This is a genomic window from Paenibacillus foliorum (assembly GCF_013141765.1).
Classification (GTDB): Bacteria; Bacillota; Bacilli; order Paenibacillales; family NBRC-103111; genus Paenibacillus_S; species Paenibacillus_S foliorum.
In genome coordinates, this window is record NZ_WHOD01000087.1 from 230685 (window position 1) to 328718 (window position 98034).

79 protein-coding genes and 2 pseudogenes (1 of these 81 cut by a window edge) are annotated in these 98034 nt (G+C 47.0%); 75 read left to right on the top strand and 6 right to left on the bottom strand.

Translation table 11 applies throughout. From position 1 onward, the window contains the following. From GC093_RS23505 to GC093_RS23540, 8 genes are all read left to right on the top strand, one after another. Nucleotides 1–1058, top strand: the 3' portion of a protein-coding gene (locus GC093_RS23505; RefSeq protein WP_171654340.1) for a Gfo/Idh/MocA family protein. 4 nt of this gene lie to the left of the window's left edge; only the last 1058 of its 1062 coding nucleotides appear in the window; its start codon lies beyond the left edge, outside the window; its stop codon occupies nt 1056–1058. Between the two features lie 40 nt (nt 1059–1098). After that, nucleotides 1099–1818 carry a ThuA domain-containing protein gene (locus GC093_RS23510; RefSeq protein WP_171654341.1) on the top strand — a complete coding sequence of 240 codons (720 nt, stop codon included), beginning with the start codon at nt 1099–1101 and terminating at the stop codon, nt 1816–1818. Between the two features lie 438 nt (nt 1819–2256). Then, nucleotides 2257–14514 (top strand): Ig-like domain-containing protein, encoded by a 12258-nt coding sequence (locus GC093_RS23515; protein WP_171654342.1) that lies wholly within the window; start codon nt 2257–2259, stop codon nt 14512–14514. Between the two features lie 113 nt (nt 14515–14627). Then, nucleotides 14628–16964 (top strand): S-layer homology domain-containing protein, encoded by a 2337-nt coding sequence (locus tag GC093_RS23520; protein ID WP_171654343.1) that lies wholly within the window; start codon nt 14628–14630, stop codon nt 16962–16964. A 223-nt stretch (nt 16965–17187) separates the two neighbouring features. After that, nucleotides 17188–17841, top strand: coding sequence for a DUF2238 domain-containing protein (locus GC093_RS23525; RefSeq protein WP_171654344.1), 654 nt, complete (start codon nt 17188–17190; stop codon nt 17839–17841). A gap of 140 nt (nt 17842–17981) precedes the next feature. Continuing rightward, nucleotides 17982–19061: a Gfo/Idh/MocA family protein gene (locus GC093_RS23530; RefSeq protein WP_171654345.1), complete on the top strand. Its 1080-nt coding sequence runs from the start codon at nt 17982–17984 to the stop codon at nt 19059–19061. 412 nt (nt 19062–19473) lie between these two features. Continuing rightward, nucleotides 19474–20484 (top strand): inositol 2-dehydrogenase, encoded by a 1011-nt coding sequence (gene iolG, locus GC093_RS23535; RefSeq protein ID WP_171654346.1) that lies wholly within the window; start codon nt 19474–19476, stop codon nt 20482–20484. Nucleotides 20485–21050: 566 nt separating this feature from the next. Continuing rightward, nucleotides 21051–21221 (top strand): hypothetical protein, encoded by a 171-nt coding sequence (locus GC093_RS23540; protein ID WP_171654347.1) that lies wholly within the window; start codon nt 21051–21053, stop codon nt 21219–21221. A 70-nt stretch (nt 21222–21291) separates the two neighbouring features. Here GC093_RS23540 and GC093_RS23545 read toward each other — a convergent pair whose 3' ends face one another. The 3 genes from GC093_RS23545 to GC093_RS23555 form a co-directional block, all read right to left on the bottom strand. Further along, nucleotides 21292–21648, bottom strand: a complete 357-nt coding sequence (locus GC093_RS23545; protein ID WP_171654348.1) for an MmcQ/YjbR family DNA-binding protein — start codon at nt 21646–21648, stop codon at nt 21292–21294. Nucleotides 21649–21730: 82 nt separating this feature from the next. Next, nucleotides 21731–23542, bottom strand: coding sequence for a cache domain-containing sensor histidine kinase (locus tag GC093_RS23550; RefSeq protein ID WP_171654349.1), 1812 nt, complete (start codon nt 23540–23542; stop codon nt 21731–21733). A 2-nt stretch (nt 23543–23544) separates the two neighbouring features. Next, nucleotides 23545–25197, bottom strand: a complete 1653-nt coding sequence (locus GC093_RS23555; protein ID WP_171654350.1) for a response regulator transcription factor — start codon at nt 25195–25197, stop codon at nt 23545–23547. Between the two features lie 241 nt (nt 25198–25438). On the opposite strand from GC093_RS23555, the gene GC093_RS23560 reads away from it, so the two are divergent. The 3 genes from GC093_RS23560 (at nt 25439) to GC093_RS23570 (ending at nt 28633) form a co-directional block, all read left to right on the top strand. Beyond that, nucleotides 25439–26842: an ABC transporter substrate-binding protein gene (locus GC093_RS23560; RefSeq protein WP_246315120.1), complete on the top strand. Its 1404-nt coding sequence runs from the start codon at nt 25439–25441 to the stop codon at nt 26840–26842. A 71-nt stretch (nt 26843–26913) separates the two neighbouring features. Beyond that, nucleotides 26914–27810 (top strand): carbohydrate ABC transporter permease, encoded by an 897-nt coding sequence (locus tag GC093_RS23565; RefSeq protein ID WP_171654351.1) that lies wholly within the window; start codon nt 26914–26916, stop codon nt 27808–27810. Nucleotides 27811–27820: 10 nt separating this feature from the next. After that, nucleotides 27821–28633, top strand: a complete 813-nt coding sequence (locus GC093_RS23570) for a carbohydrate ABC transporter permease (RefSeq protein WP_171654352.1) — start codon at nt 27821–27823, stop codon at nt 28631–28633. 188 nt (nt 28634–28821) lie between these two features. Here the strand turns inward: GC093_RS23570 and GC093_RS23575 are convergent, their stop codons facing one another. Continuing rightward, nucleotides 28822–29742, bottom strand: coding sequence for a hypothetical protein (locus tag GC093_RS23575; protein WP_171654353.1), 921 nt, complete (start codon nt 29740–29742; stop codon nt 28822–28824). Nucleotides 29743–29973: 231 nt separating this feature from the next. Between GC093_RS23575 and GC093_RS23580 the strand changes: the two genes are divergently transcribed. Continuing rightward, entirely contained in the window at nt 29974–30633 is a 660-nt protein-coding gene (locus tag GC093_RS23580) for an HD domain-containing protein (protein WP_171654354.1), read from the top strand. A 146-nt stretch (nt 30634–30779) separates the two neighbouring features. Here the strand turns inward: GC093_RS23580 and GC093_RS23585 are convergent, their stop codons facing one another. Next, nucleotides 30780–31013, bottom strand: a complete 234-nt coding sequence (locus tag GC093_RS23585; protein ID WP_171654355.1) for a hypothetical protein — start codon at nt 31011–31013, stop codon at nt 30780–30782. Between the two features lie 159 nt (nt 31014–31172). Here GC093_RS23585 and GC093_RS23590 point away from each other — a divergent pair, with 159 nt between their 5' ends. The 63 genes and pseudogenes from GC093_RS23590 (at nt 31173) to GC093_RS23900 (ending at nt 97854) form a co-directional block, all read left to right on the top strand. Further along, entirely contained in the window at nt 31173–31910 is a 738-nt protein-coding gene (locus GC093_RS23590) for a DUF429 domain-containing protein (protein WP_171654356.1), read from the top strand. Between the two features lie 176 nt (nt 31911–32086). Beyond that, entirely contained in the window at nt 32087–33820 is a 1734-nt protein-coding gene (locus GC093_RS23595) for a sensor histidine kinase (protein ID WP_246315122.1), read from the top strand. After that, nucleotides 33813–35366 carry a response regulator transcription factor gene (locus GC093_RS23600; RefSeq protein WP_171654358.1) on the top strand — a complete coding sequence of 518 codons (1554 nt, stop codon included), beginning with the start codon at nt 33813–33815 and terminating at the stop codon, nt 35364–35366. Before GC093_RS23595 ends, GC093_RS23600 begins: the two co-directional genes overlap by 8 nt. A 112-nt stretch (nt 35367–35478) precedes the next feature. Continuing rightward, entirely contained in the window at nt 35479–36792 is a 1314-nt protein-coding gene (locus GC093_RS23605; RefSeq protein ID WP_171654359.1) for an ABC transporter substrate-binding protein, read from the top strand. A 347-nt stretch (nt 36793–37139) separates the two neighbouring features. Next, nucleotides 37140–38480 carry an ABC transporter substrate-binding protein gene (locus GC093_RS23610; RefSeq protein WP_171654360.1) on the top strand — a complete coding sequence of 447 codons (1341 nt, stop codon included), beginning with the start codon at nt 37140–37142 and terminating at the stop codon, nt 38478–38480. A 197-nt stretch (nt 38481–38677) separates the two neighbouring features. Next, the gene (locus tag GC093_RS23615) at nt 38678–39577 is read left to right on the top strand and encodes a carbohydrate ABC transporter permease (protein ID WP_171654361.1); all 900 of its coding nucleotides are present in this window, start codon (nt 38678–38680) and stop codon (nt 39575–39577) included. A 1-nt stretch (nt 39578) separates the two neighbouring features. Beyond that, nucleotides 39579–40424: a carbohydrate ABC transporter permease gene (locus GC093_RS23620; protein ID WP_171654362.1), complete on the top strand. Its 846-nt coding sequence runs from the start codon at nt 39579–39581 to the stop codon at nt 40422–40424. 39 nt (nt 40425–40463) lie between these two features. Further along, on the top strand, nt 40464–41489 hold the full coding sequence (locus tag GC093_RS23625) for a glycoside hydrolase family 88/105 protein (RefSeq protein ID WP_171654363.1): 1026 nt from the start codon (nt 40464–40466) through the stop codon (nt 41487–41489). A 105-nt stretch (nt 41490–41594) separates the two neighbouring features. Beyond that, the gene (locus GC093_RS23630; protein WP_171654364.1) at nt 41595–42707 is read left to right on the top strand and encodes a rhamnogalacturonan acetylesterase; all 1113 of its coding nucleotides are present in this window, start codon (nt 41595–41597) and stop codon (nt 42705–42707) included. Between the two features lie 492 nt (nt 42708–43199). Further along, nucleotides 43200–44375, top strand: a complete 1176-nt coding sequence (locus GC093_RS23635) for an N-acetylglucosamine-6-phosphate deacetylase (protein ID WP_171654365.1) — start codon at nt 43200–43202, stop codon at nt 44373–44375. 36 nt (nt 44376–44411) lie between these two features. Further along, on the top strand, nt 44412–45617 hold the full coding sequence (locus GC093_RS23640) for a threonine synthase (RefSeq protein ID WP_171654366.1): 1206 nt from the start codon (nt 44412–44414) through the stop codon (nt 45615–45617). Nucleotides 45618–45643: 26 nt separating this feature from the next. Then, on the top strand, nt 45644–46666 hold the full coding sequence (locus GC093_RS23645; RefSeq protein ID WP_171654367.1) for a Gfo/Idh/MocA family protein: 1023 nt from the start codon (nt 45644–45646) through the stop codon (nt 46664–46666). After that, nucleotides 46663–47400: an MBL fold metallo-hydrolase gene (locus GC093_RS23650; protein ID WP_171654368.1), complete on the top strand. Its 738-nt coding sequence runs from the start codon at nt 46663–46665 to the stop codon at nt 47398–47400. Before GC093_RS23645 ends, GC093_RS23650 begins: the two co-directional genes overlap by 4 nt. A gap of 22 nt (nt 47401–47422) precedes the next feature. Further along, a complete protein-coding gene (locus tag GC093_RS23655; RefSeq protein ID WP_171654369.1) occupies nt 47423–48436 on the top strand; it encodes a succinylglutamate desuccinylase/aspartoacylase family protein in 1014 nt (337 codons plus the stop codon). Between the two features lie 21 nt (nt 48437–48457). After that, complete coding sequence (locus GC093_RS23660) at nt 48458–49381, top strand: dihydrodipicolinate synthase family protein (protein WP_171654370.1); 924 nt, start codon at nt 48458–48460, stop codon at nt 49379–49381. Nucleotides 49382–49408: 27 nt separating this feature from the next. Continuing rightward, the gene (locus GC093_RS23665; RefSeq protein WP_171654371.1) at nt 49409–50659 is read left to right on the top strand and encodes an MFS transporter; all 1251 of its coding nucleotides are present in this window, start codon (nt 49409–49411) and stop codon (nt 50657–50659) included. Between the two features lie 81 nt (nt 50660–50740). Beyond that, on the top strand, nt 50741–51553 hold the full coding sequence (locus tag GC093_RS23670) for an IclR family transcriptional regulator (RefSeq protein ID WP_171654372.1): 813 nt from the start codon (nt 50741–50743) through the stop codon (nt 51551–51553). Between the two features lie 137 nt (nt 51554–51690). Then, nucleotides 51691–53379, top strand: a complete 1689-nt coding sequence (locus tag GC093_RS23675) for an ABC transporter substrate-binding protein (RefSeq protein ID WP_171654373.1) — start codon at nt 51691–51693, stop codon at nt 53377–53379. Between the two features lie 90 nt (nt 53380–53469). Further along, entirely contained in the window at nt 53470–54426 is a 957-nt protein-coding gene (locus tag GC093_RS23680; RefSeq protein ID WP_246315124.1) for an ABC transporter permease, read from the top strand. Between the two features lie 49 nt (nt 54427–54475). Then, a complete protein-coding gene (locus tag GC093_RS23685) occupies nt 54476–55336 on the top strand; it encodes an ABC transporter permease (protein WP_246315127.1) in 861 nt (286 codons plus the stop codon). A 26-nt stretch (nt 55337–55362) separates the two neighbouring features. Next, complete coding sequence (locus GC093_RS23690) at nt 55363–56367, top strand: ABC transporter ATP-binding protein (protein ID WP_246315129.1); 1005 nt, start codon at nt 55363–55365, stop codon at nt 56365–56367. After that, nucleotides 56364–57395, top strand: a complete 1032-nt coding sequence (locus tag GC093_RS23695) for an ABC transporter ATP-binding protein (RefSeq protein WP_171654374.1) — start codon at nt 56364–56366, stop codon at nt 57393–57395. Before GC093_RS23690 ends, GC093_RS23695 begins: the two co-directional genes overlap by 4 nt. Nucleotides 57396–57439: 44 nt before the next feature. Further along, entirely contained in the window at nt 57440–58846 is a 1407-nt protein-coding gene (locus GC093_RS23700; protein WP_171654375.1) for a hypothetical protein, read from the top strand. 69 nt (nt 58847–58915) lie between these two features. After that, nucleotides 58916–60367, top strand: coding sequence for a hypothetical protein (locus GC093_RS23705; protein WP_171654376.1), 1452 nt, complete (start codon nt 58916–58918; stop codon nt 60365–60367). A gap of 28 nt (nt 60368–60395) precedes the next feature. Beyond that, entirely contained in the window at nt 60396–61484 is a 1089-nt protein-coding gene (locus GC093_RS23710) for a Gfo/Idh/MocA family protein (protein ID WP_216624775.1), read from the top strand. Between the two features lie 17 nt (nt 61485–61501). Beyond that, the gene (locus GC093_RS23715) at nt 61502–62299 is read left to right on the top strand and encodes an SDR family NAD(P)-dependent oxidoreductase (RefSeq protein WP_216624776.1); all 798 of its coding nucleotides are present in this window, start codon (nt 61502–61504) and stop codon (nt 62297–62299) included. 16 nt (nt 62300–62315) lie between these two features. Beyond that, the gene (locus tag GC093_RS23720) at nt 62316–63338 is read left to right on the top strand and encodes a Gfo/Idh/MocA family protein (RefSeq protein WP_171654378.1); all 1023 of its coding nucleotides are present in this window, start codon (nt 62316–62318) and stop codon (nt 63336–63338) included. Nucleotide 63339: 1 nt separating this feature from the next. After that, on the top strand, nt 63340–64485 hold the full coding sequence (locus GC093_RS23725) for a trans-sulfuration enzyme family protein (protein ID WP_171654379.1): 1146 nt from the start codon (nt 63340–63342) through the stop codon (nt 64483–64485). 27 nt (nt 64486–64512) lie between these two features. Beyond that, a complete protein-coding gene (locus GC093_RS23730; RefSeq protein ID WP_171654380.1) occupies nt 64513–65622 on the top strand; it encodes an alanine racemase in 1110 nt (369 codons plus the stop codon). Between the two features lie 72 nt (nt 65623–65694). Then, nucleotides 65695–66087 carry a RidA family protein gene (locus GC093_RS23735; protein WP_171654381.1) on the top strand — a complete coding sequence of 131 codons (393 nt, stop codon included), beginning with the start codon at nt 65695–65697 and terminating at the stop codon, nt 66085–66087. Between the two features lie 76 nt (nt 66088–66163). Then, a complete protein-coding gene (locus GC093_RS23740; protein WP_312886599.1) occupies nt 66164–67654 on the top strand; it encodes a M81 family metallopeptidase in 1491 nt (496 codons plus the stop codon). A gap of 13 nt (nt 67655–67667) precedes the next feature. Beyond that, the gene (locus GC093_RS23745; RefSeq protein ID WP_171654383.1) at nt 67668–68996 is read left to right on the top strand and encodes an aspartate aminotransferase family protein; all 1329 of its coding nucleotides are present in this window, start codon (nt 67668–67670) and stop codon (nt 68994–68996) included. Beyond that, complete coding sequence (locus GC093_RS23750) at nt 68993–69751, top strand: SDR family NAD(P)-dependent oxidoreductase (RefSeq protein ID WP_171654384.1); 759 nt, start codon at nt 68993–68995, stop codon at nt 69749–69751. The genes GC093_RS23745 and GC093_RS23750 overlap by 4 nt, the downstream gene beginning before the upstream one ends. Nucleotides 69752–69797: 46 nt before the next feature. Continuing rightward, nucleotides 69798–70769, top strand: a complete 972-nt coding sequence (locus tag GC093_RS23755; RefSeq protein WP_171654385.1) for an aldo/keto reductase — start codon at nt 69798–69800, stop codon at nt 70767–70769. 84 nt (nt 70770–70853) lie between these two features. Next, nucleotides 70854–71795: a Gfo/Idh/MocA family oxidoreductase gene (locus GC093_RS23760; protein WP_171654386.1), complete on the top strand. Its 942-nt coding sequence runs from the start codon at nt 70854–70856 to the stop codon at nt 71793–71795. A gap of 40 nt (nt 71796–71835) precedes the next feature. Next, nucleotides 71836–72666, top strand: coding sequence for an HpcH/HpaI aldolase family protein (locus GC093_RS23765; RefSeq protein WP_246315138.1), 831 nt, complete (start codon nt 71836–71838; stop codon nt 72664–72666). A 19-nt stretch (nt 72667–72685) separates the two neighbouring features. Further along, on the top strand, nt 72686–73477 hold the full coding sequence (locus GC093_RS23770; RefSeq protein ID WP_171654387.1) for an SDR family oxidoreductase: 792 nt from the start codon (nt 72686–72688) through the stop codon (nt 73475–73477). Nucleotides 73478–73637: 160 nt separating this feature from the next. After that, entirely contained in the window at nt 73638–74426 is a 789-nt protein-coding gene (locus GC093_RS23775; protein WP_171654388.1) for an SDR family NAD(P)-dependent oxidoreductase, read from the top strand. A gap of 126 nt (nt 74427–74552) precedes the next feature. Continuing rightward, nucleotides 74553–75254, top strand: coding sequence for an RNA polymerase sporulation sigma factor SigK (gene sigK / locus GC093_RS23780; RefSeq protein WP_171654431.1), 702 nt, complete (start codon nt 74553–74555; stop codon nt 75252–75254). Between the two features lie 68 nt (nt 75255–75322). Continuing rightward, nucleotides 75323–75469 (top strand): hypothetical protein, encoded by a 147-nt coding sequence (locus GC093_RS23785; RefSeq protein ID WP_171654389.1) that lies wholly within the window; start codon nt 75323–75325, stop codon nt 75467–75469. A 21-nt stretch (nt 75470–75490) separates the two neighbouring features. After that, nucleotides 75491–75721, top strand: coding sequence for a hypothetical protein (locus GC093_RS23790; protein WP_171654390.1), 231 nt, complete (start codon nt 75491–75493; stop codon nt 75719–75721). Nucleotides 75722–75986: 265 nt separating this feature from the next. Beyond that, the gene (locus GC093_RS23795; RefSeq protein WP_171654391.1) at nt 75987–76838 is read left to right on the top strand and encodes a MurR/RpiR family transcriptional regulator; all 852 of its coding nucleotides are present in this window, start codon (nt 75987–75989) and stop codon (nt 76836–76838) included. Nucleotides 76839–76854: 16 nt separating this feature from the next. Next, complete coding sequence (locus tag GC093_RS23800; protein ID WP_171654432.1) at nt 76855–77979, top strand: M20 family metallopeptidase; 1125 nt, start codon at nt 76855–76857, stop codon at nt 77977–77979. Nucleotides 77980–77995: 16 nt separating this feature from the next. Beyond that, nucleotides 77996–79531, top strand: a complete 1536-nt coding sequence (locus GC093_RS23805) for an ABC transporter substrate-binding protein (RefSeq protein WP_171654392.1) — start codon at nt 77996–77998, stop codon at nt 79529–79531. Nucleotides 79532–79596: 65 nt separating this feature from the next. Continuing rightward, nucleotides 79597–80514, top strand: a complete 918-nt coding sequence (locus tag GC093_RS23810) for an ABC transporter permease (protein WP_171654393.1) — start codon at nt 79597–79599, stop codon at nt 80512–80514. Between the two features lie 16 nt (nt 80515–80530). Beyond that, on the top strand, nt 80531–81460 hold the full coding sequence (locus GC093_RS23815) for an ABC transporter permease (protein ID WP_171654394.1): 930 nt from the start codon (nt 80531–80533) through the stop codon (nt 81458–81460). A 19-nt stretch (nt 81461–81479) separates the two neighbouring features. Beyond that, nucleotides 81480–82448 carry an ABC transporter ATP-binding protein gene (locus GC093_RS23820; protein WP_216624777.1) on the top strand — a complete coding sequence of 323 codons (969 nt, stop codon included), beginning with the start codon at nt 81480–81482 and terminating at the stop codon, nt 82446–82448. A 12-nt stretch (nt 82449–82460) separates the two neighbouring features. Then, complete coding sequence (locus tag GC093_RS23825; protein WP_171654395.1) at nt 82461–83453, top strand: ABC transporter ATP-binding protein; 993 nt, start codon at nt 82461–82463, stop codon at nt 83451–83453. Nucleotides 83454–83476: 23 nt separating this feature from the next. Further along, the gene (locus tag GC093_RS23830; RefSeq protein ID WP_171654396.1) at nt 83477–84286 is read left to right on the top strand and encodes an alpha/beta hydrolase family protein; all 810 of its coding nucleotides are present in this window, start codon (nt 83477–83479) and stop codon (nt 84284–84286) included. Between the two features lie 31 nt (nt 84287–84317). Next, nucleotides 84318–85955: a CocE/NonD family hydrolase gene (locus tag GC093_RS23835; RefSeq protein WP_171654397.1), complete on the top strand. Its 1638-nt coding sequence runs from the start codon at nt 84318–84320 to the stop codon at nt 85953–85955. Nucleotides 85956–86724: 769 nt separating this feature from the next. Then, on the top strand, nt 86725–87033 hold the full coding sequence (locus tag GC093_RS23840) for a hypothetical protein (protein ID WP_171654398.1): 309 nt from the start codon (nt 86725–86727) through the stop codon (nt 87031–87033). Nucleotides 87034–87868: 835 nt separating this feature from the next. Beyond that, on the top strand, nt 87869–87994 hold the full coding sequence (locus GC093_RS36105; protein ID WP_246315147.1) for a hypothetical protein: 126 nt from the start codon (nt 87869–87871) through the stop codon (nt 87992–87994). Nucleotides 87995–88069: 75 nt separating this feature from the next. Beyond that, a complete protein-coding gene (gene sigK, locus GC093_RS23850; RefSeq protein ID WP_171654434.1) occupies nt 88070–88579 on the top strand; it encodes an RNA polymerase sporulation sigma factor SigK in 510 nt (169 codons plus the stop codon). A 72-nt stretch (nt 88580–88651) separates the two neighbouring features. Next, on the top strand, nt 88652–89038 hold the full coding sequence (locus tag GC093_RS23855; RefSeq protein WP_171654399.1) for a hypothetical protein: 387 nt from the start codon (nt 88652–88654) through the stop codon (nt 89036–89038). Between the two features lie 75 nt (nt 89039–89113). Further along, nucleotides 89114–89329, top strand: a complete 216-nt coding sequence (locus tag GC093_RS36965; RefSeq protein ID WP_376768676.1) for an IS3 family transposase — start codon at nt 89114–89116, stop codon at nt 89327–89329. A 209-nt stretch (nt 89330–89538) separates the two neighbouring features. Next, nucleotides 89539–89715: pseudogene (locus GC093_RS36970) on the top strand (IS110 family transposase); the annotation flags it as partial. Between the two features lie 575 nt (nt 89716–90290). Then, nucleotides 90291–90602, top strand: a complete 312-nt coding sequence (locus tag GC093_RS23870; protein ID WP_171654401.1) for a hypothetical protein — start codon at nt 90291–90293, stop codon at nt 90600–90602. A 119-nt stretch (nt 90603–90721) separates the two neighbouring features. Beyond that, nucleotides 90722–90994 (top strand): annotated as a pseudogene (locus GC093_RS36110) (CPCC family cysteine-rich protein); the annotation flags it as partial. A gap of 305 nt (nt 90995–91299) precedes the next feature. Then, a complete protein-coding gene (locus GC093_RS23880) occupies nt 91300–93066 on the top strand; it encodes a sensor histidine kinase (protein ID WP_171654402.1) in 1767 nt (588 codons plus the stop codon). A gap of 2 nt (nt 93067–93068) precedes the next feature. Then, a complete protein-coding gene (locus GC093_RS23885; protein WP_171654403.1) occupies nt 93069–94637 on the top strand; it encodes a response regulator transcription factor in 1569 nt (522 codons plus the stop codon). A gap of 102 nt (nt 94638–94739) precedes the next feature. Further along, on the top strand, nt 94740–96053 hold the full coding sequence (locus GC093_RS23890) for an ABC transporter substrate-binding protein (RefSeq protein ID WP_171654404.1): 1314 nt from the start codon (nt 94740–94742) through the stop codon (nt 96051–96053). A gap of 95 nt (nt 96054–96148) precedes the next feature. Beyond that, nucleotides 96149–97024: a carbohydrate ABC transporter permease gene (locus GC093_RS23895; protein ID WP_171654405.1), complete on the top strand. Its 876-nt coding sequence runs from the start codon at nt 96149–96151 to the stop codon at nt 97022–97024. Beyond that, complete coding sequence (locus tag GC093_RS23900; protein ID WP_312886600.1) at nt 97021–97854, top strand: carbohydrate ABC transporter permease; 834 nt, start codon at nt 97021–97023, stop codon at nt 97852–97854. The genes GC093_RS23895 and GC093_RS23900 overlap by 4 nt, the downstream gene beginning before the upstream one ends. Here GC093_RS23900 and GC093_RS35545 read toward each other — a convergent pair. After that, nucleotides 97817–98034 (bottom strand): hypothetical protein (locus tag GC093_RS35545; protein ID WP_216624778.1); only part of this gene is annotated, 218 nt, incomplete at its 5' end. The two genes, GC093_RS23900 and GC093_RS35545, sit on opposite strands and share 38 nt — an antisense overlap.

Sequence of the window (98034 nt, forward strand, 5' to 3'; positions counted from 1 at the left end):
GTAAAAAAATATGGAATGTTGGCATTATTGGTCTTGGAGGCATAGGCGATTCTCATATGAACAATCTCTTGAAAGTCGCTAATACTAGGGTTGCTGCCATTTGTGATGTGAACACGCAAGCAGTTGAACAAGTGGGTGACCGTTTGAACTTGGCTGCCGACAAAAGGTATAGCCATTACAAGGAGCTCATCTCTGATGCAGACGTTGATTTTGTTATATCAGGTGTTTCAAATAAGTATCATGCTGATATATTGAAATGCGCTATTGAATTCAGTAAACCGATAGTTTCGGAGAAGCCCTTCACGCGAACGATGGAGGAGGCTGATGAGTTGTTAGCGTTGTATGAGAAAAATCCGATTCCTTGCATGATTGGCTTTTCATATCGGTACAGACCCTGCTTCCAATACGTTAAAGAGCTTTTGGAGCAAGGGGCGTTAGGTCAGATACGGCATATTGCAGCCCACTATTTACAAGAGGAAAATGCCCCCATGTTTAATCATGAATACACCTGGAGATTCAACAAAGAAATCGCGGGTACAGGGATTCTAGCCGATATTGGATCTCACATGGTTGATGCAGCACGTTTTTTTGTGGGGGAATTTACCAAGGTGGCTGGCATGATGAGTACGTTTATAGATCATCGTGTAGATCCAAGAACCAACCAACCGGTTAAGGTAGATGTGGATGATTTTGCCGGATTCCAATGTGAGCTTGCTGGAGGTGTAATGGGCACGTTTTATACGCATAAGAATGCAATAGGAACTAATAATCAGTTTAATATAACTTTGTTTGGTGATCTGGGCACAGTTAGAATTTCGGTTGAAAAACCAAATGAGGTTCATTTGAGCGTTAGAGATGGCGAGAACTTGGAATTGATTGATAAAATCGTTCATCTGGAGTCGGGGAATAGGAAACTAATGCTACAGGATTTTGTGGATAGTTTGGAAAATAATTCTAATTCTTATTTCTTCCCCACCTTTATGGATGGTTACCGTAACCAACAAGTCATGCAAATGATCATAGATTCATCTAGAGATGGTGTAGCGAGGAGCAATTAACTACGTTCTAAATTACATGTTTCGAAAAGGAGCTAATTTCATGATTAAAGTAACGATTTGGAATGAATTCATTCAAGAACAGAGGAAGCCGGAAGTAGCTGAAATTTATCCAAAAGGGATACACGGCGCGATTGCCGAGGGGATAGAGCAGAATGGGGTTGTGCTCAGAACGGCAACCTTTAACGAGCCTGAGCATGGATTAACAGAAGAAGTGATGAACGATACGGATGTACTCATTTATTGGGGCCATGTTGATCATAAGGGATTTCAAGATAACGTTGTCGATCGTATTTGCAAAAGAGTTCATGAAGGAATGGGCTTGATCGTGCTGCATTCAGGGCATCATTCCAAATTATTCCGCAAACTAATGGGCACATCCTGCGACCTGCTATGGAGAGAAGCGGATGAGAAGGAGCGGCTGTGGGTGGTTGACCCGTCTCATCCCATTGTAGAGGGGATTGGACCGTTTATAGATTTGCCGGAGGAGGAAATGTATGGAGAGCATTTTGATATTCCTGTGCCCGATGAGTTGATATTCGTTAGTTGGTTTGAGGGAGGGGAAATATTCCGCAGCGGCTGCACATACCGTCGTGGTCAAGGCAGAATCTTTTATTTCCGGCCGGGTCATGAGACCTATCCTACCTTTTACAACAAAGACATTCATCGCGTAATTTCCAATGCTGTGAAATGGACAGCTCCTATTAAGAGGGAGAAAACCTTCTATGGACATCATGACCCTCTTGAAATCATTAAGAAATAAATAATTAATCCCTACTTTTGATATGAAATCAAAAAAACGGAGTTACGCGGGTTTTCGCGTCTCCGTTTTTTCTTGTTTTACGGCCATTATGGGCATTATCTCTACGCTGAAAGTCCTCCTTAGTGGGGGATGGCAAGCTTCTGCCATTAGCTAAAAGCAAGGGTGTCTACCGCGAAGTAAAATCGTTTTTCGACATAATCACCCTATTATTGTCATGAAAAAACATTCTTGTGAGATTCTTGTGAGATCTCTTTGATATAATGGGCGGCAGCTGCGGACTCTTTGAAAAGAACAACAAATATAAGAGCGAAAGGGTGTCGAAATGATCAACTATCAGCTATATTCCGACTTGTTTCGTCAAATTCGGATGACATAAAATGAGTCCTTGAAAATGAACAACTGATCAACTATTTGCGAATCAGAGAGGAGAAAGACTTCATGGCAACAGTTTGGAGGAAAAGTATCAACCGGATCATCGCACTGGTGCTGGCGGTACTGCTGTGCATGCCGGGCATTGTGCCTAACAGGACTGCGGCTGCGGCAGCGGATGTCGATTGGCAGCTTATCTTGAATGGTTCTAATTTGAACGGCAGTATAACCAAATTTGTGCTGGATAGGGACGATGGGATTTTTTATGCCCTGACAGTTTATCAAAACAGGCCCTACGTATGGGTTTACACTGGCGTAGAATGGGAACAGGTGGGCGATAATCTCAGCGGCACGAATGGTGTCGTCACAGTAATAGATATGGCTGTTCATCAGGGGACCATCTATGTGGGAGTAGCAACGCCAACCGAATTTATAGTCGTTGTGAAACGACCGGGTGAAGACTGGAAGCAGTTGGGTAACTTGTTCGGTACTATACCGGAACAACCGACCAGAGTTTCGATAAGCATTGATCCGGCAGGGATTCCTTATCTCGGGTACATTTCCAGTGAAGATAATCGTAAGCCGAAGGTTCTTAAATGGAACGGAGCAAGCTGGACACCAGTTTCATTCGGGAATGATTTGCCTACCCGTCAAGCCTTTGAGTTCAAGCTCGCAACGGATCAAGGGCAGGCTTACATGGCCATTAAGAACAGTGTTTTGTTCAATGAAAAGCTGTCCGTTCAATCCATAGGCGGTACGATGAGCAGCAGTCCGGTATCGCGGGGGGGAGTACCCAAGTTTGATCTTGCCTCCTATAAAGGGGTACCGTATGCCGCGTTTGCCGATGACGGTGGAAATACGGTCGTATTGAAAAGGTATGTAGGCGGAAGCTGGCAGACGATGGGCGAGCGAACGCTTCCCACGAATCAATATGTCGGCGACATCTCCGTGTTTGTTGACGATTCCGGCGCCTATGTGTTTTATAAGGACAACCAAGCAAGCAAAGGGTATGTGCTGCAAAGCACCGGCTCCGGCTTCCAACAGATTGGCAGAGATATATACGGCATAGGAAGCACTGATCTCTCGATACTTCGGGATGAGGGCGTTCTTTATATCGGCCATCACACATTAGTTGAGAAATACGGCACCGAAACGACGCCTCCGGTATCGACGAAGCTGTTCCCGCAAATTGGGGCTACGAACGTCAATCCGGATACGAATTTGGAAATGACCTTTAGCGAGGTTGTCAAACCGTCATACGATAATAAAAATTTGAAGATCCGAAAATGGGATACGGACGAGATCGTTGCGACAATTCCACTGGTTCAAGCGAAGTTTGCGCCGAAAAAGGTAACGGTGAACCCACCGAACGATCTGGATTACAATACCCGGTATTATGTAGAGCTGGAGACGGGCTCTTTACTGGATCTGAACGACAACCCGTATGCGGGTATGGCTGCAAAAACATGGCACTTTACCACAGGAGCCGATGTATATCCGCCGACACTGACATCCTTTACTCCTGCAAAGGGTGCTACGAATGTTCCGCAAAAGCCGACGTTAACCATGAACTTTAGTGAGAGTGTAGTCGGGGCGGCGGGCAAGAATATTGAGATCCGCAAGTTCTCAAACGGTGAGCTCGCGGAACAGATTCCTGCAACCGATTTGCAGAGAGTGGAAATATCCGGGAGCACGGTATTGGTCAAGCCATCATCTACACTTCTACAGGAAACGAACTTTTACGTTACAGTGGAATCTGGTGCATTCAAGGATAAGGCCGGTAATGCATACGCCGGTTTAACTGATAAAAATAGCTGGAACTTCTATACCATGAAGGACGTGTATCCGCCGTTGGCCGCATCCTTCACGCCGGAGAAGGGCGCGACGGATGCGCCACTCGACTTCAAGCTGAAGCTGAAGTTCGACGAAAATGTGAAAGCGGCAACGAAGCCGGGTGTATACGGTGTGGTTCAGCTTTATGAGGAGACTGCTGTTGGATCCGCTCTACTCGAAGAGTTCTATGTGAATACACCCTCTCAAGTCAGTATAACGGGTGATACGGCAGTCATGGTTCCGACAAAGCCGATCAAGAACAACACGAATTACAACGTCAAGGTGTCTACTAATGCCTTTCAAGATAACTATGGCAACCTATTTGCAGGCATTCATGATTCTATAACCTGGACCTTCAAGACAGTCAAGGACACCAAGCCACCGGTCATGGTCCAATTGTCCCCTGTAGATGACGGTCAAGACATTTCATTGACAGCCTCACTTTCAATAGTATTTGACGAAGAGATTGTTCCGGCCACCCAGGGCAAGTTTACGGTGAAAAGGTCGTCGGACGACAGTGTGGTGGAGCAAATCGATTTATCCGACCTCACCAAAATAATGTACTTCGGAAAAGGGATCGGGACGGATCTTTCCGAGCCACTAGATTATAATACGGAATACTATGTGCAGATTAGTCCGAATGCTCTGAAGGATGGAGACTCCAACGGTTACGGGGGCATAACCGATAAGACAACGTGGAACTTCAAGACGGTGAGAGATTATTCGCCGCCCCAGCTGAAAGCTCTATCTCCGGCCAATGGAGGGAAGGAGGTAGCTTATGATGCCGAGCTCTCAATGACCTTTGATGAAAAGGTAAAAGCAGGCACGGGGTATTTCAAAATCATGAATTCCAAGGATGACCAGCTTGTAGAGAAGATAGCCGTAAGCTCGAATCAAGTGACCATAACGGGCAGCAAGGTTTCCATCAAGCCGTCAAAGCCGTTCGTTTCTAACGGGTCTTATTATGTGCTCGTTGACGATGACACTTTACTGGATTTCAGCGGCAACAATTACTACGGCTTGGAAGCAAAAAATCAGTGGAGCTTCGATGCGATCAAGGATACGACTAAGCCGACGATTATAGCATTCACTCCTGTGGACAATGAGACCGATGTGCCGGTTGTCAATACAGAGCTGACGATCAAGTTCAGCGAGCCGGTCATTAAAGACAACGGCTATATCCTCATTCACGAATATGACACCGGCCGGATTATCCAGCAGATCAAATCCTCCGAGCTGACGGTGTCGAACGATAGTGTGACAATTCCGCTGACGGAGCGGTTGGGCTTTGGAGTCCACTATTACGTAACCGTCCAAGAAGAATCGTTTAAGGATAGTGGGGGCAACCATGTCGTACCGCTTACGAATAAGGGTGTTTGGGACTTTTACACCGAATTCGAGGTCAGTAAACCAATATCGAGAATCTTGGCAACACCGGGTTTTGTTACGGCCGATGGACAAGATTATTCCGAGATTAAGGTAACGGTCACGGATTACCGGGCTCACCCATTAAAGGGTAAAACGGTAGTACTGGAACCGGACAAAGGAAGCTCGACGATCGAAGCGGTGCAAGCCGTGACCGATGAATGGGGACAGGCCGTATTTCGGGTTCGGAATAAAGTGGTCGAGGATATCATCTACAGTGCCTCCGTCAAGACAAGCTACGGTACGATTGAGCTGCCGGAGAAAGGAGCCGTCTCATTCAGAGCGGGTCCTGTCAGCGAGGATGCATCCACGGTTACGGCCACTCCAACCAGCGTGACTGCAGACGGCGCCTCGGTTTCGACCATTGTTGTTCAGTTGAAGGACGCATTCGGTCATCCCTTACCGGGTCAGCAGGTATCCTTGCAGGATGGTGGAGGTTCCTCTTGGATTAATTACGATCAGCCGGTAACCGATGCAAATGGACGCGCAGTGTTCACCGTGCGCAATTCATTAGCAGAGCAAGTAACTTATTCAGCTGAAACACATTGGGTGAAAGTCAAGCAGCGGGCGAAAGTGACGTTCGAAGCGCCGATTCCCGGGGCGAGCAAAGCGAAAACGAGCGTGCTGCAGTCGAGAGTGTCGGCTGATCCGCTCATCGTGAAAGCCAATGGACAAGAAGTGTCTACAATTACAGTGACGCTGAAGGATTCCAGCGGCCAGCCGATTGCAGGCAATAAAGTAAGCTTGTCGCAGGGAAGCGGCAGCTCGGCGATAACAGCGGTGCGAGAGGTAAGCGATTCGGCAGGACAAGCTGTGTTCACAGTCCGCAGCAGCAAAGCGGAACAAGTCACTTACACCGTAAAGGACGAAACAGATAAAGTCACACTGGCTGAGCAGGCGGTGGTAACGTTCGTGACCGAAGCCGTCGGCGGCGGAGGAACGCCACAAGCTCATGTGTTGAAATCGACTATGGTCGCAACACCGACGATGACGACTGCGAACGGCCGTGACTTTTCAGTATTGACAGTGACTCTGCGGGATCATGTCGGTCAGCCGATTTCAGGCAAGAAGGTAAGCTTGTCGGCGGATGGCGGTAGTTCCGTGCTAACAGCCGTGAGGGATACGACCGGAGCGGATGGCGAAGCGGTATTTAAGGCGCTGGACGTTGTGCCGGAGCCGGTTACGTATACAGCGCGGATTGAAGCGGATGGTGTAACGCTGGCACAGAAGGCAACAGTGGTATTCGAATCGGCTGCAGGCGGTACCCCGGGCGTTCCAACAGTTAGCGTGATGAAGTCATCCGTGACGGCCTCACCGACGGTTGTATCGGCGGATGGTACAGCGAAAGCGGTCATTACCGTTAAGCTGCTGGATACAGATGCAAGACCGGTCAGCGGCCGCAAGGTCGTACTGACCCAGAACGGAAGCTCAGCGATTGCTTCCGTGCAGGACATAAGCGACGGCTCGGGCGTTGCGCGCTTTACGGCTTCGAGTTCGACGGCAGAGCCGGTGACGTATACGGCCCGCCTGGAGTCGGGCGAAACGCTAGCGCAGCGGGCGAAGGTGACGTTCGAGCATGCTCCCGCAGGTCCGGGAGGCTCAAAGACGAGCGTACTCGATTCTACCGTCATCGCGGTTCCGGGAACGGTAGCGGCGGACGGAACGGAAGCGTCCGAGGTTACGGTGACGCTTCTAAATGGAATGGGCGAGCCGATTACAGGCAAGACGGTTAGTTTGTCTGCAGACGGCGGCAGCTCGACGATCACAGCCAAAAACGGCAAGGTGAGCGATGCAAACGGCCGCGTTATTTTCCTGGTGACTAATCGTGCCACCGAGCAAGTAACCTATACGGCCAAAGACGAGACGGATGGAATAACCGTAGCGCAGCGAACAATAGTGACCTTTGAAACGCCTGGTGTGGGAGCTGGCGGGATAAGCGTGCTGAAGTCGTCAGTCAACGCGGTTCCTGACACTGTCTTGGCGAACGGGACCGAAGCCTCGACGATTACGGTAACGCTGCGCGATGCAGCCGGTTTGCCGGTAGCAGGCAAAAAGGTTTCAATGAAGGCGGATGGTGGCAGCTCCATTCTGACCCCAGTGCAGGATACATCGGATGCGGACGGCAAAGCGCAGTTCAAGGCGACGAATATGTCAGCCGAGCAAGTGACGTATTCGGCCCGTGTGGAAGCAGACGGGGCGACCATCGCGCAGCGGGCAAAGGTGACTTTCGAATCCGCCGCAGCTAGCCCTGGAGGTCCTGGAGTTCCGGGAGGTCCGGTCATCAGCGTATTCGATTCGACGTTGGTTGCTTCACCGGATATTGTAAAGGCAGACGGCGCTGAGCACTCGACGATTACAGTGACTCTGAAAAATTCGGCAGGCGATCCGATAGCAGGAAAAACAGTAAAGCTAGCGGCAAACGGTGGCAGCTCTTTGATAAATGCTGCTGGCGGGGCTGTAAGCGACGCTCAGGGACGCGCGTCATTCACGGTCAGCAATACGGCGGCGGAGCAAGTGACGTACACAGCCCGCGTGGAAGCGGACGGCGTGACGCTGGTACAGCGGGCGACGGTAACCTTCGAGAAGGCAGCTGCCGGGGGGACGGGTACTCCTGCGGTTAGTGTAGTAAATTCTACGGTAAACGCAGCTCCGGCTTTGGTAGCGGCGAACGGCGTGTCATACTCGACCGTCACCGTCGCTTTAAAGGATACCGGCAATAATCCGGTAGCTAACAAGAAAGTAAGCTTGTCCGCAAATGGAGGCAGCTCGGTGATCGAGTCGGTGCGCGATGTCAGCGATGCGCAAGGCTTGGCGCTGTTCAGAGTGAAGGATTCCCAAGCCGAACAGGTGACCTATACGGCCCGTGTGGAAGCTGACGGGGTAACGCTTGCCCAGCGTGCGGCTGTTGTTTTCGAATATGCTGTTCCTGGCGAAGATCAGCCGAGAGCGAGCGTTTTGAAATCGGCAGTTACGGCAGCTCCCGCTAAAGTTACGGCTAATGGAACGGACGCTTCAACCCTTACAGTCGTATTGAAGGATACTAACGGAGCACCGTTAGCAGGAAAGGCAGTTACACTGGCAGCCGAATCTGCCCGCGCACTTATTTCGACAGTGAACGGCGTGACTGACGCGCAAGGCGTTGCGTTGTTTAAGGCGAAAAACTTTTATGCGGAGCAAGTAGTCTTTACGGCTTCGGTTCCTTCGGACAGCGTAACGGTAGCCCAACGCGCGATGGTTGTCTTCGAAACAGCGGCCAGCGGTAATCCGCAAGCGCCGGCCATCAGTATTGTGAAATCGACGGTAGCGGCTGCTCCGGAAACGGTAGTCGCTGACGGAGTGGAGGCTTCAACCGTTACGGTGACATTGAAGGATGCGAATGGCGCTGCCATTGCCGGAAAGACAGTTACGCTTAAAGCGAATAGCGGCGAGTCGGTAATAGTGTCGAAGAGCGGTGGAGTTACCGCTGCAGATGGACGCACGGAGTTTACCGTGACAAGCGAAGCAGCCGGACAAGTAACCTACACGGCCTACGTTGCAGCGGATGGTGTAACGGTAGCGCAACGAGTCACCGTAACGTTCGAGACGCCAGAAGACAACAGTGGATCGGAAGTTCCAGCAGTAAGCGTGCAGAAATCGATAGTGACTGCCGCTCCAGCTGTCGTAACGGCTAACGGAGCTTCCTTCTCCACGATTACGGTGACGCTGGAAGACGGAAGCGGAGCAGCTGTGGCAGGGAAGATGGTAACGTTGTCGGCAGACGGAGGCAGTTCGGTAATCGCCGCAATCCGCAGTGTCAGCGACGACCAAGGCAAGACGCTGTTCACAGTGCGCAATATTGCTGCCGAGCAAGTGACGTATACGGCGCATATAACATCAGACCGAATTACACTTGCACAGCGAACGATCGTGACATTCGAAGCGGCTGCAGGAGGAGCGTCGGTTGATCCGGTCATCAGCGTTCTAGATTCCACGGTGATTGCCGAGCCTGAAACGGTCAAGGCGGATGGCATTCAGCCTTCGATTATTACTGTGACTTTAAAGAACTCAAGCGGACAGCCGATCGTCGGGAAAACAGTGACGCTTTCGGTCAGCACAGGCAGTTCAGTCATAACGGCGAAGGACGGCGGGGTAACCGACAGCAATGGTCGGGCAGAATTCACTGTGACGAGCGCGACAGCGGGCCAAGTGTTCTATACGGCAAAGGTAGCTTCAGATAGCTTAACACTGACACAGCGTGCGGCGGTAACGTTCGAGACTTCGGACGGCGGCGGTACAGGAAGTCCGGCCGTGAGTGTGCTCAAGTCGACAATCTCGGCTGCTCCGGAGATGGTTGCGGCAGGAGGCCGGGACGCTTCGGTCATTCTCGTCTCGCTGAAGGATTCAAGCGGGGCTGTAATAGAAGGGAAGACCGTCACCTTGACGGCAAGCAATGGCCAATCAGTAATTACGCCGATTGGCGGAGGCATTAGCGACACGAACGGCGAAGCCAGATTTAAGGTTACGAACATGAAGGCGGAGCAGGTGACATTTACAGCCGCTGTCAGCGGCGTAACGCTGGCAAAGACGGTTAAAGTAACCTTCGAGACGGAGCAAAGCTTGCCGGTTATCAGCATCATGCAGTCCTCCGTACTAGCTTCTCCTAGTCAGGTGAAAGCGGACGGTCTTGAGTATTCTACGATTACGGTTACGCTTAAAGATGGAAACGGCGCTCCTATCGGTGGAAAAGAGGTCACAATCACCCCGGATGGAGGCAGCTCAATCATCACTCCGATAAACGGGGGGATCAGCGGTGCAGGCGGTACAGCTTTGTTCAGAGTAACAAACACAGCGGCAGAACAGGTGAATTATACCGCTCAGGTGACCGCTGACCGGGTGAAGATAGCGCAGCGCGCTGCAGTGACATTCGAAGCGACTGCGCCTGCCGGTTCAGGATCCGGGCGTGTCAGCGCACTGAAGTCTACGATGAACGCTGAACCAATAGTAAACGTTGCAGATGGAGTATCAGCATCGTTCATCAAGGTATGGCTGAAGGATACAGCGGGCAGCCCCGTTGAGGGTAAGAAGGTCTCTTTAACAAAGAGCCCAGCGAGCTCGGTCATCTCAGCCGTATATGGCGATATCAGCGATGCGGCAGGAATGGTGCTATTCCGGGTGACGAACACCACTGCGGGGCAGGTGATTTATACCGCCAGTGTCGCGACGGATAATACGACATTGGTGCAGACTGCGACCGTTACGTTTGAAAAGCCGGCTGTCGGAGGACCGGATAGCCCGTATGTCAGCGTTATGCGTTCGGCAGCAACCGCAACGCCGGAGAAGGTGACGGCCGATGGCAAGGACGTATCGACGATTCGAGTGACGCTGCTGGATGCTAGCGGCAGACCTGTTTCCGGTAAAACCGTATCGCTATTTGCCGGAGGCAGCTCAGTTATTCAAGCCGTATATGGCGGTGTCAGCCGTGAGAACGGCGTAGCGCAATTTTTGGTGACAAATACAGCTGCGGAACAGGTTGCGTACACGGCGCTTGTTGCCGCAGATGGCATAACGTTAGCGCAACGTGCAACCGTTTCGTTTGAAACAAAAGCAGGCGGAGCTGTGGAGCAACCTTCTGTCAGCCTGTTGAAATCGAGTATCGCCGCTTCGCCGTCTACGTTACCGGCGAATGGCACATCATCAGCCACTGTTACAGTTACCCTGAAGGACGCAAACGGACGTCCGGTTACAGGGAAGCAGGTAAAGCTGACGCAGGACGGGGCATCTTTGATCGAGCCGCAGAACGGAGCCTTATCCGATGCGCAAGGGATTGCCGTATTTAAAGTAAAAAGCCTGATTGCCGGTCAAGTGACATACGCTGCTTCGGCTGATAATGTAACTTTGGCGCAAACTGCCGTAGTAACTTTCCAAACGGTATCTGCCTCAGGTACACCAGTTGCAAGTGTTACTCGTTCAACAGTGACGGCGTCGCCGGAACGGGTAACAGCGGATGGAAGCTCCTATTCGGTGGTGACGGTCACCCTTCGCAATGCGGTAGGGTATCCGGTAGCCAGCAAGACCGTTCAACTAAAGGCTGATGGAGGAAATTCGGTCATTACGTCTCTGAACGGAGGCGTAAGCGATGAGTATGGTCAGGTATTCTTTAGAGTAAAGAACGCATTTGCAGAGCAAGTGATTTACAGCGCCAAAGAAATGATAGACAACGTTGGTATCGCCCAAACTGCTACGGTCACGTTCCTTGCGAACGCAGGCAGCGGTACGTCTGTGACCAGCGTGACGCGCTCCACAATCGTTGCCTCGCCTGACAAGGTGGCAGCGGACGGAGTGTCATACTCGACGATAACGGTTGTTCTGCGCAACACAAACGGACAGCCGGTATCCGGGAAGAAGGTCCAGCTTACCGCCGTCGGAGGCAGCTCATCGATCGTCCCGTTGAATGAAGGTACCAGCAATCTTAGCGGCGAGGCATCGTTCCAGGTGAGAAATGCAAATCCAGAGCAAGTGACCTATCGCGCTAAGGACATTACGGATCAGGTATCGATTGCACAATCCGCAGTCGTCACTTATTTGGCTAATGCAGGCACGGGCGGTCAAACGACTAGCGTTGCTCGTTCCTCTATGACGGCATCTCCATTGTCAATCATTGCGAACGGAACAGAAATGTCGACCATCACGGTTACGCTTCGCAATGCGAATGGACAGCCGGTTAGCGGTAAAACCGTCAAGCTGTCGGCCAGCAGCGGCAGCTCTGTAGTCGATACGATCCAAGCTGTCAGCAACGAGCGGGGCCAGGCGGTTTTTAAGGTGAAGAATTCTATTGTGGAACAAGTTACGTATACGGCTGTAGATGAAACGGATCGGGTACGGATCGCAGAGACTGCAACGGTTACATTTAAGCCGATACCGCAGAAGAGCCGACCGCTTGATCCTGAGCTGATAGAGGCGGAAGCCGATAAGGAGCAGGTGACTGTAAACAACGTGCTACCGGGAACGAAGGTTACCGTTTACGATAAGGACGGGAACGTCATTGGAGAAGGTACGAATCCAGGACCGGGATCAGGTCCTGTCGTGATACAGATTCCAGGAATTAAAGAGGGCGACACCCTCAAGCTGACTGCGACAGAGCCGGATAAAACGGAAAGCGACAAGGTCAATGAGATTGTAAGAAAAGACCGGGGCACTAGTGCGCCAGTACCTCCGGAAAAAGTGTCGGCTGATCCCGAGAAGGATGAAATAATGGTAAGCGACGTGCCGCCGGGAACGAAGGTCACGATCTACGATAAGGATGGAACGATTATTGGCGAAGGTACAAATCCTGGTCCGGGTGAGGGACCGATTATCATCCGGGTGCCAGGACTGAAGGAAGGCGACATCGTCAAGCTGACCGCGACTGAACCGGGTAAGAAGGAAAGCGGTCCGGTGGAAAAAACGATCGAGATGACGACCGATCCAATTGATCCCGTCAAGATCGCGGCGGATCCAGAAGCAGATATGATATCCGTGCGTGATGTAGAGCCGGGCAAGAAGATTAAAGTTTATGACAAAAACGGAAACGTCATCGGTGAAGGTACGAATCCGGGACCGGGTGTTGGACCGGTTATGATTCCAGTGCCAGGACTGAAGGAAGGCGATATTATTAAGCTGACCGCGACGGAGCCGGGCAAGAAGGAAAGCGTTCCGACCAGCAAGACGGTTACGATCTACGATACCGTGAGCCGTCCGATCGATCCGGTCAAGATCAAGCCCGATCCGGATAAGGATGAAGTAACGGTACAGGACGTACTTCCGGGAACGAAAATTACGATTTATGACAAGAATGGAACAATCATCGGCGAAGGAACGAATCCAGGACCGGGCGTTGGACCGATTGTGATCTCGGTGCCAGGATTGAAGGAAGGCGACATTATCAAGCTGACCGCGACGGAGCCAGACAAGAAGGAAAGCGATCCGACTAGCAAGATGGTCAAGACGGTTAGCAGTCCGCTTGATCCGGACAAGGTTTGGACGGATCCTGTCAAGGATGAAGTAACGGTGCGCGACGTGCCGCCGGGAACGAAGATCACGATCTATGATAAAGATGGAACAATCATCGGTGAAGGAACGAATCCGGGTCCGGGTACAGGGCCGGTAATCATCCGAGTGCCAGGGCTGAAGGAAGGCGACGTTATCAAGCTGACCGTGACCGAACCGGGTATGAAGGAAAGCGGCTCTGTTGAGAAAACGGTCGAGATGACGACTGATCCGCTTGATTCGGATAAGATCGCGGCCAATCCTGAAGAGGATAAGGTAACCGTGCGCGATGTAGAGCCAGGTAAGAAAATTAAAGTGTATGACAAGAACGGAAACGTCATAGGCGAAGGAACGAATCCGGGACCGGGAGTTGGACCGGTTGTGATCTCGTTGCCAGGGCTGAAGGAAGGCGACGTTATTAAGCTGACCGCGACGGAGCCAGGCAAGAAGGAAAGTGTGCCGACCAGCAAGACAGTTACGATCTATGATACCGTCACCCGTCCTATCAATCCGGACAAGGTCAAGCCGGATCCGGATCTGGATGAAGTAACGGTACAGGATGTTCCGCCGGGAACGAAAATTACGATTTATGACAAGGATGGAACGATCATTGGCGAAGGCACGAATCCGGGACCGGGCACAGGACCGATCGTCATCCGGGTGCCAGGACTGAAGGAGGGCGACGTTATCAAGCTGACTGCATCAGAGCCAGGCAAGAAGGAAAGCGTTCCTGCTTCAGTTCCGGTTCCGGGCAAGCCGATGTACGAAGTTGAAGCAGAGGCTGACGACCATTCGGTCACCGTTGTGGTGACGCCGAAGCCAGGAACGAATCCGAGCTTTGACTTTGCTTATGTCGTTGTACAAGGAATGAGAAATTCCGTGCCTGTATATGTTTTAAGTGAAAAAATCAATGCAAAACATCCGCAGCCTTTCCGCATGGAGCTTAAGCATGCGCAAGCCGGCGACAAGCTGCACATTGTCATCGTCAGCATGCCTGATAACGCGCGCAGCGATGTCGGCTACAGCTTGTCAGACGAAGTGACGGAATCCGTAGTACTTCGATAAATCCGGTCTGCTAAAAAGAAAGGTCCCGCCCTGCTTCGCCAAAGAGCGCAGCAGAGCGGGACTTTACTTACTTTGAAACTCAAGAATGATTGTTAATAAGGAGGTAGGAGCGATTGAGATCAATCCACAAGGTACAATTATTCATTAAGCTTATTTTACTGACAGCGCTGCTGTTTACGTTCGCCTGGCCGGCTCAAACTTCCGCCCAGACGGGTATCGCCGTATCGACCATTGGGGATAAGTATCAAGGAGAGAGTGTAGCTATAGGGGGAGACGTACAGTCAGCCTATAAGGAGGTCATTGTAAAAGTGTTCGAACCGGGAGGAAGCCTTTATTATTTCCGCTCGGTTCCAGTGCAGGGGGGCCGCTATACAACAAATTTCTTATTGTCCAGCACCGCTGCTCTCGGTATATACGAGGTCCTGGTCGGATATGGGTCCGATGTCATCCGGTCGTCGTTTCTGGTGTTGAAGCGCAACGGGGGGGACAACGAGGAGTTTGAGCTGGAAGACGCGTTGAATCAATTATCCATCGGATTCTGCAACGGAGATACATGGGAAAGTGTCACTTCAGACTTTTACGTCCTTTCGGTCGGCAAGCATGAAACGAGTGTCTCCTGGACATCGAGCCACCCGAATGTCATCGAAATGGGAAAACCGCAAGGAACGACCATCGAAGGTCAAGTGAAGCGCCAAAAGGAAGAGAAAAGCGTAGTTGTAACGGCAACAGTTTCCAAAAACGGCCGCTCAGCCCAGCGTCCGTTCCTCTTGATCGTAAAAAGTGCTTCGACTAGTAAAAAGTCAGTGACTGAACGTTACCGCACCGTTCAAGTGATCGGGGAACGGGGTGGATTTAATAACCCGCTCGCCATTACACGTATCGAGCTAACAGACGGGACACGGATCGACAAAACTGTTTTAGACGAAGCGTCGACAGATCAAGTTATCGATAAAAGCAGAGAGACGGGAGAGCGGGTTACACGGCTTATGATGGACCATCCTCCCGGGGATATTCCGGATGAAATCGCGGTGCAAATAAACGCGGGCAGCATCACAGCGTTGGTGAATTACGGCATGTCCTTTCAGGTGGAAAGCGATACGGTGGTTCTAGCTTTAGCTCGGGACGTGCTGGAAAAGATGAGACGGCAAGCGATGGATATGTATTTCCGCATCGTGCCGGTTCGCAGCGAAGGGCAGCGGCAAGCAATCGGTGAGCGTATTGCCTCTGAGCCGCTTATCATGGAAGCATCCCGTCTTGGGATGCCCGTCGTAGTTGGGATTCCGCAAAAAATTGAGACAAACTACTCCGGCTATAGAACGCGGTTGCTTATCCCATTTAACGGAATAGTGCCCGAACATGATCAGGCCGCTTTTCTCAGCTCGCTACGCGTATTTATCGAGCATTCCGATGGTGACAAGCAGCTTACCGAAGGAAAGATTGTGTACAAGGACGGGAAGCCTTACGGCGTAGAAATCGAGATCGATAAGTTCAGTCTGTTCACACTTGTTCGGATCAATCAGAGTACAAGCACTGGGACAGGTTCGAGCCATAAGTCCAACAACGAACCTGAGAATAAATTAACTCAGGCTACAAAGAAGCTCGATGGGGACAAGATCGTTATCGAGCATAATGGTACCGGTACAGGAGTGAAGAAAGAACAGTTTGAAGTTGAAGTGAATGGTAAGTTGGTAATCATAGTCGACATGGTCGTGGAGAACGGGAAAATCATTCTTCGTCTGGACAAGCCGGTTCCTGCCGGCGATGTGGTCAAGCTCCTTTATAAAGGAGACGATTCGAAAGAAGCGGAAGCGCGCAAGCAGTTGTTCAGCGGTCCGTTGGACAATCCCGGAAAGCATTCAGCATTTGTTCAAGGGTACCCAGACGGCACTTTCCAGCCGGAAAGAAATGTAAGCCGGGGGGAAATGGCCGCTTTGCTCTCGCGCGTGTACGAGGGTGCAAAAACCACTGCAGCTGGAAGGTATCCGGACGTAGCTGAAGGGCATTGGTCATTTGGCTATGTCAGCGACGCTGGCAAAATCGGGCTGATGCGGGGCATGCCGGATGGCACCTTCCAGCCGGATAGGTTAATTACGCGGGCGGAGATGGCTTCGATCGTCAACGAGTGGCTTTTGCTTGGGCAGCGTACTTCCCAAACGAAAGCTTCCGATACGCAAGGTCATTGGGGCGAAACTCGAATCGCCAATGTGATGGAGGCCGGCATTATGCAGGGCTATCCAGACGGAACGTTCCAGCCGGATCGAGGATTATCGAGAGCTGAGGCCGTTACGATTCTGGATCGTCTGCTGAAGCGGGGACCTCTGCAAGGTTCAGGAAAGCTTACTTGGCAAGACGTACCGGCTAATCATTGGGCGTTTGGTTATATCGAAGAGGCTTCGACGGATCACCGTTTTGAATCGTTGATCGAAGGAGGAGAGCGGAGGCTGGACTAGCGTCTGGCCCGCTCCTCACGCATTAGACGCTGCTAACAGGTAAATCAAATGCATTGCAAAGGAATAAGTTCCTTTGTTTTTGCCTTTAACCTGTCTGCATGCGTCTTTTTGTTTTAGAAAGGAAAGTTGAAAAACGAACATATGTTTGGTTCTATATAAAGTTAGTACTTATGGAAGCCCCAGAGTGTTGCTACAATGATTTTAAAAAAGGGGGCTTCCAAAAATGAATGCTGCTCGTCTTCTCGATTTCACACGCCCGTTTAATAGCAATCATATGCTGCAAGCTTTGTTAGCTGTTTACGTGGTATTTTGGGTGCTAATGGCTATAGAGCCATACAGTCGATTTAATTGGTTTTTGGAAAATTTATTAATTTTTGCAACAATATTAGTTTTGGCGGTAACGTACCGATGGTTTGCTTTTACAAATATGACGTATCTTCTTATTGCGGTTTTCCTTGCCATGCATACCTTTGGCGCTAACTATTCGTATCACACAACACCTTTGGATTCATGGATTCGAGTGCTGTTTCATACAGAACGTGATGGATACGATCGGATTGTTCATTTTTCATACGGCTTGCTTCTGGCTTATCCTATCAGGGAGCTCGTTGTGAGAACGATGGGACAAAAAGGATTTTGGGCTTTAGCCCTTCCTGTTGTGCTTGTGCTGGCTAGCGGAGCTTTATATGAGCTGATCGAAATGTGGGTTGCTTTGATTGTTGCACCGGAGATCGGCACGTTATTTCTTGGAACTCAGGGAGACCCTTGGGATACGCAGCATGACATGGAATTAGCAATGTATGGAGCGATCCTAACAATGCTGCTTACAGCAGCAGCTGCTAAAATCGGGAGAAGGCATGGTTTTAGGCATAGATGAGAATAGGATAGCAGGTTGGATATCCAACCCATTAGGATTGTGATAATCTGATTATGCGTAGTAGCGCTTTCTATGAGCGGATGAGGGATAGAGGGATGAGCGGAGATACCTAGAGAGAAAAGGAAGGATGAATGGGAATTATGGCAAAAAAGACTTCTTTTAGTATCATCGGTGGCGGCTTTCGTTCTGAATTTTATTTGCGGATTGCCAAGGAGCTGTCGGATCAATTCAGGATTTCAGGTATGGTTGTCCGCGATGCAGATAAAGGACAGCACTTCGAGCAGCAGTGGAATCTTACAACTTACCGTACAGTAGTCGAACTGCTGGAAAACGAACAGCCCGATTTCGTTGTAGTATCGGTGGACAGAGCAATCTGCCCTGAGTATTTGTTTGCATTAGCAGAGCGAGGTATCCCCGCTCTAACAGAAACGCCACCGGCTGGTGATCTCGAGGGCTTGCTGGCTCTGCATGAATTGACGCTTAGCGGAGCGCGAATTCAGGTAGCTGAGCAGTACCATTTCCAACCGCTGCATGCCGCACGGTTGGCGCTGATTGAATCCGGCCGGCTAGGTACGGTTTCTGAAGCTTATGTATCCGCTGCCCACGGTTACCATGGTGTTAACTTGCTGCGTAAAACACTGGGCTATGGCTATGGAGAAGTGACAATCCGCGCGATGCGGTTTGAGTCTCCGCTTATGGGTGGACCAACGCGAAGCGGACCTCCTATCGAGGAAACCCTGATTACAACGAAGCGGGACCTCGCATGGATTGACTTCGGGGGAAAGCTAGGAGTGTTTGACTTTTCAAGCGACCAATACCGTTCGTGGATTCGTTCGAATTATGTTTCGGTTCGGGGAGAGCGTGGCGAAATCATCGACCAACGCGCGAATTTGCTGTTGGATTATGCTACGCCGCAGCATCTTGATTTCAATCGAATTAATAAGGGTGAAGACGGTAATTTGGAGGGGTATTTCTTGCAGGGGATTATGGTCGGTGATCAGTGGGTATACCGCAACCCGTTTGCTCCGTACCGGCTTTTTGATGACGAGATTGCTGTTGCAACATCATTAGCGAAGATGGCGGACTATGCAGCCGGAGGCCCTGATTTCTATGGACTGCCCGATGCATCGCAGGATCATTACATCGGCTTGATGATCGAGCAGGCGATCACAACCGGAGAGACGGTTAAGACCTCGATCCAGCCTTGGGCAAACAGCTAAGTATAGGTTCTGCAAATAAATACATACGGTAGATATGGTAAATATGGTGGATGTGAAGCATTCAAATTATAAGCAGCTGACAGGATTTTTACCTGCTCAGCTGCTTTTTCCGTCTTCTAAGACAACTGCTACTGCTGTCTGTCGAATAACTGTTGAAAGCGCAATCAAAATGAGCTAGTATTAAGAATATATTATTCTGGTAACGTTACCAATAAAAGTTGCCAGGATAAACAAGGTCTACTTTCGTGATAAAAATGATCCTCTTGAGTAACCAAACTAGCTGACGTCCCCTCTATTTTACTTGATACTCAGCTTATGATTAGGTACTAGGAAAATTTGTGCAGAAAGGAAACCGTTAGTTATAGAAGGAGTACTAATCCGATATTAAAATAACGCAGGAGGAAGGCTGCACATGACAAACAAAATTCGAGTAGCGGTAATTGGTTTAGGGCGATTAGGGTATTGGCATGCTGAAAATCTAGCTGGACGCATCAACAATGCGGAGCTGGCTTGTGTTGTGGATGCTGATCCGCAGCGAGCGGAAAAGGTAGCTTTTGAATTGGGGGTTGGAAGGTGGTCGGATGATCCTGTTGAGGTAATAGAAAGCGAGGATATGGATGCGGTAGTGATTGCAACTCCGACAGGCACACATGCAGAGCTTATCAAAAAAGCTGCTCAATGTGGGAAAGCTATTTTTGTAGAAAAGCCATTAACGCTACATTTGGAAGAAGCGGATGATGTGATTCTTGCGGTTGCGAAATATAACGTCAAATGCCAGGTTGGGTTTATGCGCCGTTTTGACCCTGCTTATGCGGAAGCGAAGAAGCGAATTGCCGCAGGGGATATTGGCAAACCGATATATTTTAAAGCAGTATCACGCGATCCGTCATCTCCTCCAGCCGAGTTTATCCGCAACAGTGGTGGGATCTACCTCGATATGGCTATTCATGATTACGATCTTGCCAGGTTTCTGATGAACTCTGAGGTGGAAGCTGTTTCCGCTCATGGTGCTGTTCTAGTGCATTCCTTTATGAAGGAGCTGCATGATTCGGACCAATCGCTTACATATATGCGGTTCGACTCAGGTGCGGCAGGAGATGTTGAAGCGAGCCGCAATGCTTTATACGGGTATGATATTCGGGGGGAGGTTGTGGGTACGGAAGGGACGATCCAGATAGGCTCGCTCCAGCACCATGATCTTCGTATTTTGACGTTAAAAGGGAGCACTCACGACATTATTCCGTCCTTTCCTGAGCGCTTCAAGGATGCGTATCAGCTTGAAATGAAGCATTTTATTGATTGCATCCATCATGGTGAATTGCCGTCGGTTACCGCGGGTGATGGCAAAGCGGCGCTAGAAATTGCTAAAGCGGCAACGCGTTCATTTAAAATTGGTCGGGAAGTCAAGCTCAAAGACCTGTAAGCAAGCAGTCGTGCAAATAACTCGCATAATCCTTAGCAAATACGGGACTGTTCAAATGGGTCCTGTATTTGCTGTCCGAATTTGTCCGTGAAGAGTGTGCATATGATAACGGAAAAGTCCATCTCACTTGAGAGCTTGGCCAGCTTGTGATACGTTGCCTTGCACAGAAACTTCTTTCGCTAAAACAGTGCTCCCCATTTATCCTGAGCTTAGTCGGACTACCGCTAACCGTTTCCTTCTGTTCCTCTAAATGGGCCGTGAGCCGTGTGGGGTTCGACCGACCGCCTTGATCTCAACGCGCGCTCGGGATCCGCGTTGAAAACATGGGATGAGGAACGTGGATGCGTTATTTTTTCATGCACACGTGATCAATTGAGTGGAACGGTACTACGATCCTTTATTTGTATCAAGAAGGAGCATTTTGTCAGGCGGAGACGAAATAACGCATCGTAGTTCCTGAAATCCTGAATTTGAGGGGATTCGAGACAAATAGCGAACTGACGTTCCGCAAGAGAGAGTTAGGAAGTAAGAAAGCGATGTAAAACAACTAGGGAAGGGGGTGAGGGGTGAATGAGATAACATTCTTCCTGATCGTCACCTCTGGTAACTGTCCGAGAATGCAGCCTACCATTGTAGTTGGTGTTTCCACCGCTGCAAGCATGATATCCAACAAGACCTTCAACAAGACATCCAACAGAGGCCGTAATCCTACACCCGATTCCCTCCGAAACGCATGAATGTATGGGATTAGAAAAGATCTGAGGCTATGCCTCAGATCTCATCATTAACCATTTTATAGAGGCCGCACTAATGTTGAAGAATGGCCTCTTTCTCAGACTTTTTCAATCCTTTAAAAACCAGCTCGTAGGAATGATCAATCATTTTGAATATCTCGGCCTCTGAAACAGAACCATCCAAGATAACAGTATTCCAATGACTTTTATTTAAGTGGTAGCCGGGAGTAATAGATGAATACTGCTGTCTTAAGCTTTCAGCAATAAAAGGATCACATTTCAAGCTGATGTTCATGAAATTATTTCGTTCAGAGATCAGCGCGAACATTTTGGATGCCACTTTGATCACTAAAACATCGACGCCGAAAGGGTATTCTTCAATGGATCCTTTTTTTGACAGAGCGTAGCTGGTTAACGTTTTGATGTCCATGTCTTAGTACCTCCAGAGTAAATTAATAATACCATTGTACAACTTAGACAGCATATAAGCAGTCTTATTCGAAGGAACTAGCTTAACTAGATGCAGGAATTCTAAGTATTACCGTTGTGCCTTCTCCTAAACGGCTTTGAAGCTGGATTCCGTAGGGGTCACCGAAATAAAACTGGATGCGGTCATGGACATTTTTAATGCCGATATGAGATTCATCAAGAGTATCCGATGGTTGTGTAAGACGATCGTTCAGACTCTGAAGCTGCTCCTCATCCATGCCAATCCCGTTGTCACTCACCATGATAAGCAGCTCATTGTTGGAAATTGTAGTTGAAACCTCGAGGATTCCTGGTCCACTTTGTCGTTCCAAGCCATGAACAATAGCATTTTCGATAATGGGCTGAAGGGAGAAGTGCATCACTTTAGCAGACTCGCTGCCAGGGGCTAATTGCTCCACATATTGAATTTTATCACCAAATCTCATTTGTTGGACTTTGACATATAAGCGAATCAGCTCGAGTTCTTCATGAAGGGGAACCGTTTCCTTCCCGGTTTGAATATGAATTCGGAATAATTTTCCGAGCAGACCTACCATTTCACTTATATCTCGCTGTCCGTTGATGACGGCTTTCATCTGAATAGATTCCAGTGCATTGGCGAGAAAATGAGGATTGATTTGGCTCTTGAGCGCCCCGAACTGGGCAACCTTCTGTTGAGCCTTAGCCATTGAGGATCTTTCAATATAACTCTGCAAGTCTTCAACCATCTTGCGAATGCCTTGGTAGAGCACGCCGAATTCATCCTGTCGGTCGCTGCTTAAATCAACATCGAACCTCCCCATCCCGACCAATTTTACTTGTCTGCTTAACAAGATGATCGGCTTGGTTACACGCGATGCTAATATGAACATGAATGAGATGGCGGTACCCAACGACAGGATAGCAAGGGCAAGAACAATTATGCGCAGTAATTCCGCTTGCTTCGTCATCTCTTTCTCACTAATATCTTGAATAACCTTCCAACCGGAATAAGGCGAGGTAACGAAATTAATGAACGAATCCGTACCAGCCAATGGCGCATAGAAACTATCCGTATCTGCGTTCAAAATTTTATTGAGCGATTGCTTATCCATATGGTCCGGTGGGTTTGAAATTTTTTGATTCCCGTCTGACGAATAAATAACCCCGCCTTTATCATCGATAATATTGAAATTCCGTTTGCTATTCTCCGATAGCTTTAAGATCTCACGCAACGAGTCCAACCGGATGTCAATAAGCATAATACCAAGCGGCTGCTTGCTGCCGATCTTGTTAATGACCCGAGCGATAGAGATGACCGACTCCCGGGAATTGACACGGTGAAACGGTAAATGAGCCCCAAATAATACGATTCCCCCTTTGCTCTCTACGGTTTGCTGATACCAGGCTTCGGATGTGAATTCCTTGGCATCGTAATCAGACCGGTTGAAATTTGCGGAGTAAAATACACGGTCGCCAACGTAAATTTGTACGCTATCGACATTTTTGATGGTCATTTCAATAGAGCTTATGAAGTGTTCGATTGCGTTTCTGTATTGTATCTGTTCATTTCCGGCATCACCAGTCGGATTCTGGGTCCAGTTTTCAAGTGCAATTTGAAGCTGACCATCGGTTTGCGCGTTGAGAGTTCCTTTTTCAATACTTTGCAAATACTGATCGATATTAAAGGACAGGTTATTTAAGATGAGATTAGAGCTGCTTTGATATTCATTCTTAACAGCTTGCAAGGAGAAGAGATAAATAATCGCTGATATGATCAGCAGCGGTATTGTAATAGTAAAGATCATAAGCACAAAAATCTGGTGATTCACATGTTTCATCCGATAGAGCTGGGAAACCCACCTTAATTTCTTCATTCTCACAACCCCAATTTTTTTCGATATTCAGTGGGTGTCATACCAGCTACACTTCGGAAGGTTTTCACGAAATGCTTATAGCTTTTATATCCGCACATATGGCAAACATCGGTGACCAAATAGTGAGGCTGCTTCAAGCATTCCTGTGCGTAACTTATTCGAATTTCGGTTACAAAGATCATGTAGTTTTTGTTTAATTTCTTTTTGAAAAGACGACTTAAATAAGAGGGATTATAGAAGAAACGATCGGCGACCATCTGCAGCGTCATATCCTGATCGATATTCTGCTTAATATAGATCTCGATTTCTTCGAAAACGAGAACATCTTGTTGGCTGGTCTGAAGGGATGTTTCCTGGTAAATGGTGCTAAGGTGAATCATCCAATCGGATAACCAGTCAAAAAGCGCTTCCAAAGATTCGAAATCATCCACACAAGACAAGGTTAAAAGCTTATCACTATAAACGCCGTCGATGTGAATTCCTTTGGTATTAGCAAAACGTAGCGTCACACTGATTATTTCCTGTAGAAATACAAGCCATTTATCCAGGGAAGAAGGTGTTATAGTTGAACATGTTTCTTGAGCTAAGCGCTTCATTAAGTGCTTGATTTGTGAATGATCCCCTTTTTCAAAATAGCTAAGAAGCTGGTTCTTATCTTTCTCATGGAGTTGTATAGCTAGCTCTTTGTTATGTAAGAATGAAGGGTCCTTTATTTGAGGCAGGAACAAATGGCTGCCCGATTCAACAAAACGCCTGTACAAATCTTTTTCTGCATGGCGTAGTGATAGGCCAATTTGTGATATTTCGTCTCCAATTCGGCCTACAACCAAATAAACAGAAGCATCGCATTCGAGACTAATTTGTTTAAGCTTATCATCCAGTTGGCATTCCACGTTGGGGCTTTCATTTTCAATTTCAATAGCTGCGACTTCATATACCGCAATCGCAAAATATTTTGATTTATAGATATAAGTAAATATATGTTTGGGGACGATTGTGTTAAAAATCAATTCGGCTGCTTCGTTTATAATCCTCTCAGCCTTGTCCCGCAACCAACGTCTTGCTTGATGAAGGGATGTCGTATGAGATACATAAGCTACTAGGAAGGGTTGATACAAGTATTCACCACTTGAATATCCGTAAAGCTGCTGGAGCGTCTCTTCTTCTAAAGCGGGTTCTTCTTCCAATAAAAGCTTAACCAGCTGGCTGCCTCTGAGCTTGATGCTTTCTTCTGCTTCCCGTTGCAGATTAGAACGATTTTGAAATTCCTGCTGTTTTTGCTTCAGATTGACTATGCATTGTTGAATAGTGGACAAGCTTTCTTCATATTGCATGGGCTTAAGTAAGTAAGCATGCACGCCCCCTAAACCAATAGCCTTCTGGGCATAATCAAAATCATTGTGTCCAGTCAAGATGATGAATACCGTATCGGGAAGCTCCTTACGCAGCTGTCGAATCATTTCAAGTCCATCCATTACAGGCATACGAATATCCGTAATAACCAGGTCGGGGCGTTCTTGGAGAGCGACTAGAATACCATCTTTACCGTTTTCTGCTTCACAGATCGTGTCAACTCCAAGTTCCTGCCAGGAGAAATATTGTTTCAGCCCAGCTCGTATAAGAGGCTCGTCCTCAACAATCATTAACTTATACATCCTATTCCCCCGAGTAAGAATAATGAAATAGTAGTGAAGATTTACTTTCGTCCTATTATACTAAATTATTAACTAGTGTCACATATGAATCAGAGTACTCCGTTGAACAGGTCAAAATACGACCATGAAAGGTAAAAGCAGAGGGATTTCTCTCTTTGTTTGAATGACATATGATTAGGGCAGGAAATGGAAGCGCTAAATCATTATTTCCGGCAACACAAAATTAGGGGGGGGTTATTGCATGCGAGATTTAAAGAAAAGTCTTATGACCGTAGCAAGCGTTGCACTTATTGGAACGCAACTGGCGGCATGTGGGAACACGACTGCAACAGAAGGAAACAAAAGCGTATCTACACCAGCTCCAGCGGCTGCTGATAGCGCGAAGCCAGAAGCCAAGCCCGTTGCCAAGCCGGTTGAAATTACATGGTGGAACTTTCCGAACTTCCAGCCCTTGGACGGGGAAGTTGGGAAATACGAAAAGCAAATCATTGAAGCATTCAATAAAAAGAATCCTGAAATTAAAGTCAATCTCGAAATGATTACTTTTGAAGGCGGACCGCAGAAGCTTAACGTTGCAATTGCCTCCAATACAGCCCCCGACGTTATTTATGACGCTCCTGGGCGTATTATCGATTGGGGTAAGAAAAAACTCCTTGCCCCACTTAATGATATCGTGACGACGGAAGTCCAAAAAGATATAGCCCCAGCATTCTGGAAGCAATCGATGGTAGGCGATCAGATCTATATGTATCCAATCAATACTGCACCTTTCTTGATGGCTGTTAACAAAACAGTGTTTGAAAAGATTGGCGCGCTTGATTTGCTTCCTCTAAAAAAACCTGACAGAACTTGGACGGTAGCCGAATACGAAAAAGCATTGCAGGCGGTTAAAGAGAAAGCTCCAGATATCATTCCTACTGGTTTTTTTGCAAAAAGCTCAGCAGGAGATCAAGGGACGCGTGCTTATATTGCGAACCTCGGCGTATCTAGATTTTTGAATGAGGATAATTCAAAAGTGGCTATTAATACCGATAATGCTGCTAAAGCCTTGGATTGGATTGTGAAAGCGACGAAGGACAAGCTGAGTGTTGCAGGTTCGGCATCCCTTGCAGCCGCAGATGTTAATGACTTATTCCTACAAGGGAAATTGGCTTTCACACTCAACTATTCACCTGTATTGAAAGCTCAAAACGTTCCCAATAAAAAGGTTCAATTCGAAGATGTACTGCTTCCTTTTCCAACCATGGATGGGTCGAAACCAAAGCTTGAGCCCTATCTTGGTGGCTTGGCCGTGTTTAACAACGGCAATGCAGATAAAATCGCAGCAAGTAAGAAGCTGGTAAATTTCATTGCTAATGATCCAGAATACGGCAAGAAGAATGTAATTCAAACTGGAGGATTGTCTGCACGAACTTCAATTACAGGCTTGTATAATGATTCAGAGTATAAATACGCGGAGCTTGCACGTGATTTTATTACAGATCCGCCAACAGTAGCAGATGGATATGCTGAAATTCGCACGTTCTGGTTCCCGGAATTACAGCGTGCTTTGTTAGGAACAGCAACCGGTAAGGAAGCGCTTGATACTTTTGCTGCGAAAGCGAATGAAGCCATCGCTAAAGCGAAGGCCCAAACGCCAAAGTAATGAGGGAACAAGGGGCAGCGTCTGTATGTACGCTGCTTCTTTCATCCAACAACTAGAAATGGGGGAAGGAAATGTTGGCAGCAATACGTAAGGCGAGAGGATATGTGATTCGCGACTGGTTAATGAGTTATTTATTTTTACTGCCAGCGCTTGGATTCTTCCTTCTTTTTGTCGCATATCCGATGCTTAAAGGATTCTATATCAGCTTTTTTGATTACACGCTAAGAAATTTTACATTTGTTGGATTCGACAACTATATTTCCTTACTGCATAATGAAACCTTTCTGAAGTCTATGAAAAATACGGTTTTACTTGTTGTTATTACAGTTCCAATTGTCATCCTATTCTCCATCTTTGTAGCTATGAATATTTACAAGACCAAGGAATTAATAAGATCATTTTTTAGAGGCGTGTTTTATTTGCCAGCTGTATCCTCCGTAGTAAGTATTACCGTTGTGTGGGGTTGGATTTATCATCCAAACTACGGCATTCTCAATTACATTACTGGCCTATTTGGGGCTGAACCGACACCTTGGCTTGGAGATCCCAAGACGGCCTTACTAGCCATTATCGCTGTATTGATAACTACTTCTGTTGGACAGCCAATCATTTTGTATGTAGCATCGCTGGGTAACATACCTACGTCTTACATTGAAGCTGCTCAAATTGATCGGGCAACACCATGGCAAATTTTCCTGAAAATCATTTGGCCGATGCTGATGCCGACGAATCTATATATTATTGTTATCACGACAATTAATACATTCCAGTGCTTTGCGCTTATCCAATTGCTAACCTCAGGCGGCCCGGTTTATAGTACATCTACTGTCATGTACGGTGTGTATGAGCAGGCTTTTATGCTCGGAAACTTCGGAGTTGCATCTGCCATGGGCGTTCTTCTTGCTATAGTAATCGGTATTATCTCGACCATTCAATTCAAATATCTTGGCAGTGATGTAGAGTACTAGGGGGAACATCATGAAATTATATCAAATAGGGGCTACCATACTGCTGATTCTCTCTGCGTTGATCTTTGTATTTCCGTTTTATTGGATTGTTACCGGAGCGTTCAAAATTCAGACAGTTGCTACGACGATTCCGCCCGAATGGTTTCCATTGAAGCCAACGCTGCAGAACTGGGTGGATTTATTTAAGAATCCGGTATGGCGCTGGACGTTCAACAGCTTTTTTGTTGCTTTCTGCGAAATGATAGCGGTCTGTGTGGTTGCTTCATTGGCGGGTTATGTTCTTGCTAAGAAAGTATTTCCAGGACGTAAAATTATATTTTCGATGTTTATTGCGGCCATGGCACTGCCTAAGCAAGTCATACTCGTTCCACTCTTCACCATGCTGGCTGATTTCGGATGGGTGAATACGTATCACGGACTAATCTTACCGGCAATAGGCTGGCCATTCGGTGTATTTCTAATGAAACAATTTGCTCAGACCCTGCCAAGTGAACTAATGGAAGCCGCGAAAATGGACGGGTGTTCAGAAATTCGGATGTTTTCCACTATTATTGTACCGTTGCTTAAACCTGCGCTTGGCGCTTTGGCTATTTTCACATTCATTGCAGCATGGAATGACTATTTCAGCCATCTAATAATGACGCGGTCTACTTCTATGATGACGCTTCCGCTTGGTGTGGCTACGATGCAGGGTGAATTTACAACGAATTACGGAATCATGATGGCCGGTGCGGCACTTGCTTCCATTCCTATGATAGCTATTTTCTTAGTCTTCCAGAAAGCTTTTACGCAGGGTATTACGATGGGGGCTGTTAAAGGCTAAGGATACAGGTAGGTACGAGAAATGAAAAAATGATGAGCTGTATTTCAAGCCAACAAATAATAAACGATAGCAAGACGTAGAAGGCGCCGTAGCAGAGATATCTGATTACGGTGTCTTTTACGTCTTGCGATCAGCCCAATAGCCCAATACGAGGTTTAACTTACTATCGTTCGCAATAATCTAGGGTCTCAATGCATTCGCTTTTTGTTTCTTGTCAATGTTTTTGATGTACCCATATGTTGTCCTTTAGCCAATATCGCCAATGTTCCAGGCTTCTTAACGCTGCTTGATTTCTTTGACATCTTCGAAGCGGTGCTTTGCCTCAGGGTCTTGGTTTTCATTGAATTCCCTAACGTCTGCGCTGTTGCTCTATTTCCTAACTTCTTTGGGTTTTCCATATTTCTTGCTCTTGAGGATTTGGTTGGTTTGTCTGTTGTTGCCGTTTTTATCGTTCTCATCGGACGGAGTGCTCTAGTGGGTTTACCCTGTTTTGAAGCTACAGCGGAAGAGGTCAAGACAGATAATGTTTTGGAGGTCTGATCGTATTCAAGCGAGAAGGATTTCCCAGGATGAAGTCCGAATTTGCGCAAGTTAAGTGGGGATAAACGAAAATCGCTATCCAATTCATTTTCTGGGATGAGAACCTTCATTCTTTGGCTGACTGAATTCACACGGATGGTTATGGTGGTGCCACGTGTTGTTGGTATACCTAACAAGCTTAAGAGAGAATACCCAATGATGATAGAACCCGTGCGGGTTTTGTTATGATCAGACAAAAGAAGCCCGCTGGCTCGACTTTTCGTCACGCGTTGCAATCGAAGATCCTTGGATTCCGAATCATAGGTTAGCAATACTCGGCTGCCGTCGTGAAGCCCGAAGGCTTTGGCTGTCTTAGCATTCATTTCTATATAGTTAAAAGCACATTCTGCGCCTGCTTCATGATTTACTACGACACTTTTCTCTATATCCCCTTGCTTAAGTGTTACCTCAGCTCCATCCCTAATAAGATGAAGGTCGTTGGGCAGTCCACCTCCACAATTGGCAACCAGCACTAATGAGTTTTCGTTTTGATCCTTCGAGACAATAACGTCCACGACGCCTTGTGCCACGTCTGTCACTTCCTATCCTTGTAATTTTTCCGAGAAGATATGCATGGCTTATGATATGAAGAGAGGAGGCCTATTGCTTGTATGACTGTACCCTATCTTATGTAAAATGAGGGAATAATGCCTGAAGAAGCTTAGGTTCCATTGTGCCTGATGTAGGTTCAACGTATACTATTTAGAATAACTCTCTCATAAACTTCAAGCAGCTACATACTAGTAAAAAGGGGTGTCTATATGGAACCAAGCATACTGATTAACGAAGCAAGAGCATTTGTAAAAAAACAACTGGAAAGCGATTCTAGCGGCCATGATTGGTGGCATATCGAACGGGTTACTCGTACGGCGCTTATCCTTGCAAAGGAAGAAGGTGCAGATCTATTCGTTTGTGAGCTGGCAGCACTTCTTCATGATATTGCTGACGAGAAGCTGAATCCTTCCTTGGAGGCAGGATTGAATAAGGTGAGAGATTGGCTATCCAGCCAAGGCGTACAAGAGGAAGCGGCAGAGCATGTGATGCAAATCATCAGTACCATGTCTTATAAAGGCGGGAATAATCCACGTGTAACGACCAAAGAGGCACGAGTAGTTCAGGATGCTGACCGATTGGATGCCATCGGCGCTATGGGAATAGCACGAACGTTTGCTTATTCAGGCTGGAAAGGTGATCTGATCTACGATCCGGAGCAGCCGTCGCGAAGGGAAATGACGAAAGAGGAATATCGGCATGGAAAATCGACGGCAGTGAATCATTTTTACGAGAAGCTGTTGAAGCTTAAAGACCTGATGAACACGGAAAGTGGAAAACGGATGGCTGAGAGCAGACATAGTTATATGGAAAGATTTTTAGAGCAATTTTATGAGGAATGGGATGGTCGGGATTTAATTCAGCGATAAGACTGGGCAGATTGCTGTTTATCTAACTCAAGAGTACGGAACTGACTAAAGAAGACCGGTCCCTGCATCCAGGAGACCGGTCTTTGAGTTGATTGACTTAAGATCACTCTTATTACAGATGAAAAGCCAAGCTTCGTTTCTCTGGATTAAACGACACGATTGCGTTGGAATACCACAGCATTACGGGATGTTCCAATGATCACAAAGCCGTTGCGGAGCAGACAGTTTGCAGCCCGTCTTACCCGACTGTTAATGGTTAGGAAGCCCAGGCAAGGACTGGCGCTGCCTATTACACAGAAACCTGAGATGATGCGAACACCTGAAACGTTACGAATTCGGATTGTAACCAAATCGGTTTGTATGCGGCTTGATTTAGCCATAATATCACATCCTTTCCTTCCATTCTGATATAGTAAATGCTAGAAACAGTCGCAGGGAAACGGACAAACCACCACAATGCAATGAATTCCACATTGTGTACAGGTAAGCGCCAACACTATAAAAGAAGGAAAGCTTGTGGATAAAAGGGAGTTTTGGAAATGATAAGTGGACAAACCTATGGGGGAATTGACGGATGCAGAGGAGGCTGGATTGCTGTTACGATTTCAGCTATGTCCGGTGATGCACGAACGCATTTGTATAGTTCTCTTTTTGAATTATGGAAGGAGCTTAATGAGGCAGAGTTACTGCTGCTGGATATGCCAATTGGATTGAAGTCGGCTGGAAGGGAAGAACGGCGCTGTGATCTGCTGGCGAGGCAATTGTTGAGGCCGAAGAGAACTTCGAGTATTTTTCCAGCGCCAGTGCGCGGGGTATTAGACGCCGCTGACTATGCAGAGGCCAATGTGATTAACCGCCGTATGGGGGAAAGAGGGTTATCTAAGCAGACTTGGCATCTGGTACCCAAAATTCGTGAGGTTGATAGTTTGCTTCGCTCTGACGAAAACGCATGCAATATATTCAGGGAGGCACATCCCGAGGTATGCTTTGCTTCGTTATTCGGCGCTCCTATGACTTATAATAAGAAAACGGAAGAAGGTTATCGCGAAAGAATAGACTGGTTGCTCACAGTATTTCCGAAAGCGGATAAGTTCTTAGAGCAGGCAATGAGCCAATACCGTCGAAGTGCAGCGGCGCGGGACGACCTGGTTGATGCGCTTGTGCTGGCAGTAAGCGGAGTTATCAGCAGGGGGGAATTAAGCTCTCTTCCCGATCCGCCAGAGCAGGACATTTATGGTATCCCTATGTCAATTTGGCATGCTAAGCGAGACTTGTGAAGCAGGCGTGCCAGCAATTGGATTGATTCGAGCTGATAATGTAACATAGAGGAGATAGACAAACGTGCTTGTCTTTGAGGCTTTCGTAGCCGTTTGCCCTTGATTCAAGCTTCTATTGGAGGGATTATGACGTCATGAGACGAGCTTCTTTTTCTTTGAAATTAACCTATAGCAACATGAGAATTAAACATCGAGTATTCGCCTTAATCTCTCTGATCATGGCCGTAAGTTTTCTAACTACGTACTTTTCCATTCAATATGCTTACTCTATCTATGATGAGCAGCTGTATTCCAAATCGTCCCAGCTTTTGAATTTATCGTCAAGCGGGATTGAAAACGAGCTGAGAAAGATTGATAAGCTTACCTTCAATATTGTCACTGACGCTCAAGTTCAAAGTCTGCTCCCTCAAATCAATCAAGATACAACTGAATTTGAAAAATACCGGATTCGTTCTTTTATAACGGACAGGCTTGTACAGTATGCAGGCTACGAGAAATATATCAATTCTATTGAAGTGACGGATTTGCAGGACGGACTGTCCCAAGCAGGTCAGATTATTAGGTCCTTTCCCTCAAAAAGGCAAATGATTTTGAAAGAATCCGCTCTAGGTCTAGGTGAAACACGATGGATCATGCCGGATGATGATGAAAACTATGTGATCGCCGCTCGGGAAATAAGGTCTTATCAAAATTTGGAGCTAAATCGGCTCGGAACCATTATTGTGCGCATCAAGTTCGATAAAATTGTAGAGGATGTCGTAGCGGGCACCGAGTTGAAAAACGGAGAGATCCGTATTACCTCGAACGATCGCACCATTTTCCCAATTTATACGGATACAGCAGATGAACCTACTATTACGAACGTCAATGCAGCGCATCAAGGCTATATGATTAAGGAATTTAACGGTAAATCCTATTTTTTTACTGAAATAAAATCGGGATATTTAGGCTGGACTTACCTCAGCTTGATTCCGTTTGATAAGATTTTTATGAAAATCATTCTGATGAAAAATATTTTGCTTGTTGGGTTTATCGTTAGTTTGCTGGTGGTCATGGTGTTGGCTATCAATTTCTCAAGAAGCCTGACTCGACCTATTGAAGAGTTAATTGGACAGATGCGCCAGGTTCAGAAGGGCGATTTTCGATTGGCAGAGGCGGAGACGGCCAGCTGGACTAATGTGCAGATGGATGAAGTGGGCCAGCTTCAGCGCACCTTCCGAGTCATGATTCAGCAAATCAACGAGTTGATTACAGAAAATTACTCCAAGCAGCTAACGATCAAAGAAACGCAGTTTAAAGCGCTGCAAGCGCAAATTAATCCGCATTTTTTGTACAATACACTTGAATCGATCAATTGGATGGCCAAAGCAAACGGACAGCCGCAAATCTCCAAGATGGTAGAATCACTCGGTTTTCTGCTAAGAAGCTCTATCAGCTTGAAAGAAACACTTATAACCGTTGGGGAAGAGATGGATATTGTGATGAACTATATTACGATCCAGAAATTCCGTTTTGAAGAACGGTTGATTTTTGAAATGGATATTTCCGATGATGTGAAGCGCTTGCTGCTTCCTAAGCTTACCCTGCAGCCGCTGCTCGAAAACTCTATTCACTATGCGCTGGAATCGATGATCGAGCCCTGCTTTATCCGCATTTGGGCTCATAGAGAGCCGGGGCGTGTTCTATTGGTCGTTGAAGATAATGGACCCGGGATGGAGGAAGAACTGCTTAATCAGGTGCGAAGAGGGGAAGCTAGAACTCGGGGAAGCGGAATCGGCTTGAAAAACATTGAAGAACGTATCATTATTGCTTTTGGCGAGGGCTACGGTTTACAATTGGACAGCGAACAAGGTAAAGGTACGAAGGTCTCTGTCATAATACCGGATGAAATGGGGAATCAACATGTATAAGGTATTACTGGTTGATGATGAACGGATAATATTGGAGGGCATCTCCAACGTAGTGGATTGGGCAAAAGCAGGGACAGAGCTAATGGGGACAGCCCGGAATGGGATTGAAGCCTATGATAAAGTACAATTGGACCCGCCCGATATTATTATAAGTGATATTAAAATGCCAGGGATGGATGGGCTTCAGCTGGCTGCCAAAATTACGGATAACTATCCTAATATTAAAATGGTCTTACTGTCAGGCTTCGGAGATTTCGAGTATGCTCGCTCAGCTATCCGTTATGGGGTTAAGCAGTATTTATTGAAGCCCTGCAACGAAAATAAAATTGTTGAGGTTCTCCAACAGCTGGTCAAAGAGATTGAGCAGGAGGAGCAGCGCGAACAGTTCGTCAATAATATGAGATATGGGCTGGAGAAGATACTTCCCCATGTTAAGGAACAGTTCTTAAAGGAATTTGTTACGAATAAAACGTATGGCAAGCGGGATTGGGACTATTATCGCAATCTGTTTAAGCTGGATCTTGAGAATCATAAGGTTCGTTTAATCTTGTTTCAGCTTGAAGGGTACTTTGAGTTTGAGCATATGTTTGCCGTTAAAAATATTGCAGAGGATTTCTTGAAGAAGAAAATGCTATTAAGCTCGACAGTTGGCGAGCAGGTGTTGATAGTTGTAGAGGACTCTGAGCCTGTGAGTGAACTGCATGATTGTATTAGTCTAATCCGAGAGACGTTTCTTCGTTATTACAAGATCGATCTTACGATTGCATTAAGCGAAGCGGATGAAATTACAAGAGCAAGAGCACTGTACAAACAAACATTGGAATGTTTAAATTATCGCTTTTATTTGGGAGAAGGAAGCTTAATTACGAAGCGTGACATCGTTGGAGTTGAGCAGCCAGAACCTTGTGAGCTTGTTTTCGACGAGGATAATCTAATGCTGCAAATCAAAACAGGCAATTGGGAGGAAGCTTCCGAGGAAATCGATCTCTTTTTTCTGAAGGTGGCGGGTTTGCGTTCTAATATCCTTACGGCTAAATCCTATGTTATTCAGCTGTTTATGGCCATGATTCGTCTTGGTGACGTGGATGCAATTCATCAATATAGGGATAAACTGGTGACGCTGATGGATTTGGAGACACTGCAGACCATCCAATCCTTTTTCAAGGAGGTTGCCAACCAAATCACATTAAGAAATTACGAGCAGATGAAAAATAAGCATAGCGCTATAGTGGACAAGGTTTTGGACATTATTAACGAGCATCTAGGAAATCCAGAACTGTCACTTAACGGGGTAGCTCAGCAAATCCTTTATATGAATCCTGACTATTTAGGCAAGCTGTTTAAAAAGGAAACGGGAGAAAAATTTTCGAACTATGTGATGAAAGCGAGAATTAATAAGGCGACGGAATTGATTGGCCAAAAGTCCGATATTAAGATATTTGAGCTGGCTGAGCAGCTGGGTTTTGGGGATAATCCGCAATATTTTAGTCAAGTGTTTAAGAAATATACGGGCTGTACACCCTCTGAATATATCAAATCAAACTAATAATCCTCTGTTTTTTTAACAAGAATGACGGTTTTTTGAATTTATAAACTATTCAGATAGGGGGATAATAGGGATAGAAATTGCAACGCTCACACATGGGGAGGATACAGAGATGAAGAAAGGCTTAACAATGATCTTATCGGCTTCGTTGCTATTAACTGCTGCGGGCTGTGGTGGAACTGGCGGTAATACAGCACAAAAGCCAGCTGATGCTGTTGCTGGAGGAAGCAAGGAGCCTGTAAAGCTTAGAATTGCGTGGTGGGGTGGACAAGCAAGACATGACTACACGTTGAAGGTTATTGAGTTGTACCAACAGAAAAATCCTAACGTCAAGATAGAGGCTGAATATGCAGCATTTGATGACTACTGGAAGAAGCTGGCGCCACAAGCCGCGGCGAATGATATGCCGGATATTATTCAGATGGACCTTTCTTACTTGAGTCAATACGGCGGAAGAAATCAATTAGAAGATTTGCGTCCTTATACCAAAAACAATACGATTGATGTAAGCGCAGTATCGCCTAATACTCTTAGCACAGGAGAGTTGAATGGAAGCCTTTACCAAATTACTCTAGGGGTTAATGCACTAAGTGCGACAGCCGATCCTGAGCTTGTGAAAAAAGCCGGAGCGACTATGCCTGCCAAGGATTGGACTTGGGACGATATGGAAGCAATGGGCAAACAGCTGAAATCTAGCGGTAAGCTTCTGGCTGACTATTTGCGATATGAAGTATTCTTCAATTACTACCTGCGTTCGGTAGATCAGAAGCTGTATGCAGCGGACGGAGCAAGCCTTGGCTACACGGACGATAAGCCGTTTATCGATTATTATAAGCGCTACCAAAGAATGTATGATGCAGGCTATTTCCTGAGCTTGGATAAGCTGGCACAGAAGAAGTCTACGCCTGAGGATGACGAGATGGTTCTTGGCAACTCATTCGCATCCTTCGCATGGTCCAATCAGTATGTAGCTTGGTCTGGCGCTGCTAAACGTCCTACTGAATTGATTCCGATCCCAGGCCCGAATGTTAAGAAAGGCTTGTTCTTGAAATCGAGCATGGGCTTCTCCGTAACTAAGAATTCGAAGCAAAAGGAAGAAGCGGCGAAATTCATTAACTTCTTCGTTAACGATATCGATGCGAACAAAATTATTAAAGGTGAGCGCGGCGTGCCGATTTCATCCAAGGTGAAAGATTCATTGAAGCCAATTCTTACACCTGAAGAGGTTAAAGTATTTGATTATGTAGCTTGGGCAGAAAATAATAGCAGCCCGTCCGATCCTCCGAACCCAGTTGGTTCCGTTGAAGTTGAAAAGCTGTTGAAGGATTTGAGCGAGCAAGTTCTTTACAAAAAAATCACGGTTGAGGATGCTGCGGTTAAGTTCCGTAAAGATGCCAACGCCATTCTTGCTAAAAATAAAAAGTAAGTGCTTGCAGGATCAGAGCTGCCTTGATGGCGGTTCTGATTTTTTTTATTGCGAAATGGATCAATAGTAACCGAACTTGAATTCGAACTATACTCCCTGGGAGAATTAATCTTATATTCGGTTTTATCTCGAAAATTTATTCGCATTACATGTAAAAGAGTTAACTCTTTTACAAACAAGCCAAACCCATGCTAGACAAGGGTAATTGCGAATAGTAAAATACATACAATTCAGTGTTTTTTGAATAGTCTGATTTTTGAACAAAAAAGACGGATTTTTAACTTCTTTTTTATTCAGGGAAATGGATAATTAATAAAGTATTCAGTTAATAAGGGGAGGCGTTAGAAATGAAGAAAGCGCTAACATTAATGGTATCTCTGTCTATGTTATTAACCGCTGCAGGCTGCGGTGGAGCAACGCCTCCGGCATCTGGCGGTAATGATGCCGCCAACAAAACAACACCGGCAACGACACCGGCCGCCACGGCATCTAAAGAGCCGGTGAAGCTTCGCATCGCGTGGTGGGGCGGTCAGGCGAGACATGATTATACTTTGAAAATCATTGAGCTGTACCAGCAAAAAAATCCAAACGTTAAGTTCGAAGCCGAGTATGCTGCATTTGATGATTACTGGAAGAAACTAGCCCCCCAAGCAGCAGCAAACGATTTGCCCGACATTATACAAATGGATGACGCCTACATCAGCCAATTTGGTGGAAGAGGCCAATTGGAGGATTTGCGTCCTTATATGGAAAAAGGCTCACTGGACAAAAGCTCGATTGCTCCAGGCTTCCTGAAAATTGGAGAATACGATGGCAAGCAGTACCAAATTACATTAGGTGTTAACGCACTTGGTGCAACCGTAGATGCTGAGATGCTGAAGAAAGCGGGAGGCACCGTACCTGCGAAGGATTGGACTTGGGACGACATGGAGGCTGCTGCTGCGAAGCTAAAGGCTAGCGGTAAGCTGATAGGTGACCGTCTCGATTATAAGACGTTCTTCCCGTACTACTTGCGTTCAGTTGATCAAAGAATCTACAATGCCGATGGAACCGGTCTAGGCTATGCCGATGATAAACCTTTTATCGATTATTTTAAGCGCTACCAAAAGTGGTTTGACGCCGGATACGTACTTCCGTTAGATAAATTGGCACAGAAGAAATTCACGCCTGAAGATGACGAAATGGTGTTGGGCAACGCATTCGGTACCTTTGCTTGGTCGAATCAGTACATTGCTTTTAACGCAGCGGCCAAACGTCCGACTGAATTGATACCGCCTCCAGGACCCAATGGTAAAAAGGCTTTATTCCTGAAGTCTAGTCAAGGTTTATCCGTTACCAAAGGCTCTAAAAATAAAGAAGAAGCAATCAAATTTGTTAACTTTTTTATTAATGATATCGAAGCTCACAAGATTATGAAAGGCGAGCGCGGCGTTCCTATTAACTCGAAAATACAAGAAGCGTTGAAGCCGCTTCTGAAACCGGAAGAAATTAAAATTTTCGATTATGTGGCATGGGCAGAAGCGAACAGCAGCCCGAATGACCCGCCATACCCAGTAGGCTCGGTTGAAGTATTGAAATCACTGCAAGATGTAACTGAGCAAATTCTTTATAAGAAGATTTCGGTAGAAGACGGTGCAGCTAAGTTCAGGAAAGAAGCTAACGCCATTCTTGTTAAAAACAAAAAGTAAGCGTTAACAGGGTTGGGACAGCATCTAGATGTTGCTTTCCAGCCCTTTTTCTTTCACATGAATTGAACGGTGGGAGTCGGTTTTTTGAACAAAATGAACGGTTTTTTGCCTTCCTATACCATCAGGAATCTATATAATTAAGGAAGAAAAGGTTAGCAATATTAATCGTACACTACTTGCATGAGGAGTTGAAATTCATGAAGCTACGGGAAAACGATAATGTGGTAGGTTACGTATTTGCCGCACCGTTCATACTAGGTTTTCTTATTTTCACAATGTATCCGATATTGTCCTCTTTGTTTTATTCCTTTACTGAATACAACTTGATGGAGTCTCCAAAATGGATCGGATTAGCTAATTATGAAAAAATATTTCTAGATGACGAGAAGATATGGAAGTCCTTCGAGGTGACCTTTACGTATGTTCTAGCAAGCGTTCCACTTCGTTTAGGCTTTGCTCTCATTGTTGCGATGCTGCTCAATAAAGCAATTAGCGGCATTGGCGTTTACCGCTCGGCTTACTATTTGCCGTCTCTAATTGGTGGTAGTGTTGCGGTTTCCATTATGTGGACGCAAATTTTTGGAGATAAGGGACTTTTAAATTCTTCATTGGGTTTAATCGGTATTCACACCGACACTTCTTGGATAGGCAGTCCCGGCACGGCATTGTGGACTTTAATAGCGTTATCTGTGTGGCAGTTTGGGTCATCCATGCTGATTTTCCTGGCAGGCTTGAAAAACATCCCGATCTCCTATTATGAAGCTGCAGGCGTGGATGGAGCGAATGCATGGCATCGCTTTTTCAAAATTACATTGCCGCTGCTTAGCCCTATCATTTTGTTTAATCTTATCATGCAGACAATTTCAGCTTTCATGACTTTTACACCGGCCTATATTATTTCCCGGGGCGAGGGCGGACCGCTCGATAATACACTTTTATATTCTCTTTATTTATACCGCAGAGCGTTCGTATTCTTTGAAATGGGATATGCATCCGCGATGGCTTGGATCATGCTGATTATCGTTGGAGTTATCGCACTGGTTATTTTCAAAACATCTAAGTATTGGGTTCACTACGAGTCGAAGGAGGCGAAGTAGCATGACGTTCGGTAACACTCAAATCAAATCGCTCCTTTACCACTTGATGGTAGGCGGGATAGCTCTTCTTATGCTTTACCCGATTCTCTGGCTAGTTGCCAGCTCGCTGAAGCCTAATGATGAAATTTTTTCTACTGCCTACAGCTTAATTCCAAGCCGCTTGGACTTTAATAACTATGTTACAGGTTGGAAGGGCTTCGCTGGCAACACATTTAGCACCTTTTTCAAAAACTCATTCATTATCGTTATTTTATCGACTATAGGCGCAGTTGCTTCTTCTGCTCTGGTAGCGTACGGATTAGCTAGAATTCCTTTCAAAGGAAAAGCTTTCTGGTTCGGCTGTGTCATGATGACGATGATGCTGCCGCATGATGTAACTATCATTCCTCAGTATGTAATGTTTGCAAAGCTTGGTTGGCTGTCTTCCTTTAAGCCGATTATCATTCCTAGCTTTTTCGGATATCCGTTCTTTATCTTTTTGATTATGCAGTTTATCCGTACCATACCGCACGAGATGGATGAGGCCGCCAAGATAGATGGATGCAATAAGTATACAATCTTCTTCAGAATCATTGTTCCGCTTATTGTTCCTTCATTAGTGACATCTACGATTTTCTCGTTTTATTGGAAATGGGATGATTTCATCAATCCGCTGCTTTACTTGAGCAAGCCTTCGTTGTATCCGGTATCGCTTGCATTGAAATTATTTCTTGATGGAGATTCACTCAACAACTGGGGCGGAATGTTCGCGATGTCAACAGCTTCGCTTCTTCCAATTATTATCGTATTCTTTATCTTCCAGAAATTTATTGTGGAAGGCATCAGCACCAGTGGGTTGAAAGGTTAATGATAGATGAATAGGGAGACTTTAGGGGGAGATTTAGAGATGCCAGCATTACAATTTGATGAAAATGAAATTCGTGAAGTGATTGATAGAGTCGTTCACCGTACATTCCAAATGGACTTTAACTGGGATTGGCCAGGTGGCGTGGCGTTTTACGGCGTAACAGAGGCTTATGAAGCGACGGGCAAGCAAGAATATCTGGATCTGTTAAAAGCTTGGATAGATGAGCAGCTTGAAGATGGTCTGCCGAAATTAACTGTAAACGCAGTTTCAGTCGGTCATTCACTGCTAAGCCTGTATAAAGCTACTGGGGAAGACAAATATATTGAATATGCTATACAAATGGCAGATTTCTTAAAGAATGATGCAGTGCGGTTTGCAGATGGTATTTTCCAGCACACGGTTAACTCGGAAGACTATAACTTTCCTGAGCAGGCGTGGGTGGATACGATGTTTATGGCTGGATACTTTCTCGTTCGAATCGGTACGATGTTGAACCGTGCGGATTATTTAGAGGATGGAATCAAGCAATACCATGGACATGAGGAATTTTTGCAAGACCCGGCAACGAATCTGTATTATCACGGCTGGGATCACCTGGAACAAAGCCATATGTCGGGTATTTACTGGGCGCGGGGAAATTCTTGGGCGGCTATCACAATGGCAAGGGCGCTTAAGCATATTCATGTTACACATCCATCATTTATGATTATAGAAGGATCTCTGCGTGATCAACTGAGCGCACTAGTGCGGCTGCAGGCGGATTCAGGCTTGTGGCACACGATTGTAAACGACCCAACTTCGTATACCGAGACATCCGGCTCGGCGGGAATCGCAGCAGCATTAATTTCAAGCGGCAAGATGTACAATAAGTACGTTAATAAGTCCATTGTGGGCATTTTGGACCGTATCACTGAAGAGGGCTCCGTAGGGGGCGTATCTGCTGGAACCGCGGTTATGCGTGATGCGGATGGCTACAAAGGCGTACCTCATAAGCGGGTTCAAGGCTGGGGGCAAGGATTGGCATTAACTTTCCTATCATCCCTGCTCTCACGCAAGGAGTTTTAATTGTAAGAGATTTGACCGCCGTTAGTTTTATACGGCGGTTTTTGTGTATAGTAGAATGAGAAAGATAGAAAGATAGAAAGATAAACTATGGGGGAGGTTATATAGATGAACAAGGAGTTCAAGTTTGATTTTGGCGTAAGCCTTGCAGTTTCTGGATATATTAAAATTGGACAACAATCGATCTATGATGCTGCAAAGGGCTATGGCTTTGAGGATGTAAGCCGTGTATATGCAATTGAGCGGGAAGCATCTGAGGCAGGTGCGCTTCGAAGTGACTTCTGCATCCCTTTGGAAACGGCATTTATCGTGGATGTGCCGAACGGCAATTATACGGTTTCTGTAATGATGGGGGATACGCTAACCGCAACAGAAACGACTATCAAATCAGGTGAGGGCCGCCTTCTTATACATAAGCTGCAAACAGCTGCGGGCCAGTTTGTTAAGCGCAGCATTGGCGTGCATGTCGCTGACGGGCAGCTTAAGCTCATGTTCTCGGGCATCGCGCCACGGATCAACTCGCTAGAGATCAAAGCCAGCTCTCAGATCGTTACCGTTTATTTAGCAGGAGACTCTACGGTGACCGATCAAGCGCTGGATGGATATCCATATGCTGGATGGGGACAGATGCTGCCGCATTATTTGAATGCAAGCGCCGCTGTGGCCAATCATGCTATGTCGGGTCGGAGCTCCAAAAGCTTTATAGATGAAGGACGGCTTGAGGCTATTTTTCAGCTCATTCAGCCCAATGATTATTTGCTTATCCAATTCGGTCATAATGACCAGAAGCCGGATGAAGAACGACGTACTGAGCCTGAAACGACATACAAGCAATACTTGAAAAAGTACATTGACGGAGCTCGGGAGCGGGGCGCTGTTCCCGTGCTAATAACGCCGGTCCATCGACGTTTTTTTGATGAGAAGGGATGTATCGTGAATACGCACGGCGATTATTTGCAGGCCGTCAAGGAATTGGGACAAGCGGAGCAGGTGCCAGTCATAGACTTGGCCGAGAAAACTCGACTGCTTTATGAGTCTTATGGGGATGAGCGCTCCAAGACGCTGTTTATGTGGGCGGTGCCGGGAGAATTCCCGAATCATCCTACAGGAGCACGCGACAACACCCACTTTCAAGAGGTGGGAGCGATTCAAGTCGCTAAGCTTGTAGTTGAAGGGATTAGAGAGCAGCAGCTTAATCCGTTGATGTTGTTTTTGCATTAGAGGTAATGGATATGTAACAGGCACTTCCTGGCGTTCACCGCAGGGGTGCCTGTTTTGTGTTGTGATCACACAGGCAAAGACAAAGGTAAAGACAAAGACAAAGACAAAGACAAAGACAAAGACAAAGACAAAGATAGTCCCGCAAAACCTGCATCTATACAGCCTTTTGGTCGTTTTATCGGCAGTCTCCGTAAATACATGCAAATATGCATCTTTTTTCCATGCTTAGCTGAACCGGAATGTTTTGCACGAAAAATGCTGTACTTTCGCAGTTATTCCTCTCAACAGCAAATTTCGGTAGAAAAAAAACTGTATGTTTACAGGAAATTGTGCAGGCTGATGATCGGAAAAGGGTCAAGCACTGATTTTGAGGTAGGTAGAAGCGTTTTTACATGAACATATATTTTCTCTGTCTTAAATATACTGTAGTGATCAACAATGAAACATAAGTTTCATTTACGAAGAGCCACATTTCTAGGGAAGGTGAAGCTCATGCAGGGGACAGCACCCATAGCCGTAAGAAACGGAACTATAGTTACAGCTGACCGGTTAATTCCTGGAGGCGTTGTTCTTTTGGATAACGGCTTGATTGTCAATTATGGCGAAGAAGGCAAGTTAGAGGTGCCGGGAGATGCGGAGATTATAGATGCGGGCGGTGCTTTTATCACTCCGGGATTCGTTGACATTCACTGCCATGGAGGTGGCGGCTTTTGGTCCTGGGAGCATCCTTATGAATTTGCAATTGCTCATCTGAAGCATGGAACAACCACTATTCTTCCTACCTTTACTTACAATGAGAGCCGTCATCAGGTTATGGAAGGGCTCCAAACCATCATTCAGACGATGGCTTCAGAATTACCGTTTGTTGAGGTCATTGTCGGCATCCATATGGAAGGCCCGTATATCAACAGAAAGTATGGTGCAGTAACGTCACCGATTCGTCCCGTTGATCCCGAGGAATACAATGAAATCCTGGATCTGGCAGGCGATAAAATTAAGGTGTGGACGCTCGCTCCTGAGCTGGATGGTCAGGAAGCGTTTATTGCTGAGGCATCCCGATATAATATCTCTTTTTCCGTAGGTCATTCGGAGGCGACAGCCGAGCAAATATTTCGGTTCGTTCCATTCGGACTGCGAATTGGCTGCCATTGTACGAATGCTTCCGGTACGACACCTTCAACCTCCCGGTATGGAGGCACCCGCGAGGTTGGCGTTGATGAAGCCGTACTCGTTCATGATGATATTTTTGCTGAGGTAATCCCGGATAGTGAGGGCATCCATGTCAGGCCCTTGATGCTGAAGCTAATTCATAAAACCAAAGGAACCGATCGAGTCATTATCATTACGGATGGGATGCCTTCGTCCGGTGTAAATACAGGAGATCCTTCGGATGTGAACTGGAATCATCTGGGGCAGCTGGCAGGAAGCAAGCTAACCATGGACAAAGCCGTCAGAAATATGATGCGGCATGCTTCTGTAGGATGGGTGGACGCGTTTCGCATGGCTTCGCTAAATCCGGCCAAAGTGATTCATCAGGATCACCGTATTGGAAGTATAGAAAAGGGCAAGCTTGCCCATCTAATAATCGTTGATGAAGAGGTCAATGTGAAGCAAGTCATCCTTTCCGGTCGACTCTTTCAAGAACCCATTATTGAGACGGATTCTTGAAGGCGGCTTCATTTAACACCGATAGGAGTTGGAGTCATGTATACGGTCTGCTGTGATTGTGGTTTGGAGCATCACGAATCGGTCGATTATGCCTGTCGTTCGTGCTCAGGTATTTTATTGCCCGCTTATGAGAAAACGGCTGCCACTCCCTTACATGAAACGGAGCTGAACGGGATATGGAAGTATCACAGGTACCTCCCTCCGGTGCCGAAGGAATACAGGGTTTATATGGGGGAAGGCACAACCCCGTTAATTCCGAGCGTGAGCCTGGGAGCAAAGCTCGGAATAGGCGAGCTTTATTTCAAATATGAGGGCGGGAATCCTACAGGATCGTATAAAGACCGTATTGCCGCCATGGGACTGTCTTGGGCACGGGCCGCTGGACGTACGGCCTGTATAGGCACCACCTCAGGCAATGCTGGAGCTGCAGTAGCTGCTTATGCAGGGAGAGCGGGAATGCCTTATCATCTCTATGTGTTGGAGCATATGGCGGAAGCCAAGCTGGCTCAAGTGCTGGTACACAAAGCTCAGGTTCGCAAAGTAAAAGAGTTCGGAACGAATCCAGAAGTCGGAGAACTTGTATTTCAACGGATCTTTCAGGCTGCCGTTAAGCGCAATTGGGAAGTCATGATAACGGCTTACCGATACAATCCCTACGCGATGGAAGGCGTGAAAACCATTGCATTCGAACTGTTTGAACAGCTAAAGGGAGTGCCCTCGCACATTTATACCCCAGTCGGGGGAGGCGGTCTCTATTGCGGCATATGGAAGGGCTTCGACGAATTGCAAGCGGACGCTCGGTCAGATGGAATGCCTCACCTGGTGGCGGTTCAGCCGGAAGGCTGCTCTAATATCGTAAAAGCATATAAGGCGGGTTCGCCGGTACCGCTGGATGGACCCTCCTCAACATCCATCTCCGGCCTTCAGGTGCCGAATCCGCCGGATGGCAAGTTAGTGCTGCAGGTGATGCATAAAGGCGGCGGGTCCGCAGTCTCCGTCGAGGATTCGATGATTTGGGAAGCGCAAGAGCTGCTTGCCGAGCAGGAGGGTATTTTCTGCGAGCCTGCCGCCGCAGCATCTGTTGCTGGATTGATTCAAACGTGCAGGGATGGAATTGACCGGTCTGCGATGCGAATTGTTTGTATCGTTAGCGGTACCGGCTTTAAGGACAGCCGAAGGTTGTCCGATATGACTCAGAATCTTACAGTTCCTTGTCTGGAGGTATCGGAGCTGGATATTTAATTAATTGGTTGAGAGGACGGTTGCTTATGAAACGTATCCGATTAGGTTTGATCGGGCTGGGACGATTTGCCGAGCTGCATGCCCGCATTATTACAAGGCTGCCTCAGGTCGAGGTTACCGCACTTTGCGATCCTGATCCGAAGCGTCAAGCCACCTTCAAGGAGTGGTTTCCGCAGGCGCGTTGCTATGAAAGCTGGTCGGATATGCTTACAGCTGAAAGCTTGGATGCAGTAGATGTGCTGACACCGGAGCATTTGCACGAAGCGCCGGTTCGCGACGCTTTACGCGCCGGGGCTCATGTGTTTGTCGAAAAGCCGCTGGCTCATACTACGGAAGCGGCCGACCGACTTGTTCAGGAGTCGATCGATTGCGGGCGATTGCTTATGACTGGGCATGTTCTTCGTTTCGATCAACGGTATATTTCGGTGAAGGAGCGGTTAGGCGGCGGTTCATTGGGAGCGATCCGATCCATTTATGCCAAACGCAACAATGGAAAAAGGTTCTTTTCCCAATATAATCGCATCTCACCTGTCTTTATATTGGGCATTCACGATATCGACCTCATGCACTGGTATATGGAAGATGAGGTTACCGAGGTTTACGCGGTACGTTCCTTTCCCGCAGGTTCTGCTGCTCCTGATTTAAACAGTGCGATCCTTCGATTCAGCAGGGGAGGCATAGGAATCTTGGAATGCAATTGGCTGCTTCAGGATGGTGCATCCTCATTTCAGGATATTCGAATGGAGATAACTGCAGAGCATGGGGGTGTCCATATTCAAGATCCGGAAGCCTCTGTTCTTTATACCGGCAAAGAGAAGACAGAGGCTCCGTCATTTTCTGTACTGCATGAAGCTCACGGCCGTATAGGTGGAGCGCTCTTTGACGAACTGGCTCACTTTGTCGATTGTATGGCTTCTGGTGTCCCATCTACAATTCTTCGTCCGAAGGATGCCGCTAATGCGGTAAGGGTTGCGTGGGCCATAGAGCAATCCGCAGCTGTGGGCCATCCCATTAGCTTGTCGTCACGGCTGGAGGTTAAGGGGCCGTGAAGCTTACAGACAACGTGTATGTGATTGGTGGAGGAAGCTTGGGGTACGGTATAAGCAGCCCATATGATTGCAATGTCTATGCGTTTGAACTTGAGGAGAAAGTCATCCTTATCGATGCGGGCTCAGGCATGGGGGAGGAGGACCTATTACGGAATCTTAGCGAAGATGGAATAGCAACTGAAAGGATTCATTGTTTAATTCTTAGTCATGCCCATGCCGACCATGCGGGAGGCGCGAGCGGGCTAAAGATGAGGTTAGGAATACGCGTGTTAGCTTCGGCTCTTACGGCTTCAATTGTAGAGTCGGGTGACGAGGAACGCAGCTCTCTTTCTCAGGCAAGAAAAGAGGGGGTATACCCGGATGGGTATAGGCTTACGCCTTGCGAAGTAGATCAAATCATTGGAGAAGGCGATGGGGTCGGGATCGACAGCAGCATTAGGCTTCAGGTTATTCCTCTACCTGGTCACAGCGCAGATATGATTGGCTTATATGATCCTGGTTCCAGATCGTTATTCGCAGGAGACGCGATTTTTGAGGCCGGTAAGCTGGCTGTGCTAACAACAAGAGACTTTTCGATGGAACAATATCGCTTGTCTATTGAGCGCCTCTCCTCGCTGGAGGTCGACCATTTGTTTCCGGGGCATGGAGCGGCGGTTCTTGTGGATGCAAGAGCATCGCTGCTTGCTGCCCAGCATCGCTTTGAACAAGGGCTCCCGCCGGAGAGCATCGTATAAGAAGTAGGAAGGGGCGATGGGAATGCAGCATGATACTCCAAGCTCACCGATCACCGATTTCGTATGGGACCGGAGCATAAGGAATTTGAAGCGCAGCCGCAGACTTTCACTGTTCAGTGAAAAGAAGGATGACGATGCGTGGCTGCCGGTTCTGGAAATATCCGGGTCAGAGGAAGGGCCGGCGCTATTGATACTTGCGGGCGTACACGGGGATGAGTATGAAGGGGTCGATGTCATCCTGCGGCTGTTCCACAGCTTATCGCCTGAAGAAGTTAAAGGCAGCCTGCTGATGATCCCAACCGCCAACCCTTATGCATACCTTGGCGGCTCGCGAACCAGTCCTGAGGATACAATGAATTTGGCAAGAGTCTTTCCTGGCAGCCAAGAGGGGACAGTGACGGAAAGATTAGCTTACGAGCTTCATAATCGATTTATCGCCAACGCCGAATTTATGCTCGATCTGCACAGTGGTGGAACCCATTACGCAGTTGCAACCTTGGCAGGCTACTACCATGACAAGTCCACCGATTTCGGCCGAAAATGCCGTGAAGCGGCGGAAGCTTTCGGAGCGAAGGTATTGTGGGGACATTCCGAAGTTGCTCCGGGGAGAACCGTATCCTCTGCCCAGTCTCTGGGTATCCCGTGGATATATACGGAAGCTTACGGCGGTCGCCGTATTAGGCCGGAGGACAAGGAATTTTACTATAACGGTTCCATTCGCTTGCTTCGGCATTTGGGAATGATCCGTACACCTGACAGTGGAGAAAACGAGAACGTCCCGATTGTAAGTCGAACGATATACGGCGACGGCAACTTTGATAAATCGGCGCTTTCGGAAGCGGACGGATTTTTCATCCCGGAGGTTTCTTTGTTAAGCGAAGTCAGGCGAGGGGATCGAATCGGTACGATTTACGGCTTGGATGGAGCCGAACTGCAGCAAGTCATTTCCGATTCGGACGGAATTGTGGTTATGCTTCTCGGTACGCCGGCAGTCCGCAAGCAGGAGCCCATTTATTTGTTGGCCTCATTGGCATAAGAAATCTTTAGGAGGAGCTATATGATAACTAAGAATGAATTAAGCAAGTTCAAGGGGATTCACGTTGCTATTAGTTCTTGCTATGACCAGGCAGGGGAAATTAGCACGGAGGCCGTGAAGAGGCTAACCCGCTTTTTGATCGGACATGGGATAAACGGTATTTATGTAGGGGGCAGCACAGGGGAAGGCTTGCTTCAAAGCGTAGATGAGCGAAAACGGGTGCTGGAGGCAGCTATTGAGGAGAGTCGGGGTGAAATAGCAGTTATTGCGCATATCGGAGCGATCAATACGAGAGACAGCGTCGAGCTGGCCGTACACGCAGAACGGGCAGGGGCAGATGCGTTATCTGCAGTCCCGCCGTTTTACTACCGACACAGCGAAAAAGCCGTAGGAATGCATTGGTCAGCCATACTGGACAGTACGGAGCTTCCGTTCATTATTTATCATATTCCCTCGACGACTGGCTTTAGCTTGACAACTGGACTGCTGCGAGAAATGATTACGGATTCCAAAGTGATCGGCATCAAAATTTCATCTGGCAGCACCTTCGAGCTGGAGCGTTTTAAGGCTGTCGGAGGTGATGAATTCCTGATGTTCAACGGACCCGATGAGCAGTATTTGGCCGGACGAATCATGGGAGCCGATGCCGGTATTGGGGGGACCTATGGGGTCATGCCCGAGCTGTTTGTCCAGTTGGAGCAGCTGTTTGCCGCCGGCCGGCTTGTAGAAGCCCGGCAGCTGCAAATAGCTATCAACGATATCATTTCCGATCTACTGAGTCTGCCTATTCATTCTGCACTTAAGGAGCTGCTCCGCTTTCGTGGAGTGGAATGCGGCTCGGTTCGCGCACCGATGGAGGAAATAACCCAGTCCCAGCTTCCGATTGTAGCGGATATCCATGCGAAGATTTTACGTGCCATTGAAGCATACGCTACCAAGGATTAAGCTGTCCGGCAAGGCAAATTAGCGCTAATGAGCGAGGTTACAGCTGTGAATACAGTGAATCGTAAATTCGTTATGACCTATTTGCTTATTTCTTTATACGGGGTTGTCCTGACCATGCTGCTCGACTCCAGTATTTCAGCTTCTTTAATTATGCTCTTGGGAGGGAACGCCTCTCAAGCGGGCAGTGTTGATTCGCTGGTTAATCTGGGCGCTATTCTAAGTGCTGTGCTCTCAGCTTATATGTTAAGCCGGTTCCGCTTATATAAGCACATGTTTCTTGTTTTTAGCCTGTGCAGCCTGCTTAGTTTGGTCGGTCTCGTTGTATGCTTGCTTGTGGCATCACCTGAAGTAGTTATTGTCAGCACCTTGCTTACTGTATTTTTATATTATTTTTTCACTGGCAGCCTGTCCTTGCCCTTATATGAATTGTTGAACCAGTTTGTGGACAAAAGGTCCAGAATCGTTGTCATGAGCAATTGCTTGGCGATAGGCCAGCTGTGCTCCATGCTTGTGAGCTTGGGAATTGCTTGGCTGTTAAGCCGTCCGGCTGGAGAACCGCTGCTGCACTACCGCTGGATCTTTGGTTTTGCGGCATTCGTCGGCTTCCTCAATCTTATAACGATGCTGAGGCTGGAGAGGGTAGAGGTGAAACGGGAGACTGCAGAGCCATTAAGCTTTAGCTCGCTTTATCTTAATCAATTTAAAGAGATCAAAGGAAGCCGATCGATTCAGCTTTTTATGGCTGCCGTTATTCTCTATGCTTTCAACTGGTCGGCAACTGGATTATTCATCGGGCTTGGTTATCGGGAGAACGCTATGCGTATGAATGAAATTTTGGCTTCCGGTATTTTTATCCGCACTCTGTTCAAAGCGATTAGCTATTACCTATGCGGTCAGCTCGCCAAACGTTTTGGAAACAAGGCGATTCTGATCACAATCGGGATTATAGGCTTAGGCTCACCGATAACCTCTTTGTTTCTGTCTGTCGATGCTTTTATCATTGTCTTAATTGCTACGAACCTTATGCCTATGGCTTATGTGTACTTTTTAAACCATTTGTTTGAGCGCTCTGATGAAACAACGTTTAAGGGAAGATTCACCTTCTTTACGCTGGCTGCAGTTCCCTCTACCGTAAGTATACCTCTTCTTGGGGTGCTCGTTGAGCACCAGCCTGCTGTCTTTGGGATCATCATGCTGATGATTCAGCTGGCGGGTATTTCTTTGGTGATGAAATTTAAAACGGTTGAGACAGACCCCAAGGTTGGGCCTCCGGCATGACCACTAACATCCATTTTCGCACAAGAGGCAGGCAGTCCGTCTGAGGTAAGATTTTTGTCGAATGAAGGAGAGAGAGATACGATGAAAGAGACCGAAGATAAGCTAGAACGGTATACGATCCAATCAATCGATAAAGCGCTGGATTTAATCGAGCTGCTTGCCGATCGAGGCTCTCTGAGTCTGATTGAGCTTACCGAGCTTCTAAATCAGCCCAAGTCCTCTACCTACCGTATTGTCCTTACCTTGGAGAATCGGGGGTTTATTAGCCGAAGTGATGAGGACGGTAAATACTGTCTGGGTTATAAGCAGCTTTTGATTACAAAAAATCTTCTGGAGCGCAATAACATACGGACAGCGGCTTTACCGGAAATGAAAAAGCTTTCCGAATTATTCGGAGATACGGTGAATTTGGGAGTGCTGCTTGAGGGAGAAATAATGTATTTGGAAATTATTGAAAGCATCCACGCTTTACGGATGACGGATTCGGTTGGTTCGAAATCTCCGTTCCATGCGACGGCTATGGGGAAAGCGATCCTTGCCTATCTTCCGGAGAAGCTGATTGAGCAGCTGCTGACTCAATTTGGGTTGCCCGCGATAACTCCTCAGACCATCACCTCCAAGGAAATATTCCACCAAGAGCTCGAGAAGGTACGCTGCTGCGGTTATGCAATTGATGATCAGGAGATTGTGGAGGGAGCCCGATGTGTGGCAAGTCCGATATTCGGCATGTTCGGGCATGTCTACGGAGCCATAAGCGTATCAGGTCCCATGCACCGTTACAGCGATGATAAAATTCCCGAATTGTCCAGACATGTGTCCACAGCTGCAGCGTCCGTTTCCTTAAAGCTGGGACATGAAAATTCGTTGAGTCCGAGCAGCAGGGCTGAGCATTAATATTTTAAAACTATGGTTTCATTTTTTAGCCGGAAACAAGCATATTTCATTTCATGCCGCCGTATAGATACGAATAACAGAAGCTTGAAAGGTGTCGAAACAAACGTTAGCTAGTCATAAATTTGGGGAGGTTAGCCATGAAAAAAATATGGGTTGCGCTGCTGTCGGTCATGTTATTGGCGGGTTTCCTAGTCTCCTGCACCAACACAGATACGCCTGCACCAAGCACTGGCAAGAAAGAGGCGGTGCCGGCAACTCCGGCAGACTCCGCGCCGAAAAACTCGACCCAGCCGGTGCCCGAAGCTATGGGAGAGAAGCTGCTGCTTGCTTCGTGGGGCCCGGATGATAAGTTCGGTGCCGCTTGGGCGGACTACGGCGGTTTTCTAAAGACCAATTTATTCCGTAGATTGCTGATGCTTAATGAGAAAGGGGAACCGGTTGAGAAGGATTTGGCGAAGGATTATACCATGTCAGCGGATGGGCTCACCTACACGTTCACGCTTCGCGATGATGTCAAATGGCATGATGGTAAAAGCTTTACTGCTGAAGATGTAAGGTGGAGCATAGCGACTGCTATTAAATCAACCTCGATCAACGCCATTTTCTCAGGGGCATTCAGCAAGATTGTAGGCGCCAGTGAATGGAGGGCGGGGAAAGCAACCGAATTGAGCGGAGTAACCGTCGAGGGCAATAAGCTTACTGTTAAATTGACCGAACCCGTGGGGGTATTCCTGCTCACGATGGCGCAATGGCCTCCGTATCCGAAGCATCTGCTGGAGAAAGAAGACCCTGCTAAGATTCATCTTGCTTCCTTCTGGGAAAAGCCGATTGGCAATGGACCTTACATGCTGACGGAAGTACAACCTAACAACTATGCAATTATGGAAATTTTTAAAGACTTCTATGGAACTAAGCCTAAAATTGAAAAAATTAAACTTCAGACTATGACCGAAGATAAAATTGTCACAAAATCACAGGCGAACCAGCTTGATTATATTTCCGTGATGAGTCTCGACCAAGTAAATGAAGCGCTCAAAAATCCAGCGTATAAAGCTTATCCTGTCGATATTTTCTTTGATCGCTATTTCCAGGCGAACATGCTGGGAGCGGACGGTAAGCCGAATAAAAAAATTGCCGATTTGCGGATTCGTCAAGCGCTGCTCTATGCTATCGACCGTAAAGCGCTGGCTGAGAAGCTGTTTAAGGGCCAGGCCGAGCTGCTTGAAACCAAGATTCCTACGAAATTAACCGAGTATAACAAGAATGCGGTCACGTATTCATTTGATCTGGAAAAGGCTAAGAAATTGCTGAAGGATGCCAACTTTGATTTCAGCCAACCGGTTAAGCTGCAATATTACTATACGGATCAACAAACCGTCGATCTAATCGATACTGTGAAATATTATTGGGAGCAGCTCGGTGTGAAGGTGGAAGCCTCGCTTATGAAAGGTAATTTGCTGGAGCTGATTTACACAAAACGAGATTACGACTTCCTGTACGCCGGATTATCAGCCATGGCATTGGAGGAAGCATACGGTCTCTTCCATACGGATAGCCCACTCGGCATGCAGGTGTTCGGCGGAGCCAAGGATAAATGGGATCCGTTAATCGATGAGCTGAGAAGAACGTCTGATCCGCAGAAGAGGAAAGAAGCCGTCGGCAAGCTGCAGGATATGGAGAGTCAGTTCTTATGGCATATGCCGCTCTTTTCACTGAAACAGTATGTGCTCGTCAATGAGTCGCGATTGAAGACGGCTGGAGTTTTCGGCAACGAATGGACGAATTATAACAGGCAGCAGCAAAATTGGGAGCTCAAAGTGAAATAGATCCGCTAGCGTAACCATTACGGTAAGGCGTCAGTACCATTCGCCAGCGCCTTACCGTTTCACATTTTCCCTGCCGAGGAGAGGGTCCTGTTGTTAAACTACTTCACCTTTCGGTTTTTATCCATCTTTCCTATGTTGTTTCTCGTCATCATCATCATATTTGCAGGCCTGCAGCTGACACCCGGCGATCCTCTAACGTATTTGATCCCACCGGAAGTGCTCAGCTCGGCGAATTTCGATTTGGCAGGCTACAAGAAAGCTATGGGGCTCGACGCTCCTGTCTATATTCAGTTTCTTCATTGGTTCACGGATCTTTTACAGGGCAAGCTGGGCTACAGTCTGGTCGATGGATCCAATATTGCAAAAATGATTTCGAATCGACTGCCTGCTACTATAGAACTGGCTGCTGCTGCATTGATCGTATCCTCCATTCTTGGCATTATGCTGGGTTTGCTTTCATCGATCCGGCAAAACTCGTCCACTGACTACGTGAATACCGTTATTGGCATTGTGGGCATCTCAATACCGGAATTTTTCATTGGCATTTGTGCCATTCAAATATTCTCCATCCAGCTCGGTTGGCTACCTGTAGGCGGGCAATTCGAGTATGCGGATGCAGGCCTTATAGACCGAATTCGGCATTTGCTAATGCCTTCTCTTGTTCTAGGCTTTGCGCTGACGGCGGCGCTTATGCGATATACACGCGGTACGATGCTCGATGTACTGGGGAAGGATTACATCAAAACAGCGCGCAGTAAAGGACTTCCAGAATGGAAGGTTAATTTCAAGCACGCCTTTCGCAATGCGCTAATGCCAGTAGTATTGCTGCTCTGCTTTCGGCTTCCTCTCTTAATTGGTGGAACTGTAATCATTGAGAGTGTTTTTGGGTGGCCGGGGATGGGTGGAATGATTCTAAACGCTGTGTCGGCAAAGGACTACCCGGTTGTTATGATAACTACAATGTTAACGGCCTGCATGGTACTATTCGCGAGCTTCCTCGTCGATTTGATAACCGCCTTGCTGGACCCGAGGGTCCGTTTTGAATAAGCGGCATTGGTTTTGTCGTCAATAAGACGGAAAAAGGGGGGGGAGCCCGTTGGAAGCAATAGCTGTAAAATCCAGCTTGGCGCTGCGGAACTGGGAGAAGCTAAGAAGAAACAAGCTGGCGATGATCGGTTTTTCGATCATTCTGGTGATGATGCTTTGTGCCATTCTTGCGCCTGTATTGACATCTTATAAACCAGATGAGATTGATCTGGGAAACCGTCTCAAGCCACCTTCCACCGAGCATCTGCTCGGGACGGACAAAATTGGGCGCGATGTGCTGACGCGAATTCTCTACGGTGCCAGAATCTCGATTTTCATCGGCTTGAGCGGAGCTCTGGGTGGTGCGTTGATAGGTACAGTGCTCGGGTGCTTCAGCGGCTACTTGGGCGGTTGGTTCGATAAGCTGATGCTGCGCGTCTCTGAACTGTTCATGACATTCCCGCAGCTTATATTAGTCCTAATCTTAGTTGTTTATATGGGTCAAGGGTTGTTTAACCTCATTCTGATTTTTGCGGTGACCGGCTGGACAGGAACGTATCGGCTTGTTCGGGGAAGGTTTCTATCCCTAAGGGAAGAGAGCTTCGTGGAATCCTGTCGTGCCTTTGGCATCAGCGAAATGTCTATTATGTTCCGGCACATATTACCGAATACGCTAAGTCCAGTCATTGTAACCGTGACGTTATCAAGCGCGGGGTATATCTTGGCGGAATCAGGACTCAGCTTTCTCGGGCTGGGTGTGCCGTCGGGTATCCCGACATGGGGAAATATTATTAATGCGGCCAAGGCTGTAGATGTTATCCGAAACAACCCATGGCTCTGGCTGCCTCCCGGCTGTGCCATCTCCCTATTCGTCCTGGGTGTTAATTTCTTTGGCGATGGGCTTCGGGATGTTCTGGACCCTAACCAATAATTTGATGAGGCGGGAGGGGATGCTGCTTGTCTAACAGTAATGATCTGATCTTGAAGATTGACAATTTGCATACGCAGTTTGACTTGGGAAGACGCGTGGTGAAAGCAGTGAATGGCGTGTCGTTCAGCGTCAAGAAAGGCAGGACGCTTGGCATTGTAGGAGAAAGCGGGTGCGGTAAGAGTGTCACCGCTCACTCGATTTTACAGCTGCTGCCTAAGCTCGGAAGCATTACTGGGGGCAGTATTACCTACTACAAGGATCAAGAGGAGATCGTGCTCAGTCGGCTTAAGAAGAACGGGAAGGCGATCCGTTCCATACGTGGTAAAGAGATCGGCATGATTTTTCAGGACCCGATGGCATCCTTAAACCCGGTTTATACAATAGGCAATCAATTATGCGAAAATTTGCTGCAGCATGAGCGGGTCTCGAGAAAGCAAGCGATGGAGAAGGCCGTGGAGATGATGACTGTTCTAGGGATCTCTAAGCCCGCCTTCAGGATGAAGGATTATCCGCATCAATTCAGCGGAGGGATGAAACAAAGAGTCATGATTGCTATGGCGATGATGTGCAATCCCCGAGTACTGATCGCAGACGAGCCGACCACGGCGCTCGATGTGACGATACAAGCGCAAATTCTTGAGCTGATGAAAGAGGTTCAGTCGCAATTCGGAACCTCCATTATCTTAATTACCCATAACATGGGGATTGTTGCAGATATGGCTGATGATATCGCCGTCATGTATATGGGGCGAATTGTGGAGTTCGGCTCCGTTCGTCAGGTGCTGGGTTCGCCTCAGCATCCTTATACTCAAGCGCTTCTCAAATCCGTTCCCGTGTTGGGAATAGGTAGAAATGAACGGCTCCAAACGATTAGAGGCAACACCCCTGATCCGTCCGAAAGGCTGGAGGGATGTGAATTTGCACCCCGCTGCGACTTTGCAACCGCTCCCTGCACGATCGTACCGCCTGAAACGATTCTCGCGGACGGCCACCGAGTGAGATGCTGGAACTGCAGAGGAGGTATTGCATGACAGACAGCCATAAGCCCACCAATGAGGTGCTGCTCGAAATAAAAGATATCAGGAAATATTACCCGGTCTATAAAGGCGTATTTAAAAAGGTTGTCGGTCATGTCAAGGCGGTTGACGGCGTCAGTCTATTCGTCAGAAAGGGAGAAACACTCGGCTTGGTAGGAGAAAGCGGATGCGGTAAAACAACGCTGGGCAAATGCCTGGTTCGACTGCAACAACCTACCTCGGGTGAATTGCTGTACAGATACGACGGCTCGGAGCTGCGTGATATTCTAACCTTGACGAAGCAGGAAAGCTTTGATGTCCGCCAAAAAATCCAGATTGTTTTTCAAGATCCGTACTCGTCTTTAAATCCGGTTAAAACCATCTTTGACTCCTTTGACGAGCCGCTCCGCATTCACAGGATGGGCAGCAGATCACAGCGTAAGGAGATTATTGCCAGGCTGTTGGAATCGGTGAATTTGCGTGCCGAATATATGTACCGATATCCGCATGAATTTTCAGGCGGGCAAAGACAGCGCATTTGCATAGCCCGGGCATTATGCATTCAGCCTGAGTTGATCGTATGCGATGAGCCGGTATCAGCACTCGATGTGTCCATTCAGGCTCAGGTTTTGAATTTGATGAAGGATTTACAGCAGCAGTTGAATTTGACGTATATCTTCATTGCGCATGATCTCAGCGTTGTTGAGTATATGAGCGACAGAATCGCTGTCATGTACCTCGGCCAAGTGGTAGAGATAGCAGCCTCGGAGAGCTTGTATGCTTCGCCCCGGCATCCTTATACGGAAGCGCTGTTATCGGCGGTCCCCAATCCGGAATTAGATCGGCAAAAGGAGAGGATTGTGCTGAAAGGCGATGTTCCGAGCCCTATCGATCCGCCCATAGGCTGCAGATTTCATCCCAGATGCTCGAAATGCCAGGATATTTGCCGCACCGAAGCACCCGTGCTGCGCAAGGCTGCTGGAGCCGAAGATCATTATGTGGCTTGTCATTTGGCCGATACAATGCCGATTTTAAATGTTTAAGAAAATAGATTTTGCTTAAGCACAAATTCTAAGGAGAGAACAAAATGAGCGATCAGAAGCGGGATGTGCTGCAAATTGGAAAACAGGTGGAGATGTTCGTAGACGATACTTTAATTCACCGGATGGAGAAGACTTATCTTAAGCTGAATCCCCCGGAAAAGAAGGAAATTGTTTTAACGATGGATCAGCCGTGGGAAGGCTCCGGCAGCGGTATTTATTGCAGTGTGTTTAAAGATGGAGACATTTACCGTATGTACTATCGGGGAACATTCGACAACAGCTCCGATCATTCCAACGGCCAAGCCTGCTGTTATGCAGAGAGTCGGGATGGCATCCACTGGGAGCGCCCGGAGCTTGGGATTCATGAGTTTAACGGGTCGACGAGGAACAATATCATTATGCTTGGGAATATCGCCCACAATTTCAGTCCTTTTCTGGATACACGACCAGGAGTCCCTCCTCAGGAAAAATATAAAGCAGTAGCCGGTTACGCGCCAAGAGGATTGTTTACCTTTGTTTCCGAAGACGGATTGCATTTTACTAAGTTTCAGGAAGAACCTGTTTTAACTAAGGGAGCCTTTGATTCCCATAATCTTGCTTTTTGGGATGCGCAAAGAAATTGTTATATCTGTTATTCCAGATACTTTGCCTCTAATCTGGAGCCGAACATTGAAGCACCTGAGGATTCCGCTGTTTTTGTTGGGGTAAGAGCAATCCAATACAGTACGTCAGAAGACTTCATACATTGGACGGAGCCACAGCCCAACGAATACGACAAAGGACCATTGGAGCATTTTTATACGAACAGTACGCTGCCATGCCCAGGAGCTGAGCATATTTACTTATCTTTCCCTATGAGATTTATGCCGGAACGATTTAAAATTGCCGGACACAGCAAGGTCGGAGTTTCCGACAATACGTTTATGACCAGCCGCAATGGCATGTTTTGGAAGCGTGCATTCCGTGAAGCGTGGACCCGTCCAGGTCTCGATCCGCGAAACTGGACCCAGAGAAGCTCAGCTCCCGCATGGGGCATTCTTGAAACCTCGACCGAGGAGTTTTCACTCTATATCAATGAGCACTATCAATGGGATGATTCCAGAATTCGCAGAGTTACTGTCCCCCGCCACCGATTTGCCTCTGTACACGGCGACTATACAGGAGGTGTTTTTACGACCAAGCTGCTGGCTGTAGGAGGGAATGCACTCATGATTAACTACGCGACTTCGGCTCCAGGCTCAGTTAAAGTCGGCATTATAGATGAATCAGGCTGGCCGATATCCAATTTCAGTACTGAAGACTGCGATATCATTTATGGCGATGAGCTGAGTTATACGGTGACATGGCGAGGCAATGCCGATTTATCCTCATTTGTCGGAAAGGCGGTTCGCTTTAAATTTGAGCTGAAGGATGCCGATATTTATGCCCTGCGCTTTGGAGATTGTACTTAAGGGCATAAGCTGGAGCGACCAGAATAAGCTCCGCTAGCTCGTGTCGGCGGATACATTAAGGAGGGCTGTATGGAAGCTGTGAGCCGTAACGTCAAGTTCACCTTTTTTGATAACCGCACCTACGAATATATCCAAGTCTTCAGAAGAGAACTGGGAAAAGCGCAAAAATACAGCGGAAATCCGGTTTTGAAGCCTGAATTACCAAACGAATTCAAACGCGCTCATTATTACGGAACCGCTTTGTATGATGAAGAAGAACAGCTGTACAAAACCTGGTATTCCTCCCACTACTACGGTCCTGCTTTCGGAGAATCCGACTCCAGAGCCTATTCTTATCTGAATTATGCGTATTCGTCAGACGGAATCAACTTCATTAAACCAGAGCTGAGTGTGGTGCCCGGAACGAATATCGTTCTGGATAATGACGCGAGAACCCATGGTCCGTCTATCATTCTCGATACGGAAGAGAAGGATCCCGACAAAAGATTCAAGCTGGCGATGTCACCTTACAGTGAACACTGCAGCATCTATCTATATGCTTCTCCTGATGGAATTCACTGGAAACCTATATCTAACAAGGCTGTTCTTGAGGTGGAGAGCGACTGTCATATCGGTTTTTACCGCGATTCCGTATCAGGAGCGTATCGGTTGTCGTTCCGAATGAGGTGTCCCGACAGGCGTGTATGGGTGGCTGAAAGCTTCGACCTGCTCCATTGGACGAAGCCCGTTTTGGCCATTGAGCCGGATCAGCTCGATCCTTGCTTCACGCAGTTTTACGGGATGCAGATGACACCATACGGTCCATATACTATGGGATTAATCTCCATGTATGATACTTTCGATTACCTGACAGATCCGCATTTTAACAAAATGGCAGGGACAATGGATATCCAATTGGCCTATAGCCATGATGGCTTTTGCTGGCACAGATGCATGCAGGGACAGAAGCTGATTGGTCTCGGTACGAAAGAAGAATGGGACTCCACATGTATAATGCCATCTTCGACGGTCATCTACAGGCAGGACGGTATGAAGATTTATTATTCCGCAGCTCCCTTTGATCATTCAGGCTTTGCCAGAATCCCTTATGAAGAAATTTCCAAAGAGTCTATAGGGCTGGCCATGCTTCGTCCTGACGGATTTGTCTATTTACATGCGGGACAGGATGAATGCGAACTGATGACGAGGCCTTTTGCCGTGGAGAACGGAGAGCTCTATATCAATGCAGATGCTTCCAAGGGATTTGTCGGGATAGAGATTTGTGATACGGAGGGAAGAGCACTGGAAGGCTTCTCTTATAACGAGCATATTCCATTTACAGGAGACAGTACGGCGGCCAAGGTGGAATGGAAGGGAAGTCCTGACATGGAAAAGCTCGTTCGTCAAGTGATCCGGGTAAAGCTCCGGGCTTCAAATGCCGATGTATTTGCCTTCTTTTTCCCGCATGGGGAAGACGTAAAGGAATATTGGAAGTTTAGGGAAGTATCCTGTTTGAATCCGTTAAAATATGACATCGGGTAAGCCTGAACTGAGAAGGGGAGCGGCAGCGATGGAAAGGGTTCGTTTTGGAATTGTGGGCTGCGGATATTTTGGCGGCGGTTTGGCTCATATTCTGGCAGGACTGGAGCATTGCGAGGTCAAGCTTGTATTTGGTGGGCGCAGAGCCAGGCTGCTGGCGAAGGAACTGGGCTGTGCCCAAGCGCAATCCCTCGAAGAATTGATGGACAGCAAGGACATTGATGCGGTGATTGTAGCCTCGCCCAGTCATCTCCATCACGAGAACGTCATCCGCGCAGCCAGAACAGGAAAGCATGTCTTTTGTGAAAAGCCAGCGGCGCTCTCCCTCAAGCATTGTCAGGCCATGCTTGATGCTTGTCAAAAAGCAAAGGTTCAAATGATGGTCGGCCATATTTATTATTTTGTGAATGGCCTTGTTCAAGTGCGCCAGTGGATTGAAGAGGGCGTCATCGGTAAGCCGATAGCTATACATTCGGAGAGAACCGGCTGGGAACCCCGGCAGGCAGAGGTTAGTTGGAAGAAAAACAACGAGACCTCCGGAGGGCATCTGTTTCACCATATCCATGAGTTGGATTTACTGCAATCGATCATGGGTCAGGCGGCAGCGGTATGCACAGCGGGAGGTAACCTTGCTCATCTGGGAGAAGGCTATGGCAATGAAGAAGATATATTGCTGCTTACGTTGGAATTTCAAGGCGGGGCGGTTGGAACGATGCAGTACGGCTCCGGTTTTCGGTGGGGCGAGCATTATATCAAAATAAATGGAACCGAAGGCGCAATTCGAATCGATTTTAAAAGGTCAAAAGTTTATTTGAAGAAAGACGGAAGGGAATCCGAGCATTTACTTCACGGCACGGAGGAAGAGGACGAGGAGCGGGCAAGCTTTTACCGTCAAATGGACGGTGGAGTCGCCTATGGCAAGGATACATCACAGCTAGCCGCTTTTTTGGTGAGCATGATGAAGGCGGAAATGACAGCCTTTCGGGATAGCTTAAGGGGAATACCCATTCCGGAACGCATAAAGCCGTTATTTGACGGAACAGCTGCTTATTCGTCTGTCGCTGCGGCGGAAGCAGCGCTCTCTTCATTAAGAGAGAAGCAGTGGATTCGGATCGATTGAACGGGAGGATGGCTTTCATGCACACGATGGAATTATTTCGACTGGATGGTCAAATTGCCGTCGTGACAGGCGGTTCGGGGTTATACGGCTTGCTGATTGCTCGGGCGATGGGTGAAGCTGGGGCTAGGGTTGTGATCGCTTCACGCAGCATTGAAGACTGCCGGGCTGCAGCTGACAGACTCAGTCGGGAAGGTCTACAGGCTTGTGCCAAGCAGCTTGATTTGGAGAGCGAAGCGAGTATTCATGAATTTACAAATGAAGTGGTTGAGGAATTCGGCAGAATCGATACACTGGTCAATAATTCTGTCTCCCGTGTGGGTCTTGCCGATCTGAAGGAGACGACGCGAGATGGCTGGGAGGAAGCGCAGCGTGTAAACGGATCGGGACTTATGCTGATAACGAAAGCTGTAGTCACACAGATGTGCAAGCAGCGGAGCGGTTCGATCATTAACATAGCGTCGATACAAGGCGTGGTAGGGCCTCATTTTCCCGTATACGGAGATACAGGAATGACGAGTGGAATTGAGTACACGTATGCCAAATGGGGAATGATCGGTTTTACTAAATGGTTAGCAAATTATTATGCCCGATTCCAAATCCGCGCTAACTGTATTAGCCCTGGCGGATACAATCCCGGACTCCTTCAGGATGAAAGCAAAGCTCAATTCGTCTCCAACTATCGCAAGCTAACTCCCATGGGACGATTTGCTGAAGAGGATGACATTAAAGGGCCGGCCGTGTTTCTGGCTTCAAATGCCTCCCGGTATGTCACAGGTCAGAACCTTATAGTTGATGGAGGCTGGACCAATTGGTAATTAAAGGGGGTGCACCATGTATCGCGCAGCGGTAATTGGATTAGGCAGCATCGGACTGCTGTTTGACATACCCAGAAAGGCCACACCGCAAAGCCATTCCTTAGCTTATCACTTAAACAAGGATATTGAATATGTCGCAGCAGCCGGCGTTCGTCAGGAGCAGGGAGATTCATTGGCGTTAATCGCACCTGAAGCGAAATTTTATACCGATTTGAGTGCGATGTTGAAGGAAAGTAATTTGGATTTGATCAGTATTTGTACGCCCTCTGATGTAAGGCTGGAGCTGCTGAAGACCGTGTTCGAGCAATCGGCGGCAAAGCTGATTTTTCTGGAAAAGCCAGTGGCAACCAGTCTTGAGGAGGCTGAGGGAATTGCGGTATTAGCCGAAAAGCATAACCGGACAGTGGTCGTCAATCTTTCCCGGAGATGGAGCGAGGGCGCCGCACTAATGCGTCAGGCAGTGAAATCAGGACGCTTCGGTAAGCTTAAAAAAATTCATCTCCGCTACACAAGAGGTATTTACAATTATGGCTCCCATCTGTTTGACCTGGTACGTTTCGTAGCAGCCAAGATGGATACCGTCCAGGTGCTGCAGCGGGTTCCGACGAACCTGGATGACCGGGAGGATTGGACCTATTCCTTTACATTTACGGCGGAGAACGGAAGTGTTGCCGGCTATGCGGAAGGGTTTGACGACCGTGATTTTCTAATGTTTGAGATGGATCTATATTTGGAGAAGGGCAAAATCGAAATGCTCAAAAGCGGTGATGAAATTCGTTTCTACGCTACGGAACAGCACCCTTTGCTCACGAACGTGAGACAGCTGGTGCTGGAGCAGACAGAACAAGGCCTGCATGGCCGATCCAGCAGTATTGTGAATGCTGCGGATCACCTGGTCCAGATACTACGCGCTGGAGTCAAGCCAGTGTGTACGCTTGAAGACGGAATTTATCCGTTATATGTAGCTGATGCCTTGAATCGTTCCTATCTGAATAATGGATCTGTTGAAAGGGTAAGTGTAAACCAGTATGAGGGATGACTTGAAAAGGGTTCAAGAGATTGTGACGTCTATTGACGGCGATGTCGAGGATTGGTTAGGTGCGGTCATTCCGCCAGTGTTTGAAAATACAATCTACCGTTATCCCAATTATGAGACCGTTAAACAAGCGGCTGAAGGCAGCATTTTTCGTTACGGCTACAGCAAAAACGGGAACCCGACAACGGCTGCGCTTGAGAAGAAGCTGGCAGAGCTTGAGAAGGGAGAAGAGGCCAAATGCTTTTCCTCAGGAACTGCGGCGATTTACACCGTCCTTTTAAGCGTTTTGGAGCAGGGCAGTCATGTGATTACTGTGAAAAATGTGTATGGTCGCGTTTCCGATTTTCTAAGCAACGCCTTTAAGAAGTTTGGAGTGGAAACCACCTTTGTGTCCGGCCAGACGATAGAAGAATTTGAGGAAGCCATCCAACCGAACACGAAGCTGATTTATCTCGAAAGTCCGACCTCTTGGCATTTTGAATTGCAGCCGGTTCGTGCCATTACCGAGCTCGCCAAGCAGCATCAAATAATAGTTGTTATGGATAATACATGGGCAACCCCCGTTTTTCAAAATCCATTGGATTTTGGAGTAGACGTCGTCATACACTCCGCTTCCAAATATTTGGGCGGTCATAGCGATCTGGTAGCCGGAGCTGTAATTGGCTCGCGGGAATGGATCTCCGCTTTGCCTCAATTGGGGGCAGTACTATCTCCATACGAGTCAGCCAAATTATTACGGGGAATTCGGACATTGGCACTGCGAATGGAAAAGCATGAAAAAAATGCGCTGCAAATTGCCGCTTTCTTGAAGCAGGAGAGCAAGGTGTCTGAAGTGAGCTACCCGGGCTTGACGGACTTCCGTCAATACGAATTGGCCAAGAAGCAAATGTCCGGTAGCAGCGGATTGATGTCGTTTCAGCTTAATGCAGATGAGTCGGGCATACGAGCTTTCATTGACTCGCTTCGACATATCAGTATCGGTGGCAGCTGGGGAGGCTTTGAAAGCATCATCTATGCAGCGGCGATGTCGGGATCGGAGGAAGAAGTGCTCGCACGCGGCTTCAGCTATTCGCAAATCCGGTTGTCCGTAGGATTGGAAGAAGCGCAAACGCTGTTGCAAGACCTGCATGAAGCACTACGGAGGATTTAGTTACTTAAAAAGAAAGGTGGGAGCTGGATGCCATTTCAAGCACTTCCCGAATCCGTGGATACCCCTGCCATCGTAATCGATCTTGATCGGCTGGATGCTAATTTGCGATGGACAGCAGAACTGGCTGCCAAGGCTGGAGTACGTCTTAGGCCGCATACGAAGACGCATAAGAGCCTGTGGCTTGCCGGTGAGCAGCTTCGTCATGGAGCCGCAGGCATTACGGTTGCCAAGCTCGGCGAGGCAGAGGTGATGGTTGAGGGCGGAATCGATGACATATTGATAGCTTTTCCGATCGTGGGACGGTTGAAGCTGGAAAGACTAGGCAGGCTGCTGCAGCGTGCTTCGGTTTACGTCAGCGTGGACAGCTATGAAGCGGCCCATAGTCTGTCGGAGCTGGGAGAGCAATTGAAGCTGCGAATTCCGCTCTATTTGGATGTGAATAGCGGCTTGAATCGCTGTGGTAAACAACCGGGAGACGAGACCGCGGAGCTAGCGCTCCAGATTGCCAAGCTAAGAGGAATCAAGCTGGCTGCGCTGATGACCCATGCCGGGCATGCTTACGGAAAGAGCAGTCCTGATGATTGTTTGGAGGTTGCCCGAACTGAAGCGGAAGCATTAATTGAAAGTCAACGCGTATTACGGAGAAAAGGGGTTGAGGTGAATGAGCTTAGTGTCGGTTCAACACCAACCTCAAAGTTTATCGGGCAGCTGGCTGGCTCCGGTATTACAGAGATGAGACCGGGAGCTTACGTATTCGGCGACGGATCTCAGCTGTATCCGGGTCTAATCGAAGAAAGAGAATGTGCCATGCGTATAGTGGCTACAGTCGTCAGTACGCCAAGACCGGGGACGGTAATCATCGACGCAGGCTCGAAGACGCTGACCAACGACATCAGTCCGCACCGCAGCGGCTTTGGCTTAATTCCAAAGCATCCCGAAATTCGGATAGAACGTCTAAGTGAGGAACACGGCATCTTATCGGTTCCGGACGGGATTACGTTTCGGATTGGTGACAGGCTGTCCATCATTCCGAATCATTGCTGCGCAGTAGTTAATTTGCATGACCAGCTGATCGGCTTGCGGGAAGGTAACATAGAACGGATGATTCAAGTCAATGGCAGAGGCCAAATTACTTAAAACTGGCTATACGCGGAGGTACGATGGCTTGCTGCATGTCCGCGTCCATTAAAGATTAAAGGAGTGAATCGTATGTCCATTCAATTGCATACCGCTGAAGCGCCGGAATTTCCGCTTCCCTTTTCCCAAGCTTTATGTGCCGGTGACTTCGTCTATGTCTCAGGTCAGGTAGGCGTAGATCCGGAAAGCCGCTTGGTGGTAGGGGATACCATTGAAGAGCAGACGGTGCAGTGCCTGCGAAATATAGAAGCAATACTTCGCACAGCCGGACTAACGTTAGATCATATAGTGAAAATTAATGCTTTTCTATCTAGAGCGGAGGACTTTCCAGGCTACAACAGAGCCTATGAAGGAGCTATGCAGCGTCCGTTTCCCGCACGAACCTCCATTGGCTGCTCTATTGGCAGCTACCTTGTGGAAATCGATGCCATTGCATATTCGCCGACCATTCGCAGTAATCAATAAAGCTAAGCTATATAGTTAGTGCTATCAGCTAAGCTGGAAATGCAGGATGGAGCGCTTTAGAGGAGGTAGTGTACAGGTGACAGGGACCCAACTTAGGATAGCGGTTGCTGGAATAGTGCATGAAACGAATACGTTTGCTCCCGGATTGACGGAGCTGGATCGGTTTCAAAGTGAATGGTCGGAGGGAGTAGAAGCGTTCAGCCGACGGTATGTCGGCACACGTACGACGATGGGCGGCGTCTTGGCTGCGGCTGAAAAGGAAGGCGTGCTCCTTGAACCAGGCTTGTACACTGCGGCAACTCCTAGTGGTATCGTCAGTGCATCTACAGCGGACGCACTGCTTCAAGCACTCATCGCTTCGGTTGACAAGACTGCAGACGGACTTCTTCTCATTATGCACGGAGCCATGGTCTCGGCGCAGTATCCGGATTATGAGGGGGAATGTCTTCGTGGTCTGCGAGCCAAGCTAGGCGATGGGTTCCCGATCGTGATGACGCTCGATCTTCACGGAAATATCAGTCCGGATATGGTTCGAAAAGCGGACCTGATTGTCGGTTATGATACTTATCCGCACATTGATATGTATGAGCGGGCTGTAGAAGCCCTTGAACTGCTGGTACGAAAAGTCCGCGGAGAGATCCAACCTGCCGCTGCCTACGGGCATACGGGTATGCTCGTTGTACCACAAGGAATGATGACGGAGCAGGGCAGTATGAAGGAGTTAATGGAACAGGCATTTGTTATAGAAGCTGACCCGAGAGTACTCAATGTGACCGTATCCGGCGGTTTCCCATACAGCGATGTGCCCGATGCGGGGATGTCATTCATTGTCACTACCGATGGAGACTCACAGCTGGCAGGTTACTATGTGGAGGAGCTTGTGAAGCTGGCATTGAAGCGTAAGCAATCATTCGATGTTGCCTACGTCTCACCGAAGAAAGCCGTAGAGGAAGCACAAGCATGGCCCGACGGGCCTGTGATTCTGGCTGAAGGGTCGGATAACGTAGGAGGAGGGGCTCCGGCAGACGCTACCTTTGTGTTAGCCGAGCTGGTTGGAGCTAAGCAGACGGCATTGGCCGTCATTTGTGACCCTGCAGCAGTTAAGGCGGCTTATAAGGCTGGAGTTGGTGGAGACTTTGCTGAGATGACGGGAGGCAAGACGGATTCGCTGCACGGCGACCCGGTTGCACTCCGAGGGGTGGTGAGGCTGCTGTTTGACGGACATTACCGGCATGTCGGACCTTATATGACGGGTCAGCAAGCCGAGATGGGCAAATCTGCCGTTATCCAATGCGGATTGCTAACCGTCATTCTGACAGAGAAACGGGTGCCTCCATGGGATTTGGGTCATGTCAGATCTGTCGGCTTGTGGCCGGCGGATTTCAAAATTATTTTAGCTAAATCGGCGGTCGCGTGGCAGGCAGCATTCGCTCCATTCGCCAAGCATGTAGTCAATGTGGATTCACAGGGCTGCTGCAGCGCAAATCTTAATCATTTTCAATATTGTAACGTGAAAAGGCCCGTCTATCCGTTGGACACAGAGCCTCAGCCCAGGCTTGGACTGTAGAGGAGGAATGAGCATGAAGACCTTAGATAAATCCAGAGTAAATTACGCCGAGTCTCAAGCCTTTTTGGCTGGAGGAGTGTCGAGCTCCCTAAGAAGCGCGATGAAGCCTGTCCCGCTGTTTGCTGCGGCAGGCTCAGGTCCGCGGATTAGCGACGTAGATGGCAATGAGTATATTGATTACCTGCTTGGCTACGGACCGCTGCTGTTAGGTCACAGTAACCCAGCCATCACGGATAGCATCCATGCTGCCCTGAAATGCGGTACTACGTTCGGTCTTCAGCATACTGGGGAATTCGAGCTGGCCCGCAGGCTAACGGAAGCTCTGCCCTGCGCGGAGCAAGTCGTCTTGAGCGGTTCCGGCACGGAAGCAGTCATGCTGGCGCTGAGATTGGCCAGAGCCTATAACGGCAAACGGAAAATCGTTCGTTTTCACGGTCATTATCACGGTTGGGCAGACTCGATCTTCACTTCGTTCCCGAGCTCTGATATGAGGCAATTCGGATCCGTCTTGGACTCAGACAATCAGATCTTTCCGGGAACAGAAGGCCAAAGCCAGCAAGCCTTGGAAGATATCCTTCTGCTGCCATGGAATGATTCAGCTGCGCTAGAGGAGACACTTCGGCGGTATGGGCATGAGATTGCGGCGGTCATCTCCGAGCCGGTTATGTGCAACTCCGGATGTATTCTACCTAAGCCCGGCTATCTTGAGCTGATGAGAAAACTGACGGAAGAGCTGGATATTGTCATGATTCTTGATGAAGTGATCACGGGCTTCCGGCTAAGCCTCGGTGGAGCCCATGGTAAATTCGGGCTGAAGCCGGATTTGGTTACGATCGGCAAAGCGCTCGGTGGAGGGATAGCCATCAGTGCAGTTGCTGGCCGCAAGGAATTGATGGAGCTCGTAGGGAACGGGACAGTAAGTCACCTTGGGACCTTGAACGGTAACTGTATAGCTACCTCCGCGGCACTTGCGACCATCTCTGAGCTGTCAAAAGCTGGAGGTGCTGTCTATGAGCAGCTGGAGCAGACAGCGGTTAGATTGGTTGAGGGGATTCGAAGGCTGCTCGTCAAGCACGGAATTGCGGGAATCATCAATCAGGCAGGCCCTGTTTTTCATATGATGTTTACCGATGAGCTGAAGGTTGAGGATTTCGCTTCATTCAATAAGCGGGATGCAGCCAGATATACCGAATTCGCAGCAGGTCTGCTGGAGGAGGGAGTTCTGGTCCGTTCCAATGGTCTATGGTATGTTTCGACTGCGCATGGGGACCAGGAGATTGACGAAACACTCTCAGCCATGGACAGAGCGCTCAATACTCTACGAGGAGGCTCTGTACAATGAGGCTGAAGCAGCAAGTAGCACTGATTACCGGCGGTTCGACCGGTATTGGCAAAGCGACGGCCTTACGGTTTGCATCGGAAGGTGCGAAGGTTGCCATAACCGGTCGCAATCGTACCATGCTCCAGGAGACAGCGGGAGAGATAGAAACGGCAGGCGGTGAAGCGATCTGGATTGACGGGGACGTTCAGTATAATGTCGACGTTCGCCGCATGGTTGACACCGTCCTGGAGCGTTGGGGCACCGTAGATGTGCTTGTCAATAATGCGGGTATATGCAAGCCAGCTCCTTTTCTTGATCTGGAAGAGGAAGAGTGGGATAGACATATGGCTATTAATTTGAAGGGTACCTTTTTAACTGGGCAAGCGGTTGCGAAAGAGCTGGTAAGACAGGGGAAAGCGGGCTCCATCATCAATATGTCCAGCGTCAACGGATTGGCAGCTGAAGGGGATCAGGCCCATTACAATGCAACCAAGGGTGGCATTAATCTGCTTACCATGTCCATGGCGCTGGAGCTGGCTCCTTACGGGATTCGGGTCAACGCACTATGCCCGGGCTTTATCGAAACACGGCTGACGAAGCCGCTCATCGACAACCCCACCGCTTACGGGCCTTATTTGAAAACAATCCCAATGGGGAGAGCGGGGATGCCGGAGGAGATTGCCGATGCAGCGCTGTTTATGGCCACGAATGATTCGCGATATATGACAGGGCATTGCTTGGTAGTGGATGGGGGGCAGCTGATTAAGCTGTCCTAGAGGAAGTATTCCTTCAGTTTCAATAGAAAATGGGGGTTCAGTGAGGATGGATTATTTTGCGAAATCCGATGTGTACTTTTCACCTATTACCCTGGGCACTGTACAGCTGGGTCTTCCTTACGGAATAGCCAATAGCTCCGGACAACCGGATATGGAAAGTTCCCGCCTAATATTGGATGCCGCAATTGCGGGAGGAATCACCTCTTTTGACACAGCGCCCTCCTATGGCAGCTCAGAGTTAGTATTGGGACACTATTTTTCGAGCAAACAGAAGCCGTTTATTATTTCCAAATGGAGCCTGCATGATGAAAAGCCCCGTTTGACTATGAATGAATTACGGAAGCAATTGGATGAAGTTTTGAAGGAGCGGGCCGCCAGATTGGAGGTTTCGCGAATCCCCGCGCTGCTTCTTCACACGCCGCTGATGCTTAAGGAATACGGTGCGGAAACGACTCAATTGCTCCGCGAGAGCGTTCAGGATGGCCGGATCGGTAAAGTAGGAGTTTCCCTAGGTGTGCATGTAGACCATGAGCTTGATGAGCTGTGGGAGACCCTCCAAGATGAGATTTATGAAATCGTGCAAATTCCGCTCAATGTATGGGATCAGCGCCTTATTCGCACCGGGGGATTAGAGAGATTGAGAGATTCCGGCAAACAGGTGCTTGCAAGGAGCGCTTACCTGCAGGGGCTTCTATTTATGGATGAAGAGAAGCTTCCTGACCATCTGGCAAGCGCAGCCCCATGGCTGAGGATGCTTCACCGGCTGGCTGAAATTGAGAGCATGACCATTGCTGAATTTGCCTTCTCCTATGTCCGTTACACTACCGGTGTGACCAGTGTTCTTATAGGGGCCGAAACGGAAGGGCAGGTTCGTGAAAATTTACGGCTGTTGAATGTAAGGCCGCTGCATGAAGAAACGCGGGAGTTAATCCGGCAGCAATTTGCAAATGTACCCGAGTATCTGATTACTCCAGCGCTTTGGAATGTTTGGAACAAGCATGAAGGTCAACGCTCGTAAGCAGTACCCTATCCCGCACGGAAATGCTTGAGCTCTAGTGCAGATTAAACAGTCGGGAGCTGATGAATAACAAGGAGGGATTTTATGCGTCAGCTTAAACTTGCCGTACTCGGTATGGTAGATGGCAATGGGCATCCTTATTCCTGGAGTGCCATATTTAATGGGTATAACCCGCAAATCATGGAGGAATGCCCGTATCCGGGCATTCCGCGATATCTAGAGAAGGAGCCCAAGGAGAAGCTGCAAATTCCCGGTGCCTGTATTACTCACATTTGGACGGATAAGCGAGAGGAGGCTGAGCATGTTGCCCAATGTTCGCTGATTCCAAATGTAGTAGAACGACCTGAGGATGTGATCGGGCAGGTGGATGGCGTATTGATCACCACCGATATCGGATTTGAGCATGTAGAGCGCTGCCGCCCCTTTGTTGAAGCTGGGGTGCCGGTGTTTGTCGATAAGCCATTGACCGACAATGAGTGTGATCTCAAGCAATTTTCCCGCTGGGTACGTGACGGAGCGAGGATAATGTCCTCAAGCTGTATGCGTTATTGCAAAGAATTTATGCCTTATCGCGCTTCCATTCATGAGTTAGGAGAGCTTCGCTTTTCCAGTGTAACCACCTTTAAAAGCTGGGAAAGATACGGGATTCACGCATTGGAGTCCATCTATCCTATTCTTGGTCCCGGATTTATTTCCGCTCAGAACAGCGGAACCAAAGAGCGGAATATTGTATTGTTCAAGCATCGGATTCATGGCGATGTGGTTGTAGCGGCAATTGAAGATATGTATGGTGCGTTCGGACTGCTCCAGCTTTGTGGAACGAAAGGTAATGCTGCTGCGGCGCTGCAGGATACCTTCTATTCCTTCAAAGCTCAGCTGGAGGCATTTGTCAGTTATTTGCAAACGGGAGAGCTTCCGTTTCCTTTCAGCGAAACGGAAGAGCTGATGCGAATGCTCATCGCAGGAACACGTAGCCGTGAGGAGGGCGGCAGGGTTGTTATGCTGGAGGAGATTACAGCGGATTGATCCGGGTTCTGAATTTTAATGAGTTGAAGGGGGTATTGGATTGAGCAACCAACAGGCTATGAGGCCGAGCAGAGTGCTGCGCAAGCTGCGCAGCGGACAAACGGCAATCGCGTTAAAGTTGAACTTAGCTGATCCGAGAATATCGGAGATGGCGGCAAGATTTTCCGGTGTGGACTGCTTATGGACGGATATGGAGCATGTCCCTAATGATTTTTCCGTTGTTGAGCGGCAGATATGGGCTGCCAAAGCTTATGATGTGGATGTGCTTGTTCGGGTGGCAAGAGGCAGCTACAGCGATATGATCCGCCCGCTTGAGATGGATGCTGCAGGAATTATGGTCCCGCATATTATGAATTTGGCTGATGCCAAGCAGGTCATCCATTATACGAAGTTTCATCCTGTCGGCAGAAGGCCGCTGGACGGGGGAAATGCGGATGGGGCTTACTGTAATCTGGATTTGGCTGAATATATGAAGCAAGCGAATGATCAAAGATTCAACGTGCTGCAGATTGAAGATCCCGAGCCGCTCCCCGAGCTGGAAGCCATTATCGCCCTGCCCGGCTTGGATATGATCTTCTTTGGTCCGGGAGATTTCAGTCAAGGGATCGGCGCGCCGGGCGAGTGGGATCAACCGCAGCTTAAGGAAACACGCGAGAACATCGCGCGACTGGCTCAGAAGCATGGGAAATATGCAGGCACCGTAGGAAGTATAGCCAATTTGAATGATTTGACCGCTATGGGCTATCGCTTTATCAGTGTAGGTGCGGATGCGGTCGGCTTCAGTCAGTATTTGAGCGGTATTGCAAAAGGGATCTCACACAGTACTGAATCCGTGTCCGCTGATTCGATATACGGTTCCACTACAAGCTAATGGAAATGAGGGAGAACCGGTGTACAAAGAGCTGTTCGATTTACACAATAAAAGCGTAGTTATCACCGGAGGATCAGGCTTCTTGGGTTCCGCTCTAGTCGAAGCACTGCTTGAATTCGGCGCAGAGGTTACGATCGCGGATATTGCTTGCCGTTCCAGCCCTGCTCTGGAACAAGAGGCTCAAGAAGGGCGGCTGAGGCATCTCCTATGCGATTTATCAAGCACCGAATCGATCCGCGAAATGCTGCGTCTTCATGATCAAGCGAGCGGCAAGCTGGACGTTCTGATCAACTGCGCTACCTACGGAGCCGGATATGGCAAGGGGGCAGAGCTTGAATTTATGACCGATGAGGTATGGAATATGGGCTTGGACGGCGCTGCGGGTACAGCCTTCCGCTGCACGAGGGAGGCGATTGCTTACATGAGGCGAAGCGGTGGCGGCTCGATAATTAATTTCGCCTCTATGTATGGAGTCGTCTCACCCGATCCGTCCATTTATGGGGACAGTGGAGCTAATAATCCTCCCAACTACGGCGCTGGTAAAGCCGCTGTCGTTCAACTGACCAAGTATAGCGCTGCACATTTAGCGAAATATGGTATCCGCTGCAACAGCATATCACCCGGCCCCTTTCCAAATACGGCGGTGAGCGAAAATGCTGCTTTTCTGGAGAGGCTCTCCGCGAAGACGATGCTGGGCAGACCTGGGAAGCCGCGTGAGGTGGCTGGAGCCGTGCTTCTGCTCGCGTCAGACGCATCTAGCTATATGACAGGCGCAAACCTGATGGTTGACGGAGGCTGGACCGCTTGGTAACGAACGATCTAGTAACCATTTTCCGACAGAGGGAACAAAAGACCATCTTGCACTATCACATTGATTGAGATTGCTTGCAGCACTCTTTAGGGCGTTGAACATTTTACATTGATTAAATTTGACCCGTCAGAGCATTTGGTTCGAGAGGGAGGGAGATAATTTGAATTCCCATGTGTTGAACAGCTTTTCATTAGCCGGTAAATCCGTCTTGATAACGGGAGGCGCCGGCTTATACGGTAGACAGATTGCAATTGCCTGCGCTCAAGCGGGAGGCGATGTTTTCATAACCTCACGAGAGGAATCGCGGTTTAAAGAAATTGAAGCTGATTTTTACAAGTTAGGCTTAAACGTTCAAGCCATTCAATTCGATCAAGAGCAATTAGACACCATAGCAGACATCCGGGAGAAAATGGAAGCTTTAGCCGGCAAATGCGATGTCCTCGTGAACAATGCAGTTGCGCGTACCATGTCCCATTTTAACAGCCCATTAGACGCATTCGCTCGTAGCATGGCCGTCAATGCAACTGGATTATTTGAGCTTACACGGGTCATCGGAGATTGGATGGCGGAAAAAGGTCGAGGGTCGATTATTAACATAGGCTCAATCCAGGGGATGGTCGGACCGGATCCAAGTCTGTATGAGGGGCTGTCGAGTAATGGTATGATTCCCGATTATTTTTTTCACAAGGGAGGCATGATCAATTTTACCCGATTTATAGCCAGCTATTATGGCGCTAAGCAGGTTAGGTGCAACTGTATTTCTCCGGGCGGCTATCAAACGGAAAAAAATACTGCCGAGTTCGTTGAAAGGTATAATGCTAAAACCATGCTTGGACGCATGGCTAAAGCGGACGATATTTGGGGGCCCATCGTCTTTCTTGCTTCCGATGCCTCTCTATATGTAACCGGAACGAATCTCCCTGTTGACGGGGGATATACAGCCAAATGAAATGGAAGAAAAAGAGATCATTTGAGTATATTAAGTCGCGGAGCTGTAGTATTTTTTGGGCGTACAGGCACTTATAGGCAGCGGCCCACATATTATGTTACTAATCTCATCATGGGGGTGGCTGCTGTGCCAGGTTTCTTCACTGCTATAGCCTTATTTATAAAAGAATTAATGTTGTTGGTTTCTTACGTAAAAAACAATGCATTTCCACAACCGCTCGCCGAAGCTGAAGAAGAAAAGCATTTACGTCTAATGGCCGAAGGCAACCAGCATTCCCGTAATTTATTGATTGAGCATAATTTACGGCTCGTGGCGCATATAGTCAAAAAATTCGACAATACAGGTGAGGATCTGGAGGATCTCATTTCAATTGGAACGATTGGGCTAATAAAAGCTATCGAATCGTTTTCACCAGATAAAGGAACCAAATTGGCTACTTTCGCTGCTCGCTGTATAGAAAATGAGATTCTGATGCACTTACGTTCTCTGAAGAAAACGCGTAAGGATGTTTCGCTGCATGACCCTATCGGTACGGATAAAGAAGGCAATGAGATTACATTGATTGACATTCTCGGAACGGAAGCCGATGATGTTGTAGATAAAGTGCAGCTCAAAATCGAAAAATCGAAAATATACAGAAATTTGGATATTTTGGATGAGCGGGAGCGAGAGGTCGTAGTCGGGCGATTCGGGCTGGAGGCTGGGGGCGAGGAGCGGACTCAGCGGGAGATAGCTAAGGAGCTTGGGATTTCCCGCAGCTACGTATCAAGGATAGAGAAGCGGGCTCTGATGAAGCTGTATCATGAGTTTTATAAGGTGAAGCGGTAATAGTAGTATGATGATGTGCAGCCTGCTCTGGAGTAGGCTGCATGACCTTTGTTAAAGGAGATAAAATAATGGACGAGCTAATAGACCTTGTTGAAGATAACATCTCACGTATGAAAGGGACGATAGAATATAACAAACAGTATTACAATTATCCATTTACAGGCGACTGTGATCATTACAATAAACTTATGCTCCTACATAACCGACTTGAGTGATGGGAGTGTTTTCAGAAAATTTTGATTAAATTTAAAAATACTAGATGTAACCAGATTACTAAGAAAAGTTCAGATTTTGAGCAAATCATGCAGATTGAAACGAAAGGAGTACCAGGGTTTATTTCGGAAAGAACACAATATGAAATACTTGAATATATGAGGAAATTAGAGTGGAAAATGGAAGAACTTCAGTGTGGAGAAAACATGAATCGAAATGAAGAAATTCGATGTTCTAAGGCTTTAGAACGATAGAGTTGCTCAACATAACGCCCGGAAAAACAGATTCCAAGCTAGCTCCCTAAGAGCTAATTCAAAAAAAGCCACTTGTGATGTATTTAGATGAAAACGATAATAAGTCCAGCGACCGATGATTGCTCGGTCGCTTTTTAGTGCTTTCTTTCATTGAGAAAAAACAAAAATTTTGCTGTATTTATAAATAAGAGTATGCTATGATTGTGAAGAAATAAATTCTTCATAGTTAATTTATGAAGAAAATAATTCTTTTGGTGGTGGGTGGGTGAAACAGTTAATATTTGAGGATTTATTAAAGGGGAAATATGATGGACTCTCTCCGGGTCAGAGAAAGGTCGCTGAATATATTCTGCAAAACCTGGAAAGGTGCAGTTACGGTACTTTGGCTAAAATAAGCAGGGACACGAATGTTAGTGAAACGACCGTAATCCGTTTGTCTTATGCGTTGGGATATAACAGTTTTTCAGAAATGCAAAATCATATTCGTGAGCAAATTTTGGAGAATAATCATCAAACCGAGCATGATAAAGACATGGAATCAACCTATGAGAGCAATCTGTTTGCACAAATTCTTGAAAATGATATTAAAATTTTAAAACAAACTAAAAATCAGCTTGATTTGAATAATTTAGAAAACGTTATCAGTCGGATTATCGAAGCGGATAAAGTTGCGGTTGTCGGATTTCGTTCGTCATATTCGGCTGCAAGTTGGTTTGCCAGTACCCTGGGATATTTACGCGATAATGTCAGTCTTGTTCCAATGAACGGTGACATTTTTCAGACGCTGCTCAGCATGACGGAGAACTCGGTTGTTCTTGCCATTTCGTTTCCCCGTTATGCCAAAGAAACCTATAAGTTTGTAAAGAGCGCCAAAGAGCAGGGGGCAACGATAATATCGGTGACGGATAATAAACTTTCCCCTATTGGATGTATTTCCGACCTGACGCTGATAACGAATGCGAATAGGGATGAAACCGGATATAACTCCATATCTTCTGTGATCAGCCTTTTGAATCTCATTGTTGTTGGAGTCAGAACCAAAGAGAATATTCAAGTCAAAAAGCGTCTGCAAAAATTGGAGGAGTTTTACTCGAACCACGACATTTTATTTGAATAAACCGGAAGGTGCCGACATGGATGAAGTTTTACAGTATCTGCAGAATAAGAAGCATCTAATTATGGAAGATCTTGAATTCTTGGTGTGTGCGGAGTCTCCTTCGCATAAAAAGGAAATGGTCGATCAATGCGGGGAAGTAATGAAAGCGCTTTTTCGAAGCCGTCTCGGATTGGAAGCTGAAGTGCTGCCCCAACAAACAACCGGCGATCATTTGCGTTTTACATACGGTTATGGAGATTCACAAATTTTGATACTTACCCATTTTGATACCGTGTGGGAAGCAGGCAGACTGAGTTTTCGGCTGGAAGGTAATAAAGCTTATGGTCCGGGCATTTTGGATATGAAGGCCGGAATCATCCAAGTAATATGGGCTGTCAAAGCATGCAAGGACTTAGGTGTTCCGATCCGTCACAAGATTGTATTTTTATGTACCAGTGACGAAGAGATAAGCAGCATAACATCACGTGACCTGATCGAAAAGGAAGCGATTCTTAGTCGGGTAGTTCTTGTTCCTGAACCGGCCGCCGCTCATACAGGCGCTTTGAAGACAGCCCGTAAGGGAGTGGGAAGATATACCATAAAGATTAAAGGTATAGCATCTCATTCCGGAAATCATCATGACGATGGAATAAGCGCTGTTGAAGAAATGGCACATCAAATTTTGTATCTTCATTCGTTAACCAATTATTCCAAAGGAACCACAATTAATGTTGGTGTTGCCAATGGGGGTACTCGCGCTAATATAGTAGCCGATCAAGCTGAAATCCATGTTGATGCGCGCATGACAAGTAGGGAAGAAGCTGAACGGATATCCAGCCTTATCCATGGGATAAAGCCGCATCTAGTTGGGATCTCCTTATCCGTCCATGGAGGAATAACTCGGCCGGTCATGGTGAGAACCGCCCAAACCGAACAATTGTTTCTGAAGGCAGCCTTATGCGGAGCAGAATTGGGTTTGGTTTTAGAAGAAACGGCGGCTGGGGGCGGTAGTGATGGCAGCTTTACGGCACAGCTTGGCATACCCACATTAGATGGCATTGGGGCGGTGGGAGAAGGCCCGCACGCCGAACATGAGCATATTTTGCTTAGCCAGCTTCCTGTGCGAACCGCACTTTTTGCAAAGCTTTTATCAAGATTATAGTCAGGGGGACATAAAAATGAGGAAATTCGTAAAACTGCAGTTACTGTGTACTTTAGTGTTAGCGCTAATGGTCGCGGGTTGTACCGGCAAACAAACGGCTAACAGCGACAACGGCCCTAAAGTTTTAACCATTGGAATAACGAAAGATATTAACGGCTTTGATGTTCACAGAACCGGGAATACATTAACGGGTTCTGTACTTGTAAACGTTTTTGATTATTTGGTCATTAAAGACAAAGATCAAAAAATTCAGCCGGGATTGGCGGTATCGTGGGCAAACGTAGAGCCGACTACATGGAGATTAAAATTAAAACAAAACGTTAAATTTCATAATGGCGACCCATTCACGGCGAAAGACGTGAAGTTCTCTTTGGAAAGAATAGCTAAGGACGCCAAGTTTACGGACAATCGTAATTACAGACAAATTAAAGAAGTAAAAATTGTCGACGATTACACCGCAGACATTATTACAAATGGACCGGATCCTATATTGCTTAACCGGATTTCACGGCTTGGCTCTGGTATGCTGCCGTCGAAATATATCGAAGAAAAAGGAATAGACGAATTTGTAAAAAATCCTGTTGGAACCGGTCCTTATAAATATAAAGAGTGGTCTAAAGATAACCGAATTGTGCTCGAAAAAAACCCGGATTACTTCGGCGGTACGCCCAAATGGGATCAAGTTGTGTTCCGTGTAATTCCTGAAGAATCTACACGTGTAGCGGAATTATTGACAGGAGGTATCGATATCGCGCTTGATATTCCACCTGCCGATGCGAAACGTGTTGACAACAACAAGGGGACTCATGTAATTAAAGCTCCTACAAAACGGGTTTTATATTGGATCGTACCGACTGGCAAGCCTGAATTTAAAGATCCAAGAGTACGGGAAGCGATTGATTTAGCCATTGATGATAAAGCGATTGTCGACAAGATTTATGAAGGCGGTGCCATCCCGACACGCACTATTACGATTGCTGGCACACCAGGTTCAGAGACTTCACTCTACAACACATCCTTGTATGACCCTAAGCGTGCGAGGGAGCTTCTTAAAGAAGCGGGCGTTGAAAACAATCTCCAAATTACGATTTCTTCCGGTAACGGTCAATACTTAAAAGATAAAGAGATGACCGAATTAGTAGGCGCGATGCTTGAGGAAGTCGGCATTAAAGTAAAGTTGGAAATATTGGAAACAAGCAAGTTTAACGAGAAAAAATCGGCTAAATCTTTTGCTGGTCTTCGGATGAACGGTATTTCCAGCTCTTTAAACGATCCGGCCAGCGATTACGGTGCTCTGACTTCTCAGGAGTCTACTGGTGAGTCTGATTATAAAAACCCGGAATTCGATAAAATCTATAACCATGCTGAATCCAACATGGACTTAGCCTCAAGGGAGAAGGAGTTCCAAACCCTTCAGCAGATGATCGCTAAAGATCGCCCTATTATCCCACTGCTGCAGCTTAAAGGAATATATGCTGTAAAAGACATAATCGAATTCAATCCGCGTATCGACGAAATGCTCTATGTAGACGAAATCAGTTTGAAAAAGTAATTCGACAAGAGGAGGCGAGATGATTATTCTCCCTTCTCACTTTTAACCGACACAGGAGTGGATTTATGAAAAATTATATTTTCAAATCGGTACTTCAACTGATTCCTTTATTACTTTTGATATCCTTAATCGTGTTTCTTTTGGTGCATGTATCCGGAGATCCTGTAGCGTTAATGCTGCCGGAAAATGCAACGGAGGCCGATCGGATTGCGCTGTCCGCTGCACTGGGACTGGACCAACCGGTATATGTACAATTTTACCGTTTTATGTCCGGCATCGTTCAAGGTGATTTCAGAAATTCGTTCCGTTATCATCAACAAGCTTTGCCCATCGTGCTCGAACGGCTCCCCGCCAGTCTCGAATTAAGTATAGCTTCGATACTAGTTGCAATCCTTATCTCATTCCCTTTAGGCATACTTTCGGCTCTGAAAAGAAATTCGGTATGGGATATTGTAATTACCGGATTCTCCGTCTTGGGAAAGGCAGCTCCAAACTTTTGGGTGGCCATCATGCTTATTTTGATTTTCTCGGTGCAAATGAGCTTGTTTCCGGTTTCGGGACGCGGCGGTTTTGCCCACTTAATCTTACCGGCGATTACGCTCGGGTCAGGGCTTGCAGCAAAATTAACCCGATTAATACGTTCCAATCTGCTGGAAGTTTTAAGCCAAGACTATGTACGTACGGCACGAAGTAAGGGGTTAAGTGAAACGGTGGTGGTATGTAAACACGCGTTACGCAACTCTTTGCTTCCGGTAGTTACCGTTATTGCAATGGATCTATCGGGATTGCTCGGCGGGTCGCTTATTACAGAAACGATATTTGCATGGCCAGGAATGGGACAATTGATTATCCAGGCAGTCAACACGAAAGATATGGCCATTGTTCAGGCAGCGGTATTTGTGATTTCGATTATCGTCGTTATATGTAATCTTTTTGCCGATATCCTTTACCGGTACTTGGATCCAAGGATTAAATACAACTAATGAAGGGAAGAAGCAGATGTCTATTTCCAACGAGACACAATCCCAACTGCTGCCGGCCATATCTAAGGGAGCAGGCAACAATATATGGAAGAAAACGACCAAATCGCTGTTCAACAGCAAGACGGGTATTGTCGGGCTCATTATCGTATTGATTATGTGCTGTATGGCTGTTTTTGCACCTGTTTTGGCACCTCATGATCCTGTGAAAACCAATGTGAAAGTACGTTTGTTGCCTCCGTCTTGGATGGACGGCGGGTCGCCCGAATACCCGCTTGGCACGGACAACTTGGGAAGAGATATGCTGAGCAGACTTATCTATGGCTCGCAAATTTCCCTCCTTGTAGGAGTATGCGCCGTTGTCGTCGCTGGCGTAATCGGTGTCGTTCTAGGGCTTATTTCTGGCTATTATGGCGGATGGATTGACCGTGTCATAATGAGGACCGTCGATGCTTTTCACGGTATACCACATCTTCTTTTTCTACTTGTAATCATGATGGTGGTGGGACCTGGGGTTTTCACGATTATATTTGTGCTTGGCGTCCTGGGCTGGACGTCCTATGCGCGGGTTGTACGTGGAGAGGTGCTCAGCATCAAAGAACGTGAATTTGTGCGGGCTTCGAGAGCGATAGGGGCGAGCGACTCGCGAATTATTTTTTCACACATTCTACCTAACATCATTTCCAGCATTACGGTTATTTCAACGACCGGTGTAGCTTCGGCGATTATTTCCGAATCCTCGTTAAGCTTCTTGGGAATGGGAGTTCAAGCGCCTACTGTAACCTGGGGAACGGTACTAAGCGACGGACGGCCTTATATTGCCACCAGCTGGTGGATTGCCACTTTCCCGGGGACTGCAATAACAATAACCGTACTTGGCATTATTTTTCTCGGTGACTGGCTGCGGGACATTCTTGATCCGCGTTTAAAAAGCAGCGGTTCCAGATAAGAAATCGAGGTGATTTACGTTGATACAGAAATTGCTGGAAGTAAAACAACTTAGCACTCATTTTATAACTTCGGAAGGCAGCGTGCCTTCGGTAAGCAATGTTAGCTTTTCCGTCTCCAAGGGTGAGACGTTGGCCATCGTCGGCGAATCCGGCTGCGGCAAAAGCGTAACCTCTCTTTCTATCATGAGATTGGTCTCTGAGCCCGGTAAAATTGTTGGGGGCGAAATTGTTTATGGCGGTCAAGATTTACTCAAATTAAGTATGAAAGAAATGCGGCATATTCGCGGCAACAAAATATCGATGGTTTTCCAAGAGCCAATGACCTCCCTGAATCCAGTGCTTACGATAGGCGATCAAATGGGAGAAGTCGTCCAGCTTCATCAGAACGTGGGCAGAAAAAAGGCAACGGAACGAAGCATAGAAATGCTCAAGCTAGTCGGTATTCCCAGGCCCGAAAAGGTCATTAATGATTACCCCCATCAATTGTCCGGCGGCATGCGGCAAAGAGTGATGATTGCGATGGCGCTTTCCTGCGATCCGGAACTGCTCATTGCCGACGAGCCGACCACGGCTTTGGATGTGACGATACAGGCCCAAATTTTAGAGCTGATGGAGAAATTAATCAAGGAAAAAGATACTGGCATGATTCTCATTACGCACGACCTGGGTGTTGTAGCTGAGATGGCCGACAGGGTATTAGTCATGTATGCGGGTGAAGTGGTGGAGGAAGCGGATGTTGAGGAATTATTCGCTAACCCAAGACACCCATATACCCTGGGTTTGTTGGAGTCGCTACCGAAAATTGAAGAGCAGAAGGATGTCTTGTATTCAATCAAGGGAAGTGTACCCAATTTATTGCACAAGCCGGCCGGATGCCCTTTTCATCCCCGTTGTCCTTTGGCGGATGAGCAATGCGAGCGTCAAAAACCCGAGCTTCTCCAAATCAAGAATGGACACCGTGTAAGATGCTTAAAGGCTGAAGACTAAAGGAGGGAAACGATGAGCGAGATTGATATCCAAACCAAGCCACTCCTTGAAGTAAAAGGATTAAAAAAACATTTTCCGATTGAGCAGGGAATTTTCACAAAAAAGTCCAGCTATGTCCGGGCAGTTGATGGTGTCGACCTGATTGTTAAACAAGGTGAGACGCTTGGTATCGTGGGGGAATCCGGCTGCGGCAAATCTACCTTGGGGCAGCTGGTTTTACAGCTGTTGGACGCCACCGAAGGTGAGGTTTGGTTTAACGGAACGAACTTATGCGGGCTCAACCCTAAAGAAATGCGCAGATTCCGGAAGGATATTCAAATTATTTTTCAAGATCCATATTCTTCTATTAATCCAAGAAAGACTGTTGAGGAAATTATTGCCGAGCCGTTTAAGGTCCATCGCATATGCGGGAACCGGGAAATGAAGGAAAGAGTTGCCGAACTGCTTAAAGTTGTGGGACTTGGCGAGCATCATATGAATCGGCATCCACATGAATTCAGCGGTGGCCAGAGACAGCGGATTGGTATTGCAAGAGCGTTGGCATTAAAGCCGAAATTGATTGTGTGTGATGAGCCGGTTTCTGCACTGGATGTATCCATTCAAGCGCAAATTTTGAACTTGCTGAAGCAATTACAAAGCGATTATCAATTGACTTATGTTTTTATAGCTCACGGCTTGCCCGCGGTAAAACATATCAGCGACCGGATTGCCGTAATGTATTTAGGTAAGATCGTTGAATTGGCGGATCGGGACGCCCTGTTTAAATCGCCAAAACACCCTTACACCGAGGCCCTGTTATCTGCTGTGCCGATCGCGGACCCGACAAAAAGAAAGAAGCGGGTTATTTTGCAGGGAGATTTACCAAGCCCGGTGAATCCGCCGTCCGGATGCAGTTTTCATACACGCTGCCCTTACGCGCAGGATATTTGCCGTACGAAAGTGCCGGCGCTTGAACGTCAAGATGATGGTCATTATGCAGCATGCCATTTTCCTCTGCGGTTTTAAAATATGCCTTTGGGAGGAGCTCGATGATTACTACGGGGTTACATTACAGAAACCTGGAAGATGACCCGGATCAGCATTATTACTTATACGTGCCATCCAACGGAGGTATCGGTAAGAAACTTTTTGTCTCTATACATGGTATCTCACGAAATGCGGATGAACATGCGAACCATTTTGCTTCATTTGCAGAAAAATATGATGTTGTTATGGTTGTTCCGCTGTTTTCGAAAGAGCGTTTTGCAGACTACAACACTTTGGGGCTTACCGGACAAGGCGAGCGCCCCGACCTTGCTCTAGAAAAAATTATTAGTGAAGTGGAACAATTGACTGGCGCACATACGGATAGTATTTTCCTGTTCGGATACTCTGCAGGCGGACAGTTTGCTCACCGCTATGCAATGGCTTATCCGGAGCGTATCGTTAGGTTGGTCGTTGCTGCTGCCGGCTGGTATACTTTTCCGGAGACGACCGTCCTTTATCCTCGGGGCATACAACTGCCCGCTGAAATATCCGGTGTTACAATTACGCTGGACGACTTCTTACATATTCCCGTTTGCGTACTGGTGGGCGAATTGGACACAGAACTTGGAGGATCATTAAGGCAAAGTCCGGAAGTTAATGAGCAGCAAGGAACAAATCGGTTGGAAAGAGGGCGCCGTTGGTTGACAGTCATTCAACAGGCTGCGCAATCCAGAAGATTTACAACTGAATACCGGTTTGCAACACTTCCGAAATCCGCACATAACTTTGTTCAATGTATGGGGGAAGGAATGATGGGCCAAAACGTGCTTGAGTTTTTATTTGGCTGCGGAAATAAAGAAATAGAGAAGTAAAAGGCAACCTGATAAAAGGAGAAGCATTAATTTGGAGGAAACAGCAACTAAAGAACAACTGAGTGGACCCATGGGAAAAGGGACCGAATCCCGTAACTGGGTAACCGAGTTAAAGGTGCCGCCGATTTATCGCCAGCATTGCCCAGTTACCGTTAAAGAAGATATGGCAATTAATATGAAAGACGGTATAGTACTGAGGGGGAGACTGTTCCTTCCTGAGTTACCTCAAGGGGAGCGTTGTCCATGTATTGTGTTGGCCAATGGGTACGGGCACATCAATCAGCCTAGAGAAGATGGTTTATCGCGTTACTTAGCCACGCACGGTTATGCCGTTTTACACATAAGCTTGCGCGGTTCGGGCACTTCTGGGGGTAACAACACACTCTTCAATAAGTATGGAGAGGATGGATATGAACTCGTGGAGTGGATGGCAAAGCAGCCTTGGTCCGACGGAAGCGTTGGAATGGTTGGACAATCTTTGAGGGGAATAAGCCAATGGCAGACAGCCAAACAGCTTCCACCGAGCTTAAAAGCTATCAGTCCCGAAATTGCTTGCAGCGATTGCTATGACTATATGTGGTACCCGGGAGGCATGTTACCAGGACCGGGGCGAGCTGCCCGGGGTGAGCCAGAGTATCCCTCCGCAACAGAACATCCAAATTTTGATGAGTGGTGGCATGAACGGTCCGTTTTAGATGAAGATATGAAGACGATCGTGAACCATGACATTACTGCCCTGATATCGGGCGGTTGGAACGACTATATCATTCATGGAACATTGAAGTCCTATATAAAGTTCAAAGCAGCTGGCGGAAAAAGCAAGCTTATCGTCGGAGCGGGAGCTCATCACTCGGTTCAAAACCTTTTGCCTTATGACTTTAAAGATTACCAGGTACTTTGGTTCGATCGCTACCTACTTGGACTTCATAATGGCGTTGATAAAGATGACAATGTGCTGGTCTACATACAGGGTCCAAATAAATGGCGTTATGAAAAGGATTGGCCGATTCCGGATACTCATTTAGCGACGTTGTATCTCACAAACAAACTAAGCGAATCAATAAAAAGTGTGAATGATGGCTCACTTGACGCCAGCCTGCCCAAGGAGCGGCAGTCCAGCGTTAAATACAGTTATTCTCCGATTTCGGGACCGTTTCTGCCTACAATGAGGAGTAATAAGGATGGCATATTACGAATTGATCAGCAGTCATTTGAAGAGAAAGCTATTACTTGGACGACCGGACCTTTGTCTATTGCAACCGAGGTTACAGGAGAAATTATTTTTACCTTCTGGGCTGAATCTACGTCAGAGGATACCGACTTTGTTGTGGAAATCACAGATGTTGCTCCTGACGGTAAATCTAGGCAGGTGACGTCCGGTTATCTTAACGCTTCACGTGCAAAATCACGATCAAATCCAAGGCGAATAACTCCCGGATTGGTTGAACAGTATGTAATTGAAATGATTCCTACTTCATATGTTTTTACTGCAAACCATCGCATAAGGTTAAGCCTTGCCGGTGGAAGTATGGCTCTTAAAGAACAGGTTGGACCCCAAGGACCAGGTTTAAATCCGAATCCATCTACCGTAACCGTCTATCTTGATGTTAATTATCCGTCTAACTTGAAATTACCTTTAATAGGGGTCTCTTCACTTCAAACTATATAAGTTGAACTAATGAATCGAACGAGTGAAAGAACATCCCTACAGCAATAGGCGAGGCATCGGAACACCGCACACCTCAACGCAAGCACTCGAAAACGCGAACTGGAAAAGCTCCCGCTAATTTGCCCGCTTGAGCTCGATAGCCTTCATTTTGGGGAAAACATCCCTCTAATTCTTTGTAAAAGCTCTCTTGTAGGACAATAAGCTGAATTAGAGGAGAAAAGTTCAACCTATATAGTTAAAGTAGTGAACTTTATTGAAACCAAGTATATAGTCAGGTATAAGGAGTTCACGATTATTCGTGAACTCCTCTTTTGGTACGCCCAGCATGGGCGTCATCTGTAAGGTGAAAGTTAACTAAATGCTTATCTTTAGTTCGTGCTAATGCGGTGAACCGCCGTTTTACAGGATTACTTAGCAGAAATTATATTAATGCATAGGCAGCACCGCTGAAAGTAACAGTACCAGTGACAAAAAAGACGGGGTTTCCAGCTTGCGGTGTCAACCTTACCGTATATATGTGAAATCCTGCCAGCACGTTAAAGTCGACAGCTTTAAAAACGTCAAGAGATGCATACTTAAGATCCCTAGCAAATCGTGTGATCCGCTGAAGAAAGTACTTCCATCACGTAGAAACTCGATGAAGAACGTGGCTACACTGCTTGAGAACTGCAGTAGACCTATTTGAGCATATAAGTCGACCCGATTATCTGGCCCGGAGCTTAAAAATATTCCCAAATCCGCTAACACTACAGGGGGTGTGTTATTAGTAATGGGCAACCGTTTGACGATGGAGTCGGTCAACGGGCAAAACTTCTCGGAAGGTACGCAGGATTTCACCTACAATGCCATAAATGAGCTGAAGACATTCACGAATAATGCGGGTACATCGGCTGCCTATAGCTACTATGGGGATGGGTTACGTGCCACGAAGAATGTGAATGGGGACTTGACGATGTATGTGTATCTGAATGGGAAAGTCATCGAAGAACTGGATGCGAGTGGCAACGTAAAGGCCCGAAACATTTGGGGTAATGAGCTGCTGTGGAGGCAGGACAATACAACAGCGAAGTCAGGATAGTATAGATACAACGGTCATGGTGATGTCGTTGCCATCAAGCTAGGTGGACGAGTTCAATTACATGCTGATTCAAATAGTGGGTTTGGGGGGAAGGTGTATATTGGTGCTAAAATTATAGGTGCAGGGGCAGGGGCAGAATGGAAAAAAACAAAATAAGGGGAGAAATAGTTGGAAATATATCTACAATTATTTCGGTAAGCAGTTTTAGTTTTATCTAATATTATAGGTATACAAGCGTATCGAATGTATATTGGAGAAAGAGAATGGGGAATGGCAATCATTTGTGTGCTCTTCTTTATTATTTTCAGTTTCGTAGTTTTTAAAATATGTGGGTGGGTTATACGAAAGTTTTATTAATATCAGAGATCAATAATATTTTAGAACCCCAAGTAGAACAAAAACTTCTCTTGGGGTTTCTTTTTGCTCACTCTCCCATCCATAATACAAAAAAATCACTCTTCATGTGCGAACGGTGGATAAATAAGCAGGGGGGAACGAATAAATCGTTTTTATCCATCCAGTAAAGAGTAAGGCTAGTTTGCTGCATTTTTGCTTAAAAAAGTTCCAGATTGATTTTACCCCTTTTCAGTAAGTTGTTCTATTGAAAATAGCCTGATATCTCTAGCATTTATCCCATAAAGGTTACGTTCGTTTTCTGTAATTTTTCAAGTAATAAAAAGATCGAAATTCGCTGCAACAAATTATCTAATGGATGTTTTTAATATGACGAACCATTTTCTTGATAACTTCGCAGATGCAAACAAGTGCTGGCGATTATCGAAAAGACAACTTGCGCCTTTGCAGGCTCATCCGCACTGGGGGGAAGTTGTTTACCATGCAGCCTACTCAGTTGAAGCCGCATTATGAGAAGCTGCCAGACTTCCAGCAACTGCTCCTTCATTGTGATCCAGAAGGAAAGTTCCGCAACGCCTTTTTGAATAAATATTCGATGGATAATTAGGAGTTGGCATAAGGCAATGACAACCAGGTTGTTAATAATTTGAATGTAATGTAATTTACTTCGTTTCGTGTTCATATCGTCAAAAAATTCGACAACACGGGAGAAGATCTGGAGGATCTCATTTCAATTGGAACGATTGGGCTAATAAAAGCCATTGAATCGTTTTCCCCAGACAAAGGTACCAAGCTCGCCACTTTTGCTGCAAGATGTATAGAGAATGAAATTCTTATGCATCTTCGTTCTTTAAAAAAGACACGTAAGGATGTTTCCCTTCATGACCCTATTGGTACAGATAAGGAGGGAAATGAGATTACATTGATCGACATTCTTGGTACAGAGGCCGATGACGTTGTAGATAAAGTGCAACTTAAGATAGAGAAATCAAAAATATACAGAAATTTGGATATTTTAGATGAGCGAGAGCGAGAGGTAGTCGTTGGGCGCTTCGGGCTTGAAGCAGGTGGAGAGGAACGGACGCAGAGGGAGATTGCAAAGGAGCTAGGGATTTCGCGCAGTTATGTATCCCGGATTGAGAAGCGGGCTTTGATGAAGTTGTATCATGAATTTTATAAGGTGAAGCGATAACAGAATAATTGGCTAAAAAGTCTGCTTTTATGGCAGGCTTTTTAGAATACTACAAAAAGGAAGGTAACTGAAGTGGACGAGCTTATTGGAGTTGTTGAGAACAAGATAAATTCACTGAGAGCTTCAATAGAATATAACAAAAAATATGTTGACTATCCGTTTACTAACAACTGTGATCACTACTATACAATCTTACTTTTACACAATAGACTTGAAAACTGGGAGCTTTTCTTAAAGACTCTACTATCTTTTAGAAACTCTCGCTGCAAGCCTGTTAGTAAAAAAAGTGATTTTTTCGAAAAGATAATGAAGTTAGAAAATGAAAGTATACCTGGGTTTGTTACCATGAGAACACAAGCCCAACTTTTAGAATACATAAAGCAGCTGGAATGGAAAGTTGAGGAGTTAGAAGGAATATGGCTTAAAAATGAGAACAAACAAGAAGACAGCCATCTATAAATATTAGCTAGAAGTGTCGAACTAATTAGCTGCGTTACTTATTAATAAGTGGCCAAACCTACGATTATGAACAATATGAGGGTTTGTAAAATCTCACAACAATATCCCATTGTAAAATTGTGTGAGCTTCTAGGCGTCTCAAGAAGCAGTTATTACAGGTATACGAATAACCCAAATACGCAGGTAAAGGAACGAATTCAGGCCATCTATGCGCAACGTAAGGGTACGTCTGGTTATAGGAAAATCCAGGCAGGGCTACTAAGACAGTATGGGGTCCTGCCAGCACTTTAACGAAAATAAACGCTAAGCCTTCGGATGTGACCGGCTTAGCGTTTTTTCTTACTCTAAGCCCAAAAGTTCGGGGACCACCAGTCATTCAAATTCCTGGTGTTTCATCGTTCGTAACGAATTGAGAGACGTATTCTGCTTAAAATTGAATTTGTATTCGCCATTGATGTGCACCCATCCAAAAGGAGGATTTGGTTTGTAGTTCAGAGAGGTTAAGCGTTGTTCTGGTGAACCCTGTTACGACTAAGAGAAACAAGGAGAATAGAGATAATTCTCCTTCCAAAAATGATCCGAAGGACGCTCTTGTCATCGCGGATGTTGTTAGTCGGGGGTATTACTCTGAATACACGAAGCAATTTCAATTAATTGGTAAACTAGCACGTATTCTGGTTGGTTTAGCTCAACGAGGAGAGTCTTTTAATCCTGACAAAGCCGTTATTTATGACAGAGTAGCTTAAAGTATATCTAAATTACGTAGGTTGGTTCATTCGCAGGATTACAAAGAAAGCACGGAGTACCGATTACCCGTTACTTAAGGGCACTGACCCGTACATTGAACTTGATCGGCCTCCACCCCTTGGACAGGTATAACGAAGGAAGGTAAGGGCATAGACCCGTTGAGATATGGGAGGGTGAACCTCCGAGGGCATTGTGGAGAATGCGTGCAGTAAATGGAATTATGAGGAAATTAAGTCTTATCCTTTATTTCCGTATGCCTTCATGGCCGTTCGGTGGTGCCACGACCACAACTTTACCGTTGTATCCTTTTTAACAAGAGGGTGTAATCCTGCGAATGAGCGAGTAAACGTGAGAAAATCCCTTAATACCGAGGGAAGTAACGGGCAGATTTGCGGAGCAATAATATTCTGTTTTTCGATAAATCCAATTCCATATTGTGTTAAAATAATGCATATATAACAAGAAAAATTTGCATAGTTGATACGGTGGGAGAGTTGATAAAATCATGAAGACAATAGGAACGGTAAAGATATATTTCCTGACTGCCGAAGAAGGCGGGCAAAGTATTATTCCAGTTGGAAACTTCTCAATACCCATCATCTTTGAAGAAGATAGGGAGTTAATAAATGGCTCGTGGAGTGCAGTAATTGAATTCCATAAAACTCCAAATACTCAAAGAGAAACAACTGCAGACTTGTATTTAGCTTTTTATGAGAAAGAAGAGGCACCGAATCATTTAATCAAACCTGGAATGAAATTTGAATTAACGACAAATAGAGTGATAGCCAGAGGGATAATTGAAACTTTAAAAAATTGATATCGTTGTTGAACGGGTAACGAGAGTTCCATTACAACAGGCTGCCGAAATCTTGGCAACCTGTTAATCTAAATGGCATGTTGGTGCAATAAGAGGTTCGAAACTTTATGATAAAAAAAATGCAATTGAGGTGTACTGTGAAAAAATATACATGCCCATGTTGCGGCTATAAAAAGATAGCCAGTGACGGGGATTATGACATTTGCCCAATTTGTTTTTGGGAAGATGACCCTTATCAAAAAATGAATGAATATGATTTAGGAGCTAATACGATACCATTGGTGGAGGCACAAAAGAATTATATTCGGCTTGGTGCTTGCGAGGAAAAGGCAACCCACGTTGTTAGAAAACCAACAGAGAAAGACAAGAAAGACCCTGATTGGAAGTCGATTGACGACAATCTGTACGAGTTTAAGTTAGCATGTCGTAAGTTTATTGAAGGTACGTACAGTATCGCTGAATTAGAACATAATTTATCTTGGGTCGCCGTACCTGACGATATCGTAGGACTCATAAAACAAACAGAAAATGATTTAGAAATGATTAGATTTTGTACTTCTGATTACAACAGGATTGCCGATATGTTGAAAAAAAGAGATGTGTATCCGTTTTCATAAATTATGTTAAGATGAATTAGCAGACATTTACAGCATGGAGTCATGGAATGGAAAGCTATCATGAACAGGGGCGATTTTACATGTGGCTAAAAAGGAGTTTGTTTGCCAAACTCTTGATCGGTATGCTCATCTCAGTAATCATCCCGTTATCGCTGTCTGCGATGATTTCTTACAAAACCACCTCGCGATCCATGGAGCGTCAGGTGATCGAGCTTAATCAGAGCACGATGGATAGCGGAATGGACAATATCAAGCAGTATTTGAATGATTTGAATCATATATCGCTTGCCTTTTACTATGATCAGACACTAATGCGGTATTTGAGATCGCGGGAAATTGTTCCTGCCCATATGATGGCTACAACCAGTCAACTGGTTAATATTTACAACAGCCGTCCCGAATTTCGCGCAGTACGATACGTGAGCGCTTTGACCGGGGAATCGATCGTGAACGCGGATATTGCCCGGGTTGGAATCAATATGGTACTTCCCAGTACAGCGATACCTCAAAGTGAGAGTGAGGTTATGGATAATGCCAGATGGTATGAAGTGAATAAGATCGGAGGTGAGCTATCGCTTGCCTTTCATAAACCGATTGTCGATTATCCCCGTGCCGAGGTGCTGGGGATGGTATCGATTTATGCCGGGCTCAGTGAAATTGAGAAGAGGATTCGTCCTTTAACCATTCCTGCGCATCATCAAGGCGTACAAGTCTTTTTGTATATGCAAAAAGATATGAAGCTTCTATATTCCTCGGCAAATGTACCTGCTGAACGAGCTGGCGAAGGTCTAATGCCGGAGCTTCCTGGGGAAAGGGGCTCGATCAGCGGGAAGTGGAAAGGCAGCAGCGGGATTTATATTTATGTGAGAGACCACTATCTGGATTTGCCGCTCACCATAGTTAAATTCGTCCCGCTTACAGTTGTGAATGAATCCGCTGTCCAGACACTAAACCGTTCGTTAATCATTCAGCTCATTGCTGTGGTCTTTGTGCTCGTGCTGGCCGCGATTTTGTCCTATTTGACCATTGCTCCTGTAAAAAGGCTTCTTCGGAGCATTGCCCGTGTGGAAACCGGAAACTTTGAGATAGGGCCCTCAACAGGACGTATGGATGAGTTTGGTGTGCTGGAGCATCGTTTTCAAACAATGGTGCGGAATTTGGATGACTTGATGAATCGGGAGTACCGGAATCGGCTGGAACTATCCACCGCCCGTTTGAAAATGCTGCAGGCCCAGATCAATCCGCATTTTTTATACAATACGTTTCAGTCCATCGGCACTCTCGCCCTTCGCCAAGGCTCGGAAGAGGTCAGCGAAAAAATAGCCGAGCTGGGAGCTATTCTGCGCTACAGCATGGATCTGCAGACGGAGACCGTGCCGCTACAAAAAGAGATCCAACACATCGAGCATTACTTATCACTGCAGATGGGACGGTTCAAAAACAAGCTATCGTACACGTTGTCCTGTTCACCCGAAGCAATGAGCATGCATGTGCCGAAGATGATCCTGCAACCCTTGGTGGAGAACAGTATTATCCACGGCTTTGAAAAGGGACGAGGCTCCGGCACCATACACATCGGGATTGAGACAGATCAGCAGCTTTGTATCCGTGTGATGGACAACGGAAAGGGAATGAACGCGTTGATGGTACAACGAATCAAGCAGGAGTATGCCAAGCACCAGTTCCATACCGGTCAGGATGGTGGGATCGGCTTGATTAATGTGCTCACACGGCTGCGTCTTCATTACGATCCAGGATTCGATTGGGATATTCAAAGCGCCCCTTATGAAGCCACAGTGATCTCTCTCCAAATTCCCATTGACAGCCTAAACCAGGAGGCGAATTAAATATGAAAGTATTGATTGCTGATGATGAAGAGCATGTAAGAGAGGGCATAGAATTAGCTATAGATTGGGATAAGTTCGGCATTACTGAACGCTTGACGGCAGAGGATGGGCGGCAAGCGCTTGAATTGATCCGCTTGCACAATCCGGCAGTGCTTTTTTGCGATATGAGTATGCCGAATATGGAAGGAACAGAGCTGTTGCGGCTGCTCCGTGAGGAAGGCTGGTCCACCCAGGTAATTGTCGTCAGCGGTTATGACGCTTTCTCGTATACGCAAGCGGCGATCCGGGCGAACGGTGTGGATTATTTGCTGAAGCCTTTTAGCAAAAGCGATCTGGAGCATGCGCTCATGAGAGCGGTTGCAGCATGGCAGCAGAAGGAAAGCAGTCTTTGTGAGAACAGGGAAACCGAATATCGCATACGCAAGGCGGACGCACTGCTGGATGAGCAGAAATTGGCTTCCTATTTCAATGGCGAGACCGCGCTGCACGAAGGAATACGGAGTTTGTTCTTCAAAATCGGCTTGTCCAAGGAACAGTTGAGGGTAGCATTGGTACTGCCCCGCAATCGTATGGGACTTATCGAACGAAGGTTTTTTGGAGATGGAGAGCTCTTCGTCTTTGCGGTCAACAATATTACCCATGAAACCTTAAAGCTGTATAATTCCCACTATTTGTGCCGATTGGATGGGGATCAATGGCTGCTGATAACCGCAGCAGAGGGAACCATCAGGCTGACTTCGGGCGAGCACAGGCGCTGTATGGACAAAGTTAAGGAAGCCTGGCGAAGCACGCTGGGGCTCGAGGTGCTTATTGGCTTATGTGAGACGGAAGCATCCGTGGAAACACTTCCTTCTGCGATCGGCGCGGCCCGTACATCGCTGTTGAAATGCAATTTGCTGAATCCTGGCAGTCGGGTGGTATCAGGGAAGGAAGCACCCCGGCTGACAGCACAGCAAATATTGCTGCAATCCGCCTTGAAAAACGAAAATAAAGCCTACGTTGCGGACATCATCCACTCTTTTACACAAGCACTGCGGGAACGGGGTGAGCTTAGCTTGAAGGAGTTGCAGGCTTACACGATGGAAGCTAACTTATTGCTGGAACAGGCAGGTCGTCTGCACAAATCGGACAACGAAGAAGTTGATGCTTTTATGCCGCAATGGATAAGTGATTTGGACGAGTGGGAAAAACAGCTGGTCCAGATGTGGTGGATGCTGATCGAGGAGGAAGGAAACGGGAATGCCGGCAACCGTGGCATTCAAGCGATTTACGATTATATACATCGCCATTTTCAAGAGGAGCTTTCCTTGTCGATGCTGTCTGAACGATTTCGCTTCAGCCCACAATACATCGCCAAAAAGTTTAAGGAGCTGTACAACACCACGCTCATGACGTATTTGACGGAGTTACGGATGGAAAAAGCCAAGTCCCTCCTTCTCCATACGGATATGTCAGTATCGACGATGGCTGGTTCTCTGGGTTATACCGATGATAATTATTTCAGCAGGGTGTTCAAAAAACAAACCGGGGTTTCTCCCCTGCAATACCGGAAGCAGCGGCGAGATTCATAGATTCCTTTTTTTGGCGAAAATAATCTCTACCGTTTCGTAAGACAACCTTATAGACTAATTGATGAGGGAACCAAAAATTGACTATAAGGGGATTGAGGATTTATGAAAAAGAAGTTTTCTATGCTAACCGTTGCAGCACTGCTATTGACTTCGCTTGTCGGTTGCGCTGGCGGAGATGAGCCACAAAGTAATTCAGGGTCTAAAACAGGTTCCAACTCCGGAACGAGTACACAGCCTGCAACAGGCGGCGCAAACGGGCAGAAGGTGACGCTCAAGCTGCTGCAGTTTAAAGTCGAGATTACTGACAAGGTTAAAGCGATGTCCACTGATTACATGGCGCAAAACCCGAATGTCATCATTGAAGGCGGGGCTACCTCTGATTACGATACAATTGTAAGAACCCGATTTGCTTCAGGCGATGCTCCAGATATTTTTATGTCCAAGGCGTTTACAGATATCAAGGATTGGTCGGATAAAATAGCGGATTTGTCGAACGAACCGTGGATGTCCAAGGTATCTCCTTCGGCCGTAGAGGGAATGACGGTAGACGGCAAAAAGCTTGGCTTTCCTGTTGCTTTTGAAGGCTACGGCTTTATCTACAATAAAGATTTGTTTGCCAAAGCAGGCATCGATAAGGTGCCGACAACGCTTGCTCAACTGAAGCAGGTGAACGAGAAGCTGAAGGCTGCGAACATTTTATCCTACTCGGAAGGATATAAGGAATGGTGGATACTCGGCCAGCACTTGTTCAATCTGCCGTACGCCTATGAGAAAGATCCTATAGGCATGATTCAAAAAATCAACAAAGGCGAAGCTAAAGTCAACAATGTAGCTAACATGAACGGATTTTTCGATGTACTGGATATGACGGTCAAATTTGGCAAAGGCGCAGAATCGGTCGGTATTAGCTACGACAATCAGGTGTCGGAATTTTCCACCGGTAAAACAGCCATGATGCAACAAGGTGTCTGGACCATTGATTCGATTGTAAAGATCAACCCCAACCTCAAAATCGGTATGTTCGCTATTCCACTAAATGACAATGCTTCTGACACGAAATTACCTGTAGGCGTACCGGGATATTATGTGCTGAACAAAAATTCCAAGAATCTGGATGAGGCTAAAAAATTCCTGACTTGGCTCCACACGAACGGACAAAAATATTTGGTTGATTCCTTCAAGCTCATTCCCGCATTTACAGATTTGAAAACGTCTCCAGACCTTGGACCACTCGCTCAGGATTTGAGCGGATATGTTGAGAAAAACCAAACGATCCCATGGGCCCATACGTTGTGGCCATCCGGCTCCAATCAAGAGTTTGCCAAGCCGCTGCAAGCTTATGTGGGCGGTCAGTTAAACAAAGAGCAGGCCTTGACTGAAGTTCAAAAAATCTGGACGGACCGGGTGAAAAAATAACCTTTCCGGAAGATGACGCGGTGCATGGCTTTCAAAACGAGGCTGTGCACCATGTTTATCAACCTACACCATGAAAGGAAAGGGAGAAGCCCATAATGAAAATGAAAACTCGACAATTGTTCATATATTCAGCTTTTGTGGCTCCGGCAATCCTTTTTTTTGCAGTGATTATTCTGGTTCCGTTCCTGCGGGCGATCATGTATTCATTTCAGGATTGGAATGGAATCAGCAACGATATCCGTTGGGCCGGATGGGGAAATTATCAAAAAATCGTACAGGACAGCGGTTTTTTTAAATCTTTTTATTTTACCTTTAAGTATGTATTGGCGACGACGATATGCTTGAATGTGTGCGGGCTTTTTCTGGCTCTGGTGCTGAACATGTCGCTCAAAACCCGAAATATGCTCCGTACCATATTTTTCTTGCCATACGTGATCGGTTCGGTCATTATCGGATTTATTTGGCAGTTTATCATCGTGCGACTGTTTGGTGAGATCGGAAAATCAACAGGCTGGCTGCTGTTCCAAAAAAACTGGCTCAGCTTGCCCGAACAAGCCTTCTGGTCGCTCGTTCTCGTTACGGTATGGCATTCCGCCGGATATTTTATGGTGATCTATTTGGCCGCCCTACAAGGTGTTCCCAAAGATATGCTGGAGGCTGCGGAGATTGATGGAGCCGGGCGTATTAAAAGGTTTTGGCATGTCGTTCTGCCGTTGATTCGTCCTGCGATGACTATCAATCTGTTTCTCGCTATTTCCAGCGGGTTTAAAGGATTTGATCTTAATTTCGCTTTGACCAAAGGCGGACCATTCGGGACAACGGAATCGCTTGCCTTTCATATTTATTTGGATGCATTCACGAAAAACCTGTTTACGTATGCAGCAGCCAAGTCTGTCGTATTCTTCCTGGTGCTGGCTTCCATTACGCTCATCCAGGTGGCTGTGATGAAGCGCAGGGAGGTGGAGATGTGAATCAGGATCGTTATTCCATCGGTAAACTTATCATTGAAGTCCTTATGATTCTGCTTGCCTTGCTGGTCTTTGTCCCTCTTTATATCACTTTTATCAATGGACTGAAAACATACAATGAAGTTGCAACCTCGACTTTGGCGTTGCCTCATGTGTTTCAGTTTGAAAATTTTGCGGTTGTATGGAAACAAATCAACTTTCTTGGCGTGTTTATGAACTCGCTTATTATTACCGTGATCGCCGTGTCCGGTATTTTGCTCGTCAGCTCTGCGGCCGCCTTCCAATTGGTGCGCCGGCCCGGTCTCGCTAGCCAGATTATCTTTCTTGCCATTCTGTCCTCACTCGTGATCCCATTCCAAACGATGATGATACCGTTGGTGAAGGTGGCTCAAGAGCTGAAGCTGATCAATACACTGTACGGCATCATAATTATGTACTGGGGCTTTGGCGTACCGTTCGCGCTTTTCCTGTTTCATGGTTTTATCAAATCCATACCGCGAGAGCTTGAGGAGGCCGCCATGATCGATGGCAGCGGAACCGTTGGCGTGTATTTCCGCATCTTACTTCCGCTTCTAAAGCCGATTACAACAACCGTTGCGATTCTCAATTCGCTTTGGATATGGAACGACTTTTTGCTGCCGTTGATTACATTAAGCTCCAAAAAAAATCAAACAATTCCGCTTGCTTCATCGGTTTATTTCGGGCAGTACACAAACGAGTGGCACCTGGCTATGGCTGCGCTGACGATGGCCGTGATACCGATAATTATTTTCTTCCTGTGCATGCAGCGGTATATTATCCAAGGCATAACAGCCGGAGCGGTGAAAGGATAGCAAGTGCGGTTTGCACCCGCAGTGAATTCGGCTGCTGGAAAGCGCAATCCAAGATTGTTGAGGTGAGAGAGTCAATTCCAAGCCGTACAAGAATGCCTCCGAAACCTCCTTGAAAGGAGGTTTGGAGGCATCTATTTGTATGCAGCCGGATCTCCAATGGATAAGTCATCAAAAAATTTG

Excerpts from the sequence above, each read along its gene's own strand:
- GC093_RS23805 (WP_171654392.1), top strand. The coding sequence starts at position 77,996 with ATGAGGAAATTCGTAAAACTGCAGTTACTGTGTACTTTAGTGTTAGCG.
- GC093_RS23580 (WP_171654354.1), top strand. The coding sequence starts at position 29,974 with ATGGAACCAAGCATACTGATTAACGAAGCAAGAGCATTTGTAAAAAAA.
- GC093_RS23550 (WP_171654349.1), bottom strand. The coding sequence starts at position 23,542 with ATGAAGAAATTAAGGTGGGTTTCCCAGCTCTATCGGATGAAACATGTG.
- GC093_RS23735 (WP_171654381.1), top strand. The coding sequence starts at position 65,695 with ATGTCCATTCAATTGCATACCGCTGAAGCGCCGGAATTTCCGCTTCCC.
- GC093_RS23610 (WP_171654360.1), top strand. The coding sequence starts at position 37,140 with ATGAAGAAAGCGCTAACATTAATGGTATCTCTGTCTATGTTATTAACC.
- GC093_RS23525 (WP_171654344.1), top strand. The coding sequence starts at position 17,188 with ATGAATGCTGCTCGTCTTCTCGATTTCACACGCCCGTTTAATAGCAAT.
- GC093_RS23760 (WP_171654386.1), top strand. The coding sequence starts at position 70,854 with ATGCGTCAGCTTAAACTTGCCGTACTCGGTATGGTAGATGGCAATGGG.
- GC093_RS23555 (WP_171654350.1), bottom strand. The coding sequence starts at position 25,197 with ATGTATAAGTTAATGATTGTTGAGGACGAGCCTCTTATACGAGCTGGG.
- GC093_RS23695 (WP_171654374.1), top strand. The coding sequence starts at position 56,364 with ATGACAGACAGCCATAAGCCCACCAATGAGGTGCTGCTCGAAATAAAA.
- GC093_RS23675 (WP_171654373.1), top strand. The coding sequence starts at position 51,691 with ATGAAAAAAATATGGGTTGCGCTGCTGTCGGTCATGTTATTGGCGGGT.
- GC093_RS23755 (WP_171654385.1), top strand. The coding sequence starts at position 69,798 with ATGGATTATTTTGCGAAATCCGATGTGTACTTTTCACCTATTACCCTG.
- GC093_RS23810 (WP_171654393.1), top strand. The coding sequence starts at position 79,597 with ATGAAAAATTATATTTTCAAATCGGTACTTCAACTGATTCCTTTATTA.
- GC093_RS23880 (WP_171654402.1), top strand. The coding sequence starts at position 91,300 with ATGTGGCTAAAAAGGAGTTTGTTTGCCAAACTCTTGATCGGTATGCTC.
- GC093_RS23515 (WP_171654342.1), top strand. The coding sequence starts at position 2,257 with ATGGCAACAGTTTGGAGGAAAAGTATCAACCGGATCATCGCACTGGTG.
- GC093_RS23645 (WP_171654367.1), top strand. The coding sequence starts at position 45,644 with ATGAAACGTATCCGATTAGGTTTGATCGGGCTGGGACGATTTGCCGAG.
- GC093_RS23630 (WP_171654364.1), top strand. The coding sequence starts at position 41,595 with ATGAACAAGGAGTTCAAGTTTGATTTTGGCGTAAGCCTTGCAGTTTCT.
- GC093_RS23530 (WP_171654345.1), top strand. The coding sequence starts at position 17,982 with ATGGCAAAAAAGACTTCTTTTAGTATCATCGGTGGCGGCTTTCGTTCT.
- GC093_RS23640 (WP_171654366.1), top strand. The coding sequence starts at position 44,412 with ATGTATACGGTCTGCTGTGATTGTGGTTTGGAGCATCACGAATCGGTC.
- GC093_RS23615 (WP_171654361.1), top strand. The coding sequence starts at position 38,678 with ATGAAGCTACGGGAAAACGATAATGTGGTAGGTTACGTATTTGCCGCA.
- GC093_RS23670 (WP_171654372.1), top strand. The coding sequence starts at position 50,741 with ATGAAAGAGACCGAAGATAAGCTAGAACGGTATACGATCCAATCAATC.
- GC093_RS23710 (WP_216624775.1), top strand. The coding sequence starts at position 60,396 with ATGGAAAGGGTTCGTTTTGGAATTGTGGGCTGCGGATATTTTGGCGGC.
- GC093_RS23570 (WP_171654352.1), top strand. The coding sequence starts at position 27,821 with ATGAAATTATATCAAATAGGGGCTACCATACTGCTGATTCTCTCTGCG.
- GC093_RS23625 (WP_171654363.1), top strand. The coding sequence starts at position 40,464 with ATGCCAGCATTACAATTTGATGAAAATGAAATTCGTGAAGTGATTGAT.
- GC093_RS36105 (WP_246315147.1), top strand. The coding sequence starts at position 87,869 with ATGCAGCCTACTCAGTTGAAGCCGCATTATGAGAAGCTGCCAGACTTC.
- GC093_RS23660 (WP_171654370.1), top strand. The coding sequence starts at position 48,458 with ATGATAACTAAGAATGAATTAAGCAAGTTCAAGGGGATTCACGTTGCT.
- GC093_RS23620 (WP_171654362.1), top strand. The coding sequence starts at position 39,579 with ATGACGTTCGGTAACACTCAAATCAAATCGCTCCTTTACCACTTGATG.
- GC093_RS23705 (WP_171654376.1), top strand. The coding sequence starts at position 58,916 with ATGGAAGCTGTGAGCCGTAACGTCAAGTTCACCTTTTTTGATAACCGC.
- GC093_RS23585 (WP_171654355.1), bottom strand. The coding sequence starts at position 31,013 with ATGGCTAAATCAAGCCGCATACAAACCGATTTGGTTACAATCCGAATT.
- GC093_RS23750 (WP_171654384.1), top strand. The coding sequence starts at position 68,993 with ATGAGGCTGAAGCAGCAAGTAGCACTGATTACCGGCGGTTCGACCGGT.
- GC093_RS23815 (WP_171654394.1), top strand. The coding sequence starts at position 80,531 with ATGTCTATTTCCAACGAGACACAATCCCAACTGCTGCCGGCCATATCT.
- GC093_RS23785 (WP_171654389.1), top strand. The coding sequence starts at position 75,323 with ATGGACGAGCTAATAGACCTTGTTGAAGATAACATCTCACGTATGAAA.
- GC093_RS23510 (WP_171654341.1), top strand. The coding sequence starts at position 1,099 with ATGATTAAAGTAACGATTTGGAATGAATTCATTCAAGAACAGAGGAAG.
- GC093_RS23840 (WP_171654398.1), top strand. The coding sequence starts at position 86,725 with ATGGGCAACCGTTTGACGATGGAGTCGGTCAACGGGCAAAACTTCTCG.
- GC093_RS23830 (WP_171654396.1), top strand. The coding sequence starts at position 83,477 with ATGATTACTACGGGGTTACATTACAGAAACCTGGAAGATGACCCGGAT.
- GC093_RS23885 (WP_171654403.1), top strand. The coding sequence starts at position 93,069 with ATGAAAGTATTGATTGCTGATGATGAAGAGCATGTAAGAGAGGGCATA.
- GC093_RS23565 (WP_171654351.1), top strand. The coding sequence starts at position 26,914 with ATGTTGGCAGCAATACGTAAGGCGAGAGGATATGTGATTCGCGACTGG.
- GC093_RS23635 (WP_171654365.1), top strand. The coding sequence starts at position 43,200 with ATGCAGGGGACAGCACCCATAGCCGTAAGAAACGGAACTATAGTTACA.
- GC093_RS23605 (WP_171654359.1), top strand. The coding sequence starts at position 35,479 with ATGAAGAAAGGCTTAACAATGATCTTATCGGCTTCGTTGCTATTAACT.
- GC093_RS23800 (WP_171654432.1), top strand. The coding sequence starts at position 76,855 with ATGGATGAAGTTTTACAGTATCTGCAGAATAAGAAGCATCTAATTATG.
- GC093_RS23825 (WP_171654395.1), top strand. The coding sequence starts at position 82,461 with ATGAGCGAGATTGATATCCAAACCAAGCCACTCCTTGAAGTAAAAGGA.
- GC093_RS23870 (WP_171654401.1), top strand. The coding sequence starts at position 90,291 with ATGAAGACAATAGGAACGGTAAAGATATATTTCCTGACTGCCGAAGAA.
- GC093_RS23595 (WP_246315122.1), top strand. The coding sequence starts at position 32,087 with ATGAGAATTAAACATCGAGTATTCGCCTTAATCTCTCTGATCATGGCC.
- GC093_RS23590 (WP_171654356.1), top strand. The coding sequence starts at position 31,173 with ATGATAAGTGGACAAACCTATGGGGGAATTGACGGATGCAGAGGAGGC.
- GC093_RS23730 (WP_171654380.1), top strand. The coding sequence starts at position 64,513 with ATGCCATTTCAAGCACTTCCCGAATCCGTGGATACCCCTGCCATCGTA.
- GC093_RS23715 (WP_216624776.1), top strand. The coding sequence starts at position 61,502 with ATGCACACGATGGAATTATTTCGACTGGATGGTCAAATTGCCGTCGTG.
- GC093_RS23600 (WP_171654358.1), top strand. The coding sequence starts at position 33,813 with ATGTATAAGGTATTACTGGTTGATGATGAACGGATAATATTGGAGGGC.
- GC093_RS23560 (WP_246315120.1), top strand. The coding sequence starts at position 25,439 with ATGCGAGATTTAAAGAAAAGTCTTATGACCGTAGCAAGCGTTGCACTT.
- GC093_RS36965 (WP_376768676.1), top strand. The coding sequence starts at position 89,114 with ATGAGGGTTTGTAAAATCTCACAACAATATCCCATTGTAAAATTGTGT.
- GC093_RS23545 (WP_171654348.1), bottom strand. The coding sequence starts at position 21,648 with ATGGACATCAAAACGTTAACCAGCTACGCTCTGTCAAAAAAAGGATCC.
- iolG (WP_171654346.1), top strand. The coding sequence starts at position 19,474 with ATGACAAACAAAATTCGAGTAGCGGTAATTGGTTTAGGGCGATTAGGG.
- GC093_RS23890 (WP_171654404.1), top strand. The coding sequence starts at position 94,740 with ATGAAAAAGAAGTTTTCTATGCTAACCGTTGCAGCACTGCTATTGACT.
- GC093_RS23745 (WP_171654383.1), top strand. The coding sequence starts at position 67,668 with ATGAAGACCTTAGATAAATCCAGAGTAAATTACGCCGAGTCTCAAGCC.
- GC093_RS23700 (WP_171654375.1), top strand. The coding sequence starts at position 57,440 with ATGAGCGATCAGAAGCGGGATGTGCTGCAAATTGGAAAACAGGTGGAG.
- GC093_RS23665 (WP_171654371.1), top strand. The coding sequence starts at position 49,409 with ATGAGCGAGGTTACAGCTGTGAATACAGTGAATCGTAAATTCGTTATG.
- GC093_RS23895 (WP_171654405.1), top strand. The coding sequence starts at position 96,149 with ATGAAAATGAAAACTCGACAATTGTTCATATATTCAGCTTTTGTGGCT.
- GC093_RS23720 (WP_171654378.1), top strand. The coding sequence starts at position 62,316 with ATGTATCGCGCAGCGGTAATTGGATTAGGCAGCATCGGACTGCTGTTT.
- GC093_RS23655 (WP_171654369.1), top strand. The coding sequence starts at position 47,423 with ATGCAGCATGATACTCCAAGCTCACCGATCACCGATTTCGTATGGGAC.